Genomic DNA, 115,343 nt, shown 5'->3' on the forward strand with positions numbered 1-115,343 from the left:
ACGGTGATGTAAGTGCTGGAGTTATTAAATATGAAAATATTGATTATGAAGGAGCACAAATCACAGCCTCTTATGAAGCAGATGTAGAATTTGCTGGGGAAATTAAAGCTAAAACCGTTACTGAGTATACTTCTATCGATGGAAGTGTAATAAAGACGCAAAATGGATACATTCAGCAAAATATTGAAGCGACAAATGTAAGGTTCCTTGAGGGGACCCATTATACAGGAACAACATTGAATGCTGCTGTATTTGGTCTGAAAAATGGTGGAACGGTAGATGTCGGTAAAAATGCTGTTATTGATATTACTGCAGGTGGTACCGGTGGTGAGGATCCGAGAGCTGCCATTGTAACTGAAGGTGATTTCATTGTACGCGATGGAGCAAAGGTTAATATTTATACTACTCCTGACAGTAACAAAGGTGGCATAAACGCAAGAGGGCGCAATAGTAAGATAAAAGTTTTCCGTAATGCAGAACTGAACATTCATACAAAAGGTAAATTGACTAACTATTATGGTCCATATAGTGCAATTTACCTAGGGAATGATGCAAGTCTTGAAGTTGCGGACAGTGCAAAATTGACAGTTCGTTCGGAAAATACACAAAATTCTACTGTGCCAATTGTGTATGCGGGGGATCGTAGTTCTTTCATTATCGGAAAAAAATCAACTTTTGATGTGTACTCTGATGGTACAGGGTATAAATATCTCATTCAAATTGGTTCATCAGCAAAGTTCCAATTCGCTAATGCAGAAAGGGTAAATTTGACGTTAGATAATTCAGACAAACGCAGTCGTTTAATCTATATGTCTAATGGTTTACTTGATGTTGATGTACAACGTGTAAAGGCATGGAATGAGTCTATTTTGCAAGATGATGAAAGTAATATAGCAACAAAGCCAAACTATGTGTGGAACCCAATGTATGGAATGAAAGTCCAATATTCAGGCGGAGATGTGAAGGAAGCCAAAGGGAATTCTTTAACTGATGAAGTTCAAAATGATTTCCGGACGAATTTCCGAACACAAAATTTTAAAAGAGTCCTGTTTGAATATATTCCAGATGTAGGGGTTTCAATCGATGCATTAACGGATAATAAAAACAAAGAAAATAGTAATACCATTACTGGTATTACAAATCCTGGTGCATGGGTAAGGTTATCAGGAGATCCTGCGCTTCCAAAAGGAGAAGTATCTTCTCCAGATGTCAATGATAAAGAGAATTATCATGCCCAGGCTGATGCAACGGGGAAATACACCGTGAAACTTCCTAAAGGAAAGTATTTAACGGCGGGTAATACGGTGAAGGCATACGCCTATTTAAATGGTAAATTTGCGGAAGCAGCAACTGTAGTAAAAGACGAAACAGCTCCAGATAAACCGACAATTGAAGATCAGGTTCAAGATGTATCTGTGACAATTAAGGGGAAAGCTGAAGCGAACTCGACAGTTACGGTTTATAGCACAGAAGGTGATGCTGTTATTGGTACTGTGAAGGCAGATGAGAAAGGAACATATACCTTTATAATACCAGAAGATAAGAAACCATTAACGCCAGGGACAAAATATTATGTAACGGCTACAGATGCGGCTGAAAACATAAGTGAAAAGTCAGATACCGTAACAGTTATCGATACATTACCCCCAACAGCTGATCCAGTTACACAAGTGGTAATCTTAGGAGAGTCGTTATCGAATAATCCAAAAGATTATGTAACAAATGTACAGGATAATGCTGGAGTTTCCGATGGCAATATTTCTTATAAAGTGACGAAAAAGCCAGATGTTTCAGAACTTGGATATGTTGAGGCGGAAATTACAATAACAGATGCTGCTAAAAACAGCACACGAGTTATTGTGCCTGTTTTCGTAACGGATGGCGAAGCGGTAGTTGGAAAAGAAGCTGCTTTACAAGCAAAAGATTTCGAAGTAATCGCAGAGGAAGTACCTACTGATGATGCAGCGCTACGAAACTTAGTTTTGAAAGAGGCAAAAGTGAAGGCTTGGGGAATACCAGGCGGAGCAGATATAACAAGCCAAGTGCAGATTCTAGATAAGGGTGGTCTTACAAATCAAATTGGAGATTATTCCGTTACATTGAAGGTTAAAGATGTAGAGAAGACCATTAAAGTCAGTGTAAGTGGCGGTAATCTTGAATTGGTAAGTGTGCCGCAAAATATCTCATTTGGAGAGGTAACAATCCAATCGAAAGAAAAAGTCTTTAACCGTAGTGATATGAAAGGGAAAATTACTGTTTCGGATAAACGAAAAGATAAGAATGAATGGCAAGTTTATGTGAAACAAGTAACACCATTAACTTCTACGGAAAATGATGTATTACAAGATGCGATTGTCTATAGTAAAAATGGAATTGACACGGTGTTAAATGAACAAAACTATTTAGCGCATGGTCAAACATCTAACAATAATGACAATGTATCTCTTGAGTGGAAAGAATCTGAAGGAATTCGATTAAAAGTAGCTCCAGGTCCAAACGTGAAAGTGAAGACGAAATATCATGGTGAATTAGAGTGGACCTTAACAGACGCTCCGATTTAAAATCGTATATCTAACAAATGATATGTAAGATATATATTTTAAAAGGAGGAGAATGTAATGGCCAAAAAATGTATGTTCACAATGATGTTGATAGGTATGCTTGTTTCAATGTTCTCCTGCTACGAAAAAGTAGCCGCGGATAGCATGAATTCAAAAGCAGGAATTACTTTTTCAAACAGTTATACTCCTGTTACGATTACCGATTCAATCATACCAGATGGAACGACTGTAGTTGTTGATATATCTGATGACCGGATGAAAAAGAAGAAATTGCCCAAAACAGGCGGGTATTCTTCTAATCTGTTTCAATATTTAGGTGTAAGTAGTATAGTAGTAGCTTTTGCTCTACTGCTCACGTTATCTAGAAGTGAAAATAGGAAAAATAGAAACGAAAGTTTTTATTTCAATAGATAAAATTATAAAAGTGGAGGCAAGTTATGAAATTAACAAAATTAGCATTAGCAGGAGCAGTATCATTTTCAACAGTATTAGCAGCAGGAGCACCAGCATTCGCAGAAGAGGCTGCAACAATGAATTCAATTACTGATGTTTCATTTACAGAAAGCAAAGAGATTACAAAACCAATTAACCCACTTGATCCAACAATCGAAGTAGAAACGAAAGATCCAAACGATCCAAACGATCCACATGAGCCAGGAACAAAAGGTCCGTTAAGTATTGATTATGTATCAAACTTCCACTTCGGTGAGCAAGTAATGTCTGGTAATGATCAAGTATATAAAGCGAAATTAGATACAGTAAAGGCTGTAGGTGCATCTGAATCAACTGAGGTACCAAATTATGTGCAAGTTACAGACAACCGTGGAACAAACAAAGGGTGGAAATTGACAGTAAAACAAAATGGTCAATTTAAAGCTGGTGAATCTGAATTAACAGGTGCTGAGCTGAATTTAAGTAATCCAGTTGCAAACTCTACAATTAGTCAGGAACATGCTCCAGAAGTAAAAACTGTAGCATTAAACCCAAATGGAGATACACAAGAAGTAGCTATTGCCAATACTGGTAAAGGTATGGGTACATGGGTAACTACTTACGGTAAAGATGCTAAGGAAGGTGCAGAAAGCATTACTTTAGCAGTACCAGGTTCAACTTCAAAAGTAAAAGATGCAAAATACCAAACATCATTAACTTGGACTTTAGAAGATACACCACAATAAATAATAAATAACCCTAGATAAAAGGAGATAAACACATGAAATTAACAAAAGTAGCATTAGCAGGAGCAGTATCACTTTCAGTATTAGCTGGAGGAACATCAGCGTTAGCAGCAGATGGTGGAACAATGAATTCAAAAGCATTTATTCAATTTGAGAAAAACACTGACATAGTAAAACCAGTTAGTCCATTAGACCCAAATATTGAAGTAGAAACGAAAGATCCAAACGATCCGAAAGATCCACATGAGCCAGGAACAGCTGGTCCATTAAGTATTGATTATGCATCAAACTTCCAATTTGAAACACATAAAGCGTCTGGTAACAACGAAGTTTACTACGCTAGCTTGGATTCAGTAACAGAAAAAGGTGCATCAGATAAAACAGAAGTACCAAACTACGTACAAGTAACAGATAACCGTGGTACAAATGCAGGGTGGAAATTATCAGTAACACAAAATGATCAGTTTAAAACAACTGATAATAAAGAATTAACAGGTGCTGCATTAACATTAAAAAATGGAACTCCGAATTCAGCTGCAGGTAGTGATGCTCCAACAGCTGCACAAGATATAGCATTAGTTCCAGGACAAGCATCTGATGTTTTAACGGCTCAAGAAGACCAAGGTATGGGTACATGGGTAAATACATTTGGTAAATCAGTAGAAGATGCGAAGAAGAGTGTAGAGCTAAGTGTACCGGGTAAGACTAAGAAAGAACAAGCACAGTACACAACTTCTCTAACTTGGGAATTAAAAGACGCTCCAATGTAATTTTGGTTCACTTGGAAAATTTTAAGAAAGAGATAAAGGTAGATTTACTACCTTTATCTCTTTCGTTTGTCTATTAAAATGATGAATATGAAGGGAATTTAGTATGAAACTTATAAAAAAAATAGTAAGTAGCTTAGTAGCTATTGTTTTTCTTTTAAATATTTTTAGCCTTACAGCAAACGCGGCAGAGATGAAATTTGCTGTAAATGCAGTAATTCCAGAAAATCAAGTTGATAAAAATCAAACCTATTTTGATTTAAAAATGGAACCAGGACAAAAACAAACACTTCAAGTGCAAATGAAGAATGATACGGATAAAGAGGTTGTCGTAGAAACACATGCAAATACAGCTATTACAAATAGTAATGGAATTACTGATTATAGCGTGATGGATCCTCAACTTGATTCTACTCTTAAAATCCCATTTTCTAAAATTGCTAAAGTGCAAAAAGAAACAAAAATTCCTGCCAAAAGTACAATTACATTAGATATAAATATTGAAATGCCAAATGAAAGTTTCGATGGAGTCATTTTAGGTGGACTTTATTTTAAAGAGAAAGAAAATGATAAAGAAAAGAGAAGCGCAAAAGAAGTGCAGATTGAAAATAAATATGCATATGCAATTGGTGTGGTATTAAGAGAAACGGACGCCCAAGTAAAACCAGATATGAAACTAAATGAAGTAAAACCAGGGCAAGTGAATGCGCGTAATGTAGTGACAGCAAATTTACAAAATATAAAACCAGCGATGTTAAAGAACTTAAGCGTAGATGCGAAAGTGTATACAGAAAAAGGTAAAGATGTTCTCCATGAAACAAAGAAAGAAAATTTACGTATGGCACCGAACTCTAATTTTGATTACGCAATTAGCTGGGATAATAAAGCGTTAGAGCCAGGAACATATCGCCTAGAGATGAAAGCAACTGATGGAGATCAAAAATGGGAATGGACGAAAAAGTTTACGATTGAAGGAAAAGAAGCACAGAAGTTAAATGATACAGCGGTAGAAGCGAAAAAGGATTATACCTTGTACTATATTATAGGTGGAGTTCTACTACTTATCGCATTGTTAGTTTTAGTATTTTTATTAGGAAGACGTTCAAAGAAAAAAGAGAATGAGAATGAATAAGGTTGGAGAATAAACAAAAACACTGTTACTTAAAGACAGTGTTTTTGTTTATGTACTGTTAGACATTTTGCGCAGTAAATTTGCGTTTAAACGATAAGGTTTTTCGGTGAAAATAGTAAAATTATTATTTATACTATACTTACAGGGAAATAAATAATTTAACTTTTGTTTGTAGTTAAGTATTTATTTAGGCTGTCTCACGCTATTTGATGTATTAGTTCTCAATTATTACTTTACAGCACATAGTTTTAGTTAGCGCTTTTCTGTGTACCTATTTTATTAATATTAAATAGCGTGAAGCTTTACCCTTACCCCATTATTATTTAATTGTTAAAAGCCTCCTTACATGTAAGGAGGCTTTTAACAATTTATTTAAAGTTTTGCAACTTCTATTGTTGTAAGCGAAGTGGTTGTGAATGACCGAAAGAAAAAGTGCGTTCGCGCGAGAGAATCGTTCGGTGAAATAAATAGGATAATGTATTATAGTTTAACTAAAGGCAAAACAAAACTCGCGAGGGCTGGTAACTTAATATAGTGCCTTTTATTAAGTTATTAAGTCATTTTAGATATATATCAAGGTAGTGCTAATAGGTAGAATGTTTCGAAAGACAGTCAACTATTTTTAGTTACAATGAGCAAGATAGTTATTTTTTTCGTTTTAATTATCGTTAGAAAAGTTACGGGTAATTCTTAGTGATGAGTTACTCCAATAATAAAAATCCTATATCTTGTCAATATAGAGATTTTTATTGTCCTTTGTTATTTGTTGTTAATTCTGGGGGACCCTCTTTATGAAGGTCCTTTTTTTTATGTCTTAATAATTGTATTTTTAATTATTTCTTGAAATACTCAGTCTCAATATTCTTCTCCTTCAAAAACTTTTCAATTTCTTTTTGCTTCCTACCATTCACTTTCTCAAAGCGTTTTGTAAAAGAAAAATCAGTCTTGAATAAGTTACCGTCTTGAGCGAGTTTGTCTAATTCTTGCTCGAGTTCTACTGAAAGTGCCGTAGACGATGAAATGTAATCATGAATTTCCTTCGAAGGCTGTTTGTAATCATCAGGGATCGTATTGTTACTAATAAAATCATGGAAATTCGCATCGTTTTGTTGCGCTAAATCTACTAGTTGTTTTAATTTCTCCCGATCGGATTCCGTGACTTCTTCGTCAGACATAGTTGACGAAAGTGGAACAATGTTTTTGTCTAACTCTCCGCTATAATCTAAATACGTTTTTATATTTTGTTTCATTTCGTTTTCATTAATCGTTTCATTTTTCTTTGAGGAAGTGAATATAGTTTCTGGAATTTTTATCGTTACATCTTTAATAGATTGCACATCGTTTTCTTCCTTAGGTTGTGCACTGTTTGAACAAGCTGATAGAAATAAAAGAGTAAGTAGCATGAGTGGATATAAAATATACTTTTTCATATGAATCTCCTTTTACATTTATTAGTGTCTTTGTAAAATAGCTATATTCCATTTCAAATACTTTACTAAAAGTGCGTATAGATGTTTGACCATTTGATAAGATATGACGGATATGAGTAAACCGCTGCAAAAAGCGATGAACACATTATAAACATCGGAATAACTAATTTGATGAAACCCTTTGAAAAATCCTAATCCTATTAATAAAATAGGTGAAATAATTAATAAGGGAGTAGCAATGATAAGTGCTAGAAGGATCGGTAATAAAAAGAGTAATACGAAAAAGGCGATAATGATAAAGGTAAAGTTTAAAACATTTAAGCTCATAACAGAAAATAGTGCGGTTATTATATTTTTAAAGCTTCGTTTATTGTCAGCATTGCTTATTGCATAGGAAACAGTAAGTTCTTTCGCGATCGTTTTAGGGTTTCCTAGTTTTCTAGCAATTTCTTTTTCACATTTCCCATCTTGTTTACCACTGATAAAATGAGTTTCATACTCCGAAATAATATCTTTCTTTTCTACATTAGGCATATTCCGCAGGGAAGAACTAAGTTGTTCCAAAAATTCACTTTTGTTCATAACAATCACTTTCCTTTATAAAATGATGAATTACAAAACACATTCCAATTGCTGGGTATTCCAATATTTACAAATATATCATTTAGTAGTGTTCTTTGCAAGGTACTGTGAAGTTTTTAATACTGTGATGAGATGAAAGTTTTTCGTGCTTTTTTAGATGAAATATAAAAATATTATTTTAGGATAAATAAAGGGTTGTAAGCGGATTCTTTAATGGTTGTCAAAAAACTGTCAAATTCATATCGTTGGAAAAATAATGCATTTGTAATATAATGATAAGTAATACTTCACCACATTAATTAACTAGGTGAAATTAAAAATCTTTATTACACACATTATGAAATAAAGGGATGATTAGTTTGAGTACGGGTGTAAAAGCAAACGACGTGAAGACAAAAACAAAAGGAGCAGATCTTGTTGTTGATTGTTTAATTAAACAAGGTGTTACACATGTTTTCGGTATTCCAGGAGCGAAGATTGACTCTGTATTTGATGTACTGCAAGAAAGAGGACCAGAGTTAATTGTTTGTCGTCATGAACAAAACGCAGCATTCATGGCAGCTGCTATTGGTAGATTAACAGGGAAACCGGGCGTATGTCTTGTAACTTCAGGACCAGGGACATCGAATTTAGCGACAGGTCTTGTTACTGCGAATGCGGAGAGTGATCCCGTTGTTGCTTTAGCTGGTGCAGTTCCACGTACGGATCGATTAAAACGTACGCATCAATCTATGGATAATGCTGCACTATTCGAACCAATCACAAAATATAGCGTAGAAGTAGAGCATCCTGATAATGTGCCAGAAGCACTATCAAATGCATTCCGAAGTGCGACTTCCACAAATCCAGGAGCTACTTTAGTAAGTCTTCCGCAAGACGTTATGACTGCGGAAACGACTGTAGGATCTATCGGTGCACTTTCTAAGCCACAGCTTGGAATCGCTCCCACACATGATATTACATACGTAGTAGAAAAAATAAAAGCAGCAAAATTACCGGTTATTTTACTTGGTATGAGAGCGAGCACAAATGAAGTGACGAAAGCCGTTCGTGAATTAATTGCGGATACAGAACTTCCTGTCGTTGAAACATATCAAGCAGCTGGTGCAATTTCACGTGAGTTAGAAGATCATTTCTTCGGCCGCGTTGGATTATTCCGTAACCAGCCAGGTGATATTTTACTAGAAGAGGCAGATCTTGTTATTTCGATCGGGTATGACCCAATTGAGTATGATCCGAAATTCTGGAATAAACTTGGGGACAGAACGATTATTCATCTTGATGATCATCAAGCAGATATCGACCATGATTACCAACCAGAGCGTGAATTAATTGGTGATATTGCCCTAACAGTAAATAGCATCGCGGAGAAATTACCGAAACTAGTATTATCGACGAAATCAGAAGCAGTATTAGAACGATTACGCGCGAAATTATCAGAACAAGCAGAGGTTCCAAACCGTGCTTCAGAAGGTGTTACACATCCGCTTCAAGTTATTCGTACACTTCGTTCTTTAATTGATGACGATACAACTGTTACGTGCGACATCGGTTCCCATTACATTTGGATGGCAAGATGTTTCCGTTCTTATGAACCACGTAGATTATTATTTAGTAACGGTATGCAAACGTTAGGTGTTGCTCTTCCTTGGGCAATCGCTGCTACTTTAGTAGAACCAGGTAAAAAAGTAGTTTCCGTATCAGGTGACGGTGGTTTCTTATTCTCAGCGATGGAGTTAGAAACAGCAGTACGCTTAAATGCTCCAATCGTACATCTTGTATGGAGAGACGGTACGTATGATATGGTTGCGTTCCAACAAATGATGAAATACGGCAGAACATCCGCTACAGAGTTCGGTGATGTTGATATTGTAAAATATGCGGAAAGCTTCGGTGCGAAAGGTCTTCGCGTTCATACTCCAGATGAATTAGAAGGTGTATTAAAAGAAGCACTAGCAGCAGACGGACCAGTCATTATTGATATTCCAATCGATTACCGTGACAACATTAAATTAAGCGAAAAATTATTACCAAACCAATTAAACTAATGGAGGCGTGGTTGAGATGACTGTTGCACAATTCATTGATATTGATGCAAAAAGAACGAAAACGAGTAATGAAGTATATCAAACATCTACAATGCTTGCACTATTAGATGGTATATATGATGGTGTAATTAGCTTTGAGGAATTGAAAGAACGTGGTGATTTCGGCATCGGCACATTCGATCAATTAGATGGTGAAATGATCGCATTTGATAACGAATTTTATCATTTACGTTCAGACGGTTCAGCAGAACAAGTAGAACCGGAAGAAACAACACCGTTTGCGACTGTAACGTTTTTTGAAAAAGAAATGAGTTATACGGTAGAGCGTCCAATGAATCGTGAAGAAGTTGAGGCATTATTACATGAATTAATGCCAAGTAAAAACTTATTTTATGCGATTCGAATGGACGGTACGTTCCGTGAAGTAAGAACGAGAACTGTTCCAAGACAAGAAAAACCGTATACACCGCTCGTTGAGGTGACGAAATCACAACCGATCTTTTCATTTAAACATACAGAAGGTACGCTTGCTGGATTTTGGACACCAGATTACGCGCAAGGTATTGGTGTAGCTGGTTTCCACTTGCATTATATTGATGATGAAAGAAGCGGGGGCGGACATGTTTTCGACTATGTTGTTGAAAACTGTACGATCCAAATTTGTCAAAAAGCTCATATGCATTTAGCACTTCCAGAAACAGCTGACTTTATGACGGCTGAATTATCAAGAGAAAACTTAGAGGATAATATTGCGACTGCGGAAGGTGCAGAGTAAAAGGGAGAGACTGTTCCATTGTGGAACAGTCTTCTTTTATTTGTAGTGTCATTATTTGTCGGTAAGTCGATATTCCTTGTCGAATCGTTGATATATTCGAAAAATCGTTGATATGTTTATTTCTTTGAAACAAACGGATGTCCCTCATAATAAAAACGCCACGGATAATGTACAGCTTCTTCTGCATAGTCGATGTTAATGCGAGGTCCTGCTGTTATTTTATATTGTGATGAAATGTGTTCTTCTTCTGGGACGAGTTCAATATGTAATTTGTCACTTTGTAATGATACGCCTCGTTCTTCTAAAGTAATTCCGAGTGCACGGCATAGTTTGCCAGGCCCGTTCGTTAAATTTTTGTACTGCGCTTTTGTAATGTCGGTTTTGTTGTAGCGCGCTAATTTTATTTCTTCTATTCCGTCTACTGGTTCCAGGGCTCGAATGAGAACGCCTTGTGGGGTACCAACTGGTGCTGTAATGACGTTAAAACAATGATACATACCATAAATTAAATATACGTAAGCATGACCCGGTGCGCCAAACATAACTTCTGTACGGTCCGTTCGTCTGCCGCCGTAACTATGTGCGGCCTTATCATCGGGACCTTTATATCCTTCTACTTCTACAATGATTCCGCTTCGTTTTATTCCATCTACAATATGTACAAGTTTTTGTCCGAGTAATTTCTTTGCGACTTCTAACGTATCGCCTTCATAAAAGGAAGGAGGTGCTTGCATTGTACTATCTCCTTTGCTGAGTGTATATGTATATAGTAAACCAAATTTTCAGTAGTAATTCTAACTCGTTCTATTTGCTACATTTATTTCATAAATTATGGATAGAGTACAACAGCGAAGAGGGGGAGTGCGACATGATTTATCGCTTACTAGCTCTTAATATAGATGGGACACTACTATACAACAACGGAAAAATTGCAAAAGGATTACGAGAAACAATTGAATTTGTGAAAAGAAAAGATGTATACGTTACATTGTTTACGAGCCGTAATTTTCAGTCCGCTCATAAAGTTGCAAAGGCACTAAAATTAGATTCTATATTAGTGACACACGGCGGTGCTTTCGTTTCAGCAACGATAGATAAGCCGTATGTTCAAAGGAGATTATCGGAAGAGAAGACGTTTAACATTGTGCAAGTGTTAGAGCACTTTGATTGTAACGTACGCATTTCTCATGAACGGTTTTCAATCGGAAATCGTGAGAGAAATACACCAAACTTAATTGCGCGTACTGTATTATCAAGCGCAGATCCGTTATTTTATCCAGTTCAATTTGTAGACTCGTTAGGTGATGCGCTTCGTGATCATCCAGTAGCGGCACCAAAAATTGATGTTATTTTCCAAAGTAAAGGTGAAAAAGAACGAGGGTTAAATACATTACGAAAAGCATTTCAAGATATAGAGTATGTTGATTGTGATTCAAAACGAATAGAAATCTTGCCGCAAAATGTATCAAAATTACGTGGATTACAATTGCTTGGAGAGCATTTAAATATTTCGCTAAACGAAATGGTTGCGATTGGAGATAGTTTAGAAGATCTAGAAGTAATTGAAAATGTAGGACTCGGGGTAGCGATGGGGAACTCGCCTGTAGAATTAAAGCAAGCAGCCGACTGGATTACACGTTCAAATAGTGAGAACGGTGTAGAGTATATGATTAAAGAACATTTCCGTAAGCAATTCCCGCTTCCATTTTTGAAGAATCATAAAAATACACCGAAACGATGAAAGAAAAACGTAGCGAAAACGCTACGTTTTTTTATGTTTAAGCTTCAATAACCTTAAGCATTCGATTTAAAAATGCGGCTGATTCAGCACGTGTTGCTGTGCCTTTTGGTACGAATTCATTCCGTTCGTTCCCTTTTACGATTCCGTATGCGTAAACATTTTGTAATGCCTTCTTATCGTATGCTAAATCTTGGTCAATGAATGGCAATTTCATTTCTTTTCTATAAATTGAGTTATATGCTAATGCACGGTCAATCATAATAACAGCTTCATCACGCTTTATTGTAGCGGTTGGATCAAATTTATTATTCCCGCGGCCACTAATGATACCTGCGCTAGCGGCACGATTAATTCCGTCTACTAAAGATGGATGTGCTTCGTGTAAGTCTGTAAATTTAGCGTTTCCAGCAGGTAAATTTAAAGCTCTTGACATTAAATTTGCAAATTCAGCTCGTGTTACGAGGCGGTTTGGCCAGTAAGAACCATTTCCATCACCGAACATGATTTTCCTAGCTGCTAACTGACGAATATCTTGTTCATACCATCCACCTGTAATGTCGTCTTTTTCATGAGGGACTTCTGTCGGCGGAATAACATCTTTACGATGTTCATTATAGTAAGTGTTCGTGCCTTTTAAGAAAGCATCCCATTGCCCGCGTTGAATCATAAATGCAGGGCAGTTTTTTCCGCTCCAAAATTGATGCTTTTGAACGTGATCTAGAGATATGTTTAATTCGTTCATTAAATAAGCAGCTAATTTGCGGGCATTTTCTACCGCTTTCGTATAATCTCCATCACTATTCACAGCAATTTCAATTCCGATAGATTCATAGTTTCCTGTCTTATTTCCAGCATGCCAACCAACTTCATTTAATGGAAGATGTTGATAAATTTCTTTATCATCGACAGTAAAATGCCAAGATGCTGAACGATCAGTCTGCCCACGTGCTTGGCTATCTAGGTACTTCGCATGATTTAACGCGTTAGCACCCTTACTTGTATTAGCAGTTTCATGAATTGTAATGTATTTCGGTTCCATTGCGTAGCCAGGACGAATGTTTTCATTTCCTTTTGGAACAATCATTTCTTTAAATGTAACACCATAAACGTTATTTGTAGGCAAATTAGATGGTGTTTTGAAGAAAGTTGCGCTTCTCTTTTCGATAGACCCTGTTTTTTCAAATAATGATGCTTTCGTACCTTCAAATGTAGCTGAAGGTGCATAAATCCATTTTTCAGTTCCATTCATTTGAATTTTAAACCAATTCCCAGCTTGTTCAGTAGGAGCTACTGTTTGTGGGTGTAATGTCGTTTCTTCTTTAAACGATTGGAAAGGGAATGAATACTCTGATGTTTCTTCTGTTACAATTAATTTTTGATCCGAGAGTTTATGAATCTCTTGTACTTCTAAATTATTATTTTCCGTATTAACCCAACCAGAACCAAGTGTAGTTTGCACGTAATATGCATTCCCTTTTTTCTTCGTTGCTTTTACTACTGGTTCAGCAATTTCAATATTTGTTTTGGTTTTTAAGTCGTTTGAATCGTATAGTGGAAGTTTTGTTGATAAGTGGAGAAGGTATTCACCCGAGATTTCAAGGTCACTTTCTTCGTCATGTCTATGCTGTTTTGCATGTTCTTCAATGCTTTTTAAAGCTTGTTCATCAATAGACAATTCCGCAGTTCTCTCTATATTTTCTGCGAATGAATGGGTAGGTGCTATAAATGTTTGTAATGCTAAAGATAGTGCTAAAATGTTGCAAAACCTTTTTTTCATAGTTGTTTTTTAACACGTTATAGTATCTATGTCGTGTTAACAGTCCTCCTTTAAATGTATTTAAATTAGTAGCAAGTACTAATTACGTTCTAGATTGTAACAAGAGTATATTCTAATGTCTATATAAATAGGGAAAGTTCGTGAAAAACCAATATTCAGTTTGTTTTAAATAGGATATAGAAATAAGGTAAAACCTTCTGTATTGACCTACAAACGCCCTTCAAGTAAACTAAAGAGAGTTTGCAAATGAAAAGGTGATAATGTTGTTAATTTCAATTAAAACGTTACAAGATGATCGTTTTTTACGTCCGCTGCAAAATATTGGCGGCTTATTTTTTGAAGAGAGTACGATTGGATTTGAACAAGAGGAAGCAAATCTTATCGTTGATATACACATTGAAGAGAATGTGAAAGCATCAGCTCGTTTAACAGATGTTGCTACTGGAAATGTGTATGAAGAAACATTCGCAAAAGATTTATCTGCTTTCACAGATGAAAAAGAGCGTATGAAGCAAGTGAAGCACGTTGTTTCTTATGTATATCTTTCTGTTCTTCAGCAGTTAACTGGTCTTGAACAAAGCTGGGGCATTTTAACGGGGGTTCGTCCGACAAAACTTCTTCATAAAATGCTTCAAAATGGTATGTCAAAAGAAGAAGCACACCAAGAACTTCGTGAAAGCTATTTAATTCATGAAGAGAAAATTGAACTTCTTCAGCGTATTGTGGATTGCCAATTAGCGGTAGTTCCGGATTTATACCGTTTGAAAGAAGAAGTAAGTATTTATATCGGTATCCCATTCTGCCCAACAAAATGTGCATATTGTACATTCCCGGCTTATGCAATTAACGGACGCCAAGGCTCTGTTGATTCGTTCTTAGGTGGTTTACATTATGAAGTTCGTGAAATTGGTAAGTTTTTAAAAGAAAAAGGTGTAACAGTTACGACGATTTATTACGGCGGTGGTACACCGACAAGTATTACAGCAGAAGAGATGGATATGCTGTATGAAGAAATGTATGAAGCGTTCCCAGATGTGAAAAATGTGCGTGAAGTAACAGTTGAGGCAGGTCGCCCAGATACAATTACACCAGCTAAGCTAGAAGTGTTAAATAAATGGAATATTGACCGTATTAGTATTAATCCGCAGTCATACCATCAAGAGACATTAAAAGCAATTGGGCGTCACCATACTGTAGAAGAAACAATTGAGAAGTATCACTTAGCTCGTGAAATGGGAATGAACAATATTAATATGGACTTAATTATTGGTCTTCCTGGTGAAGGGCTAGATATCTTCAAGCATACGTTAGATGAAACAGAAAAGTTAATGCCAGAATCGTTAACAGTTCATACGTTATCATTTAAACGTGCTTCTGAAATGACGCAAAACAAACGTAAATATAAAGTTGCAGGTCGCGAAGAAATTACAGCGATGATGCACGAAGCAGAAGAGTGGACGCAAAAGCATAATTACGTACCATATTACCTATATCGTCAAAAGAATATTTTAGGTAACTTAGAGAACGTTGGTTATGCAATGCCGACGCAAGAAAGCATTTATAACATTGTTATTATGGAAGAAGTTCAATCAATTATCGGACTTGGCTGTGGTGCATCAAGTAAATTTGTTCATCCGAAGACAGGTGCAATTACGCACTTCGCAAATCCGAAAGATCCAAAATCATATAACGATGGCTTCGTAAAATATACAGAAGATAAACTGAAAATTTTAGAAGAGCTATTTGTATAAGAAGAAAGAGGTTGTTCCGATGTGGAATAGCCTCTTTTTTATTTCCCTACTTGTAGGTTGATTAAAGTTTTTCTTTATATTGTCAGTTTTTGTCGGTAAGTCGATATATTCGAAAAATCGCTGATATAAATTGAGTTGTGGTCAATATATTTTGAAAATTGCCGATATAATTTCATTTATCGAAAAGCGGAACCGTTTGTAAAACTATGTCGATAATAATCAGAAAAATTAGTCAAATCATTAGAGGACAATGTCTACTTATGGACGAAATGATAGATTTATGAAAGAGAAAAGGGGGAAATTGTTGGCATGTACATGACGATAGGGAGAATATTTGATTTAGCTGTTGGTAAGTATCCGAATAAAGAGGCGTTAGTAGAGCCGGAAAAAAATATTCGCTGGACATATAAACAGTGGGATGAGCAAATAAATAAAACGGCGCAAGCTTTGTTGAAAGAAGGGGTAAGAAAGGGAGATACTGTATCTGTTTACTTATATAATTGCCGTGAATTTGTAAACGTTTACTTAGCTTGTGCGAAAATTGGGGCAATCTTTAACCCGATTAACTTCCGTTTAAAAGCAAAAGAATTATCGTATATCCTCCAAGATGCAGCCTCGAAAGTAGTAGTTTTTGAAAAAGCAGTTGAATCAACTGTTGCTATTATTGAACGAGATTTTCCAAATTCGTCTTTTTGGTATGTAGAAGACGATACACCTTCCTATGCGAGTTCTTACCATGAAAAAGTAAATGAAGCACCAGCTGAAAAAGTAGATATTGAAGTCGGTGAAATGGATTATTGTTCTATGTTATATACGAGTGGTACGACAGGTCATCCGAAAGGCGTACTACATCGCCATCGTGAAATGGCTGAGCATAGTATGATTTGTACGTATTTCCTAAAATATAATAGAGATAGTGCCGGACTTGTTGTAGCACCTTTATATCATTGTGGTGAGTTAAATGCTGGAATTATCCCGCGCATTCAAGTTGGCGGAAAGAATGTTATTTTACATCATTTTGATACGGATAGAGTATTACATACGATTCAAGAAGAGAAGATTACGACGTTTTTTGCAGCACCGACGATGTGGAATATGTTACTGCAAAAAGATTTAACACAGTACGATTTAACATCGATGAAGATTGGTATATATGGAGGAGCGGCAATGGCTCCAGCGCTAGTGAAGGAATGTAAAGAACGTCTTTATATTGATCTTGTACAAATTTACGGAATGACAGAAATGGGGCCAGTTGTAGCGTTTCTTGTAGAAGAAGATCAAATTACGAAAGCAGGTTCAGCAGGAACACCATGCTTTAGCCATGAAATCCGCATTGTAAAACCAAACGATGATGCACCGGCAGAACCGGATGATATATTACCTCCTTATGAAGTAGGAGAGATTATTTTGCGCGGCCCAACTATGATGGCTGGTTATCATAACCGAGAAGAAGCGAATGCAAAATCGATGTATAAAGGATGGTATCACTCTGGTGATTTAGGTTATTTCGATAAAGATGGCTATTTATTCGTCGCAGATCGTGTGGATGATATGGTAATTAGCGGAGGCGTTAATATTTATCCACGTGAAATTGAAGATTTCCTTCATAGTCATCCTGGTGTATTAGATGTTGCGGTGCTTGGTGAGCCAGATGAATTATGGGGAGAACGTGTTGTGGCTGTCGTTGTAAAGAAAGATGAAGCGATTACAGAAGAAGATTTGGAAATATATTGTAAAGAAAGTGATGAGTTAGCAGATTATAAACGTCCACGTCATTATTTATTTGTAGATGAACTGCCTCGTAATGCGAGTGGAAAATTACAAAAATTTGTCCTGAGAGAGTCGTTGAAAGGCGCGAAACAATAGGGCGTAGATCAGTCGTCTATACAAATAAAGCTATCTTTTTTAATAAGAAAAGATAGCTTTATTTTTTTGAAAGTGATTGAAAAATGGTATAGATCTTCTAGTTAAATCCTTTATTGTTATTATTTGAAAATACTTTTTATAGCGTTGTACTTTGATTGCAAATGCATACAACCAGCTTTAAATAAGGGTTTAGTAATTTACTCGGGTGAATTTTATAGATGTTGAAATAATAATTTCAGTGTGAGTGGAATAAAGGTATTGGAGGAATATATTTAAAGGATAAAGATAGTCAGTCATCATATGACCGTACGAATAAAGTGGTCATTTAGTTCGAAAAGGTTACCACTACAATAGTAACAAATTAAACGATGGATGAACAGTCTTGTAATGCACTTTTATAAGGACTAATATTTATTGTTGGCTGCCCAAAAGACAAGTAAAGATAGTTTGATGCTGCAAATAATCTTTATTTTAAAGTGTAGTTTAGGGTAGAAAAATGAAGTAACCAAAGATGGAGGATTTATGAGTACATATTTCAAAAGAATATCTGTAATTTGTTTTATTTTTACTGTTCTGATTGGACAAATTTTTATGCCTATCATAGGGCATGCTCAAGAATTAAATACGACAGGATTTGTTGATAGTTTTGCATTTGAAAAGACGAAATTAAATTATGGAGAAAAGACTACGATACATGTAAACTTTAGTGAAAAACCTGGAAAGAAGATGAAGTCTGGGGATACATTAACGTTAGCACTGCCTCCAGAATTAAAGGGCTATAGTGGAACTATCGCATTAAAAGATGAATCAGGGCGCGTTTTTGGTACGTGCCAGATTAATACAAATAATGTAGTTTGTACATTTAATGATACAGTAGAACAGCTCCAAAATATTAGAGGGAATTTTAATTTTGCTGTTCAAGGTACGAATGTAGAAGCAGGAAAAACGAAAGATGTACAAACGAATTTAGGAACAAGTTTAGAAAAGCAATCGGTAAGTATTACGCATCCAAAAGGGGGAGGTACAGAACCGGGGATCTTTTTCTATAAGTCTGGTGATATTCAGCCGGACAAAAGTAATGAAGTACGTTGGTTTTTAAATATAAATTTAAAGAAACAACATTTACATGACAACATCACTTTGAAAGATACTTTGCAAGAAGGACAAATGCTTAATAAAGATAGTTTTAAGATAACTATTAATAATAGAGAATATTTGTCTCTTGAGCAATTTCAGCAGCGAGGTTATGGATATATTAAGTTTACTAGTGATAACTCATTTGAAGTTGTAGTTTATAGACATATGGGGAGCGCTAATTCCTTTACGGTTTTCTACACATCAACTATTACTGATAGCGGGAAAAAATTAAAACATTTACAGAATGACTATAAACTTGATTATCAAATTTTATATGAAAAGCCTATTTCTGAATCTAATAGTGTAAAGGTTGAAAATATATCGTTTGGTGGCGGAGCTGAAGGCGATTTACCTGCGAAAGGAACGCTGCAAATTGTGAAACATATTGAAGGAAACGAAGGGAAAGTTATTCCTGGTGTTTCTTTTAAATTGTACACAGAGTCAGGTCAGCAAATTGGTGATTCTTATACAACAAATAAAGACGGAGTAGTTGAAGTGCCAAACCTTACTCCAGGTAATTACTACGTGCAAGAAATTTCTGCTCCGAATTACGTAGAGTTTGATTCAAAAGCAAAGATTCCTTTTATAATTAAGACGGATGCTACAAACGGAATAAAACTTATGGTTCCAAATAAGTTAAAAACTACATCAGTTTCGGGAACGAAAACGTGGGAAGGCGATAAAGTAAATGATCGCCCAAAAACGATTAAAGTAGATTTACTACAAAACGGTAAAGTCATTGCAACGAAAGAAGTTACGTCAGCGAATGGCTGGAAATATGAGTTTGAAAAGTTACCAGCAGTTGATAATGAAGGAAAAGCTCATACGTATGAAGTAAAAGAACAATTAGTATCAGGATATCAATCGAAAGTTAACGGATATGATATTACAAATATAAAGATCCACGAAGTAACAGAAGTAGAAGAACAAGGTAAAGAAGAATCAATAGAAGAACTGGAAGCTCCAACTAACCCAGAAACACCGAAAGTAACAGAAGAGCCGAAAGAGCTAGAGAAGCCAGAAGTTACGGAGAAGCCGGAAATTCATGTAAAACCAGAAGAAGAACAAGTTGAAGAAGAAACAACAGAAGAAATAAAAGAAGAAAAACCGGAAACGCCAAAAGTAACAGAAGAGCCGAAAGAGCTAGAGAAGCCAGAAGTTACGGAGAAGCCGGAAATTCATGTAAAACCAGAAGAAGAACAGATTGAAGAAGAGACAACAGAAGAAATAAAAGAAGAAAAACCGGAAGAGCCAAAGGTGACAGAAGAGTCGAAAGAACTAGAGAAGCCAGAAGTTACGGAGAAGCCGGAAATTCATGTAAAACCAGAAGAAGAAGTAAAAGAACCAAACAAGCCAGAAGTAAAAGAACAACCGGAAGTTTCAAATAAACCAGAAACTCAAGGTAAAGTAGAAGTAGAAAACAAACAAGATGTACAAAATAAACATGAAGTACCATCTAGTAAAGAAAGTAATACCCAATCAAAATCTCTTCCACAAACAGGGGGAGCAGCAAATGAATCTACTTCTATCCTTGCAGGTATGCTCGCGTTAATTTTGGGAGCAATGATGTTTAGACGTCAAAAAAATTAATGAATGTGAGAGCATTAAGTTCTTATATTTTTAGTTTGGGAACAGATGTATAGAAAAAAGCGGAGACGATAAGTCTCCGCTTTTTATATTATTTACGTGAAAATCCTTCTTCATCAAGGTATTCCGCAGCTTCTGGATAAGAGTTGAATGTACCGTCTAAGTTTACACCAGCGTACACGTTCCACATATCATCCTCTTGAATAAGAGTTAGGATGTGGCCGTCTTCGTTCTTCCATTCTTCTTCTGCAGCAGGTTCCATTGGTGTAACAATTTCTTCTGGCTCCTGTGATAGACGTTCAATTACTTTCTCAATTAATGAACGCAGTTCTTCTTCTGAAAACTCACGGATGTTAATCATGCCTTTATCATCTGTTTTATAACCTTTAATGAAGTTTGCATATACAAATCCGTTTCCGTTTGGATGTAAATGATATACAACGTTCTTTTTATCTAAACGACTTTCTTCAAAGTGAAAGTTCACGCGTTTTAATGATACGTTCTTTCTTTCTAATTCAGGGAAAGATTCAATGATTGATAATTTTTCTTCAAAAGTTAGCATAGTGCCTCCAAATATATAATAAAAGATTTAATTTATCTATTATAGCACAGTTACAATGGTTTCCAAAGATAAGGCGAGGCTTATAATTGAATGCGTTTACGTCACGATACTGTAAAAAGTGGACTAACGAATATATTCTTTTAGGTGTACAATGGAAAATGGACTTTACCCCGCATTAACGGGCAGTAAAACTCCCACCTCAAAATATGGCTGGAGCAAAGAAGTTAGGTGGGAGATTAACTGCCTGTAAAAGCCCGATTGGTTCAACTAATAATCAGTGGGGGATGAACAAAACCCCCACTGATTAAAGTTTCACTTTATACGAAGGTGGTTATTATATGTTTCAAAAAATAGCAAAGGAATGTTTAGCTGGTTTTACGGTTGCGATTGTTGCGTTGCCACTTGCCATTGCATTTGGTATTGCTGCAACGGGAACGTCTGAGGGAGCGCTTGTTGGATTGTATGGTGCGATTTTTGCAGGTTTATTTGCGGCTTTATTTGGCGGGACACCGGGGCAGGTTACCGGGCCAACTGGACCGATTACGGTAATTGCGACAGGGGTTATTGCGACGCACGGGTTAGAGGCGAGTTTTATAGCCTTTATGATGGCGGGACTATTTCAAATTTTATTCGGTGTATGTAAGCTTGGCTCTTACGTGCGATATATTCCGTATCCTGTCGTTTCAGGATTTATGAACGGTATCGCATTAATTATTATTTTAGGTGAAATAAAGCATGTGCAAAATAGTTTTCTACTCGTAGTATTAACGATTATTGTCATGATTGTTTCTGGAAAATGGATTAAGGCTATTCCATCTAGTTTAGTTGCATTAGTCGGTGTGACTGCTTTGCTTCCTTTATTTTCTTCTGCGTTAGAAGGGCTTACAGTGAAGTTGCCGATTATCGGAAACCTATCATTAAATAAGGTGATTGAAAAGATTGGAACGATTCCAGAAGCGATGCCGACGCTTCATATTCCATCTTTAAGCGGAACAGGCATCACAGAACTTATTTTACCAGCGCTTAGTATTGCTTTATTAGGATCGATTGACTCGTTGTTAACATCGGTTGTAATGGATAATGTGACGGGTACCCGTCATAAAAGTAATAAAGAACTGGTCGGACAAGGTATCGGTAATATGATGAGCGGGTTGTTTGGTGGATTAGCAGGGGCAGGGGCGACTGTACGGTCTATCGTGAATATAAGAAGCGGTGGTAAAACGGCGCTTTCAGCATGTGTGCATAGTGTTATATTATTTATTTTCATTATGGGACTTGGATCAGTCGTACAATACATTCCGCTTGCTGTATTATCAGGTATATTAATTTTAACTGGTATTGGCATGTTTGATTGGGAAAGCATGAAGAAAATGCATGTAGCACCAAAAGGTGATGTCATCGTTATGCTCATAACGATGGTTATCACAGTGAAGTTTGATTTAATGATCGCTGTTGCGTTCGGAATTATTCTTTCGTTCATTATATACATGGTGAAATGTAAAGAACGTAAAGCTTCTATTGTAAAAGAGAAGGAAGCGACGTATAAAATTAAAGGCCCACTTTCTTTCCTAACGGTGGATCGCGTTTTTCATACTTTACAAGACATAAAATCTCCAGTTGTTTTACGTATGAAAGATGTGCGCTATATGGATGTATCAGGCGCAATGGCTTTGCTGAACTTTGTGGAGCAGTCGGATAAAGTAGGTGCGAGTGTGACGCTAGAACAAGTGCCTGCTCATATTGAAAACACGTTAGTAACGATGGCGACTAATGAGCAGAAAGATAAATTACAGTTTGAAAAAGCTGAGGCTATATAAGGAAACGCCCTCGTATGAGGGTGTTTTTTTATTAGTTTTAATATCTCTATATAGGGATATTTTGCGTTTATTGACATTTATTAATCTTAGCAGTATAGTAACATCTTAGATTAGCAATGTGCTATTATAAGAAGGTATATGAATTTTGAGATTCCTTTATATTCAGAAGGAAGAGCTTTAAGCTGGAGGGAATATTTGATGTACAAACAGTTACCACATGGAGTGAAGATCGGGATTACGCGATCAATTGTTGTTTCTTTTGAGAAGTATATGAAAGAAATTGAATGGAATGAAGAAAAATTTGATATGCAGCAATTTGTTGAACAGTGGAAACAGTATTTATACACAAAATCAACTTGGATCAATAAAGTAGATGATGAGTTGAAAGAACATCCAGATTTCCATCAAGCGTTAGCAGTGAAAGTGAATGAAAAAATTAACGAGCTTATTAATGAAGAGCCGAGCGAAGAGCAAGTAGAGCAATTAAAGAGGCATAAAGTGGAGCACATAGATGAAATGTGCAAATTAGAAGCTGAATATCATATTGAACGTTTATTAGTAACGAAGTAAATTTTACATAAAGAAAAAGCCTGTCCAAGGAGGTGTGATGACCATCTTTCTGAACAGGCTTTTTGTATGAAAAAGAATAAGAGAGGCTGCTTCTAGAAGCAGCCTCTCTTATTAGTCTTGTGGTACAAACGCTTTCCAAGAAGATAGATCCATATCTTCTTTTAATATAGATGAAGCAGGGAAGACAAATGACCACGGTTTTGTAGTGTTCGCTTTAATCTCAAGATTTGGTAATGTGAAAGCTCCTTTCACAACAACTGCACCTGAAGCATCTTCAATATGAAGAGGAAGTTGCTCTAGTTGAATGTTGTCTTTGCAACCGTTACGAATAAGAAGCGTTGTATGTAAATCACCGTTTTCTTTTCTTGCAGCTTGCAGGCCTAGGAAGTTAATTTCACCATCATTTGGAGGTGTTAAGTTGTCTACGAAATTACGTAAAGCTTCTTTGCTTGCTTCAGGTAATTGAGCTTCCCAAGATGGATCTAAATCTAATGCATGCTTACTTTCAAGTTCAAATGCCAATTCCCAATCTGTTTGCGATAATGCAGCATCTGTAATTGTTTCTTGCTCAAATGTAAAGATGAATGGCATATTTACATTTGCAGGAACATCTCCTAATGAAGAAAGGTTAAATGTTTTGCGAGCACATAGTTTTTTCTCTTTATTTAGAAGGATTAATGTAACCTCTTCGAAAGAAATTGGTTTCGGAACAGTACTACGAATAAATACAGCTACGTCATAACCATTATCACGTTTTTCAATCTCAATTCCAGATAAAGAAATTTGATATTCTTGTAAACGTGTTAGTTCTTTATGTAAAAATTGATAAATGTATTTTTGTTCTTGTGCTACTGCACCCCAGCTTGGATGGAAGTAAAGCGTTGGTTTTACAGTTTTATTTTCAATATTTATTTCTTCTTGTCCGAATAATTGATTACTAGAGACAGTCGTATCTTTTCCGCTTTTCTTAGCTCTTTTTAGGAATGATAACATAATCTTTCACCTCGTTATTGTACGTTTTCAGGAACACCTAAATGTCTTGCAACATAGCGGCACATTTCTTTTTCGAAATTACCATATGTGTATAAAAAGATATCTAAACCTTCTTTTTGATACAGACGAGTAGGGTCTTCTTGTTGATATTGTCTTAGCCCGATGCCTTCTTTTAAGTGGGTCATCGCATCTAAGTGATTTACCCAGTTCTGATCTAGGAAATGAAGGGCAACATAGCGTAGCGACTGCTGTAAATCAGTATGGCTATTTAGTTCATTTACGCGCTCTTTATAAAGAGATAATGTTTCTTTCAAAACGGATTGTAAATCTTCCGGTGAATGTACATTATTCGCTGATAGTGATGGCATATTTGTTACTGGTAAAATTTCGTTTATATTTTCTGTTAAACGAGCGAAATCCCATTCTTCCGGAAGCATACCTTCTAAAAGATACTGCTTAGAAATGGCTTCTACAGCATGATCAATCATTGGAATAATAATTTCAATCATATTTGTATCTTCTTGTAACAAGTTATTACGTAATTTATAAATAACGTTACGTTGGTCATTTATTACATCATCTAACTTTAAATTGTACTCACGCATTGAGAAATGGCTACCTTCACAAATTAATTGTGTACGGTTCACGAAATCATGGACTTTAGAAGTGAGAATAAGTCCTGTTTCATCTGTTTTCAGTGATTTATTAAATTTCTCGACTTCTTCTTGTGCGAAACGTTTTAGCATTTCATCTTCTAAAGAAAGGAAGAACTGAGAGCTACCTGGATCTCCTTGACGACCAGCGCGACCTTTTAGCTGATTGTCAACGCGTCTTGATTCATGGCGTTCTGTCCCAATTACATGTAATCCACCAATTTCATGGACACCCTCACCTAGTAAAATATCAGTACCTCGTCCGGCCATATTCGTCGCAATTGTAATTTGTCCTTTTTGTCCAGCTGTTGCGATTAAATCGGCCTCTTGTTCTGCGCTTTTTGCATTTAATAATTGATATGTAATATGCGCTTCATCTAAGTAACGAGCAACGGTTTCTGATTGTAAAATAGACATTGTCCCAATTAAAATCGGGCGTCCTTGTTTATTGTGTTTTAGAACATCTTCACGTACAGCTTTATATTTAGCATCGGCTGTTACGTACACGACGTCATTTTTGTCTTCACGAATGATAGGACGGTTTGTCGGAATCGGCATAACTTCCATGTTATATACACGGTTAAATTCTTTCTCTTCCGTTTTTGCTGTACCTGTCATACCAGATAATGCTGGATACATACGGAAGAAGTTTTGAATTGTAATGGACGCTTGTGTTTGGTTTTCTTCTGTGACTTCTAAACCTTCTTTTGCTTCAAGAGCTTGGTGTAAACCGTCACTTAAAGAGCGACCATCCATAACGCGGCCCGTGAAAATATCTACAAGTAGAATTTTTTCATCATGTACAATATAATCAACATCACATTGGAAAGCGACATGAGCTCGTAATGCTTGAATCATATAATGATATAAAGTTTGATGCTCTAAATCATATAGGTTATCGATATCAAATAAATCTTCTATTTTTGTAATACCGTCTTCTGTAAAACTAGCAGATTTCGTTTCTGCATCGTACGTGTAATGAAGAGTATCCTGGAATGATTTAATAACTTTTGCACATAAATAGTGTAAATCAGAGCTACTGGATTGCTTACCAGCGATAATAAGAGGCGTCTTCGCTTCATCAATTAAAACGCTATCAATCTCATCGATAATAGCAAAATGATAGGGACGTTGTACCTGTTCATTTTTTGAAGCGGCCATATTATCACGTAAATAGTCAAAGCCAAATTCTGTTCCAATACCATATGTAATATCAGCTTCGTAAGCAAGTTTCTTTTCGTTAGGATCGATTTGAGGAATATTCAATCCAACCTTTAAACCTAGAAATTCATGAACTTGGCCAATCAATTCTTTATCTCGTTTTGCTAAATAGTCGTTTACAGTAATAACGTGAACACCTTTTCCTTCAAGAGCACGTACGTATGTTGGAAGAGAAGAAACTAATGTTTTTCCTTCGCCAGTTGGCATCTCTGCAATATTACCTTCTAATAGTACAAGACCACCAATTAACTGCACATCGTAGTGACGTAATCCAAGTACACGCTTTGCTGCTTCACGTACAACAGCGAACGCCTCTACTTTTATATCATCCACTGTTTTTCCGTCGTTTAGCATGTTTTTAAATGTGGTCGTTTTATGACGTAATTCTTCATCAGATAAATCAGATAGTTTTGCTTCTAGATTATTAATCTCTTGAACAATTTGTTCATATTTTTTTAGTTTTCTCTTTTGAGAATCTCCTAACAGCTTTTTTACCGAATTCAGCATGTTGTAAACACTCCTCTTACTGACAATAGCTACATTATAGCACATGTTTATCTGGAATAAGTAGAAGTAGTAAATTGAAGAAAAAACTGGATAAAAATAAGGTGTTATTACATATGATATATTTAAAAGCCGTAAAGAAAGAGAGTATTCAATGTATAATAAATTTGGTATGATAGCTAAATGAGATAAAGTGAAATTTTTCAAAAAAGAGAAGAATATAGTTATCTCGTTTTATGATGTAATATGTATGGAAATTATATATTGAAAGAAAAGAGCTAGAAGATGAATAATAAGTTTGTGAAAGGCGCTGCGATTTTAACGATTACAACGTTTCTATCGAAAGTGTTGGGAAGTTTTTTTCAAATCCCATTACAAAATATAGCAGGAGATGAAGTGCTTGGGATTTTTCGCCTTGTTTTTCCTGTATATATGATAGCTTTAACTTTATCGGTAGCGGGAGTACCGCTGGCTATATCACAGTTAATCGCTGAACTTCATGAGAAGAATGATAAAGACGGGATCGCCAAACTATTTATGTCAGCATCTATTATTGGAGTAATATTTGGGGTGCTTGGATTTTCGGTTATTATGATTGGATCAAGTATGTTTGCAAATATGCTTGGTGGACAAGATACGAGACTCCCATTAATTGTCACTTCGTTTGCTTTATTAATCGCACCATATATGGCGGTATATCGAGGGTATTTCCAAGGTTTTGGAGATATGATTCCTACCGGGGTGTCACAAGTAATTGAGCAATTCATTCGTGTTTTCTTTATGTTAGCAATTGCATTCTTATTCGTATCTTGGAATAAAGACAGTGATGTTGTAACAGGCGGTGCAATGATTGGTTCTTGCCTTGGGGTAATTACGTCACTGATTTATTTGAGATTGAAGTATGTAAAAAGTATATATCGTTATAAAAGTAATACATATTCACTGCAAGACTTTAAAGAAAATGCAAAAAAAATACTTCGGGTCTCGATTCCAATTGCGATTGGAGCATTATCGATGCCGTTGTTCAATTTAGTTGATTCTGTAACGATTCCACATATGTTGCATGAATCCACTACAACGATTCAAGAACAATTTGGTATATATAGTCGTGGTTTTGCGTTTACACAATTAATTGTCGTGTTTGCAAGCGCGATGGTATTTCCGTTAATCCCGTTGTTAACTGCTGCATTAACAAAGAAAGATATAGCGTTAGCAAAACAAACAATTGAACGAACAAATGAGCTTGCTCATGTTTTAACAACGCCGATAACAATCTGGCTCATGGCACTTACAGTCCCGTTAAATGTTGGGTTGTTTACAGATGCGAAAGGGAGCGGCATGTTAGCTATTTTAATTGGTAGTTCGTATTTCACATCTCTTATGGTATTATCAATAGGAATTTTGCAAGGAATTAACCGTTCTAAGCAAGCGGCGTGGATAGTTGTTGGAGCGAGTTTTGTAAAAGTCATATTAAATATAGTACTTGTAAGTCAATTTGGCATAACTGGTGCGGCTTATAGTACACTTATCATATATATCATGATTTGTATCGTAAATTATATATACATTCGAAAAGAATTGGCTTATTCGATTCGCATGGGGAGATTTTTTGCTGTAATTGGAGTATCTAGTATAGTAGGTATAGGATTATATTTCACATCTACTGTAATAAATGTGTTAGATTCTAGACTTATTGCAGTAATATATAGTGGTTTAGCATTTTGTGTGGCTTTGTTCATCTATGGCATATGCGCATTAAAGTTGAACTGGATATCCAAAAAGCAAATTCCATTTTTACGTAAGTAAATTTGTCTATAAATGAGTATGTCTATGCATATGTTTGTGAAAGAAATCAATTTGAAGTTATCCAACTTTTCTTATTAAAGAGTTGATAGCAATTTGTTGAATGACAAAAAGTTGATTGCGAAATGTTGGAGGAGATTAAGAGTGCGGTTAGTTTTATCAGGATATTATGGTTTTTATAATGTTGGGGACGAAGCAATTTTGCAATCAATTATTAAAGCGCTACATGAAGAGGATCCTACTCTTGAGCTTGTTGTACTTTCGAATGACCCCGACTATACAAGAAAAATGTACGGTGTAGAGGCAGTAAATCGCTGGGATATAAGAGCAATTTATAAGGAAATAAAGAAAAGTAATGGTTTAATTAGCGGAGGGGGAAGTCTCCTTCAAGATAAAACGAGTATTAAAAGCATTTTGTACTATACAGGTATTATGCGACTTGCTCGTTTTGTGAAGAAGCCATATTATATTTATGCGCAAGGAATTGGTCCAATTACGAAAAGACAAAATCGTTTATTAGTGAAATGGCAAGTATCAAAAGCGGCATATATATCAGTTCGTGATGAAGATTCATTTTTGTATTTAAAAGAAATGGGTATTAAGAAAGATATCGAACTAGTTCCAGATCCAGTATTGGCATGTCAACCAGAAGGAATGAAGTCGGAGTGGCTACAAAAACATTCAATTCACGGGAAAGTAATTGCAGTTAGTGTGAGGTATTGGGACGCGAAAGAAGACTATATGAAGAAGCTAGCAGATACGCTGAAAAAATTTAAGCGTGATGGATATCATATTTTATTCGTACCAATGCATGGGCCATTTGATCAAAATGCATCACGCGATATTATTAACTTAATGGGAGAAGAAGCTCATATGCTTCCATATAAGCTGGATATTCATGAAAAAATTTCAATTTTGTCGGAATGTTCGCTTCTAATCGGGATGAGACTTCATGCGCTCATACTATCTGCGGTTGCTAATATTCCTATGGTCGGTATTTCATATGATCCAAAGATTGATTCGTTTTTACAACAAGTAAATCAGCCGATTATCGGAAACGTAGATGGTGACTGGTCAGCTGAAACTTTGTATAATGTGGCTGTGAAACAACTAGAACAAAAAGAATATGTACAAGTAACGTTGGAACAAAGAGTAAAAGAGTTGCGAGAACAAATTTCAACAGCGTCTCGATACATCATAAGTGACTTGAATTCAAAAGAGTTCGAAAAAAGAGGAATGTAATCTTAATTTAAGAGGACATCCTCTTTTTTATTTTTTGAAAAAAAGAAAATGTCGAAAGAAATGAAATGTTTGCAGAAAAATGTCGAAATGCATAAGTGGTTTTAAATGTATGCTCATAAAAAAGAAGTTTGAGGGATAAGATGTATGTTTAATAATCCTAACATTAATATATATAACATGTTAGGATTTGGCATTTTAGTTGGTGATTATAAGAAAATAGGTATGGTAATTTTGAAAAATCGGACGGTAAGAAAAATGTCGAATTATATAAAAATTAGTTGTCGATTAATGTCATAATATCTTTATAGTTAGATATTGAAATTGGAAACGTTTTTCTGCTATAGTTGTAAATGGTTATGGAAATATTGTTTGAAATGTAATTCCGGCGCGTTTTTCTTTCTGTTTAAAATATTCTGATTTTACAATCTGGATTTTTAAAATAAAAGTCGAAAAAACGATCGATAAGAATTGCGAAAATTCACTTTTTTGTCGAATTTCAGATTTTTGATTGGATAAAAATGGTGTATACTTTCTTTGTGATTCTATGCAAAGAACACTTTAACCACATTTATATCTACTAGTTTCAAAAATAAATAGAATATCTATTTAAAAACTTATGGAACTAGTATTACATTCCTAAGGAGGAAATATATAAAATGGCAAAGACTAACTCTTACAAAAAAGTAATCGCTGGTACAATGACAGCAGCAATGGTAGCAGGTGTTGTTTCTCCAGTAGCAGCAGCAGGTAAAACATTCCCAGACGTTCAACCTGGTTCTTGGAGTGCAGAGTACATTGATTATTTAGTAGCAAAAAAAGCAATCGAAGGTAAGCCAGACGGAACATTCGCTCCAACGGAAGCAATTGATCGTGCTTCTGCAGCGAAAATTATGGCAATTACATTAGGTTTAGAAGTTAAAGATGGTGCAAAACCAACTTTCAAAGATGCTCAAGATTCATGGGCTGCTAAATATATCGCAGCTGTTGAAAAAGCTGGCATCATTCAAGGGGATGAAACTGGTAAGTTTAATCCAAACAACCAAATTAATCGTGCTTCTATGGCAACAATGATCGTAAAAGCATACAAATTAGACAGCAAAATAAGCGGAGAATTAGAAACTAAATTCCCTGATTTAATCCCTCACTGGGGTAAAGACGCTGCTAACATTTTAGTTGCTTTAGATATCACTAATGGTACTGGAAATGGTTGGGAGCCAGATAAAGCTGTGACTCGTGCAGAAGCTGCTAAATTCATTGCTAAGACTGACATGCAGTTCGGACAAAAAGAAGAAGCTAAAGTTGAGTCTATTAAAGCAATCAACGCTAAAGAGATCGAAGTTAAACTTGGCGCTACAGTAACAGAAGAAACTGTGAAGAACGCGAAATTTACTCTTTCTCAAGGAGCTAATAATGAAACACCAGTTAATGCAAAAATCGGTGAAGATAAAAAATCTGTAATCTTAACTATCGCTGATAATGCTAAATTACTTAAGAATGACAATGCTTATGTTGTAACTGTTGAAAACTTAAAAACTGCTGAAGGTAAAGAAATTCCAAAAGCATTAGAAGTTATCTTCTTTAACGATGTAGTAGCTCCAACTGTATCTACAGTATCTACTCCAGACGGAAAAGTTAAGGTTGTATTCAGTGAAAAATTAAATGAAACAAAAAGTGTAACTGTAGTAGTTAACGGTCAAAAAGTTGCAGGTACAGTGGTAAACAATACGTTCACTTCTACTAACGCTCTAAACCTTGAAAATGGTAAAGAATTCTCAATCATCGTAACTGGTGCTACAGATTTATCTGATAACACTATGGAAATGTACGAAGGTAAAGCTACTTACAAAGTAGAAAAAGATGTTACAGCTCCAGAAGTTAAAGATGTTAAAGTGAAAGAAATTACTGCTGAAGGTAAAGCAACATTAGAAGTTACTTTCTCAGAAGAGCTTGCTGAGAATGGTCAAGGAACAGTTGTAGTTAAAAAAGGTAAAGAAGCATTAGAATCTACAATTGCTCGTGATACGCAAGATAAAACAAAGGCAGTTATTGAAGTAACAGGCGCTCTTAAAGATAAAGAAACTGCTACAGATCTTACAGTTGAATTTGTTGGCTACAAAGATTTAGCTAACAACGTAGGTTCTAAAGTATCTAAAGTAGTAAAAGTTTCAAAAGACGTTGTAGCTCCTAGCCTTGTAAAAGTTGAAGCTGATCAAGATAAAGCAGCGACATTTACTTTTGACAAAGAAGTAAATGTACAAGACGGAAAACTTCGTGTGATTAACTTGGATACAAGTAAAGATGTAACTGCTGATGTAACTGTTGCAGAAGCTAAAGATAATAAAAAAGGTATTACATTAACATTCCCTGCAAAAGGTAACTACAAAGTAGCTGCTGCAAAAGGTCTTGTAAAAGATACAGCTGGTAATGAATCTGTAGCGTTTACTAAAGAAGTAAAAGTTGTAGAGAAACAAGAAGAAGGTAAAAAAGATGAAGTAGCACCAAAAGCAACTAAAGTTGAGCGTGTTGCAGATAGCAAAACTAAGTTTACAGTAACATTTGATAAAGAAGTAAAAGGTGGCCAAGGCGCTGATTCAGCTTCTAATGTAAACAACTACACTTTAGCTGGTGCTAAATTACCAGAAGGTACTTTAATCGTTGTTAATGCTGATGGAAAATCAGTAACAATTGAATTACCAGAAACATTCACTTTCGAAAAATCAGAAACAGTGAAATTCACAGTAGCTAACGTTGCAAATAAAGACGGAGTAAAAATGGGTACAACAAACCTATTATTAAATGTTGTAGATACAAAAGCTCCTGAATTCAAATCAGCTAAAATTACAAAAGTTGATGCTAAAGAAATCACTTTAACATTCTCTGAAGCTGTAAACATTGATACAAATGACTTCACAGTTGATTTAAATGGTGTAGCATTAACTGTAGCAAAAGCTGACGAAAAAGCAGAAACTGTAGTTCTTAAAGTAACAGCTCCAACAGATGTTAACTTAGCAACTGGTACAGTAACAGTAAAAGCTAAAGAACTAGAAAACAATGCTAAATATGAGTTCAAAACTACTGACAAAGCAGGAAATGCACTTGTTGCTTTCAAACCAGTAACAGCAACTCGCTAATTGAAATTTATTTCAATAGAAAGAGTCCACATAATGTGGGCTCTTTTTTTGTGGTTAATTTTTATATAAAACGATCTCTAAAAAATAAATCATCTTTTGCAGATTAGTAGTTAGTTTTATTGAGAAACAAATCGAAAGCGTTCTCAAAAATAGAAGAATACCTCATTGATATGTAAATTATTTGTAAATTCACACCTTTTTTTGTTAAAAAAAGATTCGAAAATAAGAATAAAATGTCGAAAAACAATAATTTCAGTCGAATATAGTCTGAAAATTGTATTTATTGTAAAAAATATTCAGGTGATGAAGTGGAAATATGTGCTATAATTCCAATTGTGTATTCGATATGAAAAATATACGAAGCGCAATGAGAGTGGTTTAAAGGAAAACAGTTTAATCATTTCTATATTTTAGTATTATTAATATCATAATAATACAATTTAAAGACTGAATTATCAGAATGTGTCGAATCTTCTTTTGAGAAAGTTCTTGATAACGAATGGTTTTGTATAGTATGATGAACTTGTTTCAAAAAATGGTATTTAAACCTTATATTTACATCTAACGGTTTGTATCATTTTATTATGTGAACTACTTTTCATTATAGTATTTTTGTTTGTGTTTTTATTGTTTTATGGCTTTTCTAACTAGCTAGTTTTCAAATTTAATATGATATGAAACTAGTAGCATATTCCTGAAGGAGGAAATTTATAAAATGGCAAAGACTAACTCTTACAAAAAAGTAATCGCAGGTACGATGACAGCAGCAATGGTAGCAGGTGTTGTTTCTCCAGTAGCAGCAGCAGGTAAATCATTCCCAGACGTTCCAGCTAATCATTGGGGATTAGATTCTATCAATTACTTAGTAGATAAAGGTGCAATTGAAGGTAAACCGGATGGTACATACGCTCCAGCTGAAGAGATTGACCGTGCTTCTGCTGCGAAAATTATGGCAATTACATTAGGTTTAAAAGTTGAAGAGGGTGCACAACCATCTTTCAAAGATGCTAAAAATCATTGGGCTTCTAAATACATTGCAGCTGTTGAAAAAGCGGGTGTTGTTAGAGGTGATGGTAAAGAAAACTTCTCTCCAGATAAAAAGATTGACCGTGCTTCTTTCGCTTCTATGATCGTAGGTGCTTATAACTTAAAAGATAAAGTTAACGGCGAGTTAGTTACAAAATTTGAAGATTTATTAGATCATTGGGGTGAAGAAAAAGCTAACATCCTAATCCACCTTGGACTTTCTGAAGGAACAGGCGGAAACAAATGGGAGCCAAATAAATCTGTATCTCGTGCAGAAGCAGCTAAATTTATCGCAGTAGCAGATAAAAAATATGGCAAAAAAGATAATGCACAAGCAAATGTAGCTGATGTGAAAATTTCTGAACCAGCGAAATTAACATTAACAGGAACTGGTTTAGATAAACTTGCTGCTGAAGATGTAACTCTTGAAGGAGACAAAGCTGTTGCAATCGAAGCAAGTGCTGACGGTACTTCTGCAGTTGTAACACTTGGTGGTAAAGTAGCTCCAAATAAAGATCTTACTGTAAAAGTGAAAAATCAATCATTCGTAACGAAATTCGTATACGAAGTTAAAAAATTAGCAGTTGAAAAACTTACATTTGATGATGATCGTGCTGGTCAAGCAGTTGCCTTCAAATTAAACGACGAAAAAGGTAACGCTGATGTTGAGTACTTAAACTTAGCAGACCATGACGTCAAATTTGTAGCAAATAACTTAGACGGTTCATCAGCAAACATCTTTGAAGGTGGAAAGTCTACTTCTACTACAGGTAAACTAGCTGTTGGCATTAAGCAAGGTGACTACAAAGTAGAAGTACAAGTTACAAAACGCGGTGGTTTAACAGTTTCTAACACTGGTATCATTACAGTGAAAAACCTTGATACACCAGCTTCTGCAATTAAAAATGTTGTATTTGCAGTAGATGCAGACAAAGATGGTGTTGTAAATTATGGTAGCAAGCTTTCTGGTAAAGATTTTGCTTTAAATAGCCAAACTTTAGTTGTTGGTGAAAAAGCATCTCTTAGTAAATTAGTTGCTACAATTGCTGGAGAAGATAAAGTAGTTGAGCCGGGCTCAATTAGCATTAAGTCTTCAAACCACGGTATTGTCTCTGTAGTAAACAACGACATTACTGCTGAAGCTGCTGGTGAAGCTACACTTACTATTAAAGTAGGTGACGTAACGAAAGATGTTAAATTTAAAGTAACGACTGATTCTCGTAAATTAGTATCAGTAAAAGCTAACCCAGATAAATTACAAGTTGTTCAAAATAAAGCATTACCTGTTACATTCGTAACAACTGACCAATATGGCGATCCATTTGGTGCTAACTCAGCTGCAATTAAAGAAGTTCTTCCGAAAACAGGTGTAGTTGCAGAAGGTGGATTAGATGTAGTAACAACGGATGCTGGCTCAATCGGTACAAAAGCTGTATCGGTTACAGGTAACGAAGTTGGCGAAGGTACAGTTCACTTCCAAAACGGCAATGGCGCTACTTTAGGTTCATTATATGTGAACGTAACAGAAGGTAACGTTGCATTTAAAAACTTTGAGCTTGTATCTAAAGTAGGTCAATACGGCCAATCACCTGATACAAAACTTGACCTAAATGTTTCTAGCACAGTTGCATATCAATTATCTAAGTACACTTCAGATCGCGTATACTCTGATCCAGAAAACTTAGAAGGTTATGTAGTTGAATCTAAAAATCCAGCTGTAGCTGAAGCTGAAATTGTTGGCAATAAAGTTGTTGTTACAGGTAAAACTCCAGGTAAAGTTGATATCCACTTAACGAAAAATGGTGCAACTGCTGGTAAAGCGACAATCGAAATCGTTCAAGAGACAATCGCTATTAAATCTGTAAACTTCAAACCAGTTCAAACAGAAAACTTCGTTGAGAAGAAAATCAACATCGGTACTGTATTAGAGCTTGAGAAGAGTAACCTTGATGATATCGTAAAAGGTATTAACTTAACGAAAGAAACACAACATAAAGTACGTGTTGTAAAATCTGGTACAGAGCAAGGTAAACTTTACCTAGATAGAAACGGTGATGCTGCATTTAATGCTGGCGATGTAAAACTTGGAGATGTAACAGTATCTCAAACAAGTGATTCTGCACTTCCAAACTTCAGTGCAGACATTTACAATACTTTAACTACTAAGTACACTGACAAAGGTACATTAGTATTCAAAGTATTAAAAGATAAAGATGTTATTACAAGCGAAATCGGTTCACAAGCTGTACACGTGAACGTGCTTAACAACCCAAATCTATAAGTCGATTATAGATAGAGTGAAAAATCAGTGGGGATTTATCACCACTGATTTTTTTCATAAATATCGAAAAGAAGCCTCTCGTAATTTTTACAAGAGGCTTCTTTTATTGCTTAAACTTAAACATATCCCCGCTCAAATTCGAATCACTATACACGAACAATACCATGTTAATATTGTTGTCTTTAATATATTGGTATACATCTTTTTCGTGATAGTGACGCAGGTCGAGGATAGATGTGTGTTTGAAGCTTTGTGCTAAGTGCGGCACGATTGCGTTTGCGAATGAGTCTTTTAGGACTAAGGCGCGTACTTCATTTGGTGCATTGTTATTTTCAAAGACGATTTCTGGATAGTCGTCTGTGTAATAACCTGCGTATGATGTTGTGTCTTTTTGTTTTTCTACGCCATATATGTCATCTAAGCTTTGATGAACAGTACCTTTCACATCTTTTGCGGTAACGCTCGTGAAGTTGAAACCATCTTTTGGTGTGTAGTAGCACAATTTTTCACCCGTTGCATCGATGAGTTGGTATAGTTGGTTGTTGAAGCTTCCGACTAAATGTTTATTTTGCGCACATGTACGAGTGTAGTCTTCTTTTTTTATTTCTTTTCCTTTATATATAGAAGATTGTTGCCCGATTGTGTTCATTATATATTGGTAGCCTAAGAAGGCACCGTCCATATTCCAATGATGATCTGTTTTGAAATACATGTCCTGTATTTCTTCGTTCGTATAGTTCTGTTTATAGTGTTCCATAAGTTTTATTGGCTTTACGTCAGCTGGAAGCTTTTTTAGAAAGTAATTTAAATTGTCTTGTGCATATGTGTGAATATGAGAAGGTAATTTAAATGATAATGCATTCGTTTTTGACGGTGGTAAAGCAAAGTAAAACTCAACATTTTGTTCTTTTAAAAACTGAGATAAGTCGTTTATAGCGGGCATGGATTGATCAATTTCATTATATTTTTTCGTCCATGCTGGATTTTTCAGGAGCCATTTATCATCAGTCAAAATAATGTCGTTAATGAGAGATTTGCCCATATTAATTTGGGCAATTGTATAGTTTTTAATAAATTCATCTCGTCCGATTAGTTGATCATTTGTGTATGTTTCAAAATCTTTAAAGAAGCTACCAGTTAGGAGAGCTTCTTTCGTCAGTGCTGGTTTTTGAGCGAGCGGCCGATTTTCAACTGGTGAAATGTCTCGGTCTGTTTTGAGTAACGATAATATGCCAAATGAAAAGATAATGGTGAGAAAACCGATAAACAGGATGAGGTTCCCCAATTTTTTCATAATAACTTTTCCTTCCTACATCAGTTAAAACCTGAAATAAATAAATGGGTTATATGTTGAGTTAATCAAGTACATAACCGAAATCATAAATAATGTTAATAGTAATATAGGACGTACAATTTGCATCGTGAACATATACGTTTTTGGCGCAAGTTCTAGTATGTTTTTCATTCGTTTTAAAATTGGTGTTGCTGCGATAAAGGCAATGAGAAATACGATAATGTATTCATGTACGTATAACATTGTATTGTCATCGATGAAAGATTGTCCCCCTATGCCGAACATCGCTTTTAAATATTGGAATGAGTAAGCGAAGTTGTCAGCTCGGAAGAAGACCCAACCGATCATAACGATTAGTAATACGTATGCATGTTGCAGCGGTTTCCATAGTTTGTTTAATATTTTTTCGAATCCAGCTTTTTCAATTGAAATAATAAAGCCGTAATATAAGCCCCATGCGATAAATGTCCAGCTGGCCCCGTGCCATAAACCAGTTAATCCCCATACGATGAAGAGGTTACGATAATTCGCTAGTTTTGAAACGCGGTTTCCACCGAGCGGGATATATATGTAATCGCGGAACCAAGAGCCAAGTGTAATATGCCATCTTCTCCAAAATTCTGAAATAGATTTTGAGATGTACGGATAGTTGAAGTTTTTCGGGAAATCAAATCCGAACATTTTTCCAATTCCGATTGCCATATCAGAGTACCCTGAGAAATCGAAATAAATTTGCAGGGTGTAGGCGATAATACCAATCCATGCCGTTCCAACACTTATTTCAGATGGTGGTAAGGCAAATATTTTATCGGCGACAAATCCGACCTGGTTGGCAATTAATATCTTTTTTGCTAGTCCGAGAACGAAAATTTGAATACCTTCTGTGAATCGTTCAAAAGAATGGATGCGTGTTTTAATTTGCTCAGCGACGATATTGTAACGAACAATTGGTCCGGCAATAAGCTGAGGGAAAATAGATATATATAGCGCTAAGTTAAGTGGATTTTTTTGAACATCCCCATCTTTACGGTATATATCGATGACATAGGACATCGCTTGGAATGTATAAAATGAAATTCCAATTGGTAGTGGAATAGGTTCCACATGAATAGATAAGTGCAAGACATTGTTTAAAATGTCTGTGAAAAATGAAATATATTTAAAATAAGAAAGTAATAAAATATTTCCGACCACAGCCATAATTAAAAATGTGACTTTCATATTTTTTCGTTTATCATAATGATGCACGAGTAGGCCAAAGCAGTAGTTTAATACGATGGAAAAGAGCATTAAAAGAACGAAACGCGGTTCGCCCCATGCATAGAAAATTAAACTAAATGCAAGTAATATGAAATTACGTAGCTCTGCACGCACTATAAAATAGAGAAATAATACGAGAGGTAAAAAGATAAATAAGAAAATCGAACTACTAAATACCAAAGGACTCTCCTCACTTTTTCGAAATACATTTCGTGCAAAAAAACCGACATATCTATTATATATTCTTTTATATAATAGTGCCTTTAATATTTTAGCATGTTAATAATTCGATTAAAATAATTCTTCTATATAAATAGTTTCTAATTTCATACATAAGAAAGTGTGCCATTTAGTGTTTTTTAAATGAAAAAGAAGGTATTTGAGTGATTTATGGGAATTATTAATTGTGAGATAAGAGAAGTGACATAATTAGGGAGGAGAAGAATGAGTAAATTCGGATTGTACGGTAAGTTTATTGTGGAAGAAAGTAACCAGGAAGAATTAACGAATATTTTGCTAGAGGCTGCGGAATCAATGAACGCACTTCATAGTTGTGAGGTGTATATTGTAAGTACTGCTGATGACGAGCCGAATGCTGTATATGTTTTTGAAGTATGGAGTAATGAAGAAGCACATAAAGCATCTTTAATGTTAGAGTCTACACAAAATTTAATTAAGCGAGCAAAACCAATGATTACTGGAGCAGAAAGAATTAGCACTTTGAATGCTAGAGGCGGTAAAGGGTTGGAATAGAAAAGAAGCAGCATCCAAGTAGATGCTGCTTCTTTCTATTCTATTTCTAAATCAACAATTAAGTAAGCAAGTATTACAACGAAGAAAATACTAACGGCTGGTGCTGTTAACACGTGTCCAGACATAAAGGCGATACCAAGCGATAAGACGAGTGTGCTAGCTAGTAGCATATGTTTTACGCTAAATAGTTTCTGGAAGTTTGTGATCAAGCGAATGAATATTTTTATACCGAAATAAAGAAGCGGCAGTAAGTACATAAGGAAGCCTACAATTCCGAATGCAAAGAATAGGTCGTGGAAATCCATTTCGACTAACTTCATTTTCGTTGTATAGTTACCAGCGTAGCCCATTCCAAATAGTTTTTGAGATAGTGGTGCTTCTTTATAGTATTGTTTATATACTTTTAAAAACTTGTCACGATCACTATAAATTAAACTCTTCATTTCAGAGTCTGTTAGTTCGCCTTGCTTATGTTCTTCTTCTTGAACTTCTTTACCTTCTTTTCGGTCTTTTTCTTCTTGTACTGATTTTTTATATTCATATATTTGTAAGTGGATGCTCATGTTTTTTGCGATAGGAGTTTGCGGTGTAAGAACGAGTAAACCACCTAATACGATAGCAGCAACAACTGTGTTTACAAGATATGTGAATCCTTTTCCTTCCTTTTTACGATGCATCATATATTGAATGAATGAGAATAGTAGTGCAACGCCGAGTGTAACAATAATTGCACCATATCCTACTTTCGTTCCGACCATAAGGCTTGCATACATCGCGAGTACAGTTGGAATCCAGTAATAGAATTTCGAGAAAGACGTTGTTTTATGAATTGAGTATAAGACGACGATTGGGAACATAATTGCAAAAATAGCACTTAAATCATTCCCCGCAAAGAACCAGCCTCTTGAACCGATCTTTGAGTGCGGGTAGCTTTGGAAGTCTGTACCCGTTACCATCGCTGCAATGAGTGAAATACTCAAAATTAATGTTGCATATAAGAAATAGGTAATCATTTTATGAAATACATATTCGTTATTTTTTAATTCCTTTAGTGCGATAATATATCCAAACAGTAGTACAATTGGATATACACTTTTCAAAATAAATTTCACTTCTTCTCCAAATGAAACTGGAGATTTAACCATTAAATTATTCAAAAGGCCGATTGCGAGTACGATGCCAAAGAGACATAAATAAAGAATATACTTTTTCGCGCCTTGTTGTTTATGGTGAAGAAGTAGATAACCTAATGCAAGAAGCATAAAGGCGAAACGGACTACGATTCCGACTGTTGCGCTCATGTGTAATACATAGATTGAAAAAGACGTTAATAAATCTAAGATTGGTTGAAACACGATGAATAGCAGTAGGAAATGCGGGAAGGAATTAGCCGTCTGTTTTAACTTAGTAACCATATGTTCCTCCATTTCTTCATTCCTTTATTTCAGCACCCCTCTATTAATAGGAAGGGGAATGAATTTCTTTTTATATCAGACTTAAGGATACACCATTTCATTGTAATGGTAAATAGATGAGAAGAGGCGATAAACCGACTTTAATTGCTATATTTTTTAACGGAATTGTATGTTTTATACAAGGTTATATACACAATACAAGATTATTAGACAGAAAATTAAGAAAAAAGAAGGGTTTTGTACATGCTTTCTATAATTATATAAGTATAATCTTTATGTAGAAAAGAGGGGTATATATAATGGAAGTAACAAGTAAAACAGAATCTGTCATTGTGAAATATGAAGGGCACGTTGCAACGGTAATGGTCAATCGCCCAGAGGTGTTAAATGCATTAGATGAGCCAACATTAAAAGAGTTATTACAAAAACTGAAAGAAGTAGCGGAGAGTTCTGCGCATATTGTTGTGTTATGCGGGAACGGCCGTGGTTTTTCTGCGGGCGGAGATATTAAATCGATGCTCTCAAGTAATGATGAAAGTAAGTTTGATGGTATTATGAATACTATTTCTGAAGTCGTTGTGACTTTATATACGATGCCAAAGCTTGTGATTAGTGCGATTCATGGACCAACTGCTGGTCTTGGATTAAGTATTGCATTAACAGCTGACTATGTGATGGCGGATATTTCATCCATTATTGCGATGAACTTTATTGGAATCGCTTTAATTCCAGATGGTGGCGGCCATTTCTTCCTGCAAAAGCGCGTCGGTGAAAATATGACGAAGCAAATTATTTGGGAAGGAAAGAAATTATCAGCAACAGAAGCGCTTGATATTGGTTTAATTGATGAAGTGATCGGTGAGGATTTCCAAACGGCTGTGAAGCAAAAAATTAGTGAATGGTCACGAAAACCGATCAAAGCAATGGTTCAAACGAAGCAAATTTTATGTGAAGTAAATCGTTCTAATTTAGAACAAACGCTTCAACTTGAAAAGCGTGGCCAATATGCGATGAGACAAACAGCGGATCATAAAGAAGGCATTGCTGCATTTTTAGAAAAACGTTTACCAGCATTTAAAGGGGAATAAAGTGAAATTTTAATGAATGGTCGTTTTACTGCTGGTTAATTTAAGGTAAAGGGGAGAAAGTGCTAACACATTTTAGTATAATTGTGTTAGCACTTTTTTTAAGGAGTAATATATGAAGAAAATTATCGGTGTTATCGGCATGATTGTCATAGCATATTATGCCTTGCATAGTACACCATCTATGGCGGTGCGAACTGCTTTGTTTTTTGAAGGACATCCAAGCGTTGCGTTTTCTGGCGGGGTGACGAAAGAAACAGATGTGAAAAAAGAAGCAATTCCAACTGAGTACCAAACTTTATATGGCAAGGAAGAAGAAGGATCAGAGCACTATTTCTTTCCGCACGTAAGAGCAAAAGGATCAGGAATTGATATGATTAGTGCATGTGTGACGAAGAAATGGTTTTTCTATACAGCAGAGCTCGGATGTTATTAAACATAGGGGGATAAATGATGTCAGCATATAACAAGTTAGTAAGAGATCGTGTTCCAGAGAAGATTTTGATGTCTGGAAAAACATATACAGCACAAAAGTTAACAGGACACGCATACATACAAGCTTTAGCGAAAATTGGAACGGAAGAAATTCGTGAATTTGCTTCTATGAAAGAGCGTGAACATGCGCTTGATTCTCTTGCGGATGCACTGGAAGTTATTATCTCATTAGCGCGTGCAGAAGGTGCAACCATTGAAGATGTAGAACGTCTTCGTAAGCAAAAAGAAATAGAGCGCGGTGGGTTTGAAAGAGGCATTTATTTATTAGATGTTTCAGAAGAATAGTTTGATAGAAAGCATAGTGTTCATGAATAACGCTATGTTTTTTTGTTAAAGTGAATTTTAATATAATTTAGAAAATTAAACTATATGAGTAGAGGATTTATAGTAAATTCGGTATACTAAATAATAGGAAAAATGAGGAGGAAACGACAATGGCACATCATGCGAAAGAAACGATGGAACTTATTAAAGAGCTTGTCTCTATTCCGAGTCCATCTGGAAATACAGAGAAAATCATTCGTTTTATTGAAAACTATGTAAGTGAGTGGAATGTAGAAACGAAGCGTAACAATAAAGGCGCGCTCATTTTAACGGTAAAAGGGAAAAATGATGCACAGCACCGTTTATTAACGGCACACGTTGACACGTTAGGTGCGATGGTGAAAGAAATTAAGCCTGACGGTCGTCTAAGTCTTTCAATGATTGGTGGATTTCGCTGGAACTCTGTAGAAGGAGAATATTGCGAAATTGAAACATCAAGTGGCAAGACGTATACAGGAACGATTTTAATGCATCAAACATCTGTGCATGTATATAAAGATGCAGGTGAAGCGAAACGCGATGAGAAAAATATTGAGGTTCGTATTGATGAACGCGTATTTTCAGCTGATGAAGTACGCGAATTAGGAATTGAAGTAGGAGACTTCGTTTCATTTGACCCGCGCGTTCAAATTACAGAGAGTGGATACATAAAATCACGTCATTTAGATGACAAAGTAAGTGTTGCGATTCTATTGAAATTAATTAAGAGATTACAAGACGAAAACGTAACATTACCATATACAACGCATTTCTTAATTTCTAATAATGAAGAGATTGGATACGGTGGTAATTCTAATATTCCAGAAGAAACGGTTGAATATTTAGCGGTTGATATGGGGGCGTTAGGTGATGGACAAGCATCTGACGAATATACAGTATCTATTTGTGCAAAAGACTCTAGCGGTCCGTATCATTATGCGCTGCGTAAACATTTAGTAGAGCTTGCGAAGACGAACAATATTGAATATAAAGTAGATATTTATCCGTACTATGGATCGGATGCATCAGCTGCGATTCACGCTGGATTTGATGTGAAACATGCATTAATTGGAGCAGGTATTGATTCTTCTCATGCATTTGAGCGTACACATGAAAGTTCAATTGCACATACAGAAGCACTTGTTTATTCATATGTATTATCAGAGATGATTGCGGAATAAGAAAAGAAATAGGCTGCTAGAGGTAGCCTATTTTTTTGCAGAGAAATCGACATATGGGTGTCGATTTAAAACTAGCTTAAACGACTATATTCAACAAAAAGTAAATTAATTGTATTTTATTTTACAATATTAAGAAAGTAGGTTTACTACATAATTCGAGTATTATAAAATAATAGAGGCGCACTAATTTTTTTTTTTTGTTCGTATTTATTATGATTTATATATTAAGATTACGCGTTATTAAAAAATGATTGTCGAGAGGAGTATTATTTTTTATGAAGTATCGTGCAGTCGCGGCAGGTATTTTAGCCGCAAGTTTATTATCGTCTCCAGTAAGTAGTTTCGCAGCAGCGAAGAAGTTTTCGGATGTTCCTACATGGGCGCAAGAATCAGTTGATTATTTAGTAGGTAAAAAAGCGCTTGATGGAAAGCCAGATGGAACGTTTTCTCCATCTGAAGCAGTAGATAGAGGATCAGCTGCAAAAATCTTAGCAGTCGTTCTTGGTTTACCAATTGATCCAAAAGCAAAACCATCTTTTAAAGATGCACAAAGCCATTGGGCAGCACCGTACATTGCGGCAGTGGAAAAAGCAGGTGCAATTAATGGAGATGGTACTGGTAATTTCAATCCATTCGGCAAAATGAACCGTGCATCTATGGCATCTATGTTGGTACAAGCGTACTCATTAGATAAGAAGATTATTGGAGAACTTCCAACACAGTTTAAAGATTTAGAACCTCATTGGGGTAAGAACCAAGCTAATATTTTAGTAGCTTTAGAGATTTCTAATGGTACGGGAAATGGCTGGAATCCTGAAGGAACTGTAACTCGTGCAGAAACAGCTCAGTTCATTGCAAAGGCTGATAAAGATAAAACAAATACATCAAAAAGAATGTATATGAACAGAAACTTTATTACATATCATCAACCATCATTATCTTCTGGTATTACTGACGTTCAGCATAAGCCACAAATGGTTGAAGTGAAAGAGCAAAGAGCAGACGGCTGGTTGAAAATTGTAACAAGTAAAGGTGAGAAGTGGACACCTTTACAAGAAAAAATAGAAAAGATTAACCAAAACTTTACTGCATATGAAACAGCTTCACATAGTTCTAAAGTGCTAGGAACATATAATGCACAAACAGTAACGATTATGGAAGAGAGTGGTAGCTGGATTCGTATTCGCGTAGGCGCTGGATTCCAGTGGGTTGATAAAAATCAATTAAACCCAGGGAAGCAAGGTAACTTCTTAGAAGGTAAAGCGATTATTATTGATCCAGGTCACGGTGGAATGGACTCGGGTAATCCTGGTTATTATGAGAAAGAAAGTGAAACTGTATTAGATGTATCATTACGATTACAGAAAATATTTGAGAAAAAGACACCATTTACTGTGATGTTCACTCGTACAGATAATACACGCCCAGGAACAAGTGGTCCTGATTCATTAAAAAAACGTGTAGAGTTTGCGCAGGAACATAATGGAGATATTTTTGTAAGTATCCATGGTAATGGTTCTAAAAAGAAAGATGGACACGGTACAGAAACATTCTATTATGCAGCAGCACCGACAAGATCAACGAATCCATATGTAGATGAAAGTCGTTTATTAGCACAAAAAATTCAAGACCGTCTTGTGAAAGCACTTGGAACAACAGATCGTGGTGTGAAAAAAGGTGATCTATATGTAATTAGAGAAAATACAATGCCGGCTGTATTAGCAGAATTAGCATTTGTAGATAATAAAAGTGATGCAGATAAAATCGCTACACCAAAACAGAGACAAGCTGCAGCAGAAGCGATTTATCAAGGTATTTTAGATTACTACGAAGCAATGGGTAATAACGTATCTTCTTTCCGTTAATACATCAAAAGAGATTGCCAAATGGCAGTCTCTTTTATTTATTAACGTTTCTCTTTATTTCCGGCATGTGATATCATTTAATTTTATGAAAAAGTATTGTAGCAATTGTAATTATAACGATATAGAGGATGATCATAGATTGAATAATCATAGTAAAACACCTGCATGTATATATACGTATGCATTTCGCGAGGAGGAGCGTGCTTTATGTTACTTGGAAATGCGCTCGTTCTTTGGAACGGAGTCTCACGTTAATATTTTGAAAAGTGATGTCAAAATTGAACCGAGTAGAAGTGCGTTTATAAAAGAGCGCGTTGAGGTTATGTATGAAGGAGACGACTTAGAAAGTATTCTAAAACAAGTGGAACAAATTGATTTGGCGGGGGCGTCATTTAAAGTTATCTTCGTGAAAATCAATGACCTTGGGAAAGAAAATAAAATTGAATATGGGGAAAGACGTCTCATTGAACGCGACCTCGGTATGCATATTGAAGGAGAAGCGGATGTTCGTAATCCAGAGCGTGTATTCGGGATTGTTCCTCTTGGAGGACGTTGGTACTTCGGGCATTATGTAGAAAGCGAGCCAGTTTGGTATCATCACATAAAAAAACCACATAGTTATTCGACATCTCTTAGTACACGTGTTGCGAGATCAGTTGCCAATATCGCTGTACCAAATCCAGAGGGAGTACGAGCAATTGACCCGTGCTGTGGTATTGGAACAGTAGTAGTAGAAGCACTCTCTATGGGAATTAACATCGTTGGTAGAGATATAAATCCACTTGTAGTGCTTGGAACGAGAAAAAACATCGCACATTTCGGGTTTGAAGGAACAGTAACAAAAGGTCCAATCGAGGAAATTACTGAGAACTACGACGTTGCCATTATCGATATGCCGTACGACCTATTTACGCACGCAACACCAGAAGACCAACTCTCCATTCTTTCAAGTGCACGCCGCATCGCTAAAAAGGTAGTCGTTGTCACGATGGAAACAATGGACGACATGATCCATGAAGCAGGATTCGAAATTACAGATCGCTGTGTTACAAGAAAAGGATCATTTACTAGACAAATTCTCGTTTGTGAATAAGAAAGGAAGGTCACCCGTTTGGGTGACCTTTTTTGGTTTGTATTGATGTGTGATTGGTTGGTAGTTTAGATAGATGAATTAGCGAAATTTGTCGGTAAGTCGATATTCCATGTCGAATCGTCGATATATTTAAAAAATCGTTGATATATTGTGCTGAATCGTTGATATATTTCGAGAATCGTAGATATCGTTACATTAGTATATTACTGTTCTTTTAATTTTTCTTGTTGTGCGATTAATAAATTGCGTAAGACGTGTCCGCGGTAACTTTCTAGTTTTCTCCCTTCGTGATAGCGCACACCTAATTTTTTTAGCTCGGCTACGTACCAGCCTTTTGTTCCGTAGTACATTGGATCACTTCCTTTTTGCTTTTGAACAGTATATGTTGGGGGTGGAAGTAACTTTCCAATGAAAATAATAAGCCTAGTTGTATCAAGGTGTTCCATAAAATAGTTTCCGGACATTGTATAAAAAAATAGACAGTAGTGTATGCTTTTTTACACAATGTATACAAATTTATACCCTATGCGTTGGCATGATATTTGCAATGAAAATAGTATCAACTTATAGGGGAGAGATAGAAATGAAGGTTAGTAAAGTGTACACGACAATTGATGCTCACGTAGCTGGGGAGCCGCTGCGAATTATTACAGGCGGCGTGCCAGAAATAAAAGGGGAAACGCAGCTAGAAAGACGTGCGTACTGTATGGAACATTTGGATCATCTTCGCGAAGTTCTTATGTATGAACCGAGAGGGCATCACGGTATGTACGGTTGTATCATTACTCCGCCTGCGAGTGCTCACGCTGATTTTGGCGTATTATTTATGCACAATGAAGGCTGGAGTACGATGTGTGGTCATGGCATTATTGCTGTTATTACAGTCGGAATTGAAACTGGTATGTTTGAAGTGACAGGTGAGAAACAAAAATTCATTATTGATAGCCCTGCTGGGGAAGTCATTGCGTACGCAACATATAACGGGAGCGAAGTAGAGTCCGTATCATTTGAAAATGTCCCTTCATTTGTATACAAAAAAGACGTTCCTATTAAAATAGATAACTATGAGTTTCAAGTAGATATCGCGTTTGGCGGAGCATTCTACGCGGTAGTAGATAGTAAAGAATTTGGCTTGAAAGTCGATTTCAAAGACTTATCTGCTATTCAAATGTGGGGCGGTAAAATTAAGCACTACATTGAGAGCCAAATGGAAGTAAAGCACCCGCTTGAAGAAGGGTTAAAAGGAATATACGGCGTTATTTTCTCAGATGAACCGAAAGGAAAAGACGCTAGCTTACGAAATGTAACGATTTTTGCTGACGGGCAAGTAGATCGTTCTCCTTGTGGCACAGGAACTTCTGCAAGAATCGCAACTCTTTTTGAAAGGGATGCCCTGCAAAAGGGAGAGATTTTCGTCCACGAATGCATTACTGACGGGAAATTCGAGGGGGAAGTATTGTCCGTAACAGCTGTAGATACATATGAAGCTGTCGTTCCGAAAGTAACGGGGCATGCATTTATTACAGGATTTCATCAGTTCGTTGTAGACCCGAGAGATGATTTGAATGGGGGATTTTTGTTAGGATAAGAAGAGGAGGTGGAAAGATATGCTAGTCATAAGCGCGAACGAACAACGAAACTTAGTAAATATGAATGAAGTCATTGAATACGCGGCGCTTGCTTTAAAAGAATTTTCCGCAGAAAGAACGATTACACCAATACGCGGCTCATTACCATTTGCAAGCGAACAAAATACGGCATTGATTATGCCTTCAGTAGCGGAAGGACTTGAGGCACTTGGCTTAAAGGTAGTAACAGTAGTCCCCGAGAACAAAAAGATAGGAAAGAAAACGATAAACGGGATTGTAATGCTATCAGATTTTCAAACGGGAGAACCGCTCGCACTTTTAGAAGGATCGTACTTAACGATGATTCGAACAGGCGCCTTATCCGGAGTAGCGACAAAACATCTAGCTCGTCATAATGCAAAAACGTTATGCATTATCGGGACAGGCGAACAAGCGAAGGGAATTGCCGAAGCAGTATTTGCGGTTAGAGATATTGAAAAAGTCATTTTATACAATCGAACAGAGGAAAAAGCGTATGCATTCTCGCAATTTATACAAGAGAGATTCAATAAACCTGCATATGTTCACACAAATGCAAATGAAGCCATAAGCGAAGCAGACATCATCGTCACAACTACGAACGCATCCACACCAGTTTTCTCAGAAAAACTACAAAAAGGCGTCCACGTAAACGCCGTCGGCTCATTTAGACCGAATATGCAAGAACTACCATCTCACGCTATCACGAGTGCAACAAAAGTAGTAGTCGAATCAAAAGAAGCTGCATTAGAAGAAACAGGAGATCTTCAAGTTCCGATACAAGAAGGTCTATTTAAAGCTAGCGACATTTACGCCGAGCTTGGACAAATTATAAGCGGTGAAAGAGCTGGGCGTGAAAATGATGAAGAGATTACTGTTTTTAAATCGGTTGGTTTGGCGGTAGTGGATATCATTGTTGCGAAGTATTTGTATGAGAGAGCAGTGGAGCAGGGAGTTGGGAATAGGATTGAGTTTTGAGGGACTGCCTTTTGGTGGTCTTTTTTTGGGTGGGCGTTTGGTGTGGCTGTGGGATTGGTTAGTAGTTTTGGTGTTAGTTTTTGCGAAGTTTGTCGGTAAGTCGATATGTTGTGTCGAATCGTCGATATATTCGGAGTTGTGATCGATATAATTGGATAATCGTTGATATATTTTGGGGGAGTGTGGTATTCATTGGTAGGATGAGCTTAATGATATGTTGGAACATGTGAATCCTATGCAGATATCAAATCATTAATTCAATTAGCGTATGGAAAAAACTGCACCTCTAACAATTAGAGGTGCAGCTTTTTTACCATTCCCGCCATTCTTCTGTTATATCTTCTTCGGATTCTAAGCCAGCTATTCGTGCAGCTGCATCGATAAATTCATAGAGATCTTCTCTTTCCATTGTTTCGATAAAATGGTCATGTTCGATATTTAGTTCATTTAATTTAATAACGACCTCTTTAACAAATTGCATGACTTCGACTTCGGTTGGATTCTCGCCTAATTGCTGTAAATTGTTAATGTAAGTGTCAAGAACCTTATTTGTTGCACTTTATCGCAAGAATGCATTAATAGATTACAAACTTTCTACCTTTGCGAAAAAGTTTGACAATACATACGGGTAGTGGTAATTTAAAACCTATAAGAAAACTCGGTATTAATTCCGAGTTTTCTTATAGGTGTAAATAGTCGAGAGGGGTCGAAATATGAAAAAGAAGTTGTTTGCATTACCATTTGTCCTACTATTACTTATTGCATTAGCGGCTTGTTCTGGGGAGAAAGATTCTTCAAAGCAAACAGGAACTAGTACGTCGGGGACTCCGAAAGATGGAGGGGCGTTAACGATTGGTGTTAGTGATAATCCAGATACGATGAACCCACTTTATGCAAATGATCGTGTGTCATTAACCGTGCAGCAAGCTTTATATGCACCGCTGTATCATATGGAAGACGGTAAGAAAAAGTTTGTTCTTGCTGAGAGTTTTGCGCCGTCAGAGGATCAATTAACATGGACTTTAAAACTAAAGGATAATTTGAAATGGCATGATGGTAAGAAAATTACATCAGACGATATTGCATTTACATTCCAGTCTATTTTAGATGAGAAGCAAAATAGTTCAAGCCGTGAAAACTTTATTTTTAAAGGAAAGCCGCTTGAGGTGAAAAAAGTGGATGAGCTAACGACTCAATTCGTATTACCACAAGTAAGTGCATCTTTTGAAGGTGTGATGAATGATTTCTTCCCAATTCCGAAACATGTATTTGAAGGGGAAGCGGATTTAGCGAAGAGTAAGAAAAACTTACAGCCTGTAGGATCAGGTCCATTTAAGTTTAAAGAGTATAAATCAGATGAGTACGTTGCATTAGATCGATTCGATGATTATGTAGGTGGTAAGGCTAAATTAGACTCTATCGTATATCGCGTTGTAAAAGACCGTAATACAGCAAATGTTTCACTACAAAATGGTCAAATCAACATGAAGATGATTGAGCCGCAAGACTTTAAGAAATTAGATAGCACTGGGAACTTCTCAATGGTGACATTCCCTGAAGGTAGATTATTCTACTTATCTTATAACCAAAACACAGATCTTATGAAGAAAAAAGAAGTGCGCCAAGCAATCGCGCATGCGTTAGATAAGAAAGAAATGATTAACTCAGCATTCGTTTCTAGTCAATTTGCAGAACCAGCAAATTCAATCTTAACACCAGACGCTATGTATTATGCAAAAGACATTAAAGATTATAAGTATGATAAGAAAGAAGCGAAAGATTTATTAGCGAAAGCTGGCGTGAAAGATAAAGAAAAAGTACGTGTTATGTATGTAACGAATAATAAAATTATGGAAAGCTTAGCGCTTTATACACAACAAAAATTACAAGAAGTTGGCTTAGAAGTTGAACTGAATGCATTAGATGCTAGTGCAGCAAGTGAAAAAAGCTTAGATAAAGCGAATAAAGAATATGATATTACATTCGGTGGTTACATAATGGGACCTGAGCCAGATTCATATAAGAGCTTATTCTTAAGTAATGCTGAATACAATTATGCACGTTATAAAAACGCTGATTTCGATAAGTTATGGGAAGAAGCTGCAGTTGAAACAGATAAAACAAAACGAGCAGAACTATACCATAAAATTCAAGAGACAGCTAGAGAAGACTTACCTTATCTACCAATCGCATATCCGAAAGCAGTTATTGCAGTAGATAAAAAGTTTGATGGATTGAAAGAAGCAAAAGCAATTCCAGTTACAATGTTTGAAGATTTATCTAAGATTTATGAAGTGAAATAAGAAACTGTAAAGAAGCTGGTGGAAATCAGCTTCTTTATCAAGTTAAAGCCTGATTGATGTGGGCTAATGAAAGTTTCACTTTATCCCGCTTTAACGGGCAGTAAGACTCCCACCTTAAAATTCGGCTGAATAGGTGGTGGGATGGAAGATCAACTGCCCGTAAAAGCCCGATTGGTTCAACTAATAATCAGTGGGTGATGGACAAAACCCCCACTGATTAAAGTTTCACTTTATCTTGAGGGGGGAAGTTTGTGTATAAAGTAATTGGGAAGAGGCTTTTAAATGCAATTCCGCTTTTATTTGTTATTTCTATTATTTCTTTTCTATTAATAAAACTAGCACCGGGCGATCCGGTTCGAAACTTTGTCACGCCGAATATGAGTCCAATTGATGTTGAGCGTATTCGTACAAGTTTAGGGCTAGATCAACCAATTTATATGCAGTATATTTTATGGTTAAAAAATATTTTAACAGGGAACTTTGGTTACTCACTTCAAAATCATCGTCCTGTTTTAGACCTTATTGTAGAACGGTTACCTGCGACAATTGGCTTAATGGGATCATCTTTACTCGTCTCATTTGTAATCGCAATACCACTAGGACTACTTACAGGTGTGAAAAAGAATTCTATTTTTGATCGCATTGTAAACTTTATCTCTTATGTGGGAATCTCAATGCCAGTCTTTTGGTTCGCTTTACTATTAATCTACTTATTCTCTTTAAAGTTGAATCTTCTTCCAAGTATGGGTATGCGTACAGTCGGTCAAGATTCTTTCTTGGATATTGTTAAGCACGGCATTTTACCTTGTATGGTGCTAGCGTTCCAAAACGTCTCTGTTTATATGAGATATATTCGCTCAAGTACAATCCAGCAATTAGAAGAAGATTACGTGCAAATTCAATATGCGTACGGCGCTTCGAAGAAAACAGTTTTATTTAATCACGTACTTCGAAATGTATTAATACCGATCATTACAATTTTCGGATTATCTATTCCAAGTTTAGTAGGCGGAGCGTTCATTACGGAAACAGTATTCTCATGGCCGGGTCTTGGTTCACTTGGGGTAAATGCTATTTTTAGATTTGATTATCCAATTATTATGGCAATTACATTACTATCATCCTTCATGTTAATTCTTGGTAACTTAATTGCTGATATTTTATATGGCGTAGTAGATCCGCGCATTCGAATGAGGGGGTGATTTGGAATGAATAATAGGAGATTTCAAACGATAAAAAGTAGTTTTACGAAAAATAAGTTTGTACTAATGGGAGTTATTATACTTGCGGTTTTAACAATTGCATCGATATTCGCATTTATATCACCGTACGATCCTAGTAAAATGTCGATTCCAGATCGTTTACAAGAACCGAGTATGAGTCATCCTTTCGGAACGGATGATTACGGAAGGGATTACTTAACGAGGGCATTATATGGCGGACGCGTTTCGCTTGCGGTCGGTTTTCTTGCAATGGTTGTATCTATTACAATCGGAACCGCAGTCGGAACAATTAGCGGATATTATGGCGGAAAGTTAGACAACTTCTTAATGCGAATTGTTGAAGTCCTTATGTCAATTCCATCATTTTTCTTAATGCTGTTATTAAATGCTTATTTAAAACCAGGAATTACGACGTTAGTTCTTATTATTGGATTACTAACATGGATGGACACCGCTCGTATTGTAAGGGCAGAAACGCTATCTGTAAAAGAGCGCGAGTACGTTTTATATGCAAAAGTATCAGGACAAAAATCACTCACAATTATTGTAAGACATATCATTCCTAACATTTTATCAACCATTATTATCGCCGCAACATTAACAATTGCGACATCGATTTTAATGGAATCATCACTTAGCTTTTTAGGTTTAGGTATTAGAGAACCAGATTCTTCTTGGGGCAGTATGCTAAACAATGCGCAAGGATACATAGGTGAAGCTTGGTATTTAACACTCTTCCCAGGATTCCTTATCCTTTTAACGGTACTTAGTTTTAACGTAATTGGTGAAGTATTGAAGAAAGCTTTCGCGCCAAAAGGAGCTGGAAATGAAAACTAAAGTGTTAAGTGAAAGGAGTGAGCAACGTGTCTGAAAAACTATTAGAAGTGAATAATTTAAAGACTTCTTTTTTCATAGAAAGTGGAGAAGTAGAAGCGGTTCGCGGCGTTACATTTCGTTTAAATAAAGGAGAAGTAGTTGGTATCGTTGGGGAGTCTGGAAGCGGAAAGAGTGTGATGGCGAAGTCTGTTATGTCTCTCGTTACATCACCAGGGAAAGTGAAAGAAGGGGAAATTCTTTTTCATAATGAAAATATCCTTTCTAAATCCGAGAAAGAATTACGTTCTATTAGAGGAAATCAAATTTCACTTATATCCCAAGATCCAATGTCTGCGCTAAATCCAGTCGTGAAAATTGGAAAGCAAATGACGGAAGTAATTATACGGCATCAAAAAGTGAAAAAGAAAGAAGCAGAGCAGATCGCGGTCAACTTGTTAAAACAAGTCGGTCTTTCTTCACCAGAAGAAAGGGTGAAACAATATCCGCATGAACTAAGCGGGGGGATGAAGCAGCGAGTTATGATCGCAATGGCGATGTCTTGTAACCCAGACCTTCTCATTGCGGACGAACCGACGACAGCGCTTGATGTAACGATACAAGCACAAATACTAGATTTAATGAGAAACTTAAAAAATGAAACGAACATGGCGTTACTTCTTATTACGCATGACTTAGGAATAGTCGCACAAAACTGTACACGCGTTATCGTTATGTATGGCGGACTTATTATGGAAGAAGGGCCTGTACTCGATATTTTCCAATCGCCGAATCATCCATATACGAAAGGGCTATTAAACTCTCTGCCGAAAATATCGAACGGCGTAAAAGAAAGACTCGCGCCAATTCAAGGTGTAACGCCAAACTTATTAAACCCGCCACAAGGTTGCCCATTCGCTGAGCGTTGCCCGCATACGATGGATATTTGTGAAAAAGAACGTCCGCCATATTTTGAAATTGGAAACGACAGACGCTCTATGTGCTGGTTAAATGATAGGGCGGTAGGTGAATCACATGCATGAAGAAAACTTAATTGAAGTTCGGAACTTAAAAAAGTATTTTCCTATTAAAAAGGGGCTATTCGGCAGAAAAACAGAGCAATTAAAAGCAGTCGATGACTTAAGCTTCACAATTAAAAAAGGTGAAACATTCGGACTAGTAGGCGAATCGGGCTGCGGAAAATCAACGACAGGAAGAAGTATCATTCGTTTACACGATGTCACTTCAGGTAACGTTTTATTCGACGGAAAAGACATCGCAAGTTTAAAGGAAAGTGAACTAAAAGAATTTAGAAAAAGAATGCAAATCATTTTCCAAGATCCATACGCATCATTAAACCCGGCAATGAACGTATTCCAAATTATTAGCGAACCGATGAACATTCACGGTTCCTACGAAAAAGAAGAACAAAAAGAAATCATTTTAGACCTTCTGAAAAAGGTAGGATTAAAAGAAGAACACTTATATCGCTACCCGCACGAATTTAGCGGAGGCCAAAGACAGCGCATCAGCATCGCGCGCGCACTATCTGTAAAACCAGACTTTATCTTATGTGACGAACCAATCTCAGCACTCGATGTCTCAGTCCAAGCACAAGTCGTAAACATGCTGCAAGACATCCAAGAAGAAACAGGAGTCACATACTTATTCATCGCACATGACCTATCCATGGTAAGACACATATCAGACCGAATCGGAGTCATGTACTTAGGAAACATAGTAGAAATTGCCGACAGCGAAGACCTATACACAAAACCGGCACATCCATACACACAAGCACTACTTTCATCCATGCCAGAACCAGATCCAACAAACATAGGCAAAGAACGGATCATCTTGCAAGGAGAAGTACCAAGCCCACTCAACTCACCATCAGGCTGCAAATTCAGAACGCGCTGCAAATTCGCCACTGAAAAATGCGTCCAAGAAGTACCGAAGATGGTTGAGATTACGAAAGGGCATCAAGTGGCTTGTCATTTGTTTTAGAGGGGAAAGCACCGGGGGGACCTGGTGCTTTTTTTGTTTGTAGGGGACGTGGGATTGGTTGGTGGTTTTGGTGCTGGTTTTTGCAAAATTTGTCGGTAAGTCGATATATTGTGTCGAATCGTCGATATATTCGGAGTTGTGTTCGATATAATTGGATAATCGTTGATATATATCTATTCGGTGTGGGATTCCTGGGCAAAAGAGGGTTTAAGAGTATAGGATACAGTGGGAGTAGCTCTAAAAATCGTATAGATATCTTCAAGATTTACCGATAAAAATAAACGAGGCTCTCCCTCTTTTATTGTAAAATTGAGTGCTGCACAATCAAGCGGAATAATTGATTATCTAGTATGATTAATGTGTATGGGAAACTTCTTGCAAGAGAATGAGGAGATTAATATAAATGTAATCACTAATAATAAATGAAGGTATCGTATAGTAAGATGTTTAAATGTTTAAAACACAAGTTGTTTATCGGTAGAAGAGAAAAAAGATGTGAAATTATTTTAATGTTTTTGAAAAAAGGAGGGGATCAACAAATGGATAGATGGAAAAAGTTTTCGATGATTGTAGTTAGTATCGTGGTATTTGGTATATTTATAGGATATATGGTAGGAATGTTTTTCAATCCTGGAAGTGACAATAAGCAAATACAAGAGAGAACAGTTGATGCCAAAGGTGAGGAAATTGACGATTTGGTCAACTCTGAGGGTGTTATAATCGACTCTATGCACAAAATGTTGCATCAAAAAGTAATAGCTGATAAAAAGGTTGGTTTTATCGTAATGTCTCCTGAGAATATTAAAAAGCTTCGTCACTTGTTAGATCAAAGCGATAAAATAATGGAAAAAGAAAAATATGTTGAGATTTTAAATCGTTGGGAAAAAGGTGATTTTTCTCAAGCGGTTGAAGAACATAATTATATGTGGGAGCAAGCAGGAGGAGAAAGTACTGGAAAAGCAAAAAGATTAGCTACTCCAAAAGAAGAAAAAGCATATCTCAAAGAACAAAGCAAAAAAGAAGGTTCTAGTACAAAAATAGAATAAAAGGTAATAAAGCGTATAGATTCTTAATGGAATTGTATCTTATGCTGTAAGCTCCAAAAATTATTGTATCTATTCTATTGATATTCTTATATTTGGAGAGTAGATAGTAAAAGGGAGATTTCAAATTGAGTTCTTCCTTTTACTATCTACTTGAAAAATAATTTCCCCTTATAAGTTTCTATATAGATGCGCCCGTCTTTTTCTTCTTTTATTTCGCTATCAAAATGCTTTATCCAATCAACAATGCCTCGATCACTTTCTGTGACATGTTCTCTTACATATAGATATGAATGAATTGATTTATAAAATGTATAGTTAGTTAAAAGCCTTTGACCAAGAGAAATAGGAGTATCTGAATTTGGAGTCTCCTGAATTATATATGGAGATGGGAGAATGTTATTGTTAACATATACATAATATTTGGACTGATTAATGGCCGATTTTAGCCATATGATTTGAACTATTATTATAACTATGGTTACCGTTTTTTGTGCTTTTTTAAAATTTTGTCCTGGAAAAGAGTAGTAGATGAAAATCGGAATAGCAAATAAACCAACCCAAGCTACCCATTTGTCTATTGGTGCACCATTTATCCAAAAGATAAACCCTAAGGCTTTTGTAAATAAAAATAAAAAAACAAGACTTGTGCAAATTATTGATACATAGTATGTTTTATTTTTCATGATTTTCTCCCAAAAATATATGTTCATAAAACGAATATAAGAGTATTTTAAAAAGTATATATCATATAGATGTAAAGTCCAAAATAGTAACCTAAATTAAATATTGCAAGCATAACACGTTGGTAAGTTTTACTGGCTCCAGCTGAAAATAAAACGCCTATAAGTGGTGCAAATAAACCAACTTTCCAAAAGATATTTGCTGATCCGCCTATTTCTAACGTATGCTCATTTATTATAGTTAAAAGAGCATAAGGTACACAGGATAAAGATAATATAGCCCATTTGTTCAAAGTGCCACCTCTTTTCGATGTTTTAATATAAATAAAATGTTAATTTTATTTATAGATTATTGTATCAATTAAAGATTTGTATAGGGAATTTTTCTTTGGAATGTTAAAATAGTTTTTATTTTATATTTATTAAAGATAGAAAGTAGGAAAACATCATCCCAAGCTATAAATATACTTCTAGTACAAGGATACTATTCTTTTCTGCTATAAAGTTTAAAAACCTCTACTTATATGTAGAGGTTTTTAAACTGCATATTAATGAATTATGTTTTTTCAGATAAACGAAGATCATAGAATATATACTTTTAACTAGACTTATTATTAACTAATGTATCCCCACCACCAAGCTCCGCCTCAATCTGCGAAGTCTTCGATGACTCATCCATGCGCCAATATGTGATAAAGCTGATAGCGATACAACCAGCTACGTAGAAGTAGAATAGGGACTCCATTCCGATACTCTTTAGCCATAATGCGATGAACTCAGCTGTTCCGCCGAATATCGCAACTGTTAGGGCATATGGTAAACCTACGCCTAGTGCGCGAATTTCAGTTGGGAAGAGTTCGGCTTTTACAATTGCGTTAATGGAAGTGTAGCCAGTAACGATAATGAGACCGACCATCATAAGTAAAAATGCTACCATTGGTTCTGTCGTTTTTTCCATAAAGAAGAAGATTGGTGCTGTTAGTAACGTTCCGAGAATACCGAATGCCATTAATAGTGGGCGGCGTCCAATTTTATCGGATAGTAGCCCCGCAATTGGTTGAAGTACGACGAAAATAAGTAGTGCGGCAAAGTTAATCCAGCTTACAACTTCTTTCGGAAGACCGACTGTGTTTACCATGAACTTTTGTAAATATGTTGTGTACGTATAGAATGCGACAGTGCCTCCTAATGTTAGGCCGACTACTGTTAATACTGCTTTCGGGTGTTTCATAAGCGCGCGAACGGTTCCTGCATTTTCGCGTTTTTGTGATTTTATGTTTGAAAATTGTTCCGATTCATCCATCGTGCGGCGAAGCCATAATACAGCTACTGCGCCCATCGCTCCAATAATGAATGGAATGCGCCATCCCCAAGATTTCATATCTGGTTCGCTTAGTAATTGCTGAAGAACAATTTGAACGCCTAACGCAACCATCTGCCCAGCAACGAGCGTTACATATTGGAAGCTTGAATAAAAGCCACGGCGACCACTACTAGCCATTTCAGATAAATAAGTTGCAGAAGTTCCATACTCTCCGCCAAGTGATAATCCTTGTAGTAAACGAGCAAGAACTAAAATAATTGGTGCCATGATCCCGATGCTTTCGTAACTAGGTGTACAGGCGATAATTAAAGAACCACCGGCCATAACTGTAATCGAAAGTGTTAATGCTGCCCGGCGTCCGTGCCGATCTGCATATCGGCCCATTAATAAACTTCCGATAGGGCGCATTAAAAAACCAACTGCGAAAATAGCCGCTGTGTTCAGTAACTGACTCGTTGGATCGCCTTTAGGAAAGAACTCTGCTGAGAAGTAAACAGCGAAAGCAGAGTAAACGTACCAGTCATACCATTCAATTAAATTACCGACTGAACCTTTGAAAATATTGCCGGCGACTCGGTTAGATTTTGCTTGAGCCATAATAATTCCTCCTCTTGCTTAGTAATAAAAGGTATATATGAAAGCGTGTTCATTGTAGTTGAATTGTACTGTTTATAGAATAAAATCTCAATATTATGACAATTTTATTCTTTTTGTACTTTATGTACATGGAGAGTTTTAATAGTTGCTTCATTATTAGTTTTGTCATAATAATAGAAAAAGGAGATTGATAGTTTAGAATATTTTATCAAAGGATATGAAGCATGAAGAAATCACGCAAAGTGTCATTACAAACGAAAATAGTAAGCTTAATTATTACGTTAATATTATTTGTCGTTCTCCTATTAGCGGGAATATTTGTTTACATTCAGTCCGTTGATACGAAGCGCCAAGTGGAGCAGTTAGCACTTCAAACAGCGAAGTCGCTTTCTTTTATGCCTGCTATAAAAGATGCTTTTCAAAATAACGAGCATAAAAGTACGATTCAATCTATTGCGGAACAAGTTCGTGAGCAAGCTGGTGCAGATTATGTCATTATAGAAGATCGCTTTGGGGTGATGTATTCTCATTCTAATTCGGAGTTGATTGGTACAAAGAGTAACAATCCATATAACTATGAAGCACTCACTTTTGGCGGATACTATACGCTTGAAGGAAATGGTGAAAGTGGTCCGGCTTTAATGGCGAAGGCACCCATTATTGTTCATAACGGAGACTACGATCAAGTCGTAGGTGTTGTGACAGTAGAGTTTTTAATAAAAGGTATCGAATCTAACATACTGAGCAGAACGAAAGAAATTATACTCTTTTCTTTAGCGGTATTATTAGCCGGGATTGTTGGTGGCATCCTTTTAGCACGCAGCATCCGGAAAGATACACTCGGTTTAGAGCCGAATGAAATCGCAGCGTTATACCGGGAACGAAGCGCAATACTACTATCTATAAAAGAAGGAATTATCGCTATTGATCAAAACGGTTTGATTACGATGATGAACACATCGGCAGAAGAGATGCTACATGTAAATGGTGATTATATGCAGCAGCACATTTCAAAAGTTTTACCAGAATTTAATATGGAGAGAGTGCTAGAAAACGATCAAGAAATCGCGTTTCAAAATAAAGTGTTCATTTTAAACATGACGCCGATACTTGAAAATAACAGTACGGTAGGCGTTGTATGTAGTTTTAGAGATAAAACAGAACTGCAAAACTTAGTGAATACGATATCTGAGGTAAGAAAGTATTCCGAGGACTTACGCGCTCAAACGCATGAATTTACAAATAAGCTTTTCGTTTTATCAGGATTACTTCAGTTAGGACATTACAAAGAAGCGATTGAATTTATTCAGCAAGAATCTAATATTCATCAAAGTCAAAATCATATTTTATTTCATCAAATTCATGATGCAAAAGTACAAGCTATTTTATTAGGGAAAATCGGAACAGCATCTGAGAAGAAAATCGATTTTCATATTGAAGGAGATAGTGCGCTTCATCCGTTACCAGACCATATAAAAGTTTCGCACCTTATTACAATCCTTGGAAATATAATCGACAATGCGTTTGATGCGGTGAGTGAACGAGAGGAGAAGAATGTTTCCTTCTTTGTTACGGATATTGGGCACGATATTGTGTTTGAAGTGATAGATAGCGGGATAGGGATACCAGAAGAAAAAATCACGACCATTTTTCAAAAAGGGTTTTCAACGAAAGGAAATGATCGTGGTTACGGACTAGCAAACGTGAAAGAAATGGTAGATCTACTAGGGGGAACAATTGAGATTCAAAACGAGAAAAATGGGGGAGCGATTTTTACAATTTACCTTCCGAAAACATTGAGAGACAGTACATAACAAACAGGGGGATGGGCATATGTTGAAGGTTGCAATTGCAGAAGATGATTTCCGCGTCGCGCAAATTCAGGAAGAGTTTTTATCAAAAATAAAGGACGTAAAAGTGATTGGAAAAGCATTGAACGCGAAAGAAACGATGGAATTACTACAAAGAGAAGAAATCGATTTGCTTCTATTAGATAATTACTTACCAGACGGAATCGGCGCAGACTTATTGCCAAAAATTCATGCTGACTTTCCAAATATTGATGTCATTATGGTAACAGCGGCAAATGAAAACCATATGCTAGAAAAAGCAATTCGAAATGGCGTAAGCAACTACCTTATAAAACCGGTCACGTTAGAAAAATTCGTTCGCACAATTGAAGACTATAAAAGAAAGAAGCAATTATTACATAGTAACAATGAAGTGAATCAAGCGCTTATCGATAACTTCTTCGGCACTTCGCAAACACAAGATATAAAAAACTTACCGACAGGTGTGGATCCGTTAACATTGCAAAAAGTGAAAGGGATTATAAAAGGATTTGAAGCGGGAATTACAATAGAAGAAATGGGAGAACAAATGGGTGCCTCCAGAACAACCGCAAGAAGATATTTAGAATATTTAGTAGCGACAAACGAATGTACAGTAGAGTACACATACGGTATTATCGGACGACCAGAACGAAAATACCGAATAGGACGAGGACTATGAAAAAACGATTATTACTATGTATATGGATCATGACAGGAGTAATAGCTGGTTGTTCTTCGGAAAAATCTCAAACGAATACAGTAAACATAGACAAAGTAGAAATCGTTGCGCCAAACGTTCAAGGAGCAGGATGGGACTTAACAGCGCGAGCGATGCAAAAAACATTAACAGAAGAAAAAATCTTCACAAAACCAATCACTGTCACAAACAAAGTTGGTGGCAGCGGTGATGTCGGATGGAAATATACGAAACAAAAAGGCGGTCACGTACTCGCGATTAACTCAAGCTTACTCATAACGAACAATCTACTAGGCCACAGTAAACTAACATATAAAGACTTTACACCGCTCGCGACACTCGCATCAGATTGGGAAGTCGTTGTCGTCTCAAAAGACTCAAACATAGAAAACGCAAAACAACTCATGGAACAACTAAAACAAAACAAGAATAATTTCAAAATCGGCGTTGCCCCTGGCCTAGGAAACGACGATCACCTATCATTCGTACAAGTAGGCAAAGCATTCGGCATAAACCCTGCCGAACTACAATTCTTCGTCTACGAAAACAAAGAAAAAATCATAAACGCCCTAACGAACAAACAAATAGGCGCCGCAACCATGACCCTATCCGAAGCCGAAAAACAATACAAAGCCGGCAAAATAAAAATACTAGCCGTATCCGCACCAAAACGCCTAGACCGACTACCAGGAATCCCAACCTGGAAAGAACAAGGAATCAACGTCATCTTCCAGCACTGGAAAGGAATTATGGGCCCGAAAGATATGACGGAGGAAGAGGTTGCTTATTGGGATGGTGTGATTAAGAGGATGGTGGAGAGTGATAGTTGGAAGGGGATTTTGAGGGAGCGGGGTTGGGAGAGTTTTTATAAGGGGAGTGGGGAGAGTAGGGGGTTTTTGGAGGAGAGTAGTGGGTGGTATGGGGGAATGGTGAGGAAGAGGTAAATAGATCCCAAACAAAAGGTTTAGTATTTCGTGTATGTAGGATATACCCTCTTAAACATTTTGAATTTATCATATTAGTTATTTTATGAGATTAGGAAGTTTGGCTATTTTGTAAAAGTAAAATAATTGAATTTTATTGGAAAAATATATATAATTATATTGCCCTTAACGTTAGGTTTTGGGGATGTGGATGTTTCTTTGTCAAGTCTGGTGTTTCGAAGGATAACTCCGAGACCATTCCAGATATCTGACAAGGTTGACATGAACATGATTACTTCAATCATTCTGTCATCACCACCAATCCACAGTACTATTGTTGCCATAACTATAGTATACGAGTTAAATGAATCGCAGTCGCATGAATCATGCGGAAAGGAGTTTAAGCTCAAAGGGTCTTCTAACAACTGCAGTTAATATGGCCCTTTAAGCTCACTCAGTTAGTATGTCTAAAATAAAAATTAATTATGAAAAGTATCATATAAAACCATTTCCTCATTTTGATCAACGTATAAAAGTCAATAAAAAGGTAAAAGAAAATCTTCAAAATCCTTTTTACATAGCAGCGCATAGTTTTTATCCATTTATACATTACAAGAAAATATCATATAAATTTAAGAATGGTACCCTATCTTCTCCAAAAGAAAGAGATATTTTTTATTCTGGCCATATGGATGGTTATATATATAAGCATTATGGCGAAATTCTAAATCATAAGTATAACAATACTTGTATTGGAAAAGGAATTGATCATGTATCACTGGCGTATCGTAATAATAAAATGGGAAAGAGTAACATTCACTTTGCAGCTGAGGTAATTAATTTTATTTCTGAGCAACAACAAGCGTTTATATTTGTGTCTGATTTTTCTAGTTATTTCGACAGTCTGGATCATGCAATACTTAAAGAAAAATTAATAGAGGTCTTAGAAGAGCAGGATAAATTATCTAAAGATTGGTGGAACGTTTTTAAACATATTACAAGGTATAATTGGGTAGAAAAAGAAGAGGTAATTAGTGATCTTGAATGTACAAAAGAAAAAATAGCAAGGGACAAAAAAAGTAGAGAACGTTATTACACTCCCGCAGAATTCAGAGAATTTCGTAAGCGAGTAAACATTAAATCGAATGATACAGGAGTTGGAATTCCTCAAGGAACGGCAATAAGTGCTGTATTAGCTAATGTTTATGCAATTGATCTTGATCGGAAATTGAATCAATATGCTTTAAAATACGGAGGGATTTACAGGAGATATAGTGATGATATTATAATGGTGCTTCCCATGACAAGTGACGGTCAGGATCCATCAAATGATCATGTATCTTTTATTAAATCTGTAGTTAAGAGAAATAAAGTGACTATGGGCGATAGTAAAACGAGTGTTCTTTATTATGCGAATAATAATATTTACGAAGATTATCAAAGAAAAAGAGAAAGTAAAATGGACTATTTAGGTTTCTCTTTTGATGGAATGACTGTGAAAATAAGAGAAAAAAGCTTATTTAAATATTACCATCGTACATATAAAAAAATTAATTCAATTAATTGGGCGAGCGTAAAAAAAGAAAAGAAAGTTGGGCGTAAAAAACTATATTTACTATATTCACATTTAGGGAGAAATTATAAAGGGCACGGTAATTTTATATCGTATTGTAAGAAAGCACATGCAGTTTTCGAAGGAAATAAGAAACTAGAAAGTTTGATTAATCAGCAGATTAAAAGGCATTGGAAGAAAATCCAAAAGCGATTAGTGGATGTTTAGTTAAGGTTTTGTAACTAATAATTAAAAGAAAAAATGTATTATTTAGCTGATTTTCTAAAGATAAGGAAAGAGATGTAGTATATATACTGCATCTTTTTATTATGAATTTTAGTTGGGGCCTGAAGAAGGCGAAAAGTTGGCCATTTTATGTGAGTGATAAATAGGTATAAACATAAAAAAAAAGATTTTTCTAATAGTTTTATTGTTAAAGGTTAGAAAGGAAGAATAGTCATGAGTAAGTTAAGTAATTCTCTTCGGATGATAGAGCTTCTTCATGGACGAGGAAAAATGAAAATTAGCGAGCTCGCTGAAGAGCTTGAAGTTAAAGAGCGCATGATTCGTATCTATCGGGATGAGCTTGAAAAAGCAGGAATTTTTGTTGAAAGTGAAAGAGGGCGTGGGGGTGGATACTATATTTCTAATACATCCTTATTCCCAATAAAAAACTTGTCTCATAAAGAATTACATGCTTTAACATTTGCGGTTGAACAATTACTATCTAAAGGGAATTCTATATATTCAGGTGATGCACAAGTAGCATTGGATAAGCTGAAAGCATTAAGAAAACTGGAGAAAGATCGAGATCGTCATATTTATTTTGTGCAGCGGTCCAGACCGAATTATGAGTTTTCAGATGAAAGTCGAAAATATATACAGTTACAAGAAGCTTTTGGAGCAAGATGCAAAGTGAAAATTCAGTATGAAAAACAATCTGGTGAAAGATCTGAACGTATCATTGCTCCATATGGATTTGTACATTACAACGAGTTCTTCTACTGCATTGCCATGTGTGAGCGTAGAAAAGACACACGCATGTTCAAATTGTCCCGAATGAAAGATATTCGAATTATTTATGATATATACACAATCCCTGAGGAATTTGATATTCAAAAAGAGTTCCCTAGATTTGGAATTATGAATGAGCCACTAGAGGTAGAATTACTAATACATCCACCATTTACTGTGTCTGTACCAGAATCCATTTGGGGAGAAAATCAAATTATAGAATATAATTCGGATGGTAGTATTCAGTTTCGAGCAAGAATGAGTGGGGAAAAATCGATAAAGAAATGGATTTTGGGTATGGGAGCGGCTGTAGAAGTAATAAGACCAGATAGTTTAAGAGCTGAAATTCTTAAAGAAGGAAGAAAATTGTTAAAGTTATACGAAAAGTAAAACGAAATATATTTAAGGAAGTTTATGTATATAATAATAGATTTTATGGAATTCCAATCACCCAGTAAGAATTTTAGGTGATTGGAGTTTTTTTATCCAAAAAGTTTCAACAATAAGAAATATTGTAATTATGTGACGTTATTATTACCGGAAAGATTGCTAATATAGAGATATATTAAGAAAAGGAGAGTAGGATTATGCAGGATATGAAGTTGTTTTTGTTATATTTATTTTTAATTGTAGTAGGAGGGATGATATCTTACTTTCTTATAAATAAAGTGATTCTTCCGTTTTTAGAGAAAATTGGGGAAGTAAGCGCAAAGAGGTTAATGAAGTATTCAAACCAAATAATTAAAAATGTTCTGATGGCATTTGAATTGTTGGTTATCGTTGCGACAATGGCACTGATCTATTTTGTTTTTCAGATTATTATTGGAGCAGATATAGAGAGAATAAAATGGTCAATCTTAAGTGTAGTATGTGCTTACTCCGTATTTGTTGTAATAGTTAGCCGCATTAAGTTTGATATAGAAAAAGAATTAGGTGCTTTTAATAGTATTATCCAAAAAATGTTGAAAAAGATTAATCAAGATAATTATTTGATAAATAGACTAGGTATTCTATTTGGGAAAACTGCACTTAGTTTAATGATTCATATCACGATAATATGTGTTTTTTTCGTAGGGGTAGTCAATTTTAAACATATGCCATATCAAATTTATTATATAGTAATCATCATATTGCCAATTTCCTTAATAACTTTTATTTACTTTACAGATCGTGATTTAGTCTCGCAAAATATGAGAAGAATACTTAGTTACTTTTTATTAATGGTGATAGCACTTGGAAAAGGCTATAATGATTTTAAAATTTTGATGGGAATAGATACTCCTAATCAATTTAACGATTATTTAGTATTTCTTTTTTTAACGGTATTTATTGCAATGGATAGGTTGATAAAAAGTATTGTGGATGATTATATTGCCTATCATAAATCTGAGGAGAATATAGATTTAAGTGATGAAGCAAATTAAAGCTTTTATAAGATTAAAGGGACTTTATATAAGCTTAGAAAAATATTAATTAAGAGGAGAGTTCACATGAAATTTTCGGAGAAATTTGATTTGAAAAATCATAGTCAATCTAATTTTGATTTTGCTAATATACGTATTGATAGGGATAATAAACTTTTTATTGATCCTACACGTATAGTAGCTGAAGAGCGAGGTTGGTTTCAAAAGTGTGATTTAATTATTCAAGATTTTTTTAATACAATATTTGATTTGTATTCTAAAGGGGAAACAGATAAGGCGAGAGAATATTTTCAATCCTCAGGTGAATCGAATGAACTTTTTTTAGGCTATACTGAAGGTTTTCCGCGAGGTAACGGTAATTCAGAAGAATCATTAGCAAAAGTTTTTGAATATGTTCATAAGCAAGGGTTGTTAGAAGATGTTATTGTTGGAAGGTTAGAAGATTTTTATGTTTTCGTTCCAGAATTTGGGGAGGACTTATTATCAGATTTAGTAGCTAGCTTAATAAAGGCAGAATTAGTTTTATTTACCCAAGAACAATGTGAAATTCACGATATTGCCTTATCGTTTGATTTTGAATTCCATTATTGGAACCATGTTAAGCATAGATGGGAAGTGAAGATAGAACGCCTGCCTAGTTACAATGGACATCCAATTGTATTAGTACCGAAGGAAATAATGGTTTCAAAATATTTATATAGCTCTAATAGATATTGGACACAAGTAGTGAGTATATGGAGGCAACGTAAGCATCGTGAGGAAAACAGTATTTTACATCAAAAACGTCCGAAGTATGAAGAATTTGCTTCAAAAAAGGAAATTAAAAACTTAGAAGTAAATGAAACATCGATTACGGATAAACAATACTTAGTTAATATGACAAGAGAAAATCCTGCAATGATTGTTAGCTTCCGCAATAATATTACGAATACTCAAAGAGGTACTAATTCTAATAAAATGAGTGACGAAGAATTAGAAAAATTTATTCAAGATTCTTATCAATTAGTTGAAACTAGTGGAGAAATGAAATAGTTATTAGAAATTTATAGAAAAAAGGAGAGGATTCCTCTCCTTTTTTCTGTTTTAGAAGTATATATGTTGTTTCTATTGATATAGGTCATAAGAGCTTTTTTATTTTGAAGTAGATTGGTTGATTAAATAATATTGTTTTATTCATATGTTTTTTACTTGTAGATAGTTTGATAAAATAACAGTAATTGTAATTAATTGTAGCTACGGGGGATAAAGATGCTAGAAAAAATAATGATTGAATTTATTAAAGTAAAGCACCGAATTACTCATATCATTGATAGTAAATGTAATTGGATTACGACGATAAAAAATAATGAAGTATATGTAGAAAGGGAATTTGGAATAGAAGGAGAGTTGGATTTAGAATTTAGTGTGAATGGTGAAGAGATTCAACAAATTTGGCAAGACTTAATAAATGTTCAATTAGTTAATGTTAACGATTTTGTACGACAAGAGGAACGGAATGCTTTTCTTATATCGCTATTTGCAGCATTACCTTTTGTAAAGGTAACAAAAATTAATGGAGAAAGAGCTATTGCGTTTGAGGGCTTCCAAACAGATAATCTACCAAGCGAAAAATACGATAAAGTCATACTCTTTTTAGAAGAGATCATAAATGGTACATATAATCCAAGTACGTTAAGTGAACAAATGGATGAAAATTTATATAGTAGGAAGTCTCGCGCGCGTCAAGATTTAAGGTTACTGGGATTTTTGAATGAATCTCATGAAATGAATCAGCTTTTATTAAATGAATATGTTCAGTCGGAAGATAAGAATGCTTACATTGCACAGTTAGTTTTAAAGCAGGAATATTTCCGTCATGCTTTATTTATTCTTGGATTGCTAGAAAAGTATTCAAAGGGTGACAAGAAAGAGGCTCTAGTTGATTTGGGAATGACGATTGTCCGAAATTCATTAGGAGATAATTTGATGCTTGAATCAGTGGCGAAGAGACGTACGGGTAACTTACTGGATTGGCTGGAACAAGTAGGAATAATTAATGATGAATGGATTCCTGTTGAACAATATGAAAAAGATGATGGGGAAGAGAGCGGTAATATGAACAGTAATTTACGTGAAAAGTTTTTAACGGTTATGAATGAGTATTTACAGGCAAGAACAGAAAGATTCGCGAGTCATAAAATGGGATCGGTTGTTAGGAATGAGATGACAACGGAAATAACGAGATTACCATTTATTGATCATAATCAGTATGTTGTCACAGGATCAATTGGACAAGGAAACTGGGCTGCTGTTCCATGGCTTGCGATTATGAATAAAGATATTACGACATCTACGCAACGAGGATATTATATCGTTTATTTATTTAGTGAAGATATGGAGCGATTATATTTAACGCTCGCGCAAGGTGTGACGGAAACGTCTAAAGAAGAGATGCAAAAAATTAAAGAAGAGATTCGTGAGCAAATACATATGTCCCAAAATGTGAAAAAAGATGATGAAATTTTCCTAGGGACAAGCTCAAAAGCGAAAGGATATGCGAATTCAACAGCTGCATATATTGCGTACGATGCTAATAAAATGCCAAGTGAAAAAGAATTAGTAGAGGATCTAGAAGAAATGCTTCGCTATTATGAGGGATTCATAGCTTATAAAGAGGAAGGAACAAAATATGAAGTGATTTATGGGAGGAAAGAAGTCCATTTAGATCAGCAATCCATTATTGATCATGTGTCTTCCTATATTCAAAGTAAGGGTTTCTTTTATGAGAAAAAGGATCTTATTAACTTTTTCCTTTCATTAAAGACGAAGCCGTTTGTAATTTTATCAGGTATTTCAGGTACAGGGAAAACGAAAATTGTGCAGTGGTTTGCGGAGAGTTTAGGGGCAACAGAAGAGAATGGACAATTTACGCTTATTCCGGTTCGACCTGATTGGAGTGATAGCTCTGATTTACTTGGTTATGTGAACCTTCAAGGGGAGTTTCAAGAAAGACCGTTAATTAACGTTCTTGAAAACGCAGCTGCAAATCCAAATAGGCCGTATTTTGTAGTGTTGGATGAGATGAACTTAGCTCGAGTGGAATACTACTTTAGTGACTTTTTAAGTGTAATTGAAAGTCGTAAGTGGAAAGATGGAAAAGTTGTTACGTCACCAGTACTTCCAGAATCAATTACGAATAAGCATATTACAATTCCATCAAATGTATATATTATCGGAACGGTAAATATGGATGAAACGACACATCCGTTAAGTAAGAAAGTATTAGATCGTGCGAATACAATTGAGTTTAATACTGTTAACTTAGATTATTTTAATTTTTTAATGGATGTAGAAGAGAAGGAAGCTGAAATTGCTTCAAATCGCTCTTTAGAAACCGAGTATCTTCATCTAAAAGAATGTTTTAAAGAAAACGAAGATCTTGTTAGAAATATATCGAACGTTTTAATAAAAATAAATAAAATACTTGAATCAGTTGGAGCTCAAGTTGGGTATCGTATACGAGATGAAATTTGCTTCTATATGGCATATAACGAGCAAGGGAAGTTATTATCGTTCGATGAGGCGCTTGATTATCAAATATATCAAAAGATTTTACCGCGTCTTGCAGGAAGTGATGGAAGAACGGAAGAGGTATTAAAGCAATTGTATGTATTATGTGCAAATGAAGAATATGATAGTGGCAATAGTGATGCTTCATATGCTAAGTATCCTCGTTCCGCTAACAAGCTGTCTCATATGTTAAGGAGGTTCGAGTATGATGGTTTCACCTCTTTCTGGATCTAATAATGAGATAGAGCTAGTTAAGATTGAAACAGAGGAGCTATCATTGACGATTAAAGGAAATCCTTATCATGAAAAATATGAGAGTTTAAAAGAATATCACGCTATGAACGCGGATGAAATGATGTATTTTCATGTAGATGGGAAGACAGAATCCGTTTCTGTATTTGATGCGAGATTGCAGAGGCTAGACGAATGGAACGAACACCCGCCAATCTTTTTTGAAAATAGAAGTTATCAGCTTGTTGTTGTTCCGAAAAATAACAAGCAGCTCTCTTTTTATCATGAACATCCGGGTTTTCGAAAACAAGTTAGTTCTATTCAAATGGGACCACTCCATGTGTTAATGGGGAATCTTTCGTTTCCAAATGAAGTAGGAAATACAACATTCGAAATTAAAGACGAGCAAGATACTTTATTAACCGTTACATTTGAAGTTTTCCCGGCAAAGCTTGATTATAAGGATGATTATAGAGCCTTATTGGATGAAGTAAATGATGAAATTTATAATTTAGCGTTTCATTTACTAAAGAGAACTTACTTAGGAGCATCTGCAATTTACGCTACAAATCCATCGAAGAGTGAGTTTTATCGTATTTTAAATGATTCCTTTGAGCGGTTTATGAAGTCGATCTCTCATATTAAAAGACAGCCGCATCATACGCTTATGACTAGACATCAACTTGTACGAGGAGAAAAAATTCGTAAATTGGATTCTGTCGGAATGAACTATTTGCGAAAGCGACCACACTTGCTGCAAGGAGAAAACAGTATACCGACTAAAGGGATTACAGCTTATAAGGAAGTTTCTTATGATACGCTGGAAAATCGATTTGTTAAATGGATGATTCAAAGAGTCGTACATAAAATAGATGATCTACTTAAGGCGCTAGAGTCAAAATCGAGATATACACGTGGTGTAACGGATGAAGATTTACTAGAACGTGTAAAAAATATGAAGTATCGAATGAAAAATGAATTGAACGATCCATTTTGGAGAGGAATCGGAAAATTAGATCGCTCTGTCTTTTCACTCGTTATCCAAATGGCTGCAGGCTATAGAGATGCGTATCAAATCTTCTTAATGCTATCGCGAGGTTTAACATTAAGAGGACAAATTTTCAAAATGTCGGTAAAAGATGTCGCAAGGCTATACGAATACTGGACATATTTAAAACTCGGACAAATTCTATCAAAGAAATATATACCGCTCCATCAAGATGTTATTCAAGTTAAACAAGACGGTTTGTACGTAACGTTAGATGAAAGTAAAACCGCAAAAAGAACGTTCAAGCATCCAGTCACTGATGAAGTAATAGAACTGTATTTCCAGAAAAGAAACGGTAGACTGCCAACAGTTACACAAAAACCGGATACGATGCTCGCTATTGAGAAAAAGGGAAAGAAGTATCAATATCAATACATTTTTGATGCGAAATACCGAATTGATTTTGCTGAAAGATCTCATTATAAAAGGAAGTATGGCACCCCTGGTCCAATGGAAGAAGATATTAACACAATGCATCGTTACAGAGACGCACTAGTAGTGGAACAAGAAGGGCCTTTTGAGCGAACAGCTTACGGAGCGTACGTACTATTCCCATGGAGCCAAGAGGAAGCGTACGAAAATCATCCATTTTATAAAAGTATCGAAAAAGTAAATATCGGTGGCTTTCCATTCTTACCAAACGCAACAAGACTAGTCGAACAATTTCTAGACCATCTCATTGAAAAAAGCCCAGAAGAAATTATAAGAGAAGGCATCCTTCCAAGAGGCACAAAAGAAGAATGGCACTCCTCGCTAGAAGAAAAAGTATTAGTGGGCAGTGTGAAAACTGAAGCCGACTATGAAGCATATAGAAAAGAAGGTTTATACCAGTTACCAGTCACACAGTTAAAACCAGGATGGCAAGAAGCAAAGTACATAGCATTATATGCACCGAAAAAATGGCACGGAGAAAAAGGCGGAATCCAATACGTAGCCAAAATCAAACACATTCAAATGCAACAAAACGATGAGTATGTATATTTCAAACTAGAGCCATGGAAAAAACTAGAACACCTCATCCGCCCAGTAGGATATGGCATTCAAACATACACAATAACAACTATGTCGTTATTAAAAGAAGTACAAGAACTCCCGGAAATATTCATGAAATCAAAGGAAGAACGAACTCTTTGGAAAACGCTACGCCGTTTCACGAAGCAAGTTAAGGTTGAACTGGATCATCGTAATTTAGATGAGGCATCTTCTATTAAGAGTTATTATGTGCAGGATGTTCAGATTTGGGTTGATTATGAGAATGGGGTTGTTATGGTGGGGAGAGATGGGAGAGTTAAGGAAGTTCCTTTGGAGTTGGTTGTTGGTAGGGGTTCGGTGTTGTTTAGGGAGGTTTTAGAAGTATTAAATGTTGGGAATAGTACTTAGATACAAAGAGAATCTATATGGAACGGGGTTATTGGTTGGAAAATTTAGTTTATGAGCTGTTACTATATAATATTATTAAAATAGTAAACTAAAGGAGAATATTGTAAAATTTAATCAAGAGGTGAACGCTATTGATAGTTGTTAAGGAAATGAAATACGAAAATATGTTAAGAATGACTGAACATTTTCGTGCAAAGGATTACTATTTAAATGATAGTGAAAACTTAAGGATTACATTTGAGCATTTAGAGTTTATAGAACCAGCTGGAGCATTATTATTTTTGACTACTATGGATAAAATAAGAAAATTAAATATTCCTTACGAAATTGAACCGATTAATCATTTGAAAAAGTCAGCCATTTCATATGGTGAAACTATGGGGATATTTCAGCAATTAGGCATCTCGGATGCACCATCACATAATTCCGGAGCAACATACATAGCCCCAACAAAAATTGAAATACATGAGATTTTTAGGGGTTTAGATGATGTAGGTGGAACAATAGAGTCATATTATGAAATAATTTCGGAACGAATAGTTAGTAAGGTTTTGGGATTGGTAGATTCAGAATTAGATGAAGACGTGAAAGATTTATTTATATTTGTAGTAAGAGAGATGATTAGAAATATCTTTGATCATTCTCAGTCTTCACACTATTACTATGCCTCACAATCATATAGAACAAGCAATTTTGTAGAGGTTGTGATTGCAGATGTCGGAGTTGGACTATTGGCTACTATTCCCTTTGATGTTGAAGAGAGGTGGTTTGGGAAAGATACAGATGAAGAGGCAATCAGAAAGGCACTAACTCCAGGATTATCCGCCCTATCAAATCATGCGTACGCTCCAGAAGATTATAAAAATTCAGGTTATGGTTTAGCTTTGGTAAAAAGAATTATTCAATGTACCGGTGGATTGTTTAGTATTGCTTCGGGAACAAAATCAATAACATTTGCATCAGAAGAAATAATAAACAATTGTGATGTTAATGGAACTGTAGTTAGGATGAGATTACAGTTAGATAAGTTAGGTAGTGTAAGTTTTCAAGAGATATTAAATGAAGCAGAAAATGAAGCTAAGATTAAAGGATTCAAACACATGCCCTCAACTGCTTCAAAAACAATTAAAAGCCAAAAAGTATAAATTTTATTTAGAGAAGATGTGGCAAACCGTATCTTCTCTAAATAGAGTTTGAATATTCTGTTAATATTATCGGGATATTTTAAACTAAAATTATTTGGCAAAAATAAGGGGGGGAAATAATTGACAGTTAGTAAAACGTTAAATGCCATTTTATATATACTATCTTTAGTATTTTTAGTGGGATCAATAATAATATACCTTCTAAAAGAAGAATCATTTGGATGGGGTACATTTTTTGGGACAGATGCCTTAACACTTTATGGATTAGTAGCTACATTTTTAAGTATGTTAGCAATGAAAGTACCCTTTATTAGAAAAATATTTAGATGGTTTCTATTAAATTTTAGCATAACAAAAATTAACTATGAATTATCTATGGTGGTTGACAGTAACTTAGAAACAAAAGATTTATATGATATTCTTTTAAATAGTATACTTGAAACAGATGTTTTCGATAATACAGAATATGAAGTTTTTAATAGAAAGCATATGCTAATACGCTTCTCAGTAGCTGCAATGAATGCAACAATTGCTATAAAAGAGCAGTCAATTACATCAGATTATAAAGAGGATGGTGTTAATTTTTCCAAAAGGCATAAAATTGAAATAAAAGGTATAGATAACTTTAAAAGTATGAATAAAAATATAAACTTTATTCTTTATATAATGGCGGAAAAATTACAACATAAACAGTTGCAATTTAATAAGTTTTATTTGAAGGTTAAAAAGAATAGTACTGAATATAACTTTTTAAATGAAAATAATTTATTGCTAGATAAGTCATCGAAAGTTATTCACTCCGAAACTCAAATTGAAAAAACTAATTCAATTATTGCTATTGATATTCATGAGGGGATTACAATATCTTCAAAAAATAGAGGTGAATTTTTAATAGCAATTGATTTATTAAAAGATATACTAGTAAGTTAATAAGATAGGGGATGTTGGAATGGGTTTTGTAATTACTGTTAATAAAATAGAGGGAAAACCAAACAATTTTGAAGGGATTGTAATTGGGAGAGAGGAAGTACAGCTTGAGGGGAGCTTAGCTGTTGCTGAAACCAGAATTTATAAACCTACTGAATTACAAGAGGGTGAAGAAGAGGTAGAAGAGGTAATGGAAGAGGAAGTTGAGGATGAACTAGATGAAGATTTTATCGAGGTTTTTCCAGATGAAGAATTAGAAACGGGAAATCTAATTCCAGGTGGAGATATAGTTAACTATGAAAAATATATACTGAAACATAGTCAAAAATATCCAATAGTAGGTGTAATAAATCAACGGGAATTTAAAGAAATACTAAGAGTTTTTAGTTTTGAAGTTTATATAAATAACTCTTATGCAATTAGCTATTCGAAACATAAGGGGAAGTTTGCTCAATCTGCATTTAAGCGTTTGAAAGATACTACGGCTTTTAAGAGTGTTCCGTATGAATTAGATTTGCTAGACGCCTTAGAAAATATTATCAATAGTGATAGTGGTATCACTATTCAAGCTGGTTGGTTTGCTAATTTAGGACTAGCTAATCTAGATAGTGTTTTATTAAGAGGAGAAGATGTAAACCAAGCTGCTGACTGGAAAAAGTTTAAAAGAACTGCTGGGGCATCATTATCTAATATTGAATTATTAGTAGAAGATTCATCTTTCCCTAATAACAGAATTGCTATTTCTTTAAGCAAAAGGGGAATTCTTTATTGTAAGAGAAATATTTCCCCAGAGAAAAGTTTAGAATTAACTGATAGAATTTTTAAAATTGTTCTTGGAGAAGAAGAATAGAACCTCATTAAACATTTGGGTAAAGATAAATTTTTAGCAGCGACTAAATTGTCGTTGCTTTTTTTGTAAAAGTAGGAGGATGGAGATAATAGCAAGAAGAACAGTAAAGAAAGTTCAAAATACAAAGGTATAGTATTTTATTTTAACATATGGAAATGAGAAAACGAGAAACTAAGGGGGTTTTAAAAATAAGGATTTAAAATAAAATAAGTATTTCAGAAATCGATGCTGTGGTTAGAGTAATCTCTAATAAGGGGGACGTATTACAGCAAAATAAAAATCTGTATAAAGATTATTTATTGGATCAATTTTTAGAGAGTAAAAAGGCAAAGGAAAAGAAGCAAACTTTAAATACTTATAGATGGAGTGTTGGAAAATACATTATTCTATCTATAGGGGAAATAGACTTAATCTAATGATAATACAAGGCTTATATAATTAGCTAATCAAAGAAAAGAGTTTATCGGATGGAAATATTCAAAAGGTACATACATACATTAATTAATGATTCATTGAAAAAGCCGAAAGGTGGGGAATAATAGTAGGTAATCTTGCTTTGCTTGTAGATTGGCCAAAGCAGTAAAGAAAAGATATTGCTATGGAATGAGTAAGAAATAAGGGATTTCTTGAAGTATAACTAAAAGAGTGGAAACTACTAGTATGGCATTTTTATTGGTTTTAACAACAGAAGTGAGACAAGGGGAAGTACTAGGCGAGCTAGAAAGCTGTGGATTTAGAACGTGATTATGTACATATTAATCGAATTCTTAGTAATGAGGGGAAAGATTTGTTGCCCTATACAAAAACAAAATCATTTACTAGGAGGAACCATTACTGCTTGAAAAACATTATTTTCTTATGTGAAGAGTGAAAAAGTCGTTCTTATAAGTATTTGTATGTAGTAATATGTATAGAATCCGATATAACTACATATAAAAGTAATATTCGAAGGATTTTTAGATCCACTATAAAAAAGCCGAGTAAGATTAGATGTCATGATATGAGATATACTGATACGACATTGGTATAAGGGATGAATTTAAAAATTGTATGGAAATGATTGAGGTGTACAGATGCCTGGATTATATTAATTATAAAATACTTTAATTCAAAACTTAATCAAAAATCTTGTGAAATCAGATTTTTGATTAGTGATGAATAAAAACTTATATTGCTATTTCAAAATTGCACTGAAAGTTAAGAAGAAAATATTAGAAAGCAGATTGTGAAAAAGATTAATTTAGTCGATAAAATTTCTATTTATTTTATAATTTAAAAGATTTTTATTTGTCGATTCGGTGGTTATATCTTATTTAAAGTAAACTTTTATTAAGATATAATAGGTAGTACGGAGGATGACCTAATGGTAAGAGACTTTTTAAAAAAGATTGATGAGATTTCAAGTAATACTAATATAAAGAGATCGAAGGAACTGAACAAAGAATTAAATGAACAGTTCTTTACTCCGATGGAAATTGCTTATTATATGAGTTCGATGTTTACTCCTATATCGAAATCAGAAATAGAGTTTATGGATGTGGGTGCAGGTCTAGGGAATTTAACAGCGGCGTTTATTGTATCTGTATGCGAATGGAGAAAAAAACCAAAAAAAATTCGTGTCACTTTAGTTGAAATTGATAGTACAATTATTGATGAATTAAAAGCTAATATGGAGTTATGTGTTGATTTATGTAAAAAAAATAAAATACAAATAGAGTTTATTTTTAAGAATAAAGATTTTATTGATCAAACAGTGAAGGAACTAAAGAATAATAGTGTTTTGCTTTATGATTATATAATATTAAACCCACCTTATAAGAAATTAAGTACGAATACGATTGATAAAAGGTTATTATCAAGTGTTGGTATTGATGTTCCAAACTATTATGCAGCATTTGTTTCTTTAGCCCATAGATTATTAAAGGATAAGGGACAACTGGTTTGTATCATCCCTAGAAGTTTTTGTAATGGTCAATATTTTAAAGGTTTTAGAATGGATATTCTTAACAATGTAAAGATTGAACGGATTCATTTGTTTGAATCAAGAAATGATCTCTTTTATGATGATGTATTACAAGAAACTCTTATTATGGTTTTAGAAAAAAATAGGCAAAGGCTTAATGATACTGTTCTAATTTCTGATAGTATAACTGATGATTTTTCAACAGTTCAATGTTTAAAAAAGAAATTTGATAATATTGTATTTCCTTATGATACAGAAAAAATTATAAGAATAATTAAAGAAAATGACTTAGCAATTGTGGAACGGATGCATTCTCTCCCTTGTACTTTAGAAGATCTTGATCTCACTGTTTCAACAGGACCAGTGGTGGATTTTAGAGAAAAAGAAGGGTTACTAAGATTCGATGGAACTTTATTTTCTGTGCCTATTATATATCCAGAAAATTTTTCGAAGGGGTTTATAGAATGGCCAATTATAGGGAAAAAGCCGGGGTTTTTGATTGAAGATGTGTCTAATGTTAAAAAGCTTAGACCACCTGGTATTTATGTATTAGTTAAAAGGATGAGCTCTAAAGAAGAAAAGAGAAGAATTATAGCAGTAGTATACGATAGTGAGTTTGTTAGTAGTGGCCGAGTTGCATTTGATAATAAAGTGAATTATTTTCATTGTAAAAAGAAGGGGATAGTAAATAGAAGTGTAGCGAAGGGACTATCAGTTTATCTTAATTCATCCTTAGTCGATTTCTATTTCAGAACATTTAGTGGGAGTACGCAAGTGAATGTTGCAGATCTAAAGTCATTAAGGTATCCAACTCTTGAGATATTAGAAAAAATGGGAAGTGCTTATGGAGAAGAACTTCCTGTTCAAGAAATAATAGATGAGATAGTGAATAACGAATTATTTTAGGAGGAAGAGTGCCACTAATTGTTAGTTTTGCCTAACAATTAGTGGCGTTTCTTTATTTTACCGTAAAATATTTTTCAGGGCACTCTTTAATCCAAAAGTTGGTTCCCGGTGCTAAATTATTATTCGAACTTTGTCGTTCATAAAATCTTTTCCAAGTGTAGAAAGTAGTAGTACATCCAGCAAATTTTTTATTTGATTTTTGGCAGATTTTTATAAAACCTTGTAATTTGTGAGTATCAACTTCACCATCGGAAGTAACAGCTTCTACAAACCACAGGGAGTCTTCTTCTTTATTGTATAAGATTACATCAGGCCAAACATCCTCTAAGTCACCAAATTTGATTTTATATAAATCTAGAAGAGCTCGCTCCTCTTTAGTTATTCTGTTCCCATCTTCAGCATCTTTGAAGATACATTTATATCCAGATAAATAATTTTTACTGTATATATTAATTGAATCTTCTATTAATCCTTTATGTGATAAGGTGCCGTTACCAGAATCATTCTTTTCATAAGTGACAAGTAGTCTTTTTCTATGTTCGGCAGAAGCAAACCACTCCTTAACAAGTTGATCAAAATTTTGATTTTGAAATTTTTTTAATAGGCACACAAATTCAGAGTTTAATCTGTATGCTGAATTTGGGGACTTGGCTTTCAAATGTCCCAATTTAAATTCTCCTCCACTAACGGTAATTAAATCAATAATACCAACTTCTACGAGGGGCTTTATCCAATAGTCTCTGCCTTCCCGATCTAACTTATTTTTACCTCTCATTAGTATTCCTACATAAGAACCGATATGAGCTACCGAAGCGCCAGCAGAAATACTATAATGCTTAGATATTTTAGAATAAAGATTTGGTAATTCATCATTTAATAAACAGTATATTACATCACGCATATCATCGGAATATCTATCTATCATTTTTAAGAAGCTCTCAATATCATTTAAACTGATACCTTGATAGGTAGATTGAGGTTTATAACCTTCTTTTTTTAATCTAATAAAATAGTCTTCAACTTTTTCTTTATTTTTAAATAGGTTCATGTTTTAATCACTACTCCAAATATTGTAAAAGTATTTATACTTTTTATTATACTTGAATTTTTGTGGATTGACTGTTTAAAGTTTGGATTTATCGAGAGAAATCCAAACTATGAAAAAAGATTAGTTACAATGATAAATCGAAAAGTATAGGCTGCTTTTTGTTTATCGATTTTATCGATTTATACATACTTATTTTGAAAAAGTGGAAAATTTCGTGTGTTAATATGATAAAATATTTCTATATTAATTTGATAATATACCCGTTGAAGTTCTATAAGTATTTCATGTGAAAATCTAACAATGAGTCCGGAAGGGTGTTGACATGTGAAATAAATGTTTTTTGCAAAACAAAGGTATAGAACAGTAGTGGTTTTACATGGAACCTCTACAAATATGACTTAAACGCCAAGCATTTGGTGTATCATACTTGCCTCTCCATGTAAAACCGTGTATGTACTTTTGGGTTGTAAATTTCAAAGTAGGAGTGAATAAGATGGATATTAAGAATAAACTTGAGTTAATAAACACACCAGAAGGTATATTTGAGGCTACTAAAGACTTATTAGAAAATGGACATGAATTAGTCGATACGTTTTCTGAATATAGTCCATATCTTAAAGTAGCTAGTAAATGGATGAATAGAAGAAGAGAGAACAAATGTAAAGAATTCCTTCAAGGATTAGGAATGAAGGTGTTTTCACGAGAAAAATTTACATCTGAGGATTTAAAGAAACTAGATGAGTTATTGATGAAAAACAGAAATAAACTTTTAGTTTTAGATATCTTAGAAGAGGCAACAAAAACATCATCTGATACTGCTTCAAAGATGCTAGGGATTATAGCTGGACAAGTAGTGAAAGAGGAACGAGAATTTGATTATAATGATTGGCTTCTTGTTAATGGACTCAAAAATATGAATGATTGGGATCTTGGAAATTTAAAACAGGTTTATTTATATTTTGATTCATATCCACAAGAAGAATATGTGAATTCTGTATGTGTTTATTTTGATTTACCGTTGTGCGAGTGTAATGATACAGATATCCCTGACTTCGACTATATTTTAGATAGTGAGGATTTTAAAATGTTTGAAACTTCTCTAATGCGAATTAATAGTTTGCAAATTTTAAGCACTGGCCCTACAGTATCAAATGTTAAAAATCCAGTATGTTTTCTATCAAATAAGGTCGGAGATGAAATATACAGGTTACTACATTTAATTAATTAATTTTTTGATCATTCCTTATGAAGTGCTCTTTATTATGCAAAAAATTATACAGGTGATAGAGAGAACGGAATACCTAAAATGAGGTTTTCTTATAAAAATATACAAAAAAATTGAATCACGGGTCTTTTTTTAGCATCCGTGATTTGAGGTGCAATTCACCATAGGAAATTGAATGCTTATTATTGATTATCGAGTGCTTCAAAATAAAGAACCATAGTACTGATTATCTGTAAAGTAGTAGGGTTTTGAGATGTGATGGTATGCCAAATGATGTGAAAGATAACAGCTGAACGGTTAATACCTATTAACCGTTCAGCTGTTGATATGTTAAATGGGCAACACCGGATCAAGAGATCCTGATTAAAATCAAAAAAGCATCGAAAATGTATATTTTTTTGATTTGTTAATTTTTTAGGCATTTTTGCTGATTTTTTTGATAGTATGTTTTTATATAGAATATTAAATATTTGTTAACGAGGAGAAAATAATGAAGCTTTTATCAATATCCGTTGCTAGTGCGAAAAAATTTGTGACTAGAACCGCGTTTGATTTTAGTGAAGCAGGAAATGTTAATACCATTAGCGGGAAAAATGGGTCAGAGAAAATAACAATTGCAGACGCTATGCTTCTTCTGTAACAGGCATTTTTTAGAGTTAATAGGAGAGCGATTCAGTAATAATTCATTCACATTGATTGCTCGTAACGAATTTATAAGCAAATTGAATGACAGTATGAGCAACAGAAACGCTGTTGTTAGTGTAGCTCTTGGAATTGGAGAAGATGTTATAGGAATTGAATTAATTGTATCTAGGAATCGATCATCTTTAAACTGGATCTTCGAGCTACTGAAAAAGAAAAATTAAGAAGTTACTGGAATCTAGAAAATCCAACAAATATTATTTTATACATTGAATCTAATAAACATTATGACGAAGCAAATCCTCCTTTTTCTGAAGTTAACATCAAAACAACCTATGAATTACCAGTTTCCAGGGAAGCATGGTTAACATTGAACATGATCTACTTTCCAACAAGAACCTTTCATATGTTATATAAGAACTTATTAATGGATTGGGCTTATAAAAGACTGATACCTACAAAAGGTAAGCAAGACTTTTACTTTAAGTTAGGTAGTTTTCTTTTCAATCAGTTGTTTCCGCATATTCGCTTTAAAAATTTTTCAGCTAACAATTTTAGGACAGATGAAGTAGTTGCTTTAGTATCAAATGAAGTAACAGGTGGGAGCAGATATGATTTAAGAAAACTAAGCTCCGGAGAAAAAACGGTATTCTATTTATTTTTATACTTAAATTTTGTCGGCAGGATTAGTTTGCTTATAGTAGATGAGCCTGAAAATCATTTGTATGAAGGCCTTATATTAAATTTCGTTACTTTAGTATCTCAACTGGGCAGGGATGATATCAATTATAAACAGGTATTGGACGAGTTGAACTTACCAGGGAACTTGGCAGAGAAAGTTGATACCTACATGCCTCAAGCAGGGCACAATAAAATTTCACAAACGATTCTAATGACACATTCTAGAGTGTTGATATATTCAGCCTTTGATCTGGGAAGTAATTTTATTTTAAACGAAGATGGATTAAGTGTTTTGGAATATAATAGGTGTGAAAGAATGCTAAGGGAATTAGGAATAAGCTCTATATACAATAAAGTTTTTTGTTGAAGGGGATAAAGAAGTTGAATTTCTTGAATTCCTTGCAGCTGAGAACAACGTAAAGATAGAAAAAGTGAGCAATTGTAGAAAAATGATAGAAATTTATTCAGGACTCAGAAATGTGGAACGGCACTTAACTGAATCTTATTTTGTTTTTCTTTTAGACAGGGACGTTACGAATGATGAAAAGGTAAGAGAATTCATTGATAATGAGAAATTTATTCTTTTAGAACGTCATGAAATAGAGAATTATATGCTTGATGAGGAAGTATGGCTTGAGGCGGTAAAAAAACTTGCTTCTGATGACCAACAAGAAGAGCTTACGTTAGATTTAATTAAGGTTGATTTAAAAACTACTGCGGACAGTCAATTAGATATGACTAAAAAGCAATATGTAACAAATAAGATTCGTGATTTTATTTTTGACTTTCAAACAGAGGTACGACACAGGGAGGTTAACATTTCTTCAGAAACGGAATATCAAGGATATACTGATGTATTGTTAAGTGGTCCACGATTAGAACAATTAAAGGAAAAGATAAATTCCGTATATAGTTTATGTGAAGAAAAGTATTCAACAGCTAACTGGGAAGAAAATTGGATAAGTTTATGCCCTGGTAAACAGGTTTTATTTATCACAGGTGATTCCACATTTCTTTCTGGATATAGAAAATTGTTTTATTTCACCATCTTTAAGCGCACTATATTTACTCTCTTTGAAAACTTTTCCCATCTAAGTTGTCAGCAAACTAATCTAACTGTTCCTTAGTATTAGTAGAATAACCTATCAATTTAGAATCCTCCTCACTAAAATAGCCGAAATCCAGGATAAGGATTTCGGCTATAATAATTCATTTTCTAAATCTATAATATATATGGGGGTTAACTTTAATGATTTATATAATATCTGTTATAATTTTTGTTATTTCCATTTTATTTTTAAACAATTCCATTAGTTCGAGTGTCCCATCACGTAATTCAAGAGGGGCCTTGTATGGTCCTCAACCAAATAGTGAAATATCTTCTATAGGAAACCTTAAATTTACCAAATTAGGTACTAGTCTTATTCTAAGCATCAGAGATTATACCTAAGAATTCATCCTTTTTCTGTTGAAGCTCATTATTTTGATTAAATCTAACAGTATATAACTTAGGGGTAGTAATTGGATGGCTGCTCACATAATCATTGAAACTAGTAAAATATATATTTCTATTTACCGAATCAAAAAGAAGTACTATTATTGATTCAGTAAGTGTGGACCAGTCCCTGGCCTGATCCACGGGAATCTTTATTTGTTTAATGCCAGCGGTAAAGCTTACAGTTTCCTCTAACCTCACATAAACACGGGATAACTTATCCTCAATCTTAAGTTCATAATCTAAATCATGATCTCCATAGATTTTATTAAGGAGGTACTTTCCAGTGTTGGACATACTAGCACTAAATGTTTTTTCTAACAATAATTCTAATTCCTCATCAAAATGTGGATCATGAATGGAGTCATAGTATGGTCCCTTCATTTCTTTTTCAAGTTCCTCCAACAGGTGTGAGATATCTATAGTTCCATCATTCTGCAAACTTTCTAATTGTTTAAGGTTGGCTAATAACTTTTCCTGTTCCTGAATTCTTTGTTCTACCTTCCTTTGATACCTAGATCTGATCTTTCGAATACCCCTTTGTGTTTTTTGATTTAATTTTAGGATCTTTATATAGTTGGCCCCTTCCAGAGTAAGAGGGGTCAATTTGAAGTTTTCGTCCATTTCGTCCCGTATATGGGCATACTCACCAAAAATATCATCTGAACAGGGATTAAGTAGGTGCCCTTCCCAGTCATCACTTTTCCCTCCATTACATATATGACACGAGTAAAATAGATTGTCATAATTGTGTATAGTAGGATCCGTTTTAAACTTATTCCTTGGCCTAAAGTGGTCAATTTCAAACGATTTTAGACCATGAACACTTTCTGCCTCGTGAGTGCCACAATAAGCGCACTCGTATTGAAAGTCGATACGTAAGTATTTTTTACAATATTTATTGTGATAGTTATAATACCTTTTTTTTCTTATATATCTAGGCATTTAATATTCATCCTTTGGGTTTAATACTAATTATATTTTCTAATTTCTCGTTTAAACCTCTCAATAATTTCAAATGTTCACCCACTTGAACCTCTCTACGTTCTATTCCAATTTTTATATGGGTAGCAGTTTCATTCGAAATCCTACGCTTATGAGCTCTCTTAATTCTTGAAATAACTTCATCAAATTTAGTTAAAAATTCTTTTTTCAATATGGTTTGATCAAATTCCCCTAGTAACTTTTTATCTTTATCATTAAACTGGAAATTTGTTAAAAGGAGAATATAAATGTAAGAATCCTGTTCCCTTATCTTTTCAAGTACATCAAAGCCATCGTATTTGACACCCATTTTATCCAAATGATTATCAATAATGACAAAATCTATATTTTCCTTACATATCCAATCATAGTATTGATCAGGGGATTCGAGTAATTCCATGCCTTGAAGTTCAATCCCCTCATCGGTGAAGAAACGTCCATAACTTTCAATATTATCTAATTCATCTTCAATATATAGACCTTTAATTTTCATTTAGTTACCTTCCTTTGGAAATAAGATAGTAAACTCTGCTCCGCCTAAGTCTTCAGAATTACCTACTGTTATTATGCCCTTATACCTGGATATTATATCCTTTACAATACTTAAACCTAAGCCAATACCATTATCTTTGGTAGTCATAAATGGTGAAAAGATGAATTCCCCTTGTCCATCCTTTATACCCTTTCCATTGTCTTTAAATACAATTTTGTAATGATCTTCTGTGGATTGACATAGAATCTTAACTCTTTTTTGTGGTGTCTGTTTCAGAGCCTCAAATGCATTAGTCAGTAAATTAATAATTATTGATTCAAAATCAATTAAGTACATCTTAAAAGTGCTTTCGAAGGGGCTAAAATCAAACTCAAGTTCAATATTTTGTGTTTTTATAATATTATTATAGTTATTAGCTATTTCCTCAATGGTTTTCTGAAAGTCTACGATTTCCATTTGTGATCGCTTCTTCTTTGTTACAAAGTTTACAATTAACTCACTGTATCCTTGAACTCTTTGAAAATCACTAAATATTTTATTATATGCAGCTGATATTCCTGTTCTCTCCTCTAATACATCAGTAGGGTACCATTTTTTTGTATATGCTATATCAACGAGGATCCTATTTATAATATCAGCAGTTTCGTGACCAAATGCCCCGGTAAGTATACCTAAAGTCGCTAAATTTTTATATAAGCTAAGCTCCCGTTCCTTGCCATCCAATGCTTCATCGTAGATCTTCTTTTGCTCCTGCTGGTTTTCTTCATTGAGTCTTCTCTCTTGCATTAACCTTTTTTTATAAAATGAAATTTCCCCCTCCGATTTATTTTTTATTTCATTTGTAAAAGATGCAAGCCTTTTTATTGTTTCGGCTTTGGGTCCATTCCTTACAATCTCCATTAGCCGTTGCTGTTGCTCTTCTAATTCCCGTTGTCTTTGTTCTTCGCGTTGTTCTTCTTCTTTTCTCCTCTGTTCCTCTTCGAGTCTTTTTTTATACTCTGCCTGTTTAAGTGCTTCCTCTTGTTGTTTTTGGAGGTATTCCTTTCTTCTAGTGTCAGTAATAAAATCCATACAAAATTTAACGAATTTCTGTAGGTGAAAAAATGCATCATTCTCTATAATTCGTTCTCTATTTGTTGCATCAATTAATAGGGGGTTATTCTCCTCTGAGATGCTAATTACCCCTATAACCTGGTTATTACCAATTAGGTAACCGTGTGGATCCTTAACCTTATTTTGATCTAGAAGGAGCCAGTCATTTCCAGGTGTGCCATAAGGTTTTACATGGAAACCATCTCTATAAATTTTAACCCCACAAAATTCATCTAGTATTGACCTTGCATGTGTTAAATTAAGGGCTTCATTTGATAAGTATTTAGCATCCCTCACAAAATAAAACAGTTCTAAATTTGATTTCCCGCACCTAAGTGGTGTATCAAGAGGGAAGACCATCTCGATATTGTTCCCACTTAGTCTTTCCTGGTAGCTAAGGGTAATGTTTTGTCCTCTATTATCTATACTTGCAATTACCTTTGCATACGAGAGTTCTAGAATGTCATTCACAATTAAATCGTTTTGTAAGCTAAATTCATCGGCTATTAGAATAGGTTTAAATGAGTTTTTATCTAAAAAATTTGGAGCAACTAACAGTCGTAATTCCTTTTGGATTTTAGATAAATCTCTTTGTGTCCAGTTGTCCCTTAAATTCTCTAAAACCATTATAATTCCTGTAGGTTTTTCCTTCTTTACTTCAATTTGGTCCTGTAGAGATTCGATATCATATACATAGTCTGTTGCCTCGGCAGGGGATAGTAACTCCAATTCATGTTGGATATCCTCTATTCTTACCTCTAGGGACTTATATTTTTCTAATAATGGAGGAAGACCATCAATTAGGGTATCTATAAGTTCACTATTATCTAGGAATATTGTGTAATCCATTTTATTTGTCTTCAGGAGGGCATCTTGTATGTATGATTTGTCTTCTTCACTCACATTGGAACTGTTTAATATATGATCTATATGGACCTTGATGTATTTTGCACTATCAATATCTGAGGGATCATGTTTTAATAATGCAAACCTCTGATTTAGTGCTATGATATTAATTTCTTCATAACTATTCCAATTCAATGTAAGCTTAAAAGGATCCTCCTTTTCCGTGAACGAATAAATCTTAACCCTTTCTGCGAGTCTTTCTACAGCAAATCTCCCTATACCCTTCTTTCCGGCATATTTTCTACCCTTTGGGCTATGGGATTCCCTTAGCTTATTATTTGTCCCTATAACCATCCACTTTTCCTCTACATCCTGTTGGCTCATCCCGGCACCAGTATCAATTATAAGAATTCGACCGTTTTCCGTTTTAACTCCATCGAAGATGACCTTTACTCCCTCAGCATCTGCATCATATGCATTTTTAATTATTTCAACTAAAGCAGTAATATAATCCGTTACCAACTCTCTTCCTAACTGTCCTACATGTCTTGCGTTAACTTTAAAATGAAGTTGTTTTTTCATCTAAATCCCCCGATTTTCAGATTATATTAAAATAACAATGTGCATTGTGCACACTGTTAATTTGTCGTTGGAGACATCCCTACGTAATAATAAATTAACTTAGGGATTGAGGTCATATTGCTTTTAGAATAATTAATCATTTGATCCAATATTACCATATATATCGCTAGTTTTTCGAATTAATAATTGAAACTCTGTATTGGAAAATATCTGGAAATTTTAATTGATTATCCATACCTCCCTATTAGGAATATTCCCTTGATAACGCATCATCAATATTTATCTCCCTTTATCCTATATATGAATCCTATATCTTTTACTATCCGCTAGAGCGGTGTTATATCAAATAAGTTTCCGTCTTTGAATTCAAAATTATTAATTATACCATAAATAATTAGGTCTATCTAAGTGTTTTTAGTAGGAGAAAGATCAATAAAAAATTCTTTAACTCCTTATGATGAATTTGCAGCACCTTATATGACTAAGAAATGAGGAGAGAAAATGAGTGAATTTAGTAAAAACGAAGGAAAGTTAATAAAAAAAATGTTGGATGAAAATGATAGCTGCATCCAACTAATGACGGTAAATAAGAGCTACTCATTAGTTTGTATAGGGGAATCTAGAATCCAGTCTAATCTTCTAATAATTGCTTGTTTTACAGATGATGGAAGGGTTTGTGCAGGGTATAATGTCTCAAAAAACTTTATATTTTCATCCTTAGATGAGGATGCTGAGAGCAGGATTTTAATAGATAGAAGAAAAGAGGACAATAGAAAATCTTATATAATATGTAACGGGAAGGAAGGGTACTTTAGCGAAGATACCGAACAAATGTATTCAGAGGGAGCGCTCATGGTCTATTTTGAAACGGAAGACTTTGCTCGGTTAACTTTATTTAATAACGCCCTGGATCAGGAGGTAGCCAAAATCTCCGCTAATAATCTCAGAGTAATAGGTAATGTTTGGGATATTGCTCGAAAATTTGTTAATGTTATGCTTCCTTGGAAGAGGTTAGATCAAAAAGTAGAATAATTGGAATGATCCCAATCCAGAGGAGGGTGGATAAGTTGGGGGCAACCAATAATATAGATGAAGGAACAGATTTATGGGAGAACGAGACTTCAATAGAAGAAAAACCAAACGGAGGAAAAATCCCATGCCAACCCACAACAAACTAATCAGAAACAAAATCCCACAAATAATAAAAACCAACGGAAAAACACCCACAACAAGAATCCTACCCCAAGACGAATACATAAAAGAAATCTGCAAGAAAACAGAAGAAGAACTAACCGAATATCTAGAAGCAGACACAAAAGAACATAAACTCGAAGAACTATCCGACCTACTAGAACTAATAAACGCCCTAGCCGAACACGAAGGCACAACACTAGAAGAAATCAATAACATCCGAAAAAAGAAAGCAGAAGAACGAGGTGGCTTCTCAGATCGAGTCTTTCTAATTGAAGTAACCGATAACTAGCCCCTCCTAAGCCCCTCCTAAGCCCCTTACAAGCCCCTACCAAGTAATAAATCACTAAGAAAAAACACAACAAAACAAAAACACCAACAAACACCGTAGTAGGAGTCGAAAAAAATTTTGAAATAACACGCCAAAAATCCGGCCCTCCTCCCATATATATTATGAAGAGGTTTTCACTTTTGAACGGAGACGGGAGGAATTGGGATGGCGGTGTATCGTACTGTGCAGGTGAATTTTTGGCAGGATGATTTTGTTTTGGATTTGACGCCGGAGGAGCGGTATTTTTATGTGTATTTGTTGACTTGTTCGAAGACGACGCAGTGCGGGATTTTTCCTTTTCCGAAGCGGTTAGCTGAGATGGAGACGGGTTATAACAGGGAGACTGTTGATAAGCTTGTGCAGCGCTTTGTTGATTATGGGAAGGTTCTTTATGATGCGGATACTCGGGAGCTGTTTGTTTTGAATTGGCTTCGTTATAATCCTGTGACGAATACGAATGTGGAGAAGTGTGTGCTTCGTGAGCTTAAGGGTGTGAAGAATAAGGAGTTTGTACATATGTTTCTTCAGAAGTGCGCGGAGGAGGAGATGAATGTTCCGATGCTGTTAGCGCATTTTGGTATGCCTGGTGATTTGGCTATGGATGATGTAGAGCCGGTTTGTGAGGAGGAAGAGGAAGAGGAAGAGGAGGTTGTAGAGGAAGAAACGGGAAGTCGCGTGTTTTCTTTTTATGAGCAACATTTCGGTAGTTTGTCTCCTCATACTGTGGAGGAACTGAGTGCATGGATGGAAGATTTGTCAGAGGAGCTTGTGCTGAAGGCTCTTCAAATTGCGTTTGAGAATAATAAGCGGACGGTTGCTTATGTGAAGGGCATTTTGAGAGGTTGGCACGGGAAAGGATTTACGAAAGTATCTGAGGTTGAGGCGGATACGGTTAAGTTTCGGAAGAAGGAGTCGTCTGTTAGTACGGGGGAGACGGAGGAGTTTTTGGCGAGGTGTGAGGAGTGGGAGAAGAATGCACCGTCAGAGGAAGAGTTGCAGCGCTTTTTAGCGGAGCGCGGGTGGCGGCCATGAGTATTCAAAATGTGGAGGCGGAGAAGACGGTGTTAGGTTCTCTATTAATTGATGGAGAGCTTATTAAGGAGTGCCGTTTGACGGAGCAGTATTTTTCTATGCCGGTGCATAAGTCTATATTTCAGTTAATGCGAAAGATGGAAGATGAGGGGCAACCGATTGATCTTGTGACGTTCACTTCTAGAGTGGACCCGAAGTTTTTGAAGGGGATCGGGGGACTGGCGTATTTTATAGGGTTAATGGATGGTGTGCCTACTACTGCCAACTTCTCGTATTATGAGGGGCTTGTTCGAGGTGCCTGGAAAATGTATCAGGCTGGTGTTCTCGGGCACCAGATGGGAGAGCGCCTTATTGCGGAGAAGAGTGAGAAAATTATTGGTGAGACGATTACAGCACTTTGTGAGTTAGAGGAAAAGGATTGTGTATGTGAGTTTGATTTGAAGGATGCGTTAGTTGATTTATATGAAGAGCTTCATCAAGATGTAAAAGAGATTACAGGTATTGAGACTGGTTATACATCGTTAAATAAAATGACGTGCGGATTGCAGGAAGGTGATTTTGTCGTTCTTGGTGCGCGGCCTTCTATGGGGAAGACTGCGTTTGCACTAAATGTTGGATTGCATGCGGCGAAGTCTGGAGCGGGAGTTGGATTGTTTTCGTTAGAGATGAGTAGTAAGCAGTTGTTAAAAAGGATGGCGTCTTGCGTAGGGGAAGTGTCAGGAGGTAGGCTGAAAAATCCGAAGCACCGTTTTGCGATGGAAGATTGGGAAAAGGTGAGTAAGGCGTTTGCGGAAATCGGGGAATTACCATTTGAGATTTACGATAACGCAGGCATTTCGGTGCAGGATATTTAGATGCAAACTCGTAAGTTAAAGAGGAAGCACGGTGATAAAAAGATTTTAATTATTGTAGATTACTTGCAGCTTATTACGGGCGATCCGAAGCATAAGGGAAATCGATTTCAAGAGATTAGTGAGATTTCTCGTAAGCTTAAAGTATTAGCGCGGGAATTAAATGTTTGTGTAGTAGCATTGTCGCAATTGTCTCGTTCTGTAGAGTCACGCCAAGATAAGCGTCCGCTTTTATCTGACTTAAGAGAGACGGGACAAATTGAGCAAGATGCGGATGTCATTATGCTTATGTATCGCGAGGATTATTACGATAAGGAAACGAAGCAGAAAGAGATGACGGAGATTCATGTGGCGAAGCATCGGAATGGGCCTGTGGGGAGTTTTAAACTACGATTTTTGAAGGAGTTTGGGCGGTTTGTGGAGGGGAAGGTAGCTTATATTCGTTTGGATGATGCGGATGTGGAATAGATAAGATAAGCAGTTAATGGAGTAATGCTCAGCATTGCTCTTTTTTATTATCTACGACATAATATGACAAATTCTGGATGTTTTCTTTGCTAAGATGTGCTTGGTAATCTTACATCATACTTAATAGGAGGCGATGGAAATGTTAAAAAAATCGGGGGATTGGTTTTAGGAAGTGCTGTAGCATTAAGTTTAGTGGCATGTGATGATTCTACTAAGGAAGCTTCTAATGAGAAAAAAGACGTGCCGAAGCAAGAGGAAAAGAAAGAGAATACAGAAAGTAAAAAGAAAATTACAGCAGCTGAGGTAGAAGCTATTAAAGTAGGTGATTCTTTAACAGGTGCGGGTGGGGAGAAATATGAAGATGTGGTCGCAAAGTTTGGAGAGCCGGATAATAAAGCGGAGTCTCAAGCTGGGGATATTAAAATGATTATTGCTAGCTGGACAAAAAATATTAATGGTGACCTTGGAGCGAATTTTAATGTTACATTTACTGAAAAAGATGGACAAAAACTTGCTACGAGTAAAGCACAAATGGGAATGAAATAAAGAAGGGGTAGGAGATTTGAAATGAAACGTACAACAGAATTTGTATTAGGACTTATTGGTGGTATTTTCGGTATTTTATGTGCATTTATTGCTTTATTTATTGGGGGAGTTGCTTCTGCTATGGAGGCAGAAGGAGCAAGTAATGTTATAGGTTTAGGCTGGGCAGCAGTTGCTTTATCGGTTGTGGGTATCGTTGGATCAGTTATGGTAAAAAGCAAAGCAAAAGTTGGCGGGGCTATGATGACAATCGCTGCAATTGGAGGATTTATTTGTATTTCTTTCATTTATATTTTACCTGCAGTTCTGCTATTAATCGGTGGGTTAATGGGAATCTTTCGTAAAGAGAAAGTGGCAGTGTCTGCATAGATTCATGTAATAAAAAATAGCCGACTAGAGTCGGCTATTTTTTATTAAGTTAAATACGCAAATTTTTTGATTTGTTCTTGTAAATGTTTATTAACTGGTGGAACTCTTTGAAGTTCGGTTTGAAGTAGTGCTAATTCTTCTGTTAAAACTTTTACTAATTCAAAGTTTGTTTTATCTATTGCTAGTTCATATAAACGGTTATATACAACGAATTTCGCAAGTGGATCTGCATTTGTATCTTCTCGTAATTCTTGAAGGATTCTGCCGAAAGTATCTCGTAGTTTGGCGCCCTGAACTTCATGGAATTTATGGAATAGTATGTTGGTGAATTCAACTAATTCTGTATACTTGTTTTCATTTTCATTCATTATTTGGAACACCACCTTATATGTTATTTTTCATGGAATACGTTCAATGTTATATTTCCATTATATCTCTTTTCGAATTGGTCTATAACATTTTTACAGCTTGTACAAGGATACAGCTCAGTAAATAAATTTACAATTCCTTCAGCTGGCTTAAAAGTATCTGCAAGAAAACGTATTTGTTCCAAAAGTTTCGCTTCTGTATCCACACATCTATCATATGGAAGTAAGGAGTCTTTAGAGCTAAGTTCCAAGGTGGTAAATATTTTGTCTTTACGTAAAATAGCGCATGATGATGCAAATAAATTATCTTCTTTTGCATAGTGTAAATAAGGATCTGTAGGGTAGTCAATTTGACTGTGGGAGTATAATGTTTGGATAAAGTCATTGAAAATAAATTGGGCTACTGCAACATTGCCTTTATTATAGACTTTTCTCTCTGTTTTTCTTAAGTTATGGATAGAAGATAATGTTGTTTGAATATTATAGCGGAAATCTATGGAGTTCTTTTTTAACTCGACACCTTTTGGATCTAAAAGATAAAAAATTTTATTCACCAATATGATACCCACTTTCCTTCTATCATTAGTACGTACTTCAATATATTTATCTATATAATTATAATCGAGTTTAAAGAAAGTGGGTATTATATTTCTTGTAATTTAGAATTAAATAAAAATAATCAAATCTGAATAATGTTTAGAAATAGCCGAAAAGAATTGAGTATCACTGTGTAAATAAAATAAAGCATAAGTGTTCCATTTCATTAACTTATGCTTTATTCTTTGATTCTCTAAATATGTTTCTTATTTCCCCATAAAGAAGGATCTTCTCTCTGCGGTAATCCATTGCTCCAAATCATCTTGGCTACGTCGGACAAGCCGATTTACTAAAACATCGTGCCATACATAATCTTCTAATAGGTATATATGAACGGGGTCATCTGTATAAAAAGCAACATTGCGCTCTTCAAGTGATGGTCCATAAATCATTTCTTTAGAATCTATTGATAAAATAAACCAATGTTCTGTAGACAAGGTTTCTGTATAAGGTGTTATGCGATGGGCTTCTAAATTTTTAATTGGATTTTCAACATGCAGGGTAATACCTTGTACTGTAACTTTATCAGCTACCGCAGACAGTTCCTCTTTTAATGCTTCATACATCTCATCCCACATTGAAATGACAATACGTTTTTCTGCTTTTTTTATTAATGTCTGACAGTAGCTAATGATTGTTTGATTGTCTTTTAAAGTAATTACTCGATTATCCGTTTTTTCCTCGGAAGTTTCTAGTTTTTTTAATGAATCACTAATTCCTTCATAAGTAGACTGCCATTCTGATTGAGCCTTTTGTAAAAAGATTTCAACAGGTAGAGGTGAATAGCGAGTGGTATCATTTATTTCTTCCTTCATGACAATTCCTTTTTCTACAAGGTTACCCAAAATCTCATAAATTCGCGCTCTTGGGACACCCGAATCCTTACTTACTTGATAGGCTGTGACAGGCCCCTGTTTCACAAGAGATACATAAGATTTAGCTTCATATTCATTAAAACCAATTTTTTTAAGCTGTTGCACTATGTAGTCCACTTTTTTGTCCTCCGATGTTTGCTTTTATCCCGCTTTAACGGGCAGTAAGACCCTCACCTCAAAATTCAGCGGAAGCAAAGAAGTTAGGTGGGGGTCGAGCTGCCCGTAAAAGCCCGATTGGTTCAACTAATAATCAGTGGGGGATGAACAAAACCCCCCACTGATTAAAGTTTCACTTTATATTTCAACGTTACAATAACTGTTTACATTTAGCAAATTATTAGTTACTATTCGAATAGTGACTAAAGGGGAGGTTAATAGTATGGACTTTTATTTAGACCCATCCGTATTAATTATTTTGATTGCTTTTGGATTTTTAGCTGCATTTATTGATTCAGTGGTAGGTGGTGGTGGATTGATCGCCTTACCCGCTTTATTATTTACAGGACTGAATCCAGCAAGTGCAGTAGCTACGAATAAACTAGCGTCGACAATGGGGTGTGCAACTAGTAATATTGTGTTTTATCGTTCTGGTAATCTTGATTTGAAATCGGCGTTTAAATTAGTTCCACTCACTTTCATAGGTTCCGTAATAGGGGCATGGACCGTTCATTTAATGAACCCAGAAGTACTGAAGCCATTGATGCTGATTATGCTTGGTGCGGTTGCTATTTATACGATATTCAAAAAGGATTGGGGTAGTATTTCCACTCATAAGAAATTGTCTGGTCGACATGTCATTATTTTTACCTTTTTTATTTTTGCTATTGGTTTTTATGATGGATTTCTAGGTCCTGGCACAGGTTCGTTTTTAATGTTTTCTCTTTTATTTATTGGTTATGATTTTTTAAAAGCAGCAGGTAATGCGAAGCTTCTTAATTTAGGAAGTAATGTTGGTGCGTTGTTGATGTTTATGTGTGTAGGGCAAGTAAACTATGTGTATGGTTTTATAATGGGGATTGCTCAAATTGCTGGAGGAGTCGTTGGCTCCAAATTTGCTATAAAAAAAGGAAGCGGGTATGTTCGCGCCCTCTTCATTACAGTAACTTGTTTATTGCTAGCGAAAAATCTGTATGACTATGTACAGTAAGTAATGTAGAAAAGGTTAACTATGCAGGCTACATAAATATAATAATTCCTTGTAACATATTTTAGATGCTACCTGATTCGAAGGTAGCATCTAAAAAAATTAAGGTAAGAGGGTGAAAATAATAAAAACGAATAGTTTTGGGGTATGTTTATGTACTTTAGCGAAATAACTATTCCATATTCTTTTTATAATTAACCCGCAACAATCCCTTAAAATCCACTTCAGCAATCAAAACACTTACTAATACTAATATAAGCATCGCGCCTAAGTATCCTTTTCCTGTGAGCGTTTCACCTGTGAAAACGAAAGCGAAGCCTGCGGAAAAGACAGGTTCTAATGAGAAAATAAGTCCGGTATGTGTAGGCGTCGTGTATTGCTGGGCGATAACTTGCACGATGAATGCGACTGGGGTGCAAAAGATGCTTAAGGCTAGGATGATGAGCCATGAGTTGGTTGTGCTAGGAAGTTTTGGTGTTTCGATAATGAATGAAAATATAAGGCTAAATAGGCCGACAAAACCGAGTTGTATGACTCCAAGTGCAATGGAGTTCGCATGTTTCGTTACACTGTTCGTTAATGTCTGATGGATGAGGGCTGATTATAGTTTCACTTTCCCCCATAAGAAAGAGGCTGTTTTATAAACCGATTGAACCGGATTATAAAACAGCCCCTTTTCATTTAAAAGTTCCTATCCAGCAACAATCCAAGCTGCTCCGCAACAACTTCCGGAGGATCAGGAAGTCCCTTCATAAAGTATGTCTCCACGACTCCTACAATGGCGTAGCCGAAGAATGTGATAATCATGTCCTCACTAAATCCTTTGTTTACACCTTCTTTAACCTCTATGTCATCTTTTATTTGTTCGATGATGTAGTCGAAGAAGTGTTTGCGGAAAGCGGAAGCTCCTTTTCCTGCTAGCATCGTTGAGAAGAAGAAGTAGTGCTGTTCCATGTTTTCAAACCAAGCAATGCATGCTTCTCTAAAGCTTAAATCATGGAGAGGAGCGCACAGTGTTTTTAGTGCTTCGATACGTTCTACAACGAGTTTGTCGAGTAAATCATATTTATCGAAGTAATGAAGGTAGAACGTTCTGTTTCCGACGTCCGCTGTGGTGCAAATGTCCTTTACTGTAATTTTATCAAATCCTTTTTCGGCCATGAGTTCAATAAAAGCGTTTTTGATTGCTTCTTTTGATTTTATGATCCTTCGATCGACTTTTTCCATTGTCTTCACCAAACTTTCTTCGTAGTTAATACACAATTTTTATGGATGTGTGTATTAATGCATGAATTCACTAAAATTGACGTTTGAAAACATCTTTTTTTCATTTTATATTATACACACGGGAGAGATAATACATCAACGTGTATTAATTCTTCTGTGTATCATTTCTTAATGAAAGAGGGGGATAGCAGCCACATTGCGTACGCTAAGTAACTTTCTTCAAAAGAACCAATAACAAAATAATGACAATTTTATATATGAAAAACAACGAGAAAGAGGTCAATTATGAATCCGAAATATAACAACTTATTTGAAGCATTTACATTTAAATCTGGCGTTACTCTGAAAAATAAAGTCGTGATGGCGCCGATGACAACTTGGGCAGGTAATGATGATTATACGATTTCAGATGAAGAAGTAACGTATTACAAAAAGAGAGTGAACGGAGTCGGGCTTGTGATTACGGGATGTACACATGTACAGGCGAACGGTATCGGTTTTACAAATGAGTTCGCAGGTTATGATGATACGTTTATTCCAAGTTTACGTAAGTTAGCGGATGCGGCTAAGAGCGGCGGAGCACCGGCTATTCTTCAAATTTTCCATGCAGGGAACAAAGCGTTACCTGATTTCACACCGGGCGGGGATGTAGTGAGTGCAAGTGCTTTAGAAACAGAAGCTTCTCCGTTTGCGCCATCTGTATTACCGAGAGAACTTTCGCACGATGAAATTTTAGAAGTGATTCGCGATTTTGGAGAAACGACGCGAAGAGCAATTGAAGCTGGTTTTGATGGCGTTGAAATTCACGGTGCGCACGGGTTTTTACTACAAAACTTCTTCTCACCATTCTTTAATAGACGTGAAGATGAGTGGGGCGGTTCTTTAGAAAATCGCTTACGATTCCCGCTAGCAGTCGTTCGTGAAATTCAATCCATAATTAAAAAATACGCGAAGAAGCCATTCGCATTAGGCTACAGATTCTCACCTGACGAACCGCAAGAAGGTGCGTTAAGAATGAAAGATACGTACGAGTTAATGAATCGTCTTATTGAATTAGATGTTGATTATGTTCACGCTTCGTTAGCGAGTGCGCTTACTTCTAAACCAGTTGATAGCGAGTGCGAGAAAACATACATGGAGTTAATCGTTGAACATGTAAACGGAAGAGTTCCTGTAATGGTAGCTGGTTCTATCGTAACGCCAGATGATGCAGCTTTAGCTTTAGAAAAAGGAGTATCACTTGCGGCAATTGGTCATGCGTTAATTATGAATCCAGACTGGATCGAAAAAGTTCAGCACGGAAAAGAAGATGAAATTCAAGCGTCGATTAAGAAATCTAAAGTGAGTGAGCTAGAGCTTCCAGAAAAACTGTGGCATGTAATTGAAGCTTCAGGCCCATGGTTTACTATCGAAGATTAATATTAAAAAAATAATTGGAGGGTTTTATTATGAGACAAAATGTTAAGTTCAAAAATAACGAGTTATTATTAGCAGGTCATTTATATGTTCCAGCGGAGTTTGATGAAACGAAAAAGTATCCAGCAATCATTGTTTCTCATCCAGGTGGAGGCGTGAAAGAACAAGCAGCCGGTCTTTATGCGAATAAGCTTTCTGAATTAGGTTTTATTACTTTAGCGTTCGATGCATCAAACCAAGGGGAGAGCGAAGGAACACCGCGCTATTTTGAAGATCCATATGCTCGTACAGAAGATATGCGTGCAGCGGTGGATTATGTAACGACATTATCATATGTAGACAATGATAAAATCGGTGCGCTAGGTATTTGCGCTGGCGGAGGTTATACAGTAGCAGCTGCGCAAACGGATCGCCGTATGAAAGCAGTCGCAACAGTGAGTATGGTTGATATTGGTTCATTATTTACAGAAGGTATTGGCCGCGCTATTCCGGCGGAAGATCAAATTAAGTTTTTAGAACAAGTATCAGGTCAGCGCACGAACGAAGCGAATGGTGCGGATATGTATTATATTTCGTATGTACCAGAAGAGTTAGATGAAAGTATGACTGGGACGATGGCGGAAGGGCATGAGTACTATGTACAAGAACGTGGCCGTCATGAAAATGCACCGAACCGTCTAGTGTTCACAAGTTTTGCTAAAATCGCAACATATTCACCTTTTAGCCATATTAATAAGTTTTTAACACAACCGCTTTTAATAATTGCAGGTAGTGATGCGGATACGCGCTATTTCAGTGAAGAAGTAGTGGAAGAAGCTGCGAGTAAAAATAAAGAATTATTCATCTTGGATGGTGCGACACACGTTGCATTATACGATGTACCGGAATACGTGAATCCAGCGATTGAAAAATTAGATACATTCTTTAAAGAAAATCTGAAATAAAAAATGATGTGAGGCAGTAGAAATACCTTCTACTGCCTTATACAAAATAAGAAAGGGAGTTTTGAAGATGACGAACGTATTAATTCTTGGAGCGAACGGACAAATTGCGCGTAATGCGATTGATATATTTTTAAATGACACGGATGCAAGGTTAACGTTATATTTACGAAATGCAGATCGAGTACAGCGATATGCGTCTGATCGTGTGCGCATTATGGAAGGAGATGTTCTAAATCGTGAAACGTTAAAAGAAGCGATGGTAAATCAAGATGTTGTGTATGCAAATTTAGCGGGTGATGATTTAGAAGAGCAGGTGAAAACGGTTGTGAGTGCGATGGAAGGGACGGAAGTGAAACGTCTTATTTTCATTAGTTCACTTGGCATTTATGATGAAGTACCAGGAGAATTCGGAAAATGGAATAACCGTACGATCGGTCAATATTTAGGACCGTACCGAAAAGCTGTTGATGTAATCGAGGCTTCAAATCTTGCATACACCGTATTACGACCAGCATGGTTAACAGATTATGATGAAGTGGAGTATGAAATGACGGAAAAAGGTGAGCCGTATAAAGGAACGGAAGTGTCACGTAAAAGTGTTGCAGCTTTCGTCGTGAAATTAGCGCAGTCACCAAATTTACACGTTGGTGGAAACTTAGGTGTGAATAAACCGAATACAGACGGTGATAAACCAGCCTTTTTATCCGGCATTAACGGTCAGTAAAACTCCCACCTCAAAATTCGGTTGGAGCAAAGAAGTTAGGTGGGAGTCGGGCTGCCCGTAAATGTCCGATTGGTGAGAGCTGATTAAAGTTTCACTTTATAAGGAGGATGCAAATGAAAGTTATAATCTTTGGAGCGACAGGTATGATCGGTCAGAGTGTATTACGAGAAAGTTTGTTAAACGATGAAGTAAAAGAAGTCGTAACGATCGGTAGAAAACGTACGAATGCGATGCATGAAAAATTAACTGAAATTGAGCTTACAAATGTGGCTGACTTATCGTCCATTGAAGAGCAAATAACCGGATTTGATGCATGCTTCTTTTGTTTAGGAGTTTCTTCTCAAGGGATGAAAGAAGAGGGATATACAAAGGTCACGTATGACTTAACATTATCTGCCGCAAACACATTAGCGGAGTTAAACCCAAACATGACGTTCATTTACGTATCTGGTAGCGGAACAGACAGTACAGAAGCAGGTCGTACGATGTGGGCGAGAGTGAAGGGACGAACGGAAAATGAGTTATTGCGTTTACCTTTCAAAGCTGCGTATATGTTTAGACCAGGATTAATCATCCCGGCAAATGGTGTGAAATCAAAAACGAAATTATATCAATTGATGTACGATGTGATGAAGCCTTTTAATCCACTATTGAAGAGATTCGGCAGTGTAATTACTTCAGAACAATTAGGAAGAGCGATGGTGCGAGTTGGGAAAGACGGATATTCTCATTCGATTATTGAAAGTGCGGATTTGAAGAAGATCGGTATGTAGTATGTACAAAAAAACGCCTATTTCATATAGGCGTTTTTTTATGGGGAAGTTATTCCTCCTCAAACTGAAAAATATCCCGGTTAATAAGTTGGTGGAGATACCTATCCATTTCAGCAGCAGAAACGCTTCTTTCATTTTTAAACCACCATGCGCTTAATGAGGTCATTGCGCCTGAATAAAATTCAATAATTAAATCATTTGGCATCGTATGGTTTTTGCATAGTTGATGTAACGCTTCTACTTCTTGTTTTCTCGTTTCGTGACTTAAATACTGTGTTCGGCTAATAAATTGTTCCATTACTTGAAATGGTTTACTTAATCGATCGGAAACCGGTATTCCAGCAATCATCTTGCTGTATCGTTTAAATCCAAATGTTAATAAAGCATCTTTATCTTCAAAGTGTTTATAAAAAGTTGTTCGGTGTACCATCGCGCGGTCACAAATTTGGTTAATCGTGATGGTACTATATTTCTGTTTTGATTGCGTCATTAATTCAAATAAGGAATCCCACAATAATTTATGTGTACGTCTAATACGTAAATCAAGTTGTTTTTCACTATCGTTCATCTACAATTCTCCTTTTTTGTAGATTAAATATACAGTGGCTGAAAAATGATTCTCCCTTTTTAATCTACATATGTATATTATATTACATGTGTTCGGGTTTATTTAAAGCTTTTTAAGTAAGAAACAGGAGGAGAATTTGTAAATGAATATGACAACTAAGAGCCCTACAAGTGGCAAAGTTGATACTTCTAATTTGAAACATACCCCCATTTTAATTGCATTACTTTTAGGGGCAATGGTTGCATTGTTAAACGAAACGTTACTTGGTAATGCGTTAACAGTATTAATGAAAGAATTTGGCGTAACAGCTTCAACGATTCAATGGCTTTCTACAGCTTACATGTTAGTAGTTGGGGTTTTAGTCCCAATTACAGCGTTACTTCAGCGATGGCTCACAACGAGACAAATGTTTTTGATCGCTATGGTAACGTTTTTAGTCGGTACATTAATTGCGGGATTCGCACCGACATTTTCCGTTTTATTAGTCGGCCGTATCGTCCAAGCTGTAGCGACGGGATTAATTACACCGTTATTAATGAATACGATTTTAATCATTTGTCCGCCTGAAAAACGTGGTGCCACAATGGGATTAATTGCACTTGTGATGATGTCCGCTCCAGCAATTGGTCCTACATTATCTGGAGTAATCGTTGACTCACTAAATTGGCGCTGGTTATTTTACATTGTTATTCCGATCGTGATTATTTCAATTATGATTGGGATGAAGTACATTCAAAATGTTTCCGAGTTAACAAGACCGAAAGTAGATTATCCATCAATCCTTTTATCGACATTAGGATTTGGAGGACTTGTGTATAGCTTTAGTGCATCGGGTGATTTAGGATGGTCCGATGTGAAAGTGTATGGCACTTTACTTGTTGGGCTTATCTCATTATGTATTTTTGCCGTTCGACAATTGAAAATTGAGAATCCAATTTTAGAATTACGCGCATTTAAAGTCCCGATGTTTACATTATCAGTTGGATTAATCGTCATTGTGATGATGTCATTATTTTCAACGATGACTTTATTACCGATGTTCCTGCAAACAGTGTTACTCGTTACAGCTTTTAAATCAGGAATTATCATGCTTCCGGGAAGTGTTATTAGCGCCATAATGGGACCAATCGCGGGTAAACTATTTGATAAATTTAGTCCGAAAGTTATTATCGTTCCTGGCATTGTGTTAGTGGGAATTGCAATGTTCTTATTTAAAGGCATTACTCCTGACACATCAATGGTACAAATTATTGTTATGCATAGCGTATTAATGGTTGGACTCATGTTTGTCATGACAGCACAAACATACGGTTTAAATCAATTAACACCAGATTTATATCCGCACGGAACAGCACTATTTAGTACGTTGCAACAAGTAGCTGGCGCAATTGGTACGGCTATCTTTATTTCGAAAATGTCTTCAGGAACAGCTAGCTATATGGAAAGCTCCGCAAATCCAATGGACCCAGTAGAGAAGTTAAACGGTTTAACATCAGGATTCCAAGGTGCGTTTACACTAGGGTTAGTCTTTATCATTGTTGCATTTATCGTATCGCTGTTTTTAAAAGAAGAGAAAGAGGGAGTAACGGCAGCGAGGGTTTTACAGAACGAGAATTAAGGTTTATATAAAAAAGACATCTTTTCTAGGAAAGGTGTCTTTTTATATTTCTTTCGTAACATTTGTTTTGGATATTTTAATACAGAAGAATGGTCGGTGTAATCTCAATGAAGTGAGGATACAGTATGATCGATAGTTTATTTGTATAAATATGGTATGTGCAATGGCTTTCCTTTTTGAGGATGAATAACTATTGAGAATAACGATGCAAAGCCTTACTAATGACTAAAAGGCCGATAATAAGGGATAGTATTCTCATTATAAATTCTGCAACTAATAAGTTGCCCATAGCTGTCGACCCCTCATACATCAACCCTGTGATGATAATGGGCGTGATCATAATTATAATTCCAATTACTATTTGAAGAAGTAAATTCACGTTTTTACGCAAGATAATCACCTCCAAAAAATATTACAAAACAAACATATGGGAATTTCTGTATTATACAGTTAGTATACTGTATCGAATTAAGGTTATGGTAATGTTTCTAAAATAAAAGGAGGTGTTACATAGTCAAAAGATGACTCGTGGGACAGCTCCTTTTAAGTAGTAGTAATTAAAGATGCTTCAATAATGTATCGATCTGGGGCGTCACCAATGTATTTAAAAGGGTAACAGGTTGTTAATGTTGGTTCATCTTTTTCTATAATAACAGTTCGATCTTCTGCGTCTGTTATCCAATGTTTGTTAATGTTATATTTCTTCCGTAACATCATACCGTAGTAACTGCCCATGATCATAAAACCTCTCAAAAAGAAGCCCCATTACATAGAAGAACACTAAGCCAAAACAAATATGAATGAGTGTAAAAGTAGCTCCAAATGAAGAAAATTCATACACGAGAATTGGCAATTTCGCAGTTGTCCAAACGCCTAGGAAAAATACGATGTACCGAATGCTTGCGCCTTTCTTTAGGAGTAGTGCTGCGATTGGAAAGGCAACGTAGAGAGGACCAGCTGCAATGCCGCCTAATAATAGAGAGAATAAGATTCCGTATATACCGGATTTTTCTCCCATATATTTCATGAGCGTTTCTTTCTTCACCCACTGATCAAGTAATCCTACAAATAGTAGGACAGGCGGGAGTAGAAACAGCATATCTAAAATGCTATTCCCTGTTAATTGTAATGCGCTCCATCCTAAAGATTGATTTGTAAAAGTTAATACGAAGAGTCCCAGTAATAAAATGAAAAAGAAGCGATATTTTTTTAGCTCCTTCATACCAGCACCACCCAAATGATATAGGAGAATAGGAGTGACATGAGCAATGCAGATGCATTACGTGCGTAAGCAAAGCTTCGTCCGAATATCTTTTGTTCCATCGGTAAGGTTGTAATTCCTACTGACATGAGTGTAGACATAAGTGCCGCAACTTGAGGAAGGCCTGCGCCGTGTTGGACTAATGTATTGCCAAGTGGAAATACGACGAAGCTTGGAATAAGTGCAACGGATCCGAGTATCGCTGAATAAATAATGCCGATAAATCCGGACTGTTCTCCAATAATAGAAGAGAGGAAAGCCGGCGTTAATATAGAAAGCGATAAGCCAACGAAAAGCATGATGGAAAGCATCGCAGGTAGAAGGTTACGAAACATTTTCCATGACTTCATTAGAGCTTCTTTCGTTTTATTGCGGTCCTTCATAAAAGAAATCCCCGTAAGAATAATGGCTAAAGTGTAAAGGATCACGCCATTAATCATGGTCGGAATCCTTTAAGTCCTTATATTTGTCTAAGAAAAAGGATAAGTTCTTCATTTTTTCTTCAATATCGATTTGGAAATCTGCCAATTGTTCCTTTCCAGCAGGCGTAATTTTGTACATCTTTCTCGGTTTGTCTTGATGATCTGTACTTACGTAAGATTCAATTGCACCTTCGTTTTCTAATTTCTTTAGCGTACGATATAAAATGGCGCTATCGATTGGATTAACTGGAAGTTCTTCCTCGCACTTTTGCAATAATTGCCCGCCATAGTTATCACCTTCTGCCAAAAATAACAAAAGAAATGCACCTGTATGTCTTCCTGTATGTTTCATGGATATACCTCCTTGAATGAATTAGGATGTATACTGTTAATGACAGTATACTGTTGTTAACAGTATATGGTGCATGAAGTGCTATGTCAATTTTAAAATGTGCGAATTTCGAGGAGAATGACAAGGATACTATTTCCTTATGACAGTAATTTTTGACGTTGATAAACTACCAATGAGAGGGGTTGTACATCAAAAACACAAAAAAAAGACACTCTCAAGAGTGCCTCCCCTTAGCAGCCGAATCCGCCGCCCCAACAGCTAGCTCCAACGATGATTAATAAAATAAAGAGTACAACTAGTAAAGCGAAACCACCGCCGAAACCGCAGCCTCCACCACAAGTACCTCCATAGCCCATATTAACTCCTCCTTCCCTAAAGACCATTAATTAATGGATTTAATGTACTTTATGTTTTTACGGATAAACTTGAGCAGGTCCTTTTTAAAAATAAAGATGTCACGAATTTTAAAAGAATTGACGACCTTATTTTTGTCACGGGTATTATGTTGATGACATATTGTATTTTATTCTGTGTATTGGGGGAAGGAGGATCTTTATGGCTAATTCTGAAATGATTTTACGATTACTTACGGATTTAAAGATTGAACAGCAAGCTTTAAAAGAGCATTTGGAAAAAATACAAACAGCTGTGACTATTCTTGAAGAAAAATCAGTGATTGTGGAAGAGAAACCAATGATTATTGAGGAAAAACCAGCTGTTGCTGTTACAAAGCAAAGAGCTTATTCTGGACGCCCAACATCTTTCCGTGATTGGAGAGCATCAACTCAAAAAAATTCATAAAAGTATAAGAAAAGAAGACATCAATTAAGATGTCTTCTTTTGCTTGTACAATCCAAATGCGATAAGAAGGTATATATCCATATTGCTTTAAAACTAAGAAGAAAATAACGATTGTCGACTCCTTTTTTAGTATAGCATGTAATAGTAAATATTTTTATGTAATATTGCATATATATGGATTATGTGATGTTTTGTGATATATATTTTAGTTGTCTGTTATTTGTTTTAATTCATTTACTTATATTATTTTTTGAGTGCCCCAGTGATGGGGCCTTTTTTTATAATTGTGTTAAAGCAGAAACCCCTGAAGCATCATAAGGGGTTTCATGACTAGGTAAATGATTATTGGTGCCCTATTGAGATGAAGATATGGATGTTGCGTCTGAGTTTCTTCTAAATTAGATTAATATTTATTTTTAAACTGTACCCCATAAGTGATAAACCATGCCGACAACAAAAAATGCTAGTCCTATAAACAAAACAACTAAAGCAAGCATTCCATTTTTATTATGTTCCATACAGTCAGCTCCTTTTTTTATGTACATACAAAAAGCCCTTAGTTGTAATTATGGCTAAAGGTTCCATTTCTCATACTTTTTAGTTTACAAAGAAAAGACACCCATATAAGAGTGTCTTTTCCGATAGTTTGTTTAGCAGAAGCAAGCAGCTCCAACGATGATTAATAAAATGAATAACACAACTAATAAAGCAAATCCTCCAGCAAAACCACAGCCTTCGCCGCAACTACCACCAAATCCCATAATAGTTCCTCCTTTAATAAGAGGGGAAAACAAAGGGTCACTCATGTTTTTAACGGATTCCATTTACTTTATGTTTGAAGCATGAATGTGAGCAGGTCCTTTCGAAAATAAAAAAGACACCTTGAGGTGCCTTTTGTCCAATGTAATTTCATTAATATTCGTTAGCATAAAACTCTTTTATTAGTTTTATTTCATTTGTATCTGGGTTGAATTTAAATATTTTAATTTGATTAGATTCGTCTTTATAGGCAAATGTATTATCGCCAACTGGGGTCATATTGCTGGTGTTTACGATAGGGTCACTACCATGATCAGTGATTTCCACAGTTTTCTCACGATCCCAAAATGCAATGACAATAATCAAGATAATAAGGCATATACGTATGTTACGTAGTTCTCTTGCTAGAGGATGCTCCATATGATAGCCTCCTTTTTCATTTGATAGATTTTGTGTATAAAAGAGATATTTTCTATGAGAATATAAATAAAAAAGACACTTAAAAGTGTCTTTTTTATCTAATTTATGCGCATTGCTTAATAAGACGCTAGTTCCTCAGTATGAATATGAGTAACTATGTAGGGTAGTTCTATTATAACATTTTAACCATTAATGGGTCTATATGGAATTTTATTAATGATTATGTTTGATTATTCAGAGTGACCGATGTAGCGCACCGGAGAAATGGAAAATTGATCAATTAAAAGCAGTAGACATGATAAAGGAGCATACCTTATTCATTATTATAGGAAAGTACGGAGCGCTATTTCCCTTTACACGAACATAAAGGTATAATATAGTTAAGTTAACTAAACTAAACTATCGAAACGAAATAACAGCATGGAGGAAGAAAACTATGACTAGATCGTATAAAGAAGTAATTAATGAAATGAATCGAGCCTATAATGAATTTTACATTTTACTATTTCAAGATTTAAAGGATGAGTTCGGTCTTACTGGGCAGCAAGAGAGCATGCTATTTCATATTCATTTAAATGAAAACACGACAGCAAATCACATTGCGAGTACTTTTAATATAACGAAAAGTGCTGTGAGCCAAGTTTTATCGAAATTGGAAAAGCAGAAGATGATTTCGAAACAAGTTAATCCTAACAATAAAAGGGAGTATTTCCTTACGCTCGGTCCAAATGGTAGTAAATATATCGAAAGATTGTCTGAGTTAGATGATGTATTGATCGAGAAGTATTTCTCGAAAATTGATATTGAAGCTTTGCAGCAAATGACTGATACGTTAACGAAAATAAATAAAGTGATATTGGAAGAAAAACAGAAGGATCTTGAATCTAATGAGTAAGAAGCAATTAGTAGAAAGGAGGAGAAGCGTGTGATGAGTTACATACCGAATATGCTTACGATAGCAAACTTTGTATGTGGACTTTTGGCTATTCACGCTGTTTTCGTTCACGATATGTATGGTGCAGTTATGTTCATTATTACAGGAATGGTATTTGATCTGTTTGATGGCATGGTTGCTCGGAAACTAGATGCTGTTTCGGAAATAGGCGGAGAGCTAGACTCATTTGCGGATTTAGTGACCTTTGGTGTGGCACCATCTATTCTTGCATATAGTGCCTCGTTAAAAGATTTGCAGTCTATCGGGATGATATGTGCACTCGCTTATAGTATTTGCGGTATGCTTCGGCTTGCGAGATTTAATACACAACAAAGCAAACTCCCAACATTCATCGGAATGCCCATTCCATTTGCGGCAATGTGTCTCCTCATTTTATGCCTCCTAAATAATCCAGTTTCCGTGGCGTTTGGCACATGCGCACTCGCTTATTTAATGGTGAGCAAAATCAAATTCCCCCATTTTAAAAAAGATATATCGGAGAGCTTTAAGTCCGAAAGATGGGATTAATAGGAAAGGTAAGGAGCATAACATGATTCGTATGGCATTAAGATCATTCAACATACAAATATATTGTTTGCTAGGCGTAATGTTACTCGGATGGTTGGTGACACCTTTTTCGGCCCAGTTTGTTGGGATAAGCATCGGCCTTTTAGTTAGTATGTACTGCGCCTGGATTTTAGGAAGGTGTATCGAAAAGTTCGGAAATAGTATCGTAAAAAAAGAAAAAGCACCGATGCTTGGCATGATGAATCGATTTGCAGCTGCAATACTCGGCGCGATTATTATGTATGAAATTGAACACCGTGAGTACATGTGGACATTTGCTGCTGGAATTATGGGTGGGTATTTCTTAATTATTATTAATTTTGGGTATTACAGTATGAGGGATGCGAAGAAATAAAGTGCCACTTTAATCGGCGTTTTTAAAAGTAGGGAAAGTAGCTATTTTGATAGCTTTTGTGTTACATGAAAAAATTAAGGGATTGCCATGTGGCAATCCTTTAATTAATATGATTCCTTAATCGTTTCTTTAGCAATTTCATGAGAAGCATCTAACGCTAAAATTTTATTACAAATTGCAATTGCTTGTTTATCAGAAATTAATTTGTCTGGTACGGAATGCAAAAAGAGTAATTGTAATAAACTATCCACATTTTCTTCGTTTGTTAACTCCACTGATCTTGTAGCATGATACAAAGCAGAATGATATGCTCCGTCTATATGACATAAAGGATTTACTAGTAAATCAAAGGCAAGGTCATGTAAATCACTTGATTCGTCTTTCATTAATAAATAATTTATAAAACTATAGTTCGTAATACTACTATTTTCATAAGCAACATATAGCATTTCTTCTGAGAAGTCCTCAAAATTATTGTTTTTAAATAATTTTTCAGCCTCTTCGAAAGCGGCCGAAGTGATTAGATCTTCTAGCTTTTTTAACATTATGTATTCACCTACGCATCACGAATTCTTAGTTCACTAAGTACCTTTTCATTCATGTTAATTGTTTGCCTCTTGTTAGACTTTCACATGATTATATATACTGCATAGATGAAAATACTACAAGGGCTGCATGTGAAAATTTAAGGAAAATTTTATATTTACCCCACTTTTTATTTTAAAAGTTTTTCCTATCCTATAAAGTGAAACTTTAATCAGTGGGGGGGGCTTCATCCCCACTGATTATCAGCCCTCACCAATCGGGCTTTTACGGGCAGTTGACCCTCCACCTAACTCCTTTGCTTTCGCTGAATTTTGAGGTGGGGGTCTTACTGCCCGTTAATGCGGGATAAACAACAAAGTCATAGATGAAAATGTAAAGTTAGGGGATTCCACATGCATAGAGAAGTTTTAATGAGTTATTTGTATACTTATTTTTTTACAATTATGTTTTGTATTGTATTTCAAATTGGATGTTATTTTAAAGCGAAAAGAACTATATCTATTCGGCATTTTCTATGGGTATATGTTTTTCTATTCTACCTTTCGCTAGTGTATAAGGTGACGCAGATCGCGACTATATGGGATATAAGTAGATATGAAACGTGGATTCGTGTAAGTCAAATCAATTTGACTCTATTTGATACGGCAGGTAGTACGACGTACCTTTTGAATATTGTACTGTTTATGCCGCTCGGTTTTTTACTACCGACTATTTGGCCGCAGTTTAGAAAAATGAAAAACACCGTATGCGCGGGATTCTTTTTTTCATTGGCAATTGAGTTAAATCAATTGTTAAATAATAGAATTACAGATATTGATGATTTATTTACGAACACCCTCGGGGCGATGGTTGGGTATTTATTATATAGAACTTTTGAAATGATATGTAAAAGAGAGGAAAAAAAGCTTGATACAAATTCTTCTCTGGTCATAAAATACGAGGCTATTTTTTGTTTAGTGTGTTCATTTGTAGGTGCGATGTTAATTTATTATCCAGCTTTATTTGGAAGACCTGTCATCCTTCAGTGAGGTGATTTTGTCCTTGTAAGATATCCTAGTTTATAAAATGATTCTAGTTCTCTTCGCTTAAACAAGGTAAAATGTGAATGATTCATCCTTTTTTCTGATTTAATAGATATAGTTTATGTATTACATGATAGGTAGGTGTAAATGTGTTACATGTTCAATTATCTCAATACGTACTAAAAGAGGATCAACCTGCTCTTCATACAGATGGAAAACGAGTGTATATGTTAAAAAATGAAGGGTTATCACCGTATCCTATTTATTTAAATCACCCTATTATGATAGGAGTGGGAACGAATTGGAATCAGCATACAGGATTCGAAGAAATCATTAAAGGATTTATGGGTACACATAACAAATTTCCTATGTATATGTTATTTGAAACTTATTTATGTAGAGACTTTATTGAAGGATTTTTAGAAGAGAATAAAATTCATTTTGAGCTAGTTTTTACTAATAAGAAAAGAGATACGAACTTTTTTAACGTGTTCATTACCGATAGTGATGATATAACTACACTTATGAAGTATTTCTTCCAATCAGCACAAGATTCTCTCTATACGTTATTAAGCTATTCAGCAGACTGTAAGATTATCTGTAATCGTACTGGTGAGATTGAAATAAAGGCTGACAGTTTCTATCCAAGCTTTTCATTTATGTATGATGCGCAAGAATTATTTATTATTGGTGGAGAAGAGAAATGGTCACATATCCATTATATAAAAAGATTTTTCCATCTTGAGCAGATTACAGATGAGTTAACTATTGATTTAAGAAAATGATTCTAATCATGACAAAAAACCAAGAGTTGGAATCTTGGTTTTTTGCTATATACGGGTATGAAATAGTCTAGTGATCCGTGAATTTGAATATTGTTGAGATCCATTCACTTGTGATTATAGCTAAAGGTAATTTTTACTTACCAACTACCCACTCGAGCATCCGCCTTCAACCACTTCACCCAATCCAAATCCTCTACCTTAAGCAAACTGAGCGAAACACCTTTCATATCTAAAGAAGTAAGAAGGGTGCCAACCTTTACGAACTCCACTTGCAATCCTTCCAGTTCACATAAACGGCGAATGTCATTTGCAAAAATGTATTGTTCCATTAATGGAGTTGCACCTAATCCATTAATGAGAATAGCGAAGTTGTCACCTTTTCTCCAGCGGTAAATGCTTTTTAGTTTGTTCATTAGTTCGATCGCTAATATTTCAGAAGAGGATAGTGCCTCTTTACGGTACCCATTTTCGCCGTGGATACCAACGCCGTAATATACTTCATCGTCGTTTAATGAAAATGAAGCCTTTCCTTTCACTGGATCGTTTGCAGGTGAAAGAGCGACTCCTAATGTGTGTAAGTTTTCAGTGATAGAACGGCCAAGTGCAGTCAGTTCTTCTAAAGAATGACCTGCAAGAGCCGCCGCACCAAGTATTTTTTGAACGAAAACAGTGCCAGCGACGCCGCGCCTTCTTTTATTAAAAGAAGCATCATCTTCAATTGAAACGTCGTCATTTACGATTATGTGGTCAATTTGTCTTCCTTTTTCTTTTGCGATTTGTTCTGCAGCTAGAAAATTCGCTACGTCATCTTTAAAGTTTTTGATGATGAATAAAATACTTTTATCCTTTGGCATGAGACGAGTTGCTGCAATAATTTGTTCCACTGTAGGCGGAGTGAAAATACTGCCGTTTACTGCCGCCGTAAGCATTCCTTTTCCTACATAGCCGATATCAGCAGGTTCATGTCCGCTACCACCGCCGCTTATGATGACAACGTTTTGTTTCAGTTTTTCGATATCTTTTACATAAATGATGTTATTTGTTTCGTCGTAATTTACTTTGTCGTTATGTTCAAAATAAAAGCCATGCATCATATCTTGAACGATATGTTGTACATCATTCATAATCTTTTTCATTGCTTTTGCCACCCTTTAATTACTTTGCTGATTGTTCCAGTAATAGTAGTAATTGATTGTTTATCATATTTTTCATGAGAGAAGACATAATGGACGGATTTACTTCGCATTTGCTTTCAATCCAATCTTTTATCGTTCCAACGAAGCCGTGGCTATAAAAAGAGGCAATCGTATTTTTTGTCTCGTCAGAAAGGCTGAATCCACAGCTCATCGATAGTTCATCAATAATTTTCATATATAAGTTTTTTGTATGCTCAAATAAATAGTGATTAAATGAGTTTTGTTCAATAACTTTAAAAGCATTTCGGTAAAATTTTTGATTTTCATAAAAGTAGTCAAATAATAAATCAAAAATGTTTTCCCACGTTTCATAGTCGAGAAAGTCGATAATGTTTTCTTTCGTTTCTTCTCTATAAATCCAGCTTAATAGTTCAAATTTATCTTTAAAATGATAATAAAAAGTTTGCCTACGCATTTGACAGTGTAACATAATATCGCTCACTGATATTTTATGAAACGACTCTGTTTCCATTAAATACTTCAATGAATTCGCGATTATCTTTTTAGAAATTATAGAAGAGGTCATCTGAATCATCCCTAGAATGTTAGTAATATGAAAATCCTACCCATAAATGAGAGCGGTGTCTTTAGACAGATTGTCCATTTTGTCCGTTTACTATAAAACGCTTTCATTTTAACATGGATAGTAAGAAGAAGATTTCAAATATATCACAATATATTAAAGGAATTGAGGGAGAACTACAATGAAAAAGATTATAAATAAACCAGAAACATTAGTAATGGAAATGTGCAACGGAATGGTGATGGCGCACCCAGAGCTTGAGCTTTTGAAAAAATATAAAGTCATTAAGAAGAAAGAAATGAACGAAAATAAAGTAACGTTAATTAGCGGCGGCGGTAGTGGTCATGAGCCAGCGCATGCAGGATTAGTCGGAAAAGGAATGTTAGATGCGGCAGTGTGCGGAGATGTGTTCGCGTCTCCTTCGCAAATTCAGGTATATCAAGCAATTAAAGAGACAGCTAGTAAAAAAGGTACGTTATTAATTATTAAAAATTACAGCGGCGATATTATGAATTTCAAAAATGGTGCGCATTTAGCGACAGAAGATGGAATTGAAGTCGACTACGTAAAAGTAGACGATGATATTGCGGTAGAAGATAGTCTATATACAGTAGGACGCCGCGGCGTTGCGGGCGTTATTTTAGTCCATAAAATTGCCGGCGCAGCAGCGGAAGCAGGTATGGATTTAGGAGCGGTGAAAACTGTCGCTGAAAAAGCAGCGGCTAACGTGCGTACAATCGGTTTAGCATTAACGTCTTGTACAGTTCCAGCGAGTGGATCACCTACTTTCACACTTGCGGAAGATGAAATGGAATACGGCGTAGGTATTCACGGCGAACCAGGAATTAAACGTGAAAAAATGTTATCAGCAGATGAATTAGCGAACCGTATGACGAATGATCTTGTAAAAGATTTAGGAGTAAAAGACGGCGAAGAAATTGCGCTTCTAGTTAACGGTTTTGGCGGAACACCACTGCAAGAACTTTACTTATTTAATAACGCCGTGACGAGAGAACTAGCTGCTAGAAACATTACAATTAATAGAGTATTCGTTGGTAACTATATGACGAGTATCGATATGGCTGGTATGTCTTTAACAGTAATGAAATTAGATGATGAGTTAAAAACATTATTATCTAAAGAGTGTAATACACCGGCGTTTAAAGTAGATGGACCAGTTGAAAGTGTAGAGTACGTGAATGTACTTGAAGAGACAGAAGAGAAGGAAGTTTCATTTGAAATAGAAACAGCGGAAGAGCATGCTGTTATTAAAAATAATGTCATTACATTAAACAACATGATTTATCTCGTTGATAAAATGAGCGACGTGATTATTAAAAATGAAGTACCGTTCTGTGAGTTAGACACGCATGCAGGTGACGGCGACTTCGGAATGAGTGTTGCAAAAGGATTTAAGCAATTAAAACGTGAGTGGCATTCTATTGTAGATCAAGAGAACGTAACGATTGGATCATTCCTTGACGGTTGTTCGATGATTATTATGGAACATTGCGGCGGCGCATCTGGTCCAATTTGGGGCGGAGCATTCCGCGCAGCTAGTAAAGCAGCAGGCGAGAAGCGTGAGTTAACAGTGAAAGAGTTCGCTGAAATGCTGCAAGCAGCACTGCAAGGTATACAATCTATCGGTGAAAGATCGTTCGGTAGAGGAGCGGTAGTTGGTGACAAAACACTTGTTGATGCACTTGCTCCATGTGTAGATTCTTGGTTAGCTAGCGCTGCAAGCGAAGAAGATATGAAAACTGCCTTTGAAAAAGGAGCAGAAGCAGCGGTTAAAGGAGCAGCGTATACGAAAGAAATCGTAGCTCGCATGGGCCGCGCCGGTACAGTTGGTGAAAGAAGCTTAGGCTATCCAGATGCAGGTGCACATGCGCTTGGAGTTATCTTTACGGAGATTGCGGATAGTTTGAAATAGGAATTGGAAAGTCCCCTCTGCCTTGTGGTGGAGGGTTTTTTTATAGTTGATTGATATGTAATTTCGCTGGATGTTCTCTCTGGAAAGGTATGTGTGTTTATAAATACTAGGATAATAGTTTTTAAAAGAGGTAACGTGGGTTCCTATAAATAGGGAATTCACGTTGTTTAATTGTATTTTTGGAAAACTGACTAATTGACAGAAAGCACTTCAAAAGGTGGTGTTTATTATTTTGGGCTTCAAAATTATGATTGGACACCTTGTGAAGTGGTTTGGAAGAGATGAAGAGATTGTTTCATTCATAATTTTAATAAATGATTATTAAGGATGTTCGCAATTATAAAACTGTATTAAATAAAAGTTATTGCACTCGTTGTAATTACCATTAATTAGGATAAAAATGTGTTATTATATATTTGTAATTCACGAAATAATAAGAAAG

General features: G+C 35.5%; 102 protein-coding genes and 5 pseudogenes (1 of these 107 cut by a window edge). 69 read left to right on the forward strand and 38 right to left on the reverse strand.

All coding sequences use genetic code 11. The features are described from left to right. From ACTFOB_RS07450 to ACTFOB_RS07470, 5 genes are all read left to right on the forward strand, one after another. A protein-coding gene (locus ACTFOB_RS07450; RefSeq protein ID WP_440028503.1) for a pectate lyase-like adhesive domain-containing protein crosses the window boundary here: on the forward strand, window positions 1-2,561 show its 3' portion. It extends 1,060 nt beyond the left edge of the window; 2,561 of the gene's 3,621 nt are visible here — the last part of the coding sequence; the start codon falls outside the window, past its left edge; it ends in the stop codon at window positions 2,559-2,561. Window positions 2,562-2,618: 57 nt separating this feature from the next. Continuing rightward, window positions 2,619-2,975: an LPXTG cell wall anchor domain-containing protein gene (locus tag ACTFOB_RS07455; protein ID WP_440028505.1), complete on the forward strand. Its 357-nt coding sequence runs from the start codon at window positions 2,619-2,621 to the stop codon at window positions 2,973-2,975. Between the two features lie 23 nt (window positions 2,976-2,998). Next, window positions 2,999-3,739 carry a WxL domain-containing protein gene (locus ACTFOB_RS07460; protein WP_440028508.1) on the forward strand — a complete coding sequence of 247 codons (741 nt, stop codon included), beginning with the start codon at window positions 2,999-3,001 and terminating at the stop codon, window positions 3,737-3,739. Between the two features lie 35 nt (window positions 3,740-3,774). Further along, window positions 3,775-4,509: a WxL domain-containing protein gene (locus ACTFOB_RS07465; RefSeq protein WP_440028511.1), complete on the forward strand. Its 735-nt coding sequence runs from the start codon at window positions 3,775-3,777 to the stop codon at window positions 4,507-4,509. 103 nt (window positions 4,510-4,612) lie between these two features. Continuing rightward, window positions 4,613-5,638 (forward strand): DUF916 and DUF3324 domain-containing protein, encoded by a 1,026-nt coding sequence (locus tag ACTFOB_RS07470; RefSeq protein ID WP_440028514.1) that lies wholly within the window; start codon window positions 4,613-4,615, stop codon window positions 5,636-5,638. An 833-nt stretch (window positions 5,639-6,471) separates the two neighbouring features. Here the strand turns inward: ACTFOB_RS07470 and ACTFOB_RS07475 are convergent. Next, a complete protein-coding gene (locus tag ACTFOB_RS07475) occupies window positions 6,472-7,068 on the reverse strand; it encodes an NDxxF motif lipoprotein (protein WP_440028517.1) in 597 nt (198 codons plus the stop codon). A 21-nt stretch (window positions 7,069-7,089) separates the two neighbouring features. Then, on the reverse strand, window positions 7,090-7,650 hold the full coding sequence (locus tag ACTFOB_RS07480) for an HAAS signaling domain-containing protein (protein ID WP_440028520.1): 561 nt from the start codon (window positions 7,648-7,650) through the stop codon (window positions 7,090-7,092). A 359-nt stretch (window positions 7,651-8,009) separates the two neighbouring features. On the opposite strand from ACTFOB_RS07480, the gene alsS reads away from it, so the two are divergent. Both alsS and alsD read left to right on the forward strand, forming a co-directional pair. Continuing rightward, a complete protein-coding gene (gene alsS / locus ACTFOB_RS07485; protein WP_440028522.1) occupies window positions 8,010-9,698 on the forward strand; it encodes an acetolactate synthase AlsS in 1,689 nt (562 codons plus the stop codon). A gap of 16 nt (window positions 9,699-9,714) precedes the next feature. Then, window positions 9,715-10,473, forward strand: coding sequence for an alpha-acetolactate decarboxylase (alsD, locus tag ACTFOB_RS07490; RefSeq protein WP_440028525.1), 759 nt, complete (start codon window positions 9,715-9,717; stop codon window positions 10,471-10,473). A 116-nt stretch (window positions 10,474-10,589) separates the two neighbouring features. Here alsD and ACTFOB_RS07495 read toward each other — a convergent pair whose 3' ends face one another. Further along, on the reverse strand, window positions 10,590-11,207 hold the full coding sequence (locus tag ACTFOB_RS07495) for a DNA-3-methyladenine glycosylase (RefSeq protein WP_440028527.1): 618 nt from the start codon (window positions 11,205-11,207) through the stop codon (window positions 10,590-10,592). Window positions 11,208-11,341: 134 nt separating this feature from the next. On the opposite strand from ACTFOB_RS07495, the gene ACTFOB_RS07500 reads away from it, so the two are divergent. Beyond that, entirely contained in the window at window positions 11,342-12,214 is an 873-nt protein-coding gene (locus tag ACTFOB_RS07500) for a Cof-type HAD-IIB family hydrolase (protein ID WP_151631526.1), read from the forward strand. A 37-nt stretch (window positions 12,215-12,251) separates the two neighbouring features. Here the strand turns inward: ACTFOB_RS07500 and ACTFOB_RS07505 are convergent, their stop codons facing one another. Further along, complete coding sequence (locus ACTFOB_RS07505) at window positions 12,252-13,991, reverse strand: N-acetylmuramoyl-L-alanine amidase (RefSeq protein WP_440028530.1); 1,740 nt, start codon at window positions 13,989-13,991, stop codon at window positions 12,252-12,254. 260 nt (window positions 13,992-14,251) lie between these two features. Between ACTFOB_RS07505 and ACTFOB_RS07510 the strand changes: the two genes are divergently transcribed. The 3 genes from ACTFOB_RS07510 (at window position 14,252) to ACTFOB_RS07520 (ending at window position 20,335) form a co-directional block, all read left to right on the forward strand. Continuing rightward, entirely contained in the window at window positions 14,252-15,742 is a 1,491-nt protein-coding gene (locus tag ACTFOB_RS07510) for a coproporphyrinogen III oxidase (RefSeq protein WP_047956430.1), read from the forward strand. A 309-nt stretch (window positions 15,743-16,051) separates the two neighbouring features. After that, window positions 16,052-17,608, forward strand: coding sequence for a fatty acid--CoA ligase (locus ACTFOB_RS07515; RefSeq protein WP_440028534.1), 1,557 nt, complete (start codon window positions 16,052-16,054; stop codon window positions 17,606-17,608). A 522-nt stretch (window positions 17,609-18,130) separates the two neighbouring features. Beyond that, window positions 18,131-20,335, forward strand: a complete 2,205-nt coding sequence (locus ACTFOB_RS07520) for a Cna B-type domain-containing protein (protein WP_440032717.1) — start codon at window positions 18,131-18,133, stop codon at window positions 20,333-20,335. An 88-nt stretch (window positions 20,336-20,423) separates the two neighbouring features. Here ACTFOB_RS07520 and ACTFOB_RS07525 read toward each other — a convergent pair whose 3' ends face one another. Beyond that, on the reverse strand, window positions 20,424-20,894 hold the full coding sequence (locus ACTFOB_RS07525; RefSeq protein WP_000955002.1) for a hypothetical protein: 471 nt from the start codon (window positions 20,892-20,894) through the stop codon (window positions 20,424-20,426). A 338-nt stretch (window positions 20,895-21,232) separates the two neighbouring features. Here ACTFOB_RS07525 and ACTFOB_RS07530 point away from each other — a divergent pair, with 338 nt between their 5' ends. Together ACTFOB_RS07530 and ACTFOB_RS07535 are read left to right on the forward strand one after the other, a co-directional pair. Beyond that, entirely contained in the window at window positions 21,233-22,711 is a 1,479-nt protein-coding gene (locus tag ACTFOB_RS07530; protein WP_440026411.1) for a SulP family inorganic anion transporter, read from the forward strand. A gap of 198 nt (window positions 22,712-22,909) precedes the next feature. After that, entirely contained in the window at window positions 22,910-23,281 is a 372-nt protein-coding gene (locus tag ACTFOB_RS07535) for a hypothetical protein (protein WP_440026413.1), read from the forward strand. A gap of 111 nt (window positions 23,282-23,392) precedes the next feature. Here the strand turns inward: ACTFOB_RS07535 and ACTFOB_RS07540 are convergent, their stop codons facing one another. Together ACTFOB_RS07540 and secA2 are read right to left on the reverse strand one after the other, a co-directional pair. Next, complete coding sequence (locus tag ACTFOB_RS07540) at window positions 23,393-24,274, reverse strand: accessory Sec system S-layer assembly protein (protein ID WP_440026415.1); 882 nt, start codon at window positions 24,272-24,274, stop codon at window positions 23,393-23,395. Window positions 24,275-24,288: 14 nt separating this feature from the next. Then, window positions 24,289-26,655, reverse strand: coding sequence for an accessory Sec system translocase SecA2 (secA2, locus tag ACTFOB_RS07545; RefSeq protein ID WP_440026417.1), 2,367 nt, complete (start codon window positions 26,653-26,655; stop codon window positions 24,289-24,291). Between the two features lie 282 nt (window positions 26,656-26,937). Here secA2 and ACTFOB_RS07550 point away from each other — a divergent pair, with 282 nt between their 5' ends. The 4 genes from ACTFOB_RS07550 to ACTFOB_RS07565 all read left to right on the forward strand — a co-directional run bounded on the left by ACTFOB_RS07550 (window position 26,938) and on the right by ACTFOB_RS07565 (window position 36,135). After that, window positions 26,938-28,458 (forward strand): putative polysaccharide biosynthesis protein, encoded by a 1,521-nt coding sequence (locus ACTFOB_RS07550; RefSeq protein ID WP_440026419.1) that lies wholly within the window; start codon window positions 26,938-26,940, stop codon window positions 28,456-28,458. 141 nt (window positions 28,459-28,599) lie between these two features. Beyond that, complete coding sequence (gene csaB, locus ACTFOB_RS07555; RefSeq protein WP_440026421.1) at window positions 28,600-29,697, forward strand: polysaccharide pyruvyl transferase CsaB; 1,098 nt, start codon at window positions 28,600-28,602, stop codon at window positions 29,695-29,697. Between the two features lie 656 nt (window positions 29,698-30,353). Then, a complete protein-coding gene (locus ACTFOB_RS07560) occupies window positions 30,354-32,828 on the forward strand; it encodes an S-layer homology domain-containing protein (protein WP_440026424.1) in 2,475 nt (824 codons plus the stop codon). Window positions 32,829-33,543: 715 nt separating this feature from the next. Continuing rightward, on the forward strand, window positions 33,544-36,135 hold the full coding sequence (locus ACTFOB_RS07565; protein WP_440026426.1) for an S-layer homology domain-containing protein: 2,592 nt from the start codon (window positions 33,544-33,546) through the stop codon (window positions 36,133-36,135). A 103-nt stretch (window positions 36,136-36,238) separates the two neighbouring features. On the opposite strand, the gene patB1 is transcribed toward ACTFOB_RS07565, so the two are convergent. Then, complete coding sequence (gene patB1, locus ACTFOB_RS07570) at window positions 36,239-37,429, reverse strand: secondary cell wall polysaccharide O-acetyltransferase PatB1 (protein ID WP_440026428.1); 1,191 nt, start codon at window positions 37,427-37,429, stop codon at window positions 36,239-36,241. A gap of 24 nt (window positions 37,430-37,453) precedes the next feature. Next, window positions 37,454-38,869: an MBOAT family O-acyltransferase gene (locus tag ACTFOB_RS07575; RefSeq protein WP_440026430.1), complete on the reverse strand. Its 1,416-nt coding sequence runs from the start codon at window positions 38,867-38,869 to the stop codon at window positions 37,454-37,456. 264 nt (window positions 38,870-39,133) lie between these two features. Here ACTFOB_RS07575 and ACTFOB_RS07580 point away from each other — a divergent pair, with 264 nt between their 5' ends. Further along, entirely contained in the window at window positions 39,134-39,442 is a 309-nt protein-coding gene (locus ACTFOB_RS07580) for a putative quinol monooxygenase (RefSeq protein WP_440026432.1), read from the forward strand. Between the two features lie 35 nt (window positions 39,443-39,477). Here the strand turns inward: ACTFOB_RS07580 and ACTFOB_RS07585 are convergent, their stop codons facing one another. Then, window positions 39,478-40,857, reverse strand: coding sequence for an O-antigen ligase family protein (locus tag ACTFOB_RS07585; protein WP_440026434.1), 1,380 nt, complete (start codon window positions 40,855-40,857; stop codon window positions 39,478-39,480). Window positions 40,858-41,156: 299 nt separating this feature from the next. Between ACTFOB_RS07585 and ACTFOB_RS07590 the strand changes: the two genes are divergently transcribed. The 6 genes from ACTFOB_RS07590 (at window position 41,157) to ACTFOB_RS07615 (ending at window position 46,879) form a co-directional block, all read left to right on the forward strand. Further along, window positions 41,157-41,945 (forward strand): enoyl-CoA hydratase, encoded by a 789-nt coding sequence (locus ACTFOB_RS07590; RefSeq protein ID WP_048526430.1) that lies wholly within the window; start codon window positions 41,157-41,159, stop codon window positions 41,943-41,945. A 112-nt stretch (window positions 41,946-42,057) separates the two neighbouring features. Continuing rightward, window positions 42,058-42,378, forward strand: a complete 321-nt coding sequence (locus ACTFOB_RS07595) for a hypothetical protein (RefSeq protein ID WP_151631510.1) — start codon at window positions 42,058-42,060, stop codon at window positions 42,376-42,378. A 17-nt stretch (window positions 42,379-42,395) separates the two neighbouring features. Continuing rightward, window positions 42,396-42,722 (forward strand): nucleoside triphosphate pyrophosphohydrolase, encoded by a 327-nt coding sequence (locus tag ACTFOB_RS07600; RefSeq protein WP_001277346.1) that lies wholly within the window; start codon window positions 42,396-42,398, stop codon window positions 42,720-42,722. A gap of 149 nt (window positions 42,723-42,871) precedes the next feature. After that, the gene (locus ACTFOB_RS07605; RefSeq protein ID WP_098903350.1) at window positions 42,872-43,921 is read left to right on the forward strand and encodes a M42 family metallopeptidase; all 1,050 of its coding nucleotides are present in this window, start codon (window positions 42,872-42,874) and stop codon (window positions 43,919-43,921) included. A gap of 275 nt (window positions 43,922-44,196) precedes the next feature. Further along, window positions 44,197-45,786, forward strand: coding sequence for an N-acetylmuramoyl-L-alanine amidase (locus tag ACTFOB_RS07610; RefSeq protein ID WP_440026438.1), 1,590 nt, complete (start codon window positions 44,197-44,199; stop codon window positions 45,784-45,786). Between the two features lie 139 nt (window positions 45,787-45,925). After that, window positions 45,926-46,879 (forward strand): TRM11 family SAM-dependent methyltransferase, encoded by a 954-nt coding sequence (locus ACTFOB_RS07615; protein WP_440026440.1) that lies wholly within the window; start codon window positions 45,926-45,928, stop codon window positions 46,877-46,879. Window positions 46,880-47,082: 203 nt separating this feature from the next. On the opposite strand, the gene ACTFOB_RS07620 is transcribed toward ACTFOB_RS07615, so the two are convergent. Next, window positions 47,083-47,325, reverse strand: a complete 243-nt coding sequence (locus ACTFOB_RS07620; RefSeq protein WP_151631505.1) for a YflJ family protein — start codon at window positions 47,323-47,325, stop codon at window positions 47,083-47,085. Window positions 47,326-47,414: 89 nt separating this feature from the next. Between ACTFOB_RS07620 and ACTFOB_RS07625 the strand changes: the two genes are divergently transcribed. Together ACTFOB_RS07625 and ACTFOB_RS07630 are read left to right on the forward strand one after the other, a co-directional pair. Next, complete coding sequence (locus ACTFOB_RS07625) at window positions 47,415-48,467, forward strand: proline racemase family protein (protein ID WP_440026442.1); 1,053 nt, start codon at window positions 47,415-47,417, stop codon at window positions 48,465-48,467. Between the two features lie 19 nt (window positions 48,468-48,486). Continuing rightward, on the forward strand, window positions 48,487-49,464 hold the full coding sequence (locus tag ACTFOB_RS07630) for an ornithine cyclodeaminase family protein (RefSeq protein WP_440026443.1): 978 nt from the start codon (window positions 48,487-48,489) through the stop codon (window positions 49,462-49,464). Window positions 49,465-49,774: 310 nt separating this feature from the next. Here ACTFOB_RS07630 and ACTFOB_RS07635 read toward each other — a convergent pair. Continuing rightward, a pseudogene (locus tag ACTFOB_RS07635) lies at window positions 49,775-50,023 on the reverse strand (hypothetical protein); the annotation flags it as partial. A gap of 154 nt (window positions 50,024-50,177) precedes the next feature. On the opposite strand from ACTFOB_RS07635, the gene ACTFOB_RS07640 reads away from it, so the two are divergent. The 6 genes from ACTFOB_RS07640 (at window position 50,178) to ACTFOB_RS07665 (ending at window position 56,856) form a co-directional block, all read left to right on the forward strand. Then, window positions 50,178-51,767, forward strand: coding sequence for an ABC transporter substrate-binding protein (locus tag ACTFOB_RS07640; protein WP_440026445.1), 1,590 nt, complete (start codon window positions 50,178-50,180; stop codon window positions 51,765-51,767). Between the two features lie 251 nt (window positions 51,768-52,018). Next, entirely contained in the window at window positions 52,019-52,969 is a 951-nt protein-coding gene (locus ACTFOB_RS07645) for an ABC transporter permease (RefSeq protein WP_440026447.1), read from the forward strand. Window positions 52,970-52,975: 6 nt separating this feature from the next. Continuing rightward, window positions 52,976-53,827 (forward strand): ABC transporter permease, encoded by an 852-nt coding sequence (locus ACTFOB_RS07650; protein WP_440026449.1) that lies wholly within the window; start codon window positions 52,976-52,978, stop codon window positions 53,825-53,827. Window positions 53,828-53,853: 26 nt separating this feature from the next. After that, entirely contained in the window at window positions 53,854-54,846 is a 993-nt protein-coding gene (locus ACTFOB_RS07655) for an ABC transporter ATP-binding protein (RefSeq protein WP_440026451.1), read from the forward strand. Further along, window positions 54,839-55,810 (forward strand): ABC transporter ATP-binding protein, encoded by a 972-nt coding sequence (locus tag ACTFOB_RS07660; RefSeq protein WP_440026453.1) that lies wholly within the window; start codon window positions 54,839-54,841, stop codon window positions 55,808-55,810. The genes ACTFOB_RS07655 and ACTFOB_RS07660 overlap by 8 nt, the downstream gene beginning before the upstream one ends. A 539-nt stretch (window positions 55,811-56,349) precedes the next feature. Next, a complete protein-coding gene (locus ACTFOB_RS07665) occupies window positions 56,350-56,856 on the forward strand; it encodes a PRK06770 family protein (RefSeq protein WP_227557670.1) in 507 nt (168 codons plus the stop codon). A gap of 146 nt (window positions 56,857-57,002) precedes the next feature. On the opposite strand, the gene ACTFOB_RS07670 is transcribed toward ACTFOB_RS07665, so the two are convergent. The 3 genes from ACTFOB_RS07670 to ACTFOB_RS07680 all read right to left on the reverse strand — a co-directional run bounded on the left by ACTFOB_RS07670 (window position 57,003) and on the right by ACTFOB_RS07680 (window position 59,457). After that, window positions 57,003-57,539, reverse strand: a complete 537-nt coding sequence (locus tag ACTFOB_RS07670; protein WP_440026455.1) for a hypothetical protein — start codon at window positions 57,537-57,539, stop codon at window positions 57,003-57,005. Between the two features lie 47 nt (window positions 57,540-57,586). Continuing rightward, window positions 57,587-57,829 carry a hypothetical protein gene (locus ACTFOB_RS07675; RefSeq protein WP_097858031.1) on the reverse strand — a complete coding sequence of 81 codons (243 nt, stop codon included), beginning with the start codon at window positions 57,827-57,829 and terminating at the stop codon, window positions 57,587-57,589. Window positions 57,830-58,134: 305 nt separating this feature from the next. Further along, window positions 58,135-59,457, reverse strand: a complete 1,323-nt coding sequence (locus ACTFOB_RS07680; RefSeq protein WP_440026457.1) for an MFS transporter — start codon at window positions 59,455-59,457, stop codon at window positions 58,135-58,137. A 224-nt stretch (window positions 59,458-59,681) separates the two neighbouring features. Between ACTFOB_RS07680 and ACTFOB_RS07685 the strand changes: the two genes are divergently transcribed. The 13 genes from ACTFOB_RS07685 to ACTFOB_RS07745 all read left to right on the forward strand — a co-directional run bounded on the left by ACTFOB_RS07685 (window position 59,682) and on the right by ACTFOB_RS07745 (window position 78,898). Then, window positions 59,682-61,271 (forward strand): ATP-binding protein, encoded by a 1,590-nt coding sequence (locus tag ACTFOB_RS07685; RefSeq protein ID WP_440026459.1) that lies wholly within the window; start codon window positions 59,682-59,684, stop codon window positions 61,269-61,271. 19 nt (window positions 61,272-61,290) lie between these two features. After that, the gene (locus tag ACTFOB_RS07690; RefSeq protein WP_440026461.1) at window positions 61,291-61,968 is read left to right on the forward strand and encodes a response regulator; all 678 of its coding nucleotides are present in this window, start codon (window positions 61,291-61,293) and stop codon (window positions 61,966-61,968) included. Continuing rightward, window positions 61,965-62,930, forward strand: coding sequence for a tripartite tricarboxylate transporter substrate binding protein (locus ACTFOB_RS07695; protein WP_440026463.1), 966 nt, complete (start codon window positions 61,965-61,967; stop codon window positions 62,928-62,930). The genes ACTFOB_RS07690 and ACTFOB_RS07695 overlap by 4 nt, the downstream gene beginning before the upstream one ends. Window positions 62,931-63,372: 442 nt before the next feature. Then, window positions 63,373-64,689, forward strand: a complete 1,317-nt coding sequence (locus tag ACTFOB_RS07700) for a reverse transcriptase domain-containing protein (RefSeq protein ID WP_440026466.1) — start codon at window positions 63,373-63,375, stop codon at window positions 64,687-64,689. Between the two features lie 231 nt (window positions 64,690-64,920). Then, window positions 64,921-65,865 (forward strand): helix-turn-helix transcriptional regulator, encoded by a 945-nt coding sequence (locus ACTFOB_RS07705; RefSeq protein ID WP_440026467.1) that lies wholly within the window; start codon window positions 64,921-64,923, stop codon window positions 65,863-65,865. Between the two features lie 197 nt (window positions 65,866-66,062). Beyond that, entirely contained in the window at window positions 66,063-66,899 is an 837-nt protein-coding gene (locus ACTFOB_RS07710; RefSeq protein WP_440026469.1) for a hypothetical protein, read from the forward strand. A gap of 66 nt (window positions 66,900-66,965) precedes the next feature. Then, window positions 66,966-67,931 carry a hypothetical protein gene (locus tag ACTFOB_RS07715; RefSeq protein WP_440026471.1) on the forward strand — a complete coding sequence of 322 codons (966 nt, stop codon included), beginning with the start codon at window positions 66,966-66,968 and terminating at the stop codon, window positions 67,929-67,931. Between the two features lie 216 nt (window positions 67,932-68,147). After that, window positions 68,148-70,682 carry an MrcB family domain-containing protein gene (locus ACTFOB_RS07720; protein WP_440026472.1) on the forward strand — a complete coding sequence of 845 codons (2,535 nt, stop codon included), beginning with the start codon at window positions 68,148-68,150 and terminating at the stop codon, window positions 70,680-70,682. After that, on the forward strand, window positions 70,657-73,107 hold the full coding sequence (locus ACTFOB_RS07725) for a DUF2357 domain-containing protein (RefSeq protein ID WP_440026745.1): 2,451 nt from the start codon (window positions 70,657-70,659) through the stop codon (window positions 73,105-73,107). Before ACTFOB_RS07720 ends, ACTFOB_RS07725 begins: the two co-directional genes overlap by 26 nt. A 131-nt stretch (window positions 73,108-73,238) precedes the next feature. Beyond that, window positions 73,239-74,252 carry an ATP-binding protein gene (locus ACTFOB_RS07730; RefSeq protein WP_061681586.1) on the forward strand — a complete coding sequence of 338 codons (1,014 nt, stop codon included), beginning with the start codon at window positions 73,239-73,241 and terminating at the stop codon, window positions 74,250-74,252. Window positions 74,253-74,372: 120 nt separating this feature from the next. After that, complete coding sequence (locus ACTFOB_RS07735) at window positions 74,373-75,182, forward strand: hypothetical protein (protein WP_440026476.1); 810 nt, start codon at window positions 74,373-74,375, stop codon at window positions 75,180-75,182. A gap of 19 nt (window positions 75,183-75,201) precedes the next feature. Then, the gene (locus ACTFOB_RS07740) at window positions 75,202-76,029 is read left to right on the forward strand and encodes a hypothetical protein (protein WP_440026477.1); all 828 of its coding nucleotides are present in this window, start codon (window positions 75,202-75,204) and stop codon (window positions 76,027-76,029) included. 1,363 nt (window positions 76,030-77,392) lie between these two features. Further along, entirely contained in the window at window positions 77,393-78,898 is a 1,506-nt protein-coding gene (locus ACTFOB_RS07745; protein WP_440026479.1) for an Eco57I restriction-modification methylase domain-containing protein, read from the forward strand. 52 nt (window positions 78,899-78,950) lie between these two features. Here the strand turns inward: ACTFOB_RS07745 and ACTFOB_RS07750 are convergent, their stop codons facing one another. After that, window positions 78,951-79,946 carry a BsuBI/PstI family type II restriction endonuclease gene (locus ACTFOB_RS07750; protein WP_061681582.1) on the reverse strand — a complete coding sequence of 332 codons (996 nt, stop codon included), beginning with the start codon at window positions 79,944-79,946 and terminating at the stop codon, window positions 78,951-78,953. A 493-nt stretch (window positions 79,947-80,439) separates the two neighbouring features. Here ACTFOB_RS07750 and ACTFOB_RS07755 point away from each other — a divergent pair, with 493 nt between their 5' ends. The 5 genes from ACTFOB_RS07755 to ACTFOB_RS07775 all read left to right on the forward strand — a co-directional run bounded on the left by ACTFOB_RS07755 (window position 80,440) and on the right by ACTFOB_RS07775 (window position 83,621). After that, window positions 80,440-81,174, forward strand: coding sequence for a hypothetical protein (locus ACTFOB_RS07755; protein WP_440026482.1), 735 nt, complete (start codon window positions 80,440-80,442; stop codon window positions 81,172-81,174). A gap of 487 nt (window positions 81,175-81,661) precedes the next feature. After that, entirely contained in the window at window positions 81,662-81,811 is a 150-nt protein-coding gene (locus ACTFOB_RS07760; RefSeq protein ID WP_440026483.1) for a hypothetical protein, read from the forward strand. Window positions 81,812-81,905: 94 nt separating this feature from the next. Further along, the gene (locus ACTFOB_RS07765; RefSeq protein ID WP_440026485.1) at window positions 81,906-82,037 is read left to right on the forward strand and encodes a hypothetical protein; all 132 of its coding nucleotides are present in this window, start codon (window positions 81,906-81,908) and stop codon (window positions 82,035-82,037) included. Window positions 82,038-82,240: 203 nt separating this feature from the next. Then, complete coding sequence (locus ACTFOB_RS07770; protein ID WP_440026487.1) at window positions 82,241-82,861, forward strand: hypothetical protein; 621 nt, start codon at window positions 82,241-82,243, stop codon at window positions 82,859-82,861. A 112-nt stretch (window positions 82,862-82,973) separates the two neighbouring features. Continuing rightward, entirely contained in the window at window positions 82,974-83,621 is a 648-nt protein-coding gene (locus ACTFOB_RS07775; protein ID WP_440032718.1) for a hypothetical protein, read from the forward strand. Window positions 83,622-83,920: 299 nt separating this feature from the next. Here ACTFOB_RS07775 and ACTFOB_RS07780 read toward each other — a convergent pair whose 3' ends face one another. The 4 genes and pseudogenes from ACTFOB_RS07780 to ACTFOB_RS07795 form a co-directional block, all read right to left on the reverse strand. Next, window positions 83,921-84,613 carry a hypothetical protein gene (locus ACTFOB_RS07780; protein ID WP_440032721.1) on the reverse strand — a complete coding sequence of 231 codons (693 nt, stop codon included), beginning with the start codon at window positions 84,611-84,613 and terminating at the stop codon, window positions 83,921-83,923. A gap of 84 nt (window positions 84,614-84,697) precedes the next feature. Beyond that, window positions 84,698-84,934: pseudogene (locus tag ACTFOB_RS07785) on the reverse strand (HNH endonuclease); the annotation flags it as partial. A gap of 7 nt (window positions 84,935-84,941) precedes the next feature. Then, a complete protein-coding gene (locus tag ACTFOB_RS07790; protein ID WP_440026493.1) occupies window positions 84,942-85,466 on the reverse strand; it encodes a response regulator in 525 nt (174 codons plus the stop codon). Further along, on the reverse strand, window positions 85,467-87,986 hold the full coding sequence (locus ACTFOB_RS07795) for a sensor histidine kinase (RefSeq protein ID WP_440026495.1): 2,520 nt from the start codon (window positions 87,984-87,986) through the stop codon (window positions 85,467-85,469). 501 nt (window positions 87,987-88,487) lie between these two features. Between ACTFOB_RS07795 and ACTFOB_RS07800 the strand changes: the two genes are divergently transcribed. From ACTFOB_RS07800 to ACTFOB_RS07825, 6 genes and pseudogenes are all read left to right on the forward strand, one after another. Then, window positions 88,488-89,018 carry a hypothetical protein gene (locus ACTFOB_RS07800; RefSeq protein WP_440026497.1) on the forward strand — a complete coding sequence of 177 codons (531 nt, stop codon included), beginning with the start codon at window positions 88,488-88,490 and terminating at the stop codon, window positions 89,016-89,018. Between the two features lie 124 nt (window positions 89,019-89,142). Continuing rightward, window positions 89,143-89,469 (forward strand): nucleoside triphosphate pyrophosphohydrolase, encoded by a 327-nt coding sequence (locus ACTFOB_RS07805; protein WP_440026746.1) that lies wholly within the window; start codon window positions 89,143-89,145, stop codon window positions 89,467-89,469. 204 nt (window positions 89,470-89,673) lie between these two features. Then, window positions 89,674-90,540, forward strand: coding sequence for a DnaD domain-containing protein (locus ACTFOB_RS07810; protein ID WP_440026499.1), 867 nt, complete (start codon window positions 89,674-89,676; stop codon window positions 90,538-90,540). Further along, window positions 90,537-91,859: pseudogene (dnaB, locus tag ACTFOB_RS07815) on the forward strand (replicative DNA helicase). The gene ACTFOB_RS07810 and the pseudogene dnaB overlap by 4 nt, the downstream one beginning before the upstream one ends. A 123-nt stretch (window positions 91,860-91,982) precedes the next feature. Continuing rightward, window positions 91,983-92,405 (forward strand): DUF3862 domain-containing protein, encoded by a 423-nt coding sequence (locus ACTFOB_RS07820; RefSeq protein WP_440026748.1) that lies wholly within the window; start codon window positions 91,983-91,985, stop codon window positions 92,403-92,405. A gap of 21 nt (window positions 92,406-92,426) precedes the next feature. Continuing rightward, entirely contained in the window at window positions 92,427-92,771 is a 345-nt protein-coding gene (locus ACTFOB_RS07825; RefSeq protein ID WP_098912616.1) for a DUF4064 domain-containing protein, read from the forward strand. Between the two features lie 44 nt (window positions 92,772-92,815). Here the strand turns inward: ACTFOB_RS07825 and ACTFOB_RS07830 are convergent, their stop codons facing one another. From ACTFOB_RS07830 to ACTFOB_RS07840, 3 genes are all read right to left on the reverse strand, one after another. Beyond that, window positions 92,816-93,139, reverse strand: a complete 324-nt coding sequence (locus tag ACTFOB_RS07830; RefSeq protein ID WP_001004763.1) for a hypothetical protein — start codon at window positions 93,137-93,139, stop codon at window positions 92,816-92,818. 23 nt (window positions 93,140-93,162) lie between these two features. Continuing rightward, window positions 93,163-93,693: a deaminase domain-containing protein gene (locus tag ACTFOB_RS07835; RefSeq protein WP_440026500.1), complete on the reverse strand. Its 531-nt coding sequence runs from the start codon at window positions 93,691-93,693 to the stop codon at window positions 93,163-93,165. Between the two features lie 249 nt (window positions 93,694-93,942). Beyond that, the gene (locus ACTFOB_RS07840) at window positions 93,943-94,728 is read right to left on the reverse strand and encodes a TrmB family transcriptional regulator (protein ID WP_440026502.1); all 786 of its coding nucleotides are present in this window, start codon (window positions 94,726-94,728) and stop codon (window positions 93,943-93,945) included. A 262-nt stretch (window positions 94,729-94,990) separates the two neighbouring features. On the opposite strand from ACTFOB_RS07840, the gene ACTFOB_RS07845 reads away from it, so the two are divergent. After that, window positions 94,991-95,758, forward strand: coding sequence for a TSUP family transporter (locus tag ACTFOB_RS07845; RefSeq protein ID WP_440026504.1), 768 nt, complete (start codon window positions 94,991-94,993; stop codon window positions 95,756-95,758). Window positions 95,759-95,927: 169 nt separating this feature from the next. On the opposite strand, the pseudogene ACTFOB_RS07850 reads toward ACTFOB_RS07845, so the two are convergent. Continuing rightward, window positions 95,928-96,347, reverse strand: a pseudogene (locus ACTFOB_RS07850) (DMT family transporter); the annotation flags it as partial. Window positions 96,348-96,436: 89 nt separating this feature from the next. Further along, window positions 96,437-96,982 carry a TetR/AcrR family transcriptional regulator gene (locus ACTFOB_RS07855; protein WP_440026506.1) on the reverse strand — a complete coding sequence of 182 codons (546 nt, stop codon included), beginning with the start codon at window positions 96,980-96,982 and terminating at the stop codon, window positions 96,437-96,439. Window positions 96,983-97,267: 285 nt separating this feature from the next. On the opposite strand from ACTFOB_RS07855, the gene ACTFOB_RS07860 reads away from it, so the two are divergent. The 4 genes from ACTFOB_RS07860 (at window position 97,268) to ACTFOB_RS07875 (ending at window position 100,839) form a co-directional block, all read left to right on the forward strand. Then, entirely contained in the window at window positions 97,268-98,401 is a 1,134-nt protein-coding gene (locus tag ACTFOB_RS07860; protein WP_440026508.1) for an NADH-dependent flavin oxidoreductase, read from the forward strand. 29 nt (window positions 98,402-98,430) lie between these two features. Then, window positions 98,431-99,342: an alpha/beta hydrolase gene (locus tag ACTFOB_RS07865; RefSeq protein WP_440026510.1), complete on the forward strand. Its 912-nt coding sequence runs from the start codon at window positions 98,431-98,433 to the stop codon at window positions 99,340-99,342. A gap of 67 nt (window positions 99,343-99,409) precedes the next feature. Then, window positions 99,410-100,066 carry an SDR family oxidoreductase gene (locus tag ACTFOB_RS07870; RefSeq protein ID WP_440026512.1) on the forward strand — a complete coding sequence of 219 codons (657 nt, stop codon included), beginning with the start codon at window positions 99,410-99,412 and terminating at the stop codon, window positions 100,064-100,066. 113 nt (window positions 100,067-100,179) lie between these two features. Next, a complete protein-coding gene (locus ACTFOB_RS07875; RefSeq protein WP_440026514.1) occupies window positions 100,180-100,839 on the forward strand; it encodes an NAD(P)H-binding protein in 660 nt (219 codons plus the stop codon). A gap of 49 nt (window positions 100,840-100,888) precedes the next feature. On the opposite strand, the gene ACTFOB_RS07880 is transcribed toward ACTFOB_RS07875, so the two are convergent. Continuing rightward, window positions 100,889-101,407 carry a TetR/AcrR family transcriptional regulator gene (locus tag ACTFOB_RS07880; RefSeq protein WP_440026516.1) on the reverse strand — a complete coding sequence of 173 codons (519 nt, stop codon included), beginning with the start codon at window positions 101,405-101,407 and terminating at the stop codon, window positions 100,889-100,891. Between the two features lie 142 nt (window positions 101,408-101,549). Here ACTFOB_RS07880 and ACTFOB_RS07885 point away from each other — a divergent pair, with 142 nt between their 5' ends. Continuing rightward, a complete protein-coding gene (locus ACTFOB_RS07885) occupies window positions 101,550-103,025 on the forward strand; it encodes an MDR family MFS transporter (protein WP_440026518.1) in 1,476 nt (491 codons plus the stop codon). Between the two features lie 190 nt (window positions 103,026-103,215). Here the strand turns inward: ACTFOB_RS07885 and ACTFOB_RS07890 are convergent, their stop codons facing one another. From ACTFOB_RS07890 to ACTFOB_RS07915, 6 genes and pseudogenes are all read right to left on the reverse strand, one after another. Continuing rightward, window positions 103,216-103,416 carry a hypothetical protein gene (locus ACTFOB_RS07890; RefSeq protein WP_440026520.1) on the reverse strand — a complete coding sequence of 67 codons (201 nt, stop codon included), beginning with the start codon at window positions 103,414-103,416 and terminating at the stop codon, window positions 103,216-103,218. A 152-nt stretch (window positions 103,417-103,568) separates the two neighbouring features. Beyond that, a pseudogene (locus ACTFOB_RS07895) lies at window positions 103,569-103,724 on the reverse strand (sortase domain-containing protein); the annotation flags it as partial. Then, a complete protein-coding gene (locus ACTFOB_RS07900) occupies window positions 103,720-104,247 on the reverse strand; it encodes a permease (protein WP_440026521.1) in 528 nt (175 codons plus the stop codon). The gene ACTFOB_RS07900 and the pseudogene ACTFOB_RS07895, both read right to left, overlap by 5 nt. Further along, a complete protein-coding gene (locus ACTFOB_RS07905) occupies window positions 104,244-104,726 on the reverse strand; it encodes a hypothetical protein (protein ID WP_440026523.1) in 483 nt (160 codons plus the stop codon). The genes ACTFOB_RS07900 and ACTFOB_RS07905 overlap by 4 nt, the downstream gene beginning before the upstream one ends. Beyond that, complete coding sequence (locus ACTFOB_RS07910) at window positions 104,719-105,060, reverse strand: PadR family transcriptional regulator (protein ID WP_440026524.1); 342 nt, start codon at window positions 105,058-105,060, stop codon at window positions 104,719-104,721. The genes ACTFOB_RS07905 and ACTFOB_RS07910 overlap by 8 nt, the downstream gene beginning before the upstream one ends. 230 nt (window positions 105,061-105,290) lie before the next feature. After that, on the reverse strand, window positions 105,291-105,416 hold the full coding sequence (locus ACTFOB_RS07915) for a YjcZ family sporulation protein (RefSeq protein WP_000540385.1): 126 nt from the start codon (window positions 105,414-105,416) through the stop codon (window positions 105,291-105,293). Between the two features lie 199 nt (window positions 105,417-105,615). Here ACTFOB_RS07915 and ACTFOB_RS07920 point away from each other — a divergent pair, with 199 nt between their 5' ends. Beyond that, window positions 105,616-105,861 carry a hypothetical protein gene (locus ACTFOB_RS07920; protein ID WP_440026525.1) on the forward strand — a complete coding sequence of 82 codons (246 nt, stop codon included), beginning with the start codon at window positions 105,616-105,618 and terminating at the stop codon, window positions 105,859-105,861. A gap of 416 nt (window positions 105,862-106,277) precedes the next feature. Here the strand turns inward: ACTFOB_RS07920 and ACTFOB_RS07925 are convergent, their stop codons facing one another. The 3 genes from ACTFOB_RS07925 to ACTFOB_RS07935 form a co-directional block, all read right to left on the reverse strand. Further along, window positions 106,278-106,406 carry a hypothetical protein gene (locus tag ACTFOB_RS07925; protein WP_440026759.1) on the reverse strand — a complete coding sequence of 43 codons (129 nt, stop codon included), beginning with the start codon at window positions 106,404-106,406 and terminating at the stop codon, window positions 106,278-106,280. 105 nt (window positions 106,407-106,511) lie between these two features. Continuing rightward, window positions 106,512-106,622: a YjcZ family sporulation protein gene (locus tag ACTFOB_RS07930; RefSeq protein ID WP_151298907.1), complete on the reverse strand. Its 111-nt coding sequence runs from the start codon at window positions 106,620-106,622 to the stop codon at window positions 106,512-106,514. Window positions 106,623-106,773: 151 nt separating this feature from the next. Next, complete coding sequence (locus tag ACTFOB_RS07935) at window positions 106,774-107,040, reverse strand: YmzC family protein (RefSeq protein WP_088121454.1); 267 nt, start codon at window positions 107,038-107,040, stop codon at window positions 106,774-106,776. Between the two features lie 436 nt (window positions 107,041-107,476). On the opposite strand from ACTFOB_RS07935, the gene ACTFOB_RS07940 reads away from it, so the two are divergent. The 3 genes from ACTFOB_RS07940 to ACTFOB_RS07950 are packed head-to-tail and all read left to right on the forward strand — an operon-like array spanning window position 107,477 to window position 108,896. Continuing rightward, entirely contained in the window at window positions 107,477-107,935 is a 459-nt protein-coding gene (locus ACTFOB_RS07940; RefSeq protein WP_440026527.1) for a MarR family winged helix-turn-helix transcriptional regulator, read from the forward strand. 33 nt (window positions 107,936-107,968) lie between these two features. Beyond that, window positions 107,969-108,502, forward strand: coding sequence for a CDP-diacylglycerol--serine O-phosphatidyltransferase (pssA, locus tag ACTFOB_RS07945; RefSeq protein WP_440026750.1), 534 nt, complete (start codon window positions 107,969-107,971; stop codon window positions 108,500-108,502). Window positions 108,503-108,524: 22 nt separating this feature from the next. Then, window positions 108,525-108,896 carry an ATP synthase subunit I gene (locus ACTFOB_RS07950; protein WP_440026529.1) on the forward strand — a complete coding sequence of 124 codons (372 nt, stop codon included), beginning with the start codon at window positions 108,525-108,527 and terminating at the stop codon, window positions 108,894-108,896. Window positions 108,897-109,000: 104 nt separating this feature from the next. Here the strand turns inward: ACTFOB_RS07950 and ACTFOB_RS07955 are convergent, their stop codons facing one another. Then, a complete protein-coding gene (locus ACTFOB_RS07955; protein WP_440026531.1) occupies window positions 109,001-109,441 on the reverse strand; it encodes a hypothetical protein in 441 nt (146 codons plus the stop codon). Window positions 109,442-109,834: 393 nt separating this feature from the next. Here ACTFOB_RS07955 and ACTFOB_RS07960 point away from each other — a divergent pair, with 393 nt between their 5' ends. Beyond that, a complete protein-coding gene (locus ACTFOB_RS07960) occupies window positions 109,835-110,470 on the forward strand; it encodes a VanZ family protein (RefSeq protein ID WP_440026533.1) in 636 nt (211 codons plus the stop codon). A 143-nt stretch (window positions 110,471-110,613) separates the two neighbouring features. Continuing rightward, the gene (locus ACTFOB_RS07965; protein ID WP_440026535.1) at window positions 110,614-111,249 is read left to right on the forward strand and encodes a hypothetical protein; all 636 of its coding nucleotides are present in this window, start codon (window positions 110,614-110,616) and stop codon (window positions 111,247-111,249) included. A gap of 137 nt (window positions 111,250-111,386) precedes the next feature. Here ACTFOB_RS07965 and dhaQ read toward each other — a convergent pair whose 3' ends face one another. Then, window positions 111,387-112,385: a DhaKLM operon coactivator DhaQ gene (gene dhaQ, locus ACTFOB_RS07970; protein WP_440026537.1), complete on the reverse strand. Its 999-nt coding sequence runs from the start codon at window positions 112,383-112,385 to the stop codon at window positions 111,387-111,389. A 19-nt stretch (window positions 112,386-112,404) separates the two neighbouring features. After that, window positions 112,405-112,971 (reverse strand): dihydroxyacetone kinase transcriptional activator DhaS, encoded by a 567-nt coding sequence (dhaS, locus tag ACTFOB_RS07975; RefSeq protein ID WP_440026539.1) that lies wholly within the window; start codon window positions 112,969-112,971, stop codon window positions 112,405-112,407. A 178-nt stretch (window positions 112,972-113,149) separates the two neighbouring features. Between dhaS and dhaK the strand changes: the two genes are divergently transcribed. After that, window positions 113,150-114,901 (forward strand): dihydroxyacetone kinase subunit DhaK, encoded by a 1,752-nt coding sequence (dhaK, locus tag ACTFOB_RS07980; protein WP_440026540.1) that lies wholly within the window; start codon window positions 113,150-113,152, stop codon window positions 114,899-114,901. The last annotated feature ends 442 nt before the right edge of the window (window positions 114,902-115,343 follow it).

Source organism: Bacillus cereus group sp. MYBK79-1, assembly GCF_051915365.1.
Classification (GTDB): Bacteria; Bacillota; Bacilli; order Bacillales; family Bacillaceae_G; genus Bacillus_A.

What these genes read in the sequence shown, in the direction of transcription:
- ACTFOB_RS07455 (WP_440028505.1), top strand. Translation starts at nt 2,619, where the DNA reads ATGGCCAAAAAATGTATGTTCACAATGATGTTGATAGGTATGCTTGTT.
- ACTFOB_RS07460 (WP_440028508.1), top strand. Translation starts at nt 2,999, where the DNA reads ATGAAATTAACAAAATTAGCATTAGCAGGAGCAGTATCATTTTCAACA.
- ACTFOB_RS07465 (WP_440028511.1), top strand. Translation starts at nt 3,775, where the DNA reads ATGAAATTAACAAAAGTAGCATTAGCAGGAGCAGTATCACTTTCAGTA.
- ACTFOB_RS07470 (WP_440028514.1), top strand. Translation starts at nt 4,613, where the DNA reads ATGAAACTTATAAAAAAAATAGTAAGTAGCTTAGTAGCTATTGTTTTT.
- ACTFOB_RS07475 (WP_440028517.1), bottom strand. Translation starts at nt 7,068, where the DNA reads ATGAAAAAGTATATTTTATATCCACTCATGCTACTTACTCTTTTATTT.
- ACTFOB_RS07480 (WP_440028520.1), bottom strand. Translation starts at nt 7,650, where the DNA reads ATGAACAAAAGTGAATTTTTGGAACAACTTAGTTCTTCCCTGCGGAAT.
- alsD (WP_440028525.1), top strand. Translation starts at nt 9,715, where the DNA reads ATGACTGTTGCACAATTCATTGATATTGATGCAAAAAGAACGAAAACG.
- ACTFOB_RS07495 (WP_440028527.1), bottom strand. Translation starts at nt 11,207, where the DNA reads ATGCAAGCACCTCCTTCCTTTTATGAAGGCGATACGTTAGAAGTCGCA.
- ACTFOB_RS07500 (WP_151631526.1), top strand. Translation starts at nt 11,342, where the DNA reads ATGATTTATCGCTTACTAGCTCTTAATATAGATGGGACACTACTATAC.
- ACTFOB_RS07505 (WP_440028530.1), bottom strand. Translation starts at nt 13,991, where the DNA reads ATGAAAAAAAGGTTTTGCAACATTTTAGCACTATCTTTAGCATTACAA.
- ACTFOB_RS07510 (WP_047956430.1), top strand. Translation starts at nt 14,252, where the DNA reads ATGTTGTTAATTTCAATTAAAACGTTACAAGATGATCGTTTTTTACGT.
- ACTFOB_RS07515 (WP_440028534.1), top strand. Translation starts at nt 16,052, where the DNA reads ATGTACATGACGATAGGGAGAATATTTGATTTAGCTGTTGGTAAGTAT.
- ACTFOB_RS07520 (WP_440032717.1), top strand. Translation starts at nt 18,131, where the DNA reads ATGAGTACATATTTCAAAAGAATATCTGTAATTTGTTTTATTTTTACT.
- ACTFOB_RS07525 (WP_000955002.1), bottom strand. Translation starts at nt 20,894, where the DNA reads ATGCTAACTTTTGAAGAAAAATTATCAATCATTGAATCTTTCCCTGAA.
- ACTFOB_RS07530 (WP_440026411.1), top strand. Translation starts at nt 21,233, where the DNA reads ATGTTTCAAAAAATAGCAAAGGAATGTTTAGCTGGTTTTACGGTTGCG.
- ACTFOB_RS07535 (WP_440026413.1), top strand. Translation starts at nt 22,910, where the DNA reads ATGTACAAACAGTTACCACATGGAGTGAAGATCGGGATTACGCGATCA.
- ACTFOB_RS07540 (WP_440026415.1), bottom strand. Translation starts at nt 24,274, where the DNA reads ATGTTATCATTCCTAAAAAGAGCTAAGAAAAGCGGAAAAGATACGACT.
- secA2 (WP_440026417.1), bottom strand. Translation starts at nt 26,655, where the DNA reads ATGCTGAATTCGGTAAAAAAGCTGTTAGGAGATTCTCAAAAGAGAAAA.
- ACTFOB_RS07550 (WP_440026419.1), top strand. Translation starts at nt 26,938, where the DNA reads ATGAATAATAAGTTTGTGAAAGGCGCTGCGATTTTAACGATTACAACG.
- ACTFOB_RS07560 (WP_440026424.1), top strand. Translation starts at nt 30,354, where the DNA reads ATGGCAAAGACTAACTCTTACAAAAAAGTAATCGCTGGTACAATGACA.
- ACTFOB_RS07565 (WP_440026426.1), top strand. Translation starts at nt 33,544, where the DNA reads ATGGCAAAGACTAACTCTTACAAAAAAGTAATCGCAGGTACGATGACA.
- patB1 (WP_440026428.1), bottom strand. Translation starts at nt 37,429, where the DNA reads ATGAAAAAATTGGGGAACCTCATCCTGTTTATCGGTTTTCTCACCATT.
- ACTFOB_RS07580 (WP_440026432.1), top strand. Translation starts at nt 39,134, where the DNA reads ATGAGTAAATTCGGATTGTACGGTAAGTTTATTGTGGAAGAAAGTAAC.
- ACTFOB_RS07585 (WP_440026434.1), bottom strand. Translation starts at nt 40,857, where the DNA reads ATGGTTACTAAGTTAAAACAGACGGCTAATTCCTTCCCGCATTTCCTA.
- ACTFOB_RS07590 (WP_048526430.1), top strand. Translation starts at nt 41,157, where the DNA reads ATGGAAGTAACAAGTAAAACAGAATCTGTCATTGTGAAATATGAAGGG.
- ACTFOB_RS07595 (WP_151631510.1), top strand. Translation starts at nt 42,058, where the DNA reads ATGAAGAAAATTATCGGTGTTATCGGCATGATTGTCATAGCATATTAT.
- ACTFOB_RS07600 (WP_001277346.1), top strand. Translation starts at nt 42,396, where the DNA reads ATGTCAGCATATAACAAGTTAGTAAGAGATCGTGTTCCAGAGAAGATT.
- ACTFOB_RS07605 (WP_098903350.1), top strand. Translation starts at nt 42,872, where the DNA reads ATGGCACATCATGCGAAAGAAACGATGGAACTTATTAAAGAGCTTGTC.
- ACTFOB_RS07610 (WP_440026438.1), top strand. Translation starts at nt 44,197, where the DNA reads ATGAAGTATCGTGCAGTCGCGGCAGGTATTTTAGCCGCAAGTTTATTA.
- ACTFOB_RS07620 (WP_151631505.1), bottom strand. Translation starts at nt 47,325, where the DNA reads ATGGAACACCTTGATACAACTAGGCTTATTATTTTCATTGGAAAGTTA.
- ACTFOB_RS07625 (WP_440026442.1), top strand. Translation starts at nt 47,415, where the DNA reads ATGATATTTGCAATGAAAATAGTATCAACTTATAGGGGAGAGATAGAA.
- ACTFOB_RS07630 (WP_440026443.1), top strand. Translation starts at nt 48,487, where the DNA reads ATGCTAGTCATAAGCGCGAACGAACAACGAAACTTAGTAAATATGAAT.
- ACTFOB_RS07640 (WP_440026445.1), top strand. Translation starts at nt 50,178, where the DNA reads ATGAAAAAGAAGTTGTTTGCATTACCATTTGTCCTACTATTACTTATT.
- ACTFOB_RS07650 (WP_440026449.1), top strand. Translation starts at nt 52,976, where the DNA reads ATGAATAATAGGAGATTTCAAACGATAAAAAGTAGTTTTACGAAAAAT.
- ACTFOB_RS07660 (WP_440026453.1), top strand. Translation starts at nt 54,839, where the DNA reads ATGCATGAAGAAAACTTAATTGAAGTTCGGAACTTAAAAAAGTATTTT.
- ACTFOB_RS07665 (WP_227557670.1), top strand. Translation starts at nt 56,350, where the DNA reads ATGGATAGATGGAAAAAGTTTTCGATGATTGTAGTTAGTATCGTGGTA.
- ACTFOB_RS07670 (WP_440026455.1), bottom strand. Translation starts at nt 57,539, where the DNA reads ATGAAAAATAAAACATACTATGTATCAATAATTTGCACAAGTCTTGTT.
- ACTFOB_RS07680 (WP_440026457.1), bottom strand. Translation starts at nt 59,457, where the DNA reads ATGGCTCAAGCAAAATCTAACCGAGTCGCCGGCAATATTTTCAAAGGT.
- ACTFOB_RS07685 (WP_440026459.1), top strand. Translation starts at nt 59,682, where the DNA reads ATGAAGAAATCACGCAAAGTGTCATTACAAACGAAAATAGTAAGCTTA.
- ACTFOB_RS07690 (WP_440026461.1), top strand. Translation starts at nt 61,291, where the DNA reads ATGTTGAAGGTTGCAATTGCAGAAGATGATTTCCGCGTCGCGCAAATT.
- ACTFOB_RS07695 (WP_440026463.1), top strand. Translation starts at nt 61,965, where the DNA reads ATGAAAAAACGATTATTACTATGTATATGGATCATGACAGGAGTAATA.
- ACTFOB_RS07700 (WP_440026466.1), top strand. Translation starts at nt 63,373, where the DNA reads ATGTCTAAAATAAAAATTAATTATGAAAAGTATCATATAAAACCATTT.
- ACTFOB_RS07705 (WP_440026467.1), top strand. Translation starts at nt 64,921, where the DNA reads ATGAGTAAGTTAAGTAATTCTCTTCGGATGATAGAGCTTCTTCATGGA.
- ACTFOB_RS07710 (WP_440026469.1), top strand. Translation starts at nt 66,063, where the DNA reads ATGCAGGATATGAAGTTGTTTTTGTTATATTTATTTTTAATTGTAGTA.
- ACTFOB_RS07715 (WP_440026471.1), top strand. Translation starts at nt 66,966, where the DNA reads ATGAAATTTTCGGAGAAATTTGATTTGAAAAATCATAGTCAATCTAAT.
- ACTFOB_RS07720 (WP_440026472.1), top strand. Translation starts at nt 68,148, where the DNA reads ATGCTAGAAAAAATAATGATTGAATTTATTAAAGTAAAGCACCGAATT.
- ACTFOB_RS07725 (WP_440026745.1), top strand. Translation starts at nt 70,657, where the DNA reads ATGGTTTCACCTCTTTCTGGATCTAATAATGAGATAGAGCTAGTTAAG.
- ACTFOB_RS07740 (WP_440026477.1), top strand. Translation starts at nt 75,202, where the DNA reads ATGGGTTTTGTAATTACTGTTAATAAAATAGAGGGAAAACCAAACAAT.
- ACTFOB_RS07745 (WP_440026479.1), top strand. Translation starts at nt 77,393, where the DNA reads ATGGTAAGAGACTTTTTAAAAAAGATTGATGAGATTTCAAGTAATACT.
- ACTFOB_RS07750 (WP_061681582.1), bottom strand. Translation starts at nt 79,946, where the DNA reads ATGAACCTATTTAAAAATAAAGAAAAAGTTGAAGACTATTTTATTAGA.
- ACTFOB_RS07755 (WP_440026482.1), top strand. Translation starts at nt 80,440, where the DNA reads ATGGATATTAAGAATAAACTTGAGTTAATAAACACACCAGAAGGTATA.
- ACTFOB_RS07760 (WP_440026483.1), top strand. Translation starts at nt 81,662, where the DNA reads ATGAAGCTTTTATCAATATCCGTTGCTAGTGCGAAAAAATTTGTGACT.
- ACTFOB_RS07765 (WP_440026485.1), top strand. Translation starts at nt 81,906, where the DNA reads ATGAGCAACAGAAACGCTGTTGTTAGTGTAGCTCTTGGAATTGGAGAA.
- ACTFOB_RS07770 (WP_440026487.1), top strand. Translation starts at nt 82,241, where the DNA reads ATGGATTGGGCTTATAAAAGACTGATACCTACAAAAGGTAAGCAAGAC.
- ACTFOB_RS07780 (WP_440032721.1), bottom strand. Translation starts at nt 84,613, where the DNA reads ATGGACGAAAACTTCAAATTGACCCCTCTTACTCTGGAAGGGGCCAAC.
- ACTFOB_RS07790 (WP_440026493.1), bottom strand. Translation starts at nt 85,466, where the DNA reads ATGAAAATTAAAGGTCTATATATTGAAGATGAATTAGATAATATTGAA.
- ACTFOB_RS07795 (WP_440026495.1), bottom strand. Translation starts at nt 87,986, where the DNA reads ATGAAAAAACAACTTCATTTTAAAGTTAACGCAAGACATGTAGGACAG.
- ACTFOB_RS07800 (WP_440026497.1), top strand. Translation starts at nt 88,488, where the DNA reads ATGAGTGAATTTAGTAAAAACGAAGGAAAGTTAATAAAAAAAATGTTG.
- ACTFOB_RS07805 (WP_440026746.1), top strand. Translation starts at nt 89,143, where the DNA reads ATGCCAACCCACAACAAACTAATCAGAAACAAAATCCCACAAATAATA.
- ACTFOB_RS07810 (WP_440026499.1), top strand. Translation starts at nt 89,674, where the DNA reads ATGGCGGTGTATCGTACTGTGCAGGTGAATTTTTGGCAGGATGATTTT.
- ACTFOB_RS07825 (WP_098912616.1), top strand. Translation starts at nt 92,427, where the DNA reads ATGAAACGTACAACAGAATTTGTATTAGGACTTATTGGTGGTATTTTC.
- ACTFOB_RS07830 (WP_001004763.1), bottom strand. Translation starts at nt 93,139, where the DNA reads ATGAATGAAAATGAAAACAAGTATACAGAATTAGTTGAATTCACCAAC.
- ACTFOB_RS07845 (WP_440026504.1), top strand. Translation starts at nt 94,991, where the DNA reads ATGGACTTTTATTTAGACCCATCCGTATTAATTATTTTGATTGCTTTT.
- ACTFOB_RS07855 (WP_440026506.1), bottom strand. Translation starts at nt 96,982, where the DNA reads ATGGAAAAAGTCGATCGAAGGATCATAAAATCAAAAGAAGCAATCAAA.
- ACTFOB_RS07860 (WP_440026508.1), top strand. Translation starts at nt 97,268, where the DNA reads ATGAATCCGAAATATAACAACTTATTTGAAGCATTTACATTTAAATCT.
- ACTFOB_RS07865 (WP_440026510.1), top strand. Translation starts at nt 98,431, where the DNA reads ATGAGACAAAATGTTAAGTTCAAAAATAACGAGTTATTATTAGCAGGT.
- ACTFOB_RS07870 (WP_440026512.1), top strand. Translation starts at nt 99,410, where the DNA reads ATGACGAACGTATTAATTCTTGGAGCGAACGGACAAATTGCGCGTAAT.
- ACTFOB_RS07875 (WP_440026514.1), top strand. Translation starts at nt 100,180, where the DNA reads ATGAAAGTTATAATCTTTGGAGCGACAGGTATGATCGGTCAGAGTGTA.
- ACTFOB_RS07880 (WP_440026516.1), bottom strand. Translation starts at nt 101,407, where the DNA reads ATGAACGATAGTGAAAAACAACTTGATTTACGTATTAGACGTACACAT.
- ACTFOB_RS07885 (WP_440026518.1), top strand. Translation starts at nt 101,550, where the DNA reads ATGAATATGACAACTAAGAGCCCTACAAGTGGCAAAGTTGATACTTCT.
- ACTFOB_RS07900 (WP_440026521.1), bottom strand. Translation starts at nt 104,247, where the DNA reads ATGAAGGAGCTAAAAAAATATCGCTTCTTTTTCATTTTATTACTGGGA.
- ACTFOB_RS07905 (WP_440026523.1), bottom strand. Translation starts at nt 104,726, where the DNA reads ATGATTAATGGCGTGATCCTTTACACTTTAGCCATTATTCTTACGGGG.
- ACTFOB_RS07910 (WP_440026524.1), bottom strand. Translation starts at nt 105,060, where the DNA reads ATGAAACATACAGGAAGACATACAGGTGCATTTCTTTTGTTATTTTTG.
- ACTFOB_RS07915 (WP_000540385.1), bottom strand. Translation starts at nt 105,416, where the DNA reads ATGGGCTATGGAGGTACTTGTGGTGGAGGCTGCGGTTTCGGCGGTGGT.
- ACTFOB_RS07920 (WP_440026525.1), top strand. Translation starts at nt 105,616, where the DNA reads ATGGCTAATTCTGAAATGATTTTACGATTACTTACGGATTTAAAGATT.
- ACTFOB_RS07925 (WP_440026759.1), bottom strand. Translation starts at nt 106,406, where the DNA reads ATGTACATAAAAAAAGGAGCTGACTGTATGGAACATAATAAAAATGGA.
- ACTFOB_RS07930 (WP_151298907.1), bottom strand. Translation starts at nt 106,622, where the DNA reads ATGGGATTTGGTGGTAGTTGCGGCGAAGGCTGTGGTTTTGCTGGAGGA.
- ACTFOB_RS07935 (WP_088121454.1), bottom strand. Translation starts at nt 107,040, where the DNA reads ATGGAGCATCCTCTAGCAAGAGAACTACGTAACATACGTATATGCCTT.
- ACTFOB_RS07940 (WP_440026527.1), top strand. Translation starts at nt 107,477, where the DNA reads ATGACTAGATCGTATAAAGAAGTAATTAATGAAATGAATCGAGCCTAT.
- pssA (WP_440026750.1), top strand. Translation starts at nt 107,969, where the DNA reads ATGAGTTACATACCGAATATGCTTACGATAGCAAACTTTGTATGTGGA.
- ACTFOB_RS07950 (WP_440026529.1), top strand. Translation starts at nt 108,525, where the DNA reads ATGATTCGTATGGCATTAAGATCATTCAACATACAAATATATTGTTTG.
- ACTFOB_RS07955 (WP_440026531.1), bottom strand. Translation starts at nt 109,441, where the DNA reads ATGTTAAAAAAGCTAGAAGATCTAATCACTTCGGCCGCTTTCGAAGAG.
- ACTFOB_RS07960 (WP_440026533.1), top strand. Translation starts at nt 109,835, where the DNA reads ATGCATAGAGAAGTTTTAATGAGTTATTTGTATACTTATTTTTTTACA.
- dhaQ (WP_440026537.1), bottom strand. Translation starts at nt 112,385, where the DNA reads ATGAAAAAGATTATGAATGATGTACAACATATCGTTCAAGATATGATG.
- dhaS (WP_440026539.1), bottom strand. Translation starts at nt 112,971, where the DNA reads ATGACCTCTTCTATAATTTCTAAAAAGATAATCGCGAATTCATTGAAG.
- dhaK (WP_440026540.1), top strand. Translation starts at nt 113,150, where the DNA reads ATGAAAAAGATTATAAATAAACCAGAAACATTAGTAATGGAAATGTGC.